Source organism: unidentified bacterial endosymbiont (assembly GCF_918320885.1).
In the GTDB taxonomy this organism is placed as follows: domain Bacteria; phylum Pseudomonadota; class Gammaproteobacteria; order Enterobacterales.
The window spans coordinates 1-115,343 of record NZ_OU907312.1 but is presented as its reverse complement, the minus strand read 5'-3'; the positions used below and the strand labels follow the sequence as shown (position 1 = coordinate 115,343).

Here is a 115,343-nt window from a genome sequence, read left to right as displayed (position 1 = left end):
TGCGTCAGCAGGCTAACTTACAAAAACAGGTGATGCTGGTGGGTCAACTGAATAAATTTGAGATCTGGGATCAACCAACCTGGATGCAGCAAATTAAAGCGGATCTTGCGGCAGAGCAGTACGATTCAACCCCCTTATCACAACGATTACAGGATTTCTCACTCTAGCCATGCAACGACCCATGCAACACACGCCGGTGCTCCTCGAGGAGGCGGTCCAGGCACTCAAGGTACGTCCAGAGGGCATTTACCTGGATGCTACCTATGGTCGAGGCGGGCACACTCGGCAGATTTTATCCCGATTAGGGGAGGGGGGGTGTTTATTCGTGCTGGATCGCGATCCCCAAGCGATTCAAGTGGCCAGAGAACTCCAGGATGAGCGGATGATGGTGATCCAGGAGAACTTTGCTCATTTGGCCCCCGTGCTGCAAGCACAAGGGCTCATCGGTCGGGTTGATGGCATTCTGTTCGATCTAGGGGTCTCTTCTCCACAGCTGTTCGATGCCCAACGAGGTTTCAGTTTTTTACACGACGGGCCCCTCGATATGCGGATGGATCCTACCCAAGGGCATTCTGCCGCTGAGTGGCTCAATCAAGCGCCCGAGCAAGCGATTGCCGACGTACTCTGGCGTTTTGGAGAAGAGCGTTTCGCTAGGCGAATTGCTAAGGCGATTGTTAGCTACCGTGCTACTCAGCCCTTGACCAGAACACATCAACTGGCAGCGCTCATCAGTGCGGCGGTGCCGCGCCATGAGAAGCATAAACATGCAGCCACGCGCAGCTTTCAAGCTGTCCGCATTTATATCAATGATGAACTGGCGGCGATCCAACAGGCGTTGGAGGCGGCGCTCAAGGCATTAGCGCCGGCTGGGCGCCTGGTGGTGATAAGCTTTCATTCGCTAGAAGATCGCTTGGTCAAGCAGTTTATGCGCCAGCAGAGCGTCAGAGCGGGGTTGCCGCCGGGCTTACCGCTGACCGAAGCTGAATGTCAGCAGCGGCAAGCCGCCCCTTTATTACGGCTTTTTGGCAAACAACGACCCTCAAAGCAGGAGATAGCCAGTAATCCACAGGCCCGTAGTGCCCTACTCCGTATCGCTGAACGGTGCGTTGCACCATGAGCCTTGAGCGATACGGTTTACTCAAGGCCATCGGCGATGATCTGCGGCGGCAGTACACGGCGTTATCACTGTTAGTGTGGTTCCTGCTCTCGGCCGTTGGATTAGTCTTCGTCACGCACCACACCCGCTTGCTCACGATGCAGCAGGCTGCTTTAGTGAATGAGCAATATCGCTTGGATAGTGAGTGGCGTAACCTGATTTTGGAAGAGAAAAGTCTGAGTGATCCCGATCGGATTGAAGCGCTGGCTAAAGAAAAATTAATGATGCAACCCCTGGAACTTCAACAGGAAAAGGTCGTAAAACGCTCCTTATGAAAAATGTTAGGCTAAAACAGCCCAAAAACCGGCAGCGTTTACAAAAAGGGGTGATCTTTATTCCTTGGCGTTTTTACGCCATCTGCGGGATGCTGCTGCTGGCCATGACCGGGCTATTATGGCGTACCACTGGGCTACAAATTCTGCATCCTGATCAGTTGTCGAATGAAAGTGATCGGCGGTCATTGCGTTGGCAACCCGTTGATAATCCACGGGGAATTATCCATGATCGGGCGGGCAAACCCTTAGCCGTCAGCGTTCCAGTTCAGGCTATTTGGGCCGATCCACCAGTGATTCAGCAGTCAGAAAACTGGCAAAATCAGCAGCATTGGCGTGCGTTGGCTGACGCTCTCCAGCTGCCGCTGGCACAGCTAACAGCACGGGTTCAAGCGAATAGCGGGGGGCGCTTTGTCTATTTATCGCGTCAGGTGAGCCCTATTGTAGCACAGTATGTGCAGGCCCTGGCAATTCCAGGGATCCACCTGAACACCGAGGCCAGACGCTTTTATCCTGCTGGGGAAATAGCCGCTCATCTGGTGGGCTTGACCAATATTGATGGCCTCGGGATTGAGGGGGTAGAGAAGGGTTGTCATCACGCACTCAGTGGCCAACCGGGTCAACGCTTAGTCCGGCAAGATAGATTTGGCCGGATCATTGAAGGGGTGCAGGCGACCGATAGCAGCCGGGCACAAAATATCACGCTCAGTATTGATGAGCGTTTACAACGCTTGGCTTATCGTGCCCTCAAAGAGGGGGTCATTCGCAATAAAGCGCAAGCGGGCTCGGTGATCTTAGTGGATGTGCAGACGGGTGAAATTTTAGCCTTGGCCAATAGCCCCTCTTACAATCCCAATACGCGGACTCAAGTGCCACAGGCTCATCGGCGTAATCGGGCCATTACCGATACCTTTGAACCTGGATCAACCGTCAAGCCGCTGGTGCTGCTAAAAGCCTTAGAGAATCAGATGGTGACGCAGAATACCGTGATTGATACGACGCCAGGGATCCTGAGATTAAAGGGCCACGTGGTGAGGGATTATCGCAACTATGGGCTGTTAACCCTTGAGGGGGTGTTGAAAAAATCAAGTAATGTAGCCGTGAGTAAATTGGCGTTGGCCATGCCTATTCAGGGATTGATTGAGCGTTATCAACAGTTTGGTTTGGGGGTTTCTACCGACATTGGGCTGATTGGTGAGCATCCCGGGATGATCCTCAGTAAACGGCAGTGGTCTGATGTCGAGCGCGCCTGTTTCTCCTTTGGCTATGGATTGGCCGTGACACCGCTGCAATTAGCCCGTGCCTACGCGACCTTGGGCAGCTTTGGCGTGGCACGGCCATTGACCTTTATCAAAGCAGAAGCGCCGGTGCAGGGAGAGCGGGTCGCGCCTAAGGCACTCGTTCGCCAGGTGGTGCAGATGATGGAGCAGGTGACGCAGCACGGGGGTATTGGGACGCGGGCCGCCGTACCGGGCTACCGGGTGGCTGTCAAAACGGGTACCTCACGGATAGCTGAAAAAGGGGGCTATAGTCGTCGTTACGTCAGTTATACCGCCGGAGTAGCCCCGGTCACGCGACCGCAATTAGCTTTAGTGGTCGTGATTCATGATCCACTCAATGGTCAATACTATGGCGGAGCCATCGCCGCGCCGCTATTTTCTACGATTATGCGTCAAGCTTTACGCATCCTAAATCTTGAACCCGATGCGACAGAGGTGATTAAGCTGCCACCCTCCTCCCTGGACCGCCATGACCATCACTATGCCAAATCGTGAGCTGCAATCCCTGTTAACCCCTTGGATCAGCGGGGTGCCCCACTGTCCACTGCGTGAACTGGTATTGGATAGCCGTAAGGCTGCGGCAGGTGATCTATTTATCGCCTTGGTGGGACATGAGCAGGATGGTAGAGACTATATTCGTCAAGCGATCGCGCAAGGCGCGGTCGCTGTATTGGCCGAGGCCCAAGGGCTAGCAGCGGCGGGGACCCTCCAGCGACGTTATGGGGTGCCGGTCGTTTATCTGCAGGATCTCAATCAGCGCTTATCCGCACTGGCAGGGCGCTTTTATGCCGATGAACAGCATTCAGTACAATTGGTGGGGGTCACCGGCACGAATGGGAAGAGTAGCACCACCCATCTGCTGGCCGAATGGTGTGGCCACTTGGGCTATCAGAGCACCGTCATGGGTACCCTGGGAAATGGGCCGGTTGGCCAAACCCAGATTACGGAGAATACGACCGGCTCGGCCATCGAAATTCAGCAGATTTTGGCACGCTGGGCACAGGAGGGGGTGCGTTTCACGGCGATGGAGGTCTCTTCGCATGGACTGCATCAAGCACGGGTGGCGGCACTCCCCTTTGCGGCTGCCGTGTTAACCAACGTCACGCGGGATCATCTCGATTACCATGGCACGCTAGAGCAGTATATCGCTACCAAATGGCGTTTATTTTCCGAACATCAGGTGGGGCAACTGATTATCAACGCCGATGACGCTATTGGTCGCCAATGGCTATCGCGACTGCCCAATGCGGTTGCCGTTACTAGGCAGCCAGAGCGCCTAGCCGCCTGGCCCGGCCGCTGGGTAGCGGCACAGCAGATAGACTACCATGCACGGGGTGTGACCGTGGAGATCGATAGCCATTGGGGCTCTGGCCTATTAGAGAGTCGGTTGTTGGGGCACTTTAATGTCACTAATCTGCTTCTAGCCGTGGCCACCCTGTTGGCCCTGGATTACGCTTTGCCGTCGCTGTTGGCTACGGCCGAACAGCTCTCACCGATCTGTGGTCGACTGGAGCCGTTTAGCGTGCCGGATAAACCAATGGTGGTGGTTGATTATGCCCACACGCCGGATGCTCTAGAGCAAGTTTTAGCGGCTCTCAGGCTACACTACTTGGGGGAGATCTGGTGTGTTTTTGGCTGTGGTGGCGACCGGGATAGTGGCAAACGCCCCTTAATGGGTGCCGTGGCAGAGCAGGGGGCTGATAGGGTCATTTTAACCACTGATAATCCCCGCAATGAAGATCCAGAGGCCATTATTCAGCAGATCCTCAGCGGTACGCTCGATCCGAGTCGGATCGAGGTGATCTCCGATCGCAGCAGCGCTGTGATCACTGCCGTGATGCAGGCCCCCCAATCAGCAGTCGTGCTGATTGCCGGTAAGGGACATGAAGATTACCAAGTGGTTGGGTCACGACGCTTAGCCTACTCCGATCGTCACTTAGTGGCCCAACTATTGGGGATATTAGCATGATCCCCCTGTACTGCAGTACGTTAGCCAGGCTACTGCAGGGTGAACTAGTGGGCCCTGATCAACGTATCCAGGCGATCACTACCGACAGCCGAGGTGAGCTATCAGCACCGGGGACACTGTTCATCGCGCTGCAAGGCAGCCGATTTGACGGGCACCAGTTTGCTGCAGAGGTCGTTACTCAGGGCGTACAGGCGCTGTTAGTACAGCAGCGGTTGCCGTTAGCGACCTCGCAGGTGGTGGTCGCCTCTACCAGCCAAGCGCTGCGACAGTTGGCTGCTTGGGTACGCCAACAAGCCAGCGCTCGCCGAGTGGCAGTGACCGGATCCAATGGTAAAAGCAGTGTCAAAGAGATGGTCTTTGCTATTTTACAGCAGCGTGGTGAGACGCTAGCCACCTTTAAAAACCATAACAATCAAGTTGGGGTGCCATTGACCTTACTGCGGTTGACGGCCCAACACCGCTTTGCTGTGCTGGAATTAGCTGCGGGTGCGCCTGGTGAAATTAGTCAGAGCAGTGCCTTGGTACAGCCAGAAGCCGCGTTAATTAATAATCTCTCTGAGGCGCACCTAGTCGGTTTTGGTTCGCTAGCGGGTGTCGCCCAGGCTAAAGGTGAAATTTTTACCCAGTTAACCGCGGATGGCACCGCCATTGTGAATCTAGAGAGCCATGATCTGCCCCGCTGGCAGTCGCAGCTCACCGCGCAACAGACGCTCTGGCGCTGTGCCCTACAGGCAACTCCAGGCGCTGATTTTTATGCGTCAGCGATCCAGCAGCACCCGGCGGGAGGGTGTGAATTTCTGCTACACTCCCCGCAGGGCACTGTACCTGTTGTGTTGTCGTTGCTAGGGAGACACAACGTGGCTAATGCCGTGGCTGCAGCAGCGTTAGCCATGGCAGTGGGCGCTGAGTTATCTGAGATCCAGCAGGGATTAGCCGCCTGCCAACCCATCGCCGGCCGTCTCTGCCCCCAGTGGTTGGCACCGGAACAGCTGCTCATTGATGATAGTTACAATGCCAACGTAGCGTCGATGCTGGCTGCTATCCAGGTCTTGCAGCAACAACCTGGCTATCGCTGCTTGGTGCTTGGCGATATGGCTGAGCTGGGCGAGCGCTCGGCCGCTTGCCACCAGCAGGTGGCTCTGGCCCTCGCGGCGACCCCCATCGATCACGTGTTCAGCATTGGATCCTGCAGTGCGCTGATCAGCCGTGCAGTTGGCGGTACGCATTGTCGTGATCAGGCCAGCCTGATAGCGGCCCTGAAAACTCAGCTACAGCAGCGGTGGCCACTGACCATTTTAGTCAAAGGATCACGCAGTGCGGGCATGGAACAGGTGGTCGCCGCCCTCCAGGAGGCGGCGGCATGCTAGTCTGGTTAGCTCAAAAAGGGGTTCACTACTACACCGGTTTTAATGTGTTCTCCTATTTGACCGTTCGCGCCATCACCAGTTTGTTAACCGCTTTGTTGATCTCTCTGTGGATAGGTCCGGCAATGATTGCCCGCTTACAGCGGCTGCAGATTGGCCAGGTGATCCGGGAGGATGGACCGGCGTCGCATGCCATCAAGGGCGGCACGCCGACCATGGGTGGGGTGTTGATCTTGCTGGCCACCGTGATCACTATTCTGCTCTGGAGTGATCTGAGTAATCCCTATATTGGGTGTCTACTAGGGGTGCTGATAGGTTATGGCCTCATTGGCTTGACAGATGATTACCTCAAAGTGACCCGGCGTCATAGCCGAGGGTTAGCTGCTCGTTGGAAGTATGGTTGGCAGTCGCTGCTGGCGCTCCTAGTAGCGACACTACTCTACACCTTGAGTAGTGAGCCTAGCGCCACCCAATTAGTGGTTCCCTTTTTTAAAAATATCATGCCACCCTTGGGACTGTTTTACCTGGTACTGAGCTATTTCGTGATTGTCGGCACCAGCAACGCGGTCAATCTCACGGATGGTCTGGATGGCTTAGCGATCGTGCCGATTGTTTTGGTCTCCGGAGGCTTAGGGGTCGTTGCTTGGGCCACCGGTAATATCCATTTTGCAGCGTATTTGCAGATCCCGTACGTGCGCCACGCGGGCGAAGTGATGATTGTCTGTAGCGCCATAGTGGGTGCAGGATTAGGGTTTTTATGGTTTAACACCTACCCGGCACAGATTTTTATGGGCGATGTGGGCTCGCTATCGCTGGGCGCGGCGCTGGGAACTATCGCGGTGTTGATCCGTCAAGAGCTGTTGCTGCTGCTGATGGGCGGGATATTTGTCTTAGAGACCCTCTCGGTGATTCTCCAAGTGGGCTCTTTTAAGCTGCGAGGCCAACGGCTATTCCGTATGGCCCCGCTGCACCATCACTATGAGTTGCAGGGTTGCCCAGAGCCGCGGATTATCGTGCGCTTTTGGATCCTCTCTTTGGTGTTGGTTCTCCTGGGTTTAGTGACCTTGAAGGTGCGTTAATGGTGGCGACTCACTATCCTCAGCAGGTGGTCATTGTTGGATTTGGCCTCACCGGACGTGCTTGCTTAGATTTTTTTATGCAGCGGGGAGTCACTCCCCGGATTCTGGATACTCGTCCCCAGTGGCAGCTGCTGGAGCCATTGCCACCACAGGTAGCGTATCATAGCGGAGGCCTGCGCCTTGATTGGCTATTGCTGGCGGAGTTAGTGGTGATTAGCCCTGGTGTGGCGCTCACCCTCCCGGAACTACAACAAGCGATGGCGGCGGGGGTCCCCATCGTCAGTGAGATCGAGCTGTTTTGCCGTGAAGTGACACAGCCCATCGTCGCCATCACGGGTTCTAACGGCAAAAGTACGGTGACCGCTTGGGTCGGCGAAATGGCCCGTCAGGCAGGTCTGAAGGTCGGTGTAGGGGGGAACCTAGGCCCGGCTGCTGTCACGCTGTTAAATCAGGCCTGTGATCTGTATGTGATTGAGCTCTCTAGCTTTCAGTTAGAGTGCACCACGTCGCTGCAGGCTGCTGCCGCCACTATTTTAAATGTGACCCCTGATCATCAAGATCGCTACCCGCAAGGGATCACCGCTTACCACCAGGCTAAGCAGCGTATCTACCAGCAGGCAATGACCTGTGTGACCAACAGTGATGATCCATTAACCCAGCCGCTGTCGCTAGCAGCCGGTGCCCGCTGTAGCACCTTTGGGTCCACCGGGGACTACCATCTCTGCTGCCACCGGGGGAAGCGCTGGCTGGCACTCGCGGATAAACCTCTGCTCCCCGTGCATCGACTCAAGCTACAGGGACAACACAACCACTACAACGCGCTGGCAGCACTGGCATTAGCAGAAGCAGTCAATATTCCCCGATCGGCAGCACTGCAAGCGCTGCAAACCTTTACTGGGTTGCCTCATCGTTACCAAACGGTGTGGCAACAGCATGGCGTCACCTGGATTAACGACTCCAAGGCCACCACAGTGGAGAGTACGCTGGCAGCGCTGCAGGGGTTGCCGACGCACCGCACCCTGCATTGGTTATTAGGGGGCCGGAGTAAAGGAGCTGATTTTGGGGCACTGGCTCCTTATTGTCAGCGGGAGTCAGTCCAACGCTACTGCTTTGGTGAAGCAGCAGCACAGCTGGCAGCATTGCGACCGATCGGTGCTGAGCAGACAGCGACTTTGGAACAGGCGATGTGGATCATCGCCCAACGGGTGGCCCCAGGGGATATTGTTCTGTTATCGCCAGCCTGTGCTAGCTTTGATCAATTTAGTAACTTTGAGCAGCGGGGCCAGCAGTTCACCCAGCTGGCCCGGAGACTTGGTTAATGGCCAGTCGACGCCGAGATTGCCCTGAAGGGTCGTCACCTCCCGTATCTCATAGCCTACCATTGCCAGCCCCACGCTATGATCAACTGTTATTCTGGCTGATGATCGGGTTATTGCTATTGGGTTGGATCATGATCACTTCAGCGTCAATGCCGCTCAGTCAACGCTGGCAGCACGATCCCTTTTTCTTTACCAAACGGACCCTGCTCTACAGTGGGCTGGCTCTACTGCTCTCTCTGTTCACGCTGCAGATCCCGATGCGGATCTGGCAGCAGTTGGGGGTGCCACTGCTACTGCTCTCTTTACTACTACTGCTGGCGGTCCTGGTGATCAGCCCACCGATTAATGGTGCTGCCCGTTGGATTGCCATCGGCCCACTGCGGCTGCAACCGGCTGAGCTGACCAAGTTGTCACTGCCCTGCTACCTGGCGGGCTATCTGGTGCGTAAAGCTGAAGCGGTGCGGCAACATTTTTGGGATTTTTTTAAACCGTTAACCGTCATGTTGCTCTTAGCACTACTGCTATTGGCTCAACCCGATTTAGGGACCGTGATCGTTCTTTTTGTCACCTCACTGTTCCTGCTGTTTTTAGCGGGGGCTCAGGTTTGGCAGTTGCTGGCCATGGTGGCTTCCGGGGGGTTAGCAGCAGGATTATTAATCCTAGCTGCCCCCTATCGACTGCGCCGCATCACCGCCTTTCTCGATCCGTGGCAAGATCCTTACGGCAGTGGTTATCAGCTCACGCACTCTTTGATGGCCTTTGGGCGTGGCAAGTATTGGGGTCAAGGGCTAGGGAACGCGCTGCATAAACTGGAGTATCTCCCCGCCGCGCATACGGACTTTATCTTTGCTGTATTGGCAGAGGAGTTAGGGTATGTGGGGGTGGCGGTTGTCCTGCTACTGTTGAGTTTACTGGTGGGACGGGCTTTGAGAATCGGTCAATCTGCTTTAAAGCTTGGACAGCCTTTTGGTGGATTTTTAGCTTGCGCCTTTGCGCTATGGTGGAGTCTACAGGTAATCATCAACGTGGGAGCTACTGTGGGGCTGCTGCCAACTAAAGGGTTGACCCTGCCGTTGATCAGTTATGGGGGCTCTAATTTGCTGATGATGGTGACTTCGGTGGTTATCCTGCTGCGGATCGATTTTGAAAATCGTACTGTTCAGGCCTAAGGGCTCCCGGGGGGGTGGCTATGCGTGCTAAGCGCCTATTGGTGATGGCGGGGGGCACCGGCGGCCACATTATTCCGGGGCTCACCATAGCCCGCTATTTACTGGCGCGGGGCTGGGAGATCCGTTGGCTAGGAACCGACGATCGCCTAGAGGCTGATTGGGTGCCCAGAGAGGGCATTGAGATTGATTTTATTACTATTTCTGGCCTACGGGGTCGCGGAATCAGGGGCTGGCTGGCAGCGCCGTGGCGGATTGTTCGAGCGGTGCGTCAAGCAACCGTCATTATCAAACGCTTTCAACCGGATGTGGCCTTAGGGTTAGGCGGCTATGTTTCAGGACCAGGCGGAATAGCCATTCGCCTGGCAGGGATCCCTTTGGTGGTGCATGAGCAGAATGCGGTACTTGGCTTGACCAATGGGGTACTGGCTCGTTTGGCCACGCGAGTGTTGACCGCTTTCCCAGGAACCTGCCGAGGTGCGGGCATCGTGGGCAACCCGCTGCGCGAGCGCTTACTACAGCTGCCGACACCTAGGGAGCGTTTTGCCGATCGCCAAGGACCGCTGCGGCTCTTAATCCTCGGCGGCAGCCAAGGGGCTCGTGTTTTGAATCAAACCCTACCCGCCGCTGCCGCACTGTTGGGCTCTGAAGTGATGATTTGGCATCAAGTGGGCCCCGGTGCGCAACCTGGGGTGATTCAAGCCTACCAAGCCTTGGGGGTGCAGCCCTACCGACTGAGCGAATTGATTGAGGAGATGGAGGTTGCCTATGCGTGGGCCGATTTGGTGATTGGGCGGGCTGGAGCATTGACCATCAGCGAGCTAGCAGCAGTGGGTGTCGCTGCCATCTTAGTCCCTTTCCAGCATGCGGATCGACAGCAACTGTTGAATGCGCAGGTGTTGCAACGGGCCGGCGCCGCTGAGATCCTCGAAGAGCCCCAACTCACAGCCTCTCAGTTAGTGGGTCTTATCAAACGTTACGATCGGCCCGCCCTGTTACAGCGAGCGATTCGGGCGCACACTATTGCGTGCCGTGATGCCACGCAACACATCGCCAGGGTGCTACAAGCGGTCGTTGGGCAGCCGGTAGAGGGGAACGATCCATGAAACCATTAACCCCCCTCTGCACAATCGTCCCGGAAATGTGCCGGGTTCGTCAGCTCCATTTTGTTGGGATCGGCGGGGCTGGCATGGGGGGAATTGCTGAGGTTTTGGCGAATCAGGGTTACCAGATCAGTGGTTCAGATCTCACGGATAATGCGGTGATCCAGCGGTTGCGCCAGCTGGGCGTCACTATTTATCAAGGGCACCGGGCCGAGCAGATCGCCACCGCTGACGTGGTGGTGATTTCTAGCGCCATTCCTGCCAATAATCCGGAGGTGCTGGCAGCACAGCAGGCACGGATCCCGGTGATCCAGCGTGCTGAGATGTTGGCCGAATTGATGCGCTTCCGTCATGGGATTGCGGTGGCCGGAACCCATGGTAAAACGACGACCACCGCCTTGATAGCGACGATTTATGCCGCGGCTGGTTTAGATCCCACCTTTATTAATGGTGGCGTGGTCAAAGCCACTGGTACCCATGCCCGCTTGGGCAGAAGTCGCTACCTGATTGTCGAAGCTGATGAAAGCGATGCCTCTTTTTTACATTTGCAACCCCTGGTGGTGGTGGTTACCAATATCGATGCTGATCACTTAGAGAGTTATCATGGCAGCTTCAACCAGTTGAAAGAGACGTTTGTTCGTTTTGTGCACAATCTACCGTTCTACGGGCAAGCGGTGCTCTGTATTGATGATGCTGAGGTGCGATCGCTACTGCCACAGATCCACCGTCGGGTGATCACCTATGGCTTTAGCAGCGATGCCGATGTTCGTATTGAACAGTATCAGCAGCAGCGGCTACAGAGCACCTTCACGGTGCGTCGATGGCAGGAGGCGGATCAATCACGATCTGAGCTAGCGATTCCCTTAAACCTTCCAGGTCGCCACAACGCCTTAAATGCCGCCGCCGCGGTGGCCGTGGCGACCGCGGCGGGCATTCGTGATGAGACCATTGTGCAGGCGCTGACGACCTTTCAAGGGACTGGCCGCCGTTTTGAGCTGTTAGCGGAGTGGCTTACCAGCGAGGGTCCAACGGTGATGCTGGTGGATGATTATGGACATCATCCACGGGAGATTGAAGTCACCATCCAAGCGGTTCGAGCGGGCTGGCCTGATCGACGCTTAGTGATGCTATTTCAACCGCACCGTTATAGCCGGACCCGGGATCTCTATGACTATTTTGCTGCCGTGTTGTCTCAAGTTGATCGCCTACTACTCTTAGAGGTGTATGCAGCGGGTGAAACGCCGATTGCGGGATCGGCTAGTGGGGCGCTCTGTCGTACCATCCGTAGTCGGGGCAGCGTTGATCCGGTGTTGATTCCCGATCTGGCCGATCTCCCTCGGGTATTGTCCCAAATAGTGCAAGCAGGCGATCTGCTGCTCACACAAGGGGCCGGAAATATTGGACAGATTGCCCGTCAATTGGCCGCTCATGGTTGGCCGCTTGTCGGGAATACAGGCGCTGCTAGCGACTGGCTAGGCGCGATCAGGATAACCGATGGGCCTTCAGTGACCGTTGACGGCTCGACCCACACTGCTCCGATCAGTGATCCTCCTAGAGGCCAGCATGGCTAGCCAAGCGATTAGGCGCTTGGATCAGCCGAAAGCGCTGATCCGTCGACTCGGCTGGCTGTTCGGAGTGCTCCTGGTCGGGGGGGGCGGCTTGTTGGGGATCCGCACCATGAGGGATTGGTTGTGTGATGCCCAGCGCTGGCCGCTATCGGACTGGCAACTATCGGGTGTGCTACAGCAGACCAGCGAACAGGAGATCTGGCAAGCACTACAGCCGCTGCTGCCCTTGCAAAGTTTTATGGCCCAGGATCTTCGGCTGATCCAGCGGCAACTAGAGCAGTTGCCGTGGATTGCACAAGCCCAAGTACGTAAGCAGTGGCCCAATCGGTTACTGCTGCACTGCAGTGAGCATCAAGCCGTGGCTCGTTGGGCTCATCAACAGCTGCTGAATCAGCAGGGTCAACGATTTACCGCCCCGTTAGCCCCCTCAACAGCAGAGCAGTTACCGCAGTTATCGGGGCCTGAAGGTAGTGAACAACGCGTCTTAGAGACCTGGCATAGGCTAACTTCCCAGTTTGCCTTGCAGGGATTCACCGTCACTGCAATGAGATTAAATCGGCGCCAGGCCTGGCAGCTGACGTTGAATGGGTCGATTCACTGCCAGTTAGGACGGCAAGATCCAGTGATTGGCGTGCAGCGCTTTCTGCTGCTCCACCCGCTGTTTATTCAGCGACCCGCCCGAACCAGTCAGTCAGCGGCCGCGGCGTTACAACGGATCGTCGATCTCCGTTACGAACAAGGAGTAGCCGTGCGCTGGGCAGCGCCTCCGGCACCCACTTTACGTGTTAATCAGGATCAGTCATGAGCAAAGAGAACGGGCGACGCTTAATCGTAGGCCTAGAGATTGGGACCTCCAAAGTGGTTGCGCTCGTAGGAGAGCTGCTAGCGGGTGGCGTCATCAATTTGATTGGGGTGGGTCACTGTGTGTCGCGGGGTATGGATAAGGGGGGCGTTAATGACTTGGAATCAGTGGTACAATCGGTGCGCGGCGCCCTGGAGCAGGCAGAGCTGATGGCTGATTGCCATATCACCTCGGTCTACTTAGCGCTTTCGGGCAAACATATTCGCTGCCAAAATGAGTTAGGGATGGTCGCGATTGCCGAAGAAGAGGTGACGCAGGAGGATGTGGAGAGCGTCATTCATACCGCCAAGTCGGTGCGCATTCGTGAAGCGCACCGAATTTTGCATGTCGTGCCGCAATCTTTTACGATTGATTACCAAGAGGGCATTAAGAGCCCTGTCGGTCTGTCTGGCGTTAGGATGCAGGCCAACGTTCACCTGATTACTTGTCATCATGATACGGCAAAAAACAGTATCAAAGCGGTCGAACGCTGTGGTCTAATCGTCGATCGGCTGATTTTTTCTGGACTAGCCTCCGGGGATGCGGTACTGACGGAGGATGAGCGGGAGCTGGGAGTGGCCGTGGTCGATATCGGCGGTGGGACGATGGATATTGCGATTTACATGGGGGGCTCCCTCTGTCATAGCCAAGTGATCCCCTATGCGGGCAATGTCGTGACCCGAGATATCGCTTATGCTTTTGGAACACCGCTGGCCGAAGCGGAGTTGATTAAAGTGCGTTACGGCTGTGCCCTAGGCGCCCTGGTGCGGCGTGAGGAGAACATAGAGGTCCCGAGCGTGGGTGGCCGGCCGCCCCGTAGCTTGCAGCGTCAAACCTTAGCTGAAGTGATTGAGCCCCGTTATCAGGAGTTATTGCAATTAGTTGATCAGGCCCTGCAGCAACTGCAGATCCAGCTGCGGCAACAGGGCATGAAGCACCAGCTAGCAGCCGGCATCGTGTTAACCGGCGGGGCCGCACAAATAGAGGGGTTATTAGCGTGTGCACAGCAACGCTTTAATACGCAAGTACGACTTGGCCAGCCACTCAATATGACGGGGTTAACGGATTATGTACAGACGCCTGATTACTCAACAGCGGTTGGATTACTGCATTATGGCAGAGCCGCTTTATTAAAGGGTGAAACGGAACGCCAGCAGCAGCGTTCAGTCACTCAGTGGTTAAAACGCTTAGGTGGATGGCTGAAAAGGGAATTTTAGACAGCGCAGCGATTGAATAGGGCAGTCCAGATGATCCTGGACAGTGCTGTTGAGTCCCTGCATTCAATGACCAGGTACAAAATGGAGAGAAGCGATGTTTGAACCCATTGAAGAGACCAACGATGCGGTGATTAAAGTCATCGGTGTTGGCGGCGGTGGCAGCAATGCTGTGGAACACATGGTAAAAGGGGCGATCCAAGGGGTAGAGTTCTTTGTGGTCAATACTGATGCCCAAGTATTACGGAATAGCACCGTGGGGCAGACACTACAAATTGGTGGCAATATTACCAAAGGGCTTGGGGCTGGTGCTAATCCCGAGGTAGGCCGCCATGCTGCGGAAGAGGATCGAGAGTCACTGACTGCCCTATTAGCGGGGGCTGATATGGTGTTTATTGCTGCCGGCATGGGCGGCGGTACGGGGACTGGCGCAGCACCGGTGGTCGCGGAGATCGCTAAAGAGTTAGATATTTTAACGGTAGCGGTGGTCACTAAACCCTTTAGTTTTGAAGGGAAAAAGCGGATGGCCTTTGCTGAACGGGGGATTGCCGAGCTCTCGAAACAGGTAGATTCCTTGATCACAATTCCTAATGATAAACTATTAAAGGTGTTAGGCCGTGGCATCTCCCTATTAGATGCTTTTAGCGCTGCTAACGATGTTCTCAAAGGTGCTGTTCAAGGGATTGCCGAATTGATCACCCGTCCAGGGCTGATGAATGTCGATTTTGCGGATGTGCGTACGGTGATGTCCGAGATGGGGTATGCCATGATGGGATCAGGGGTAGCGCGTGGAGAAGATCGCGCGGAAGTGGCCGCCGAGATGGCGATCTCCAGTCCACTGCTGGAAGACATTGATCTCTCTGGTGCCCGTGGGGTATTAGTGAATATTACAGCCGGGTTTAATTTGCGACTCGATGAATTTGAGACGGTCGGTAACACCGTGCGGGCTTTTGCTTCAGATAATGCTACCGTGGTGATTGGTACAGCCTTAGATCCACAGATGGAAGAGGAATTGAGGGTGACGGTGGTGGCTACTGGTATCGGCATGGATAAAAAACCTGAAATCACCTTGCTGTCAACGAAGGTGCCCCATGCTGGATCGAGAGCCGCCTATCCACCTTACCCACAGGCCACAGTAGCACCGACCTTAGCGAACGACAGCCCGGATCGGCCGGTGACTCCTGATCAGGAGCCGGATTATTTAGATATCCCCGCTTTTTTACGTCAGCGGGCCGATTAATGGTTTTGGCAAGCTCGCTCTCCGAGGATAATGGCAGCGGTTAAGAGGCTAACAGCAGTGATTTATCAGAGAACGATTAAACGTCGCGTACAGATTGACGGTATTGGCTTGCATAGCGGTTGTCGGGTCACGCTCATGCTGGCTCCCGCTGAGGCTAGCACGGGGATCCGTTATCGACGGGTTGACTGTCAACCCCCTGTGGAGCTGATAGGCGATCCCGACTTAGTTCACGTTACGCCGCTCTGTACCTGTTTAGGGAATGCCCAAGGGGTTAAGATTTCAACAGTAGAACATTTGAACGCCGCGTTATCAGGATTGGGGATTGATAATATCCTGATTGAGGTGGATGCAGCAGAGTTGCCTATTCTAGATGGCAGTGCTTTTCCCTTTATTAAATTACTGTTACAAGCAGGGATTGAGGTGCTCAATACGCCTAAGCAGTTTCTCTGGGTTACCGAACCTGTCAGCATCACCGAGGATGATAAGTGGGCTGAACTACGACCTCATCAGGGTTTTTGTGTGGATTTTACCATTGATTTTAACCATCCTGCAGTCCTGCACGACGTGCAGGAGTACCGCTTTAACTTTTCTGCTGACCGTTTTATTCAACAGATCAGCCGGGCGCGCACGTTTGGTTTCAGGCAAGAGGTGGCACAGTTACAAGCACGAGGACTCTGTTTAGGGGGTAGTTTAGACTGCGCTGTGGTATTAGACGAGCAGCGGGTATTGAATCCAGAAGGGCTGCGTTTTCCTGATGAACTGGTGCGCCACAAAATATTGGATGTGATTGGGGATCTGTTTATTGGCGGTTACCACCTCTTAGGGGCTTTTAAAGCCTTTAAGTCAGGACATGCACTCAATAATCGCCTACTACGCACTTTGCTGGCTCGGCCACAGGCTTGGAAGTTGGCGCCGTTTGCCGATGATACCCTGTTCTCAATGAGCGACCTCTCCCTCAATCTTAGCGGGTGAGGGCGCCGCTGTCAGCAGCATCGTGTGGTGGTGTGCTCTGGGCTAGCGCCACTAATTTTAGGAGAACGGCCCGCAGGTTGGGAGAAGCCCGCTGAGCTAACAGATAGAGCTGTTGTGCACTCTGGGCGCTGATAGGCTTGCAGGCCATGGGTGGCTCGAGGTTCCGACGAGGGGCTGGGTTGGCAGAGGTTGCAAAGTTGGGATTGATCCTAAACTCGATGGTCGCTAGGGCGGGCAATGCGTGTTGTCGCAAGGCACTCAGCAGACGCATTTGTTCATAACGCAAACGTAACAGCCAGCTGGCATTGGCGGTTTCAATGACTAAAATGCCTTGCCGGTAGTTGGCGACACGACACCAGCGAGGGAGCGGTGGCGGCAATAGGGGCTGTAATGCCTGATTGAGCTGGCGCAATTGACTGATTTTTTGCTGCAGGGTGGCCAGCAGCGGTGTGCTGCCAAGACAATGGTTTAATGGCTGTGGGCTGCAGTGAGGCATCATCAAGTCTCCCGATCTAGGCCCGCTGTATCAATAAAAAAGCAGCCAATGAGTGAATGATAGTTTAAGCGGATAAAGCGAGTGATAGGAACCGATGATTATTAAATTATTAACGAAATTATTTGGCAGTCGCAATGATCGTACTTTAAAACAGCTGTATAAAACGGTGAGTACTATCAATGCATTGGAAGCCTCACTCGCGCTATTGACCGATCAACAGCTGCACGAACGCAGCCAGGCGTTGCGTGCCCGTGTCCGGCAGGGAGAGACGTTGGAGCAGCTATTGCCGGAAGCGTTTGCATTGGTTCGTGAGGCCAGTCAACGGGTATTTGCGATGCGCCATTTTGATGTGCAGCTGATTGGTGGCATGGTGCTGCATGAGCGTAGTATTGCTGAAATGCGCACGGGAGAGGGGAAAACCTTAACGGCTACTCTGCCAGCCTATCTGAATGCGCTATTAGGGCGTGGGGTCCATATCGTCACCGTGAATGACTATCTGGCCCGTCGGGATGCTGATAATAATCGGCCACTGTTTGAGTTTTTAGGGCTATCCGTCGGGGTTAATCTGGCGGGAATGACGCTGGAGGCTAAGCGAGCAGCCTATGCAGCCGATATCACCTATGGAACCAATAATGAGTTTGGGTTCGATTATCTACGCGATAACATGGTTTTTAGTGCCGACCAGCGGGTGCAACGGCCCCTGTATTACGCCATTATTGACGAGGTGGACTCTATCTTAATTGATGAAGCTCGCACGCCGTTGATCATTTCAGGGCCTTCAGAGGATAGCTCTGAGCTCTACAGAGCCGTTGATCCGTTAATTCCCCAGCTGCAGCGGCAAGATCGTGAAGATAGCGATGATTATCAGGGAGAAGGGCACTTTTATCTGGATGAAAAATCGCGTCAAGCACACCTCACCGAACGGGGGCAGCTACTGATTGAAGAGTTATTAACCCGTCAAGGGCTGATTCAATCGGGAGAGTCACTGTATGCTTCAGCTAACATTGCGTTGTTGCATCATGTGAATGTCGCCTTGCGGGCGCAGACGCTGTTTACCCGTAACGTGGACTATATTGTCAAAGAGGATGAAGTGATCATTGTTGATGAGCATACTGGCCGCACCATGCCAGGACGGCGGTGGTCTGAAGGGTTACATCAGGCGATTGAAGCCAAAGAACAGGTCAGCATCCAAAATGAGAATCAAACGCTAGCCTCAATCACGTTACAGAACTACTTCCGCCTGTATGAGAAGCTAGCCGGCATGACGGGAACCGCGGATACTGAAGCGTTTGAGTTTCGGCAAATTTATCAGTTAGAGACCGTAGTGATTCCGACCAACTGTCCGATGATCCGCGATGATCGACCTGATGTGGTTTATTTAACAGAGCAGGAGAAATTTTCGGCGATTATTGAAGATATCAAAGCCTGTGTTGCCGCCTCTCGGCCCACCTTGGTGGGCACCATCTCGATTGAAAAGTCGGAACAGCTCTCCCAAGCCTTACGCCTGGCAGGCATTGCCCACCAGGTATTAAACGCCAAATTTCACGCCCGTGAAGCCGAGATTATTGCGCAGGCTGGGCAACCGGCGGCGGTCACCATTGCCACCAATATGGCCGGCCGTGGGACTGATATTGTACTCGGGGGCAATTGGCAAGTAGAGATCTCTGCTCTTCAAGATCCTACCCCGGAAGCGATAGCTGCCATTAAAGCCGCCTGGCAAGGGCGTCATGAACAGGTGGTGGCGGCTGGTGGACTGCATATCATTGGTACGGAGCGTCATGAGTCTCGACGGATTGATAATCAGCTGCGCGGACGAGCAGGACGTCAAGGGGATCCAGGTTCATCCCGTTTTTACCTGTCGATGGAAGATGGTTTAATGCGGATTTTTGCGTCAGAGCGGGTGACGAAAATGATGCAGCGTTTGGGGATGCAGCCCGATGAGGCGATTGAGCACCCTTGGGTCACGCGGGCCATTGCCAACGCTCAGCGCAAAGTTGAGGGGCATCACTTTGATATTCGCAAACAGCTGTTGGAATTTGATGATGTCGCCAATGCCCAACGGAAGGCCCTCTATGCACAACGCAATGAGCTATTAGATAGTGCCGCGATCAGCACCGTATTGAGCTCCTTTCAGCACACGGTATTGGAAGCGGTGGTGCATCAGTATGCCCCACCACAGATCTTAGCTGAGCAGTGGGATCTACCGGCGTTAACCACCTGTTTGCAGGATGATTTTGATCTGCACTTACCGATCGCGGAGTGGTTAGCAGAGCAGACACCGTTAGCGGAAACCGCCTTAGTGGATTGGGTGGTAGCCCAAGCAGCCGCCCACTATCAACAACAGGCAGAGGCGATGGGTGCCGAGGCCCTGCAGCAGTTTGCCAAAGGCATTCTGTTACAAACCCTCGACGGCTTATGGAAGGAGCATTTGGCAGCCATGGACCATCTACGTCAGGGGATCTACTTACGGGGTTATGCCCAGAAAGATCCCAAACAGGAGTATAAACGCGAATCTTTTGAGCTATTTTCCCAACTGCTTGAACAATTTAAATATGAGGCGGTGAGTACCGTCAGCAAGGTACGGATACCACAAGCATTGGCGCTATTAGAGCAGCAACAGCGTGCGGCGGCCGAGCTAGCGTGGCAACAGTCGTTGCAGTATAGCTATCCAGAGATGAATCAACCCCTAGAAGAGAGGGCGCGTGATATCCCACGACCGCTAGGACAGGGGGGTACTAAAGTGGGGCGTAATAGCCCCTGCCCTTGTGGCTCTGGTAAAAAGTATAAACAGTGTCATGGAGAGCTGCCGGGGTTGACCGTGACAGGAGAGCGCCGTTATTAGTCTCCGAGAGCCTCAAACAACCGCTACCAAGGTGCTATCACCCCGAGTGCAAGTTGCAGTAGGGGTGATTCGTGATCCACAACAGCGGATCTTCATCACCCAGCGTCGCCATCATACCGAATTGGCAGGCTATTGGGAGTTTCCCGGGGGCAAGCTAGAGGAGAGAGAGACGCCACTGGAGGCATTGATTCGGGAACTCCATGAAGAGGTGGGTATTCGGGTTGAGCAAGCGAGATTGCTACAGACAGTCGCGGGTACGCAGACCCAACAACATTTGCAGCTACACTATTTTTTAGTCGATCAGTGGCAGGGTGAGCCTTATGGTAGAGAGGGTCAACCCCATCGCTGGATTGCGCAGCAGGATCTACGGGCAGTAGCGTTTCCGCCGACGAATGCCTCGGTAGTGGCTTGGCTATTAGGGGGTAGTGTCTGATCGCCCCGTTGAGGTTTTGTACAGCACCAGCGAGGAGGTAGCGTGAAGGCTAATGATAATCTCATCTGGATCGATCTTGAGATGAGCGGTTTAGATCCGCAGCAACATCGTATTTTGGAGATAGCGGTGGTGATTACGGATGCCCAGCTGACGGTGTTAGCTGAAACGGCCTCTTTAGCCATTTTTCAACCCGTTCACGTGTTAAACGCCATGGATGAGTGGTGTACGCGGACGCACACCGATAGTGGCCTGGTCGCCCGAGTACAGCAGAGCACCTTGGGTGAATCGACGATAGAGCAGCAGCTATTAGCCTGGTTAGATCTTTGGGTGCCGGCAGGGGTATCGCCGCTGTGTGGCAATAGCATTGGTCAGGATCGCCGGTTTCTCCGGCGCTATATGCCGCAACTAGAAGCCTACTGTCACTATCGCTGCATTGATGTCAGCACCCTAAAAGAGCTCGCCCGGCGTTGGCAGCCGACATTACTGGAGGGCTTCCACAAGCAAACAGCACACCAAGCCCTAGCCGATATCCATGAATCGATCGCTGAGTTAGCCTACTATCGCCAGCACTGGCTGCGGTGACCATTGCACTGAAACCAGTCACCAGCTAGTCGGTGGTGGGTCCAACTGACTGATGGGGAAAAATACAGGGTTCATGTAGACTTCCGAAACCAAGCATAAATATTAGATAAAATTGATGAGGATTGAGTTGATAATTTATGTCATCAGTCAGTTAGGGCCATCTCAGCCTCTACTTCACTTCAACCGATGGGTGATTCTCAAGTTCTTCAACAAAGTACTGCCGTTTAGCAACGTTAAGGTGCTGAAGTCGATTTTTTGAGCCAAGCCAGGTTGCAGGTAGGTACTCAGTAGTTCGATTGCGAGCTTTTTTTCCTGCATGGATAGACGGAACAGCCTATCGAAGGGATCTTTGATTTCCCTTGCTTGGTTTGATGAGGCTACTGATATAGTTTTTTTGGCCATCTCAGTCTCTATTTATTTAATAAACACACCCAAAGTCAAAGCCATAATGTACTTCATGGTATTCAAATCCCCTCTGGTGGTAGCGAGCACAAAGTGTTTCATTGCACTTGCCTTGTTTTTGGCTACGCCAAGCTCCTCTAGGTACATCATGCCTGCCAACGTGTACCTTCCGGCAGGATTAGACCTAAATTTTCCTAATTATCCTCTAAAATAGAGCAGGGATTGTATGAATCACAGTTAACCACTAACTCCTCGCTAATATTATGCAGGATAATGTGAGAGCCTATGTGGTCACCATAAAATAATCCGTCTGGCTCACAATACTCCATAAAATCTCCCTGTTTAGCCCCGCAGTATTCACAGTGGTTCATCCAATAAGATCTCTTAGCGGTGCTGCTATGGTCAATTTTGTAGAAGCTAGACAGTGATTGCATATGGCAACACACATCCTCAGATATTTCTCGAACGTAGTAAAGCAGTGCATAAAAATCATGTTCAATCCACACCGAGGAGATCTCGGATGGGTGGTTTTCATCCTCTTCTAAAACTTCAGTTAAAAACCCAGGATATAACCCAAGGCTAATAAAACGGGTGTTTTTCGAGCATTTCCAGCAGCGCCCTGAGGTTTCAGCTATAAAAAAATAATCTGCTCTAAAGTTAATTCCAGGGTTATGTATTGTTACTATCCATCTTTTAAAATCTTCTAAATTGACCCCACTTGGGACATACCATACTTTCTTTTCAGGATCCCATTTAGCTCCCATTTTTTTCACTATATCTTTTTCTTTAAAGGGAACGTTCAATTCAGTACGCATCGTTGAACCATTAGCCTTTTTATTTTTGAAAATGTCAAAAATATTAAAAACCATACCAAACCGGTGGTGGCCTCTATTGACTGATATGTTATGATTGCCATCAAAACAAGGAATTGTTCGGATGGCGGTTATGGAGGTAAAATGTCGTTACTGTGGGCAAGAGACGGTGGTCAAAAATGGAAAAGCACCAAACGGATTGCAACGCTTTCACTGTCAGGCTTGTCGGCGGTACTTCCAGGTAGAATACCGCTACAACGGCCACAAGCCAGGAACTGCTCAACGCATTGTAGATATGGCTTTCAATGGTTCTGGTGTCAGAGATACCAGTCGTGTCCTTGGAATCAGTAAAGATACCGTCATACGGCGCTTAAAAAAAAATTAGCCCCCGCCCAGGTGAGCAGTCAACAGCGAGCTATTGCTGATGTGGCACTGATTTGTGAGATGGACGAGCAATGGGGTTGGGTCGGCAATAAACGCCAGCAACACTGGCTTTTCCATGGCGTCGACACCAAACGTAAAAAGGTACTTGCCCATGTTTTTGGGCCAAGAACCACTGCAACCTTACGGCGCTTACTACAACTGCTTAAGAAATTTTCAATTGGAATGTTTACTACCGATGGCTGGCCAAGTTATCAGCAACACCTCCCACAGCCCAAGCATCTTGTAGGCAAGATTTTTACTCAACGTATTGAGCGTCATAATCTAACACTACGAACACCTATCAAGCGCTTGGCTAGACGCACAATTTGCTTTTCCAAATCCATAGAGATCCATGAAAACGTCATTGGTGCTTATATCGACAAATTTCACTATCAGTCGTTATAGACCACTACCCGAAATAGCCGAGTATAATTGTGAAAAAAGTCACAAAAAATAACATTTTCAATAAAATATATATAACAATATAACCTATACTGGGATAATGTCCATCCTAAAAAATTTTACTGAATCAAGTAAGATACCGTCTTACCTGTCACGATGCAAGCGCTATTTTTGCATCAAAGGGCATGCCAGATTTCAGTACGCCATAGGCCAGTTGTAGTAATTTTCTCATAGCTGCACAGATGCCAATCTTGCCACCTTTATGGCGTAATACTAGTCGTCCCCACTGAGCTTTCACTATCGCATTACAGGATATGGCTGCCAGGGCCGGCATATATACTGCCTTCCTGAGGGCTACATGGCCTGTTTTGGATATGCGGCTTCGCCCCTTGAATAACCCAGATTCACATAGCTTTGGATTAAGCCCTGCGTAAGCCACTATCTCCTTGCTATTGCTGAATTTTGACATATCACCGGCATAGGCCAGCAAGCTACAGCTTAATATCTCACCGATACCCGGAATGCTCTCCAGCAACTGCTTGTTTTTCTTTAGGTCAGGGTCGTTAGCAATATGGGCTCTTATCTTTTGTTTAGTTTCTTTAATCTGCTGTTTCAGAGCAGCGATAATCTCTGTCAATGAGGGCTGAACTACCTCATCCGCCACTAGCTGCCGGTTCTCCTGCATCCGTTTCATCTCCTCTAAGTTACCAAGGTGTCGTACCAGGGCAGTGAGCTGACGTTCACTCAGTGGAGCTGGAGCCCATAGCGCCGGCGTGTGCATTGCACAATAAAGCGCTATCATCTTGGCATCCCCCTGATCCGTTTTATTACGGCTCAGCTCACTCTGACCAAAGGCATGAATACGGGCAGGATTTTCCACACTGACCTGAATGCCATTATCAGCCAAGAAAGTAGCCAAGGCTGTACTGTAACTCCCAGTTGCTTCCAGACAGATATGGCAAGCACCATAAGGATTTAGCCATTTCAGAAGTTGCGTAAATCCAGCGGGGGTATTGGGTAATACTTTTGTTTTGAACTTTTTTCTGCCAATCCAAACTGCCACATCGAATTTCAACTTGGCAACATCAATACCCACTGCAGTTTTTGCCATGAGCCACTCTCCCAAAACAGACAACTAGATGTATCGCCTAGACCTTCCTTATGAATACGTGCTCGTGGCACATGATACCGTTCGATCTTGAAGGCGATGATAGATAAGGTCACCGGGGTTTACTCTCACCCACAAGCTTTTAGCCTAAGGATACGTACAAACTCACCAGTGACCACCCAATGATCAGTTGGGGATCATTAACCTCTGAAAGCTAATAATCAAGATATAAGGATGGGGCGAAGCATACCCTTGACTGATCGTAGCGACCCAAGCTATTGCTGAGGGTGGTGATGTCTTTAAATCACCACCCCTGCTCACGGCGAGTGTAGAGAGTGGGGTTTGGTTTGGGTTGAGTAGATACCGTCTTACACATCACGATGCAAGCGCTATTTTTTCATCAAATGGCATCCCAGATTTCAGTACGCCATAGGCCAGTTGTAGTAATTTACGCATAGCAGCACAGATGCCAATCTTGCCACCTTTATGGCGTGATACTAAGCGTTCCCATTGAGCTTTCACTATCGCATTACAGGATATTGCTGCCAGGGCTGGCATATACAACGCTTTCCTGAGGGCACTATGGCCTGTTTTGGATATCCGGCTTCGCCCCTTAAATAAACCTGATTCACATAGTTTCGGGTTAAGCCCTGCATAAGCCACTACTTCCTTGCTACTGCTGAATTTCGACATATCACCGACATAGGCTAACAAGCTGCTGCTCACTATTTCGCCAATACCTGGAATACTTTCTAGTAACTGCTTGTTTTTCTTTAGGTTATGGTCGTTATCAATATGAGTTTTTATCTTTTGTTTGGTTTCTTTGATTTGCTGCTTTAGATAAGCAATAATAGCTGTTAATGAGGACTGGATGACCTCATCAGCGACTAGCTGCCGGTTCTCCTGCATCCGTTTCATCTCCTCTAAAGAACTGAGGTGTCGTACCAGGGCAGTTAACTGACGTTCACTCAGCGGTTCCGGAGACCATAGGGCTGGCGTATGCAGCGCACAATAGCGTGCTATCATCTTGGCATCTCCCTGGTCCGTCTTGTTGCGGCTCAGTTCACTCTGGCCAAAGGCATGAATACGGGAAGGATTTTCCACACTGATAGTAATGCCATTGTCAGCTAGAAAAGTAGCAAGAGTAATACTGTAACTTCCTGTTGCTTCTAAACAGATATGACAGTTACCATAACAACTCAGCCATTTCAGCAATTGGGTGAAACCAGCGGGGGTATTGGGGAATACTTTCGTTTTATACTTTTTTCTTTCAACCCAAACAGCGACATCGAATTTTAACTTAGCAATATCAATACCTACTGCGATGTTTCCCATAAGAACTCTCCCAAAACAGAAAATTGTCGATATTACCCGGACCAGCCTTATCAATACGTGCTCAGAGGCACAAGATACCGTTCGATCTTGAGGGCAATAAATAAAAATAGGTCACCGGGGTTTAATCTACTCAACAAGCTTTAAGCCCAAGACTTACCACAAACTCACCGGTGACCTCCCAATGATCAGTTGGGGATCATTAACCTTTAGAGGATAAGGATCAAGATATAAGACCTACCCGGTTACCCGGGGCGTTTCACCTTGCATTATGGTCCAATCTAGCATTACACACAAATAACTACTTTCATTGCTATGAACATACCACCATAAAAAATTTTATTTAAACAAATTTATCAGCAAAGACAGGCCAGCTGACACTAATACCTTTCAGGCTAATTTGATAATTAGAATAACCTGTACCACCAAATTTTTCTAAATCCCTAGGACTATCGCTGCTATATGGTAACGAGCTCAAACATTGAGGAAGATTAGATAAAAGTCTGGTGGTATGATTTCGACTCTCTGTATCTAATAAATCTATTGCGATAGATTTTTTAAATTTAGGGCCATCTTCTTTACAGGGGATTCCTATTACAATAGGCGCCCCCTCCGATTTTATTTTATGAAATCTCGGTATAGGAATAGGTGTCGTGAAGGGTGATTCTAGCGTAGTAAATCGAACATCAAATAAACATTTTTTGATCAGAAAGTCGGTTATAAGGCTTTGTCGATAGTACTTATGGTTCGTGTTGCTACTACATGCTTCTGAATAGGGTTTATTTGTCCTGGAGAGTTTTTTTATTAATTTAGGCATAATTCTGTTTGAATTCCTTTTCATAGTTTGTGTGTCCGTTGATATAGAGGCTACTATTATTCATATTTTATTGAAAAAATAAACATTATTTGATATTTATTTTTGAGATAAATTTTTTCCTAGAGCTATCCAACATACTCGATCCAGTGTATCGATGAGGGTAGGCCGCTTAACCCCGAAATTACGGCAAGCGGCGGCTTTTGACATACTACTGCTCTAGAGCAGCGATGATCGCCTCCAGCTTCTCTTTGCTGATGGCGGGTGGGGACACCCACCAACGCGGCCTTGCCGCTTGGCGGCAGCGAGTCCTGCAATGACCCGCTCTCGAATTAGGGCTCTGCTCACGGTTGCGGCTTGGCAATGTTGCATAAACTAGCGGGTGGAAATCCCGCCCAGGTAACCACTAGCCACGAACCTGGTATCGAGCCTTGCAGGCACAGCGGTAACGAGGTGCTTGATGCGTAGGCACGAAAGGAAGCGAGGAGCAAAGGTAACAGATCATGCTGACACTGAAGGATAAAGTCCCGAAGACGTGGGTGTTCCCGTTCTCAGGTCAATCTGGGCTGTATTTACCACGATCCACAATATCCAGAACATAATGACGGTTTCGCACTCAGGTGCTTCCACGAGGCGGCTAAACAGGGTTACATCCTTGGTCAATATAACTTGGAGGTGATGTACTTCAATGGCAGAGTAGTAACGAAAGATCATAAGGTTGCGGCAGCGTGGTTTCAGAAGGCAGCAGATCAGGGGTGTGCCGACTCACAACGTGCATTGGCTGCTATGGTTGGGTAACGGTGACATATTACCTTGGACAATTATCTGTTGGGAAAATAATATTTATGTTATAAGTAACTTTTTTACAGAATATAAAGGTATTACTTATGGGGAATGTAGTCAGTGAGATCATCAGTGGGATAGGCGTTGGTGTATCATTTGGTGATCATGGCGTAAACGCTGGGATTACATATAATAGTCATCGCTGTTACACGTTTTATGGTGATGAAAATTCCAGTAGCTGGGATGATGTGTTGCAAAATGAACGTGAGAAATCCCGTAGGGAAAGAGAAGAACTTGAACAACAATGGGAAGAGGAGAAGCGTTTAAGGGAAGAAGAGAAGCAAGAAAAGATACAAAAAATTGAACATCCGATAATTGGATTAGCAGAAGGAATCGTGAGTAAGCGCAGGACAGAAGAGTTAAATTCTTTTACTACCAATACGAGCGATATGAATTTATTAGCAGCACCTGGTTACAGTACCGTTGCTATTTTAGATCGTGAAACAAGGAATTTTTTACAGCCTATTGCAACCCATAAACCACCACCCAATAATCAAGATGATGCAGAAAAAGGTTTGGCAATGGAGTTAGGGAAATTTCGTAGAAATAAGGAGTTAACGGAGTTTTTCAGTCAAAAAAAAACTGACTTCAATAAGCTGATCCCAGCAACCAATTCTGCAGAAAAATTTTACCTAAATGCTCCTGAAGACACTTTAAATCCAAATAATTCTGATTTTTTGCAGGGCGGTTTAAATATTCTTGATCATCTACCTACAAAAGTGAACATTCCTGTTTCAGAGGGTCTTAAGATTCCTATAAATGTAGATAAAATTAAACTTAAAATCAGAGAAGCAAATGAAAACATTAGGGAAATGCACAATACGGAAGTAGATATTTCTAAGAGTCGTCATATGTTATCAAGCAGCTCAAGCTCGTCGTCATCGAATTGTTTAGGAAAAAATGATATATGTCGTCTTGAGAAAGCAGGTAAAATTGCTAATCTTATGGACAAAAGTAACCTTTTTACAGCAGACGATATTTTTTCTGCACCTAAAAAGGTAGCCTCAAGCAGTATTACTTCAACCGATCTTCTCAGGGCAGCTGAGAAGACAGTTTGTACAACTATTGCGACTGCTAAATATGCTGGTAAATCAACTGCTGGAAACTGTACTCTTGTTGCAGTTGATTTACTAGGACCTGATGCTGTGGTTGGTAAATTAATGGAACACATAAATTGTACTATGCCTGAAAGCCAAATTGCTAAGAAAAATATTCTTGATAATGCCAGTTGTATTTCTGGCATTAACTTATCTGTAGATTCTTCAAAAGTGGCATTAGGCGCAGAGAAGTTTTTCGAAGTAAATTTTATTGATAATGAATTGCCTGATAACTCAGATATACTGCGAAAGTGTTTACCAGGCCAGCCGTAAGAAGGGTCTCCTCACGGTTGCGGCTTGGCAATGTTGCATAAACTAGCGGGTGGGAATCCCGTCCAGTTAAAGAAGTTAGCCTACAACTAGGCAAACTGCGCATAAGTGGAGGTCGCGCCATGATGGATTATGCACGGCGGCACATGCAGGGGCATATTGCGTACTTCGGCATCAGCGGCAATAGCCGTAGCTTGAGAACCTATGTCTACCGCATAAGCCGATTGCTGTTCAAATGGCTTAACCGCCGAAGCCAGCGCAAAAGTATTAGCTGGGCACGCTTCGGAGAGGTGCTCAAAGTATGGCTACCGCCAGTACGTATTAGACATAATTTATTTCCCTGCCCATTGGGAATGCCTCAAACTGATCTTGCCACCTTTTTTTAGACACAGAGAAGAGAAACCTTAAGCGACCTGGGATAACCAATTTTTTTCAAAATTTACAGGAGACAGATAGCCTAGCGTTGAGTGCCGTCTCTGTCGGTTATAAAACACTTCTACGTATTCAAAAATGCTCAATTTGGCTTGTTCTCTGCTCTCAAAACGTTCAAAGTGGGTGTGCTCTGTTTTTAAGGTATGGAAAAAACTCTCTGCTACTGCATTGTCATAACAATTGCCCGTACTACTCATGCTAAGCGTTATCTGGTGATGCGCCGATACAGCCTTGAATCCTTTGCTGGTATACTGGCTGCCTCGGTCGGAGTGGTGGATGAGACCTGCAGCAGGCTTCCTCCGTGTTATTGCCTGGCGTAATGCTGCGGCTACTAACTCGGTGGTCATGTGAGCTTGCATATCCATCCCCACGATACTACGAGAGAACAGGTCCAGTACGATAGCAACATACAACCATCCCTCTTGGGTCGGAATATAGGTAATATCTGCTGCCCAGTATTGATCAGGGCGAGTGGCTGTGAACTTCTGCTTGAGTAAATTAGGCGCCACTGCGGCCTTTGGATCGACTATTGTGGTTACCTTAAATCGTTTTTTCATCTTAGCCGCAATATGGGCTGCTTTCATTAGCCGACAAACCCGTTTGCGTGAACAGCGCTCACCTCTAGCTCGTAACTCAGCATGGATACGTGGGCTACCGTAAATTTGGTTGCTTATGGTATAAACCTCTTTAATTTCAGATATTAAACGCTCATCCTCACAATAGCGCTTGGATGGCTCAGCCTTGATAAACTGATAATAGCCACTGCGGGATACACCTAACACGTTGGACATCCTCTCTACGCTGAATTCCCCAGCATGCTTTTGCATAAACTGGTATTTTACTTGCGGGCCACTGAGAAGATGCCCAAGGCTTTTTTTAGGATATCCCTCTCTTCGCGTGCTATCGCCAATTCTTTCCGCAATTGACTGAGCTCAGCATCAGACGCTTTCAGGTATCCTTTGCCCGGGAAAGCCTCTGCACCATCCTTGTTATGCTGATGGACCCACCCTGCCAATGTACTCTTGGGAACTCCCAATTCCTCGCTCAATTGACAGAGCGTTTTACCAGTGCTGTGATACAGCTTTACCGCATTCAGCTTGAATTCCTTATCATAGCTCCTTGATTCCCCTTGATTCATAACTTCACCTCAAAAAGTAACAAAAAATTATACGCTTTGTTCCTCTTCGTTGTGTCCGTTAAAGGGTAGCAAGATCAAACTGGGAGCCGGATGGTGTAACGCTCCAAGTCCGGTTCTGCGAGGGCGGGGTATTGAAAAGTGCTCCGCTACTCTCCAAACGGAAAAAATCGTATGCTAAGCCTTTCTGCTGGCGTAGAGCGGCTGACAATGTCAGCGATCTTCTCTGGTATGCCACACCCTCAGCACGTAAATAGAAGAGTCCTGAATTTCATAACGCATTTCATAGTGCCCGACAAGAAGCCGCCTAACCTCACGCGGCTCATACTCGAAAAGCTGTTCACCGATACGTGCATGGGTTAGAAAAATAGTCGGTGCTTTGGTTAGCCCCTGTACGGCTCGTGCAGCAGCTGGCTGGTTCACCGGAGCTAGGAATTCATAGAGCCGAACCAGATCGGAAAGCGCCTTGCTGGTCCACTTTAACTCCATCAGCAGGGTACCGGCATTATCTTGTCTGTACTCAGACTATCTGCCCACGCTTGTACATCCTGGTGCGCGATGACATGACCGACGTCTACATCAGCCAGGGCTTCTTGAGTCAATCGCTCTCTCTCTTCCTCTTGCTCGAGCCAAGCCGATAGTGCCTGTTTTATAATCCAGGCGCGTGAACGCTCCATTCGTTCTGCTACTTGCTCAACTTTCTCAGCTAATGGAAGTGGTACATGTGTGGTCAGCACTTTGGTTGCTGTCTGAGCCATATTGAATCTCCATTGAAATTTGCCGGAGTTGGTTAGTTACATTATAACTATTCGACAATAAATCATAATTGTACATTTATAATAATACAGATTAAATCTGAATCAATCAAACACTATGTCAATTTGAAGTACACCCTAACCTGATGTCAGGGTGGGTCAGTTATAAACGTCACAATAGAGTGTTATTTTAATTTGTTGACACTTGCTGCGTAACGTCATAGATTTATTCCTGACACTTTCAGGCTTAGGAGCTATCTTGAAGGGGCAGCGCATAGGTTACATCCGTGTCAGCAGCTTTGATCAAAACCCGGAGCGCCAACTTGAACATGTTCAAGTCGATAAAGTATTCACCGACAAGGCTTCAGGCAAGGACACTCAACGACCGCAACTGGATGTTTTGATCTCCTTTGTGCGTGAAGGAGACGTGGTGGTGGTACACAGCATGGACCGGCTGGCACGCAACTTGGACGATCTGCGCCGCTTAGTGCAGCAGCTTACCCGGCGAGGCGTGCGCATCGAGTTCATCAAGGAGTGCTTGACCTTCACTGGCGAAGATTCTCCGATGGCAAATTTGATGCTGTCGGTGATGGGCGCATTTGCCGAGTTTGAGCGCGCCCTGATTCGTGAACGGCAGCGTGAGGGGATTGCGCTCGCCAAGCAGCGTGGAGCCTACCGAGGTCGTAAAAAAGCGCTCTCAACAGAGCGGATAGCTGAACTGCAGATATTGGCAGCAGCCGGAGAACAAAAAGCCAAACTCGCTCGCGAATTTGGCGTCAGTCGCGAGACCGTATACCAATACCTGAGAAAGGGTTGACTGAACAGCAACAAAGACCACTATAGGGCGCCTGATATCCTCGCCCTGAAGGACCAGGCTTCACTATTGCTTGAAAACCTCAAGGATTTGGATTTAGACGATCAAGTTGATGCCTGTGAGGCGCTTCACAGTCAGGCTGATCGTTTGTATCAAAATCTTTCCAAATCCCTACTGGAGTAGCCAGTGTCTAAAACAACTAAAAATAGGTCAACACCAGAAGACCCATCAATGCCTCACGATGGGGTATTCAAAAAATGTATGAGCGACTTAATGGTCGCTGAGGATTTTTTGAGAGCCCACCTGCCAGCAGTGATTCAGCAGCAGCTGGATTTCACGACACTCAGCCTCTCCTCTGGCTCTTTTGTAGATGAGGATATAAAACAGTACTGTTCCGATATTGTGTATTCACTCAAAAGCACTCAGGGTGAAGATTGCTATATCTACTGCCTAGTGGAACACCAAAGCAGTGATGACCCCCTAATGCCCTTTCGGCTATTGCGCTACAGTTTAGCTGTGATGCAGAAGCATCTCGATCAAGCGAAAAAGAGAGGCCAGGAATCTAAGGTGGTTCCACTGGTAGTGCCGCTCTTATTTTATCACGGGCCCAAACAACCCTATCCCCATACCAACAAAATGCGCTTTGTCGACTGCTTTGAGAACGTAGCGCTGGCTGAGCAGCTATACCATGGACCCTTCCCCTTAGTGGACATCACCGTCGTTCCAGACGAAGAGATACTCACTCATCGAAGCATTGCACTACTAGAGGCGGTACTGAAACATATTTGGTCTAGAGACCTACTGGAAAAAGCGATTTTGCTAGCTCAGGCTTGGGCTATTGCCAACCCTACACGTGAATTAGCCAGGACTTTGATGTATTATATGTGGAGAATAGGAGAAGTTTCTGATGAGAATGCGCTTGTAGAGACTATCATCCGAGCAGTTCCTAGTTCGCAGGAGGATGTGATGACCATTGCACAAAGATTTGAACAACGTGGTGAACAACGTGGTGAACAGCGCGGTAGATTAGACGAGCGACTTGCCATCGCCAAAGGTATGTTAGCTGAAGGCGCCGATGAAAAATTTGTTAAAAGAGTCACTAAGCTCTCCGATGAAGATATGTCACAACTGCGCCTGCATTGATAGCTGTTTGTATTGCTTGAAAAGTATACAACACTGTTATCTCAGTAGAATCCAGCGTTAGGACGCTCTTTTCACAGAATTATCCCGTGAAACTGTAGATAACTTTTTTGTTTCCTACAGTTTTCTGGCGATTAACCTGAGCAGAACACAAACCCAACCGGCCATAGCCAAGCGATGGCCAAAAGGCTTTCTAGCCCCACCCTTCGAGTGGCCGAGCAACGCTAGGCTAAAAACCAGGGGAACCATTAGGGGGCCGCTCCAAGCGCCGATGGCTGCTAAAAATGAGGCATCCCCAGAGCCGAACGCTCCTCGTTTAGTCGCCTTTAAGAAGCAATCTAGGACAAAAATAAAACTAAAACCACTGACTGCTCCGAACACACTCTCTTTTAGCGGCAACTCTACAAACCCTAAGGCTGAAAGGATTAACGCTGACCAGAGCAGCAGTGTGGTTAGCTCTTCAGGTAAATAGCGTCTTTCAAAATCAATAATACCGCAAGTTAATAACAAAAAACCTAGAAGCAGATAAAAACCATTAAAGTAAATAGAAGTTGTTGAAATAATAAAAACAGCTAAAATTACAAAAAAATTATTGACAGAAGATTGATATTGATTACTTGACGCTTCTTTAGTAAAACACCCTGTGTTATCTAAAACCTGAGTTTCTAGATGTTTAACAATAATTCTTGACAATAAAATAATTGGTTTATACAGTAAAACGCTAACCAATAGAAAAATTGTTAGCATCAATACATTAAATAACATAAACAATATATCCATCAGGAATATCTGGTGGCAAAGGAATCTCTAGTTTTCCTTCAGTCAAATGAACCATCTTCTGATTATTGACTTTTCCTAAGAGCAGTGAACCATGAAGTGCTTGATGCAAGGATTCAAACAGACCGGGAACTGCTGGTAGGTAAACATAGCCTCTTCCTGAAAAAAGCTGTTTTTTAATTCTGTGGTCTCCGGTAAACCATGCAGGTAGATTGAGTTGATTATCAGCCACTTCCTCTTGATTGACTGGCTTTGTTTTAATAAAAACCTCAAGGGCATCCGCATAGATTTTTATATGATTGATATAGGACTCTGTTTCTGAATGGTGAATACTGTTTTCTATTAAAATTTGGTTTTGATTAAAAAACCATAGTCCCATCACAGAGCTCATAAACATCATGATTGCTATAATATAACCCATAAAATCTCAATGTTATTTATAAAAAAATTAACACAAATAATAGCATAATTTATTATGAATTAATATTGTTTTGCTGGTAATTAATGGTACAATATCAAGGTAGTTTTTTTATTTTAACCAAAACCTTTCGAAAGGAATAAAAAGGAATGATCAAAAAAACAGCAGTAGCCTCAGCAGTGAGCCTATTAATAGCCGGCAATGCGCTGGCTGCCAACACCTATTTTGATGCTCGAAATGATGCTATGGGCGGAGTCGGGGTCGCTTCATCTATGGATAACAGCGCACTACTAGCCAACCCTGCTTTAATCGCCAAAACCAATAAACTTAGCCTGACCATCCCCTCACTCGGCCTACAGCTGTCAGACAAAAACCATTTGATTGATGAGTTCAAAAAAATCAAATCGAAGGTGGATGAGTATGAAAGCAACCGCCACGCCCACCTTATGAATGCCCAACAAGGGGCTGGGGAACTGAAATCTATCCTGGAAGCAGTCAAAGATAAAAATGTTAACTTCAATATTGGCCTGTCAGCAAGCGTCATCATTCCTTCAGAAACTAATAAAATAGGTTTGTTCGCTAAAACACACGCAGATGCCACCGTACATACGATGGTTGACGAAGCAGACTTAAGACTGCTTAATTTGATCCAGAATGGACAAGTCCCAGCTGTAGACTTTGAGCACAACACAGACTCTGAACTGCGTGGCCTAGCGTCTTGGGTCACTGACTATGGTGTTTCAGTCGCTCGTAGCTTCGAAGTGGCCGGTAAACCCCTGCACATCGGACTTTCTCCAAAAATGCAGGAGATTAAAATCTATAACTACGCAGTGGGGGTTAATAAATTCGACCGCAAGGATATGAAAGCCAGTCAGTACCAATCACAACACAAGAAATTCAATGTTGATCTTGGTGTGGCTGCCGAGCTTTCAGAGCAACTGACGGTCGGTTTGGTAGGTAAAAATCTGCTCCGCAATAAACTGGAAACTAAAGCCATTAACGACAAAAGCTTTACTTACGAGACATCACCGTTAGTCACGGCCGGAGCCTCCTATCGCTGGGAGCGTTTCACCGCTGCTGCTGATGTTGATTTGACCCCCATCAAGGCGTTTTCCAATCAAAAAGGCAACCAATATGCTGCTGTCGGTGCTGAATGGGAAGCATTGAGCTGGGCAAAACTCCGCGCCGGTTATCGGATTGACATGAAAAATAGCAAACCGAACATGGCCACTGTTGGTTTTGGTTTTCACCCGGGTGAAAAGGTTAAATTTGATGTGACTGGAATGGTTGGCTCTAAAAGAAATTTAGGTGCCGCGCTGCAACTGAGTATCGCCATTTAACTGAACCGTTAAAACGCTTGGAGTCCCCAGGCGTTTTACTCAGGAGGACACCATGGATCACTTTCCCAGCTGGATGACCTTTTTGCTCTGGATGATACTGTCGGTTTGGGGACTGTTTGGGAACCATGCTCAAGCAATAGTCGTTATCGACAAACTCAACTTAAGCAACAACATTAAGCAGCAAATCCAAACCATGGCGCAATGGAAACAGCAGTATGAACAGATGACCAGCCAAATCAAGCAACTAGAAAGCCAGCATGCAGCGCTCACTGGATCACGCAACTTAGGGAAAATCTTTGATAACCCAGCCCTAAAAAATTATCTTCCACAGGATTGGCAGAGTGTTTATGACCGAGTACGGATGGGTGGTTACGCCGGATTAAGCGGTAGTGGCAAAGAGATCTATGACCAAAACCATATTTTTGATAGCTGCTCACATATAGGCAACAAGGAACAGCGACTAGCCTGCGAAGCCCGAGCGGTAAAACCGGCACAAGACAAAGGGTTCGCTTTAGATGCCTATCAATCAGCCCAAAGTCGCATTCAACAGATAGACCAGCTAATGTCCGCCATCAATACTGATCTTGCCACCTTTTTTTAGACACAGAGAAGAGAAACCTTAAGCGACCTGGGATAACCAATTTTTTTCAAAATTTACAGGAGACAGATAGCCTAGCGTTGAGTGCCGTCTCTGTCGGTTATAAAACACTTCTACGTATTCAAAAATGCTCAATTTGGCTTGTTCTCTGCTCTCAAAACGTTCAAAGTGGGTGTGCTCTGTTTTTAAGGTATGGAAAAAACTCTCTGCTACTGCATTGTCATAACAATTGCCCGTACTACTCATGCTAAGCGTTATCTGGTGATGCGCCGATACAGCCTTGAATCCTTTGCTGGTATACTGGCTGCCTCGGTCGGAGTGGTGGATGAGACCTGCAGCAGGCTTCCTCCGTGTTATTGCCTGGCGTAATGCTGCGGCTACTAACTCGGTGGTCATGTGAGCTTGCATATCCATCCCCACGATACTACGAGAGAACAGGTCCAGTACGATAGCAACATACAACCATCCCTCTTGGGTCGGAATATAGGTAATATCTGCTGCCCAGTATTGATCAGGGCGAGTGGCTGTGAACTTCTGCTTGAGTAAATTAGGCGCCACTGCGGCCTTTGGATCGACTATTGTGGTTACCTTAAATCGTTTTTTCATCTTAGCCGCAATATGGGCTGCTTTCATTAGCCGACAAACCCGTTTGCGTGAACAGCGCTCACCTCTAGCTCGTAACTCAGCATGGATACGTGGGCTACCGTAAATTTGGTTGCTTATGGTATAAACCTCTTTAATTTCAGATATTAAACGCTCATCCTCACAATAGCGCTTGGATGGCTCAGCCTTGATAAACTGATAATAGCCACTGCGGGATACACCTAACACGTTGGACATCCTCTCTACGCTGAATTCCCCAGCATGCTTTTGCATAAACTGGTATTTTACTTGCGGGCCACTGAGAAGATGCCCAAGGCTTTTTTTAGGATATCCCTCTCTTCGCGTGCTATCGCCAATTCTTTCCGCAATTGACTGAGCTCAGCATCAGACGCTTTCAGGTATCCTTTGCCCGGGAAAGCCTCTGCACCATCCTTGTTATGCTGATGGACCCACCCTGCCAATGTACTCTTGGGAACTCCCAATTCCTCGCTCAATTGACAGAGCGTTTTACCAGTGCTGTGATACAGCTTTACCGCATTCAGCTTGAATTCCTTATCATAGCTCCTTGATTCCCCTTGATTCATAACTTCACCTCAAAAAGTAACAAAAAATTATACGCTTTGTTCCTCTTCGTTGTGTCCGTTAAAGGGTAGCAAGATCATACCACGCAAGATCCCAAAGCGATGGCGGAGCTGCAGGGACGGATTGCTGCTGAACAAGCCAACATCCAGAATGAACAAACTAAACTGCAGATGTACACTATGGTGGCAGCGGCTGAAGACCGTCTACAGGAGCAACGAGAGCGTGAAATGGCTATGCAGGATGCCGCTAAACGAGGGGGTTTAAACATTAAGTCAATGAAATTTCCCAGAAGGCGTTAGAGGAAAAATCCATGAAAAAATTAATGATGACTGTCACCCTGCTAGGAACGACTTTGCTCAGTGGCTGTTTTGAAGACAAACCTAAAAAATCTGTCACACCACAAAAAGTAGTAGTGGAAATCACGCAACCCAAAAAAGAAGAGATTCACACTGTGACCTGGTTCAAAGAACACCAGGAAGAGCGGCAAGCGATGCTGGCTAGCTGTAGAGATAATCCGGGAGAACTTGAGAACTCTCCCAATTGTGTTAACGCCATGCAGGCAGAGAATGAGCTCGATGCTGAAAAACGTGGTGGCCTTGGGGTTAAACGCATAGAAAATATTTATGAGATATATCAAAAGGCACTTAAAAATAACAGTTCAAAAAATAAAAAATGATCACTTCAATAACAACCAACGTATTTCAAGAGATTGGTGGAACTTTTGATAATTTTTTACAGTTTTTTTTAATTAATACTTCATCAAGTTTAATCAAGGAAATAACTCCCTGGGCTATTAGTTTTACCACTGTTTATATTATTCTTTATGGTTATATGATTTTACTGGGGAAAATACAGGAACCTTTCAGTGATTTTATAACTAAGTCTGCAAAAATTATATTGATTGGTGGTCTAGCTTTAAAAACAGATCTTTATCTGGAGTGGGTGGTTGGCTTTTTTCAAGGGATAGAGGAAAGTTTAACACAAGCTTTTAGTCAAAGTGATACAGGGAGTTCAATCTACGCCTCTTTGGATAATAGCCTAAGCAAAGGGCTTGAGATTGTTCTCCAGTGTCGCCAAAAGGCTACATCAGCTGGGTGGGGTAGTTTTTCGTTAGCTTTCTCTTGGTGGCTTATTGCTGCTCTGATTATGACAGGTTTTGGTTTGGTGGTCTGTGTGGGTGGCATCGCTGTCATGATGTCGACCGTCATGTTAAAGCTAGCTTTTGCTATAGGGCCTTTATTTGTTTTATGCGCCATGTGGCCTGTCACTGCTAAGTTTTTTGACTCCTGGGTCAGCTTTCTTCTGAATCACATATTGATTGCTGCGCTGACTACTGTGGTTATGGTGTTGGCGATTGAAGTCTACGGTGTAGAACTTCAAAAGATAAATTTTGATTCTGATCAAAACATGCTCTTGGTGTCTTTAGAGCTATTGATCGTCGCTGGAATTTTATATGCAGTGGTGAAGAGTGTTTTACCCATGGCGGCAGCGCTGGCGGGTGGATTCACAATGGCTGTCGTGGGAATAAGCCATTTAGCGCGGTACGGCTCGCTTGGTGCAAAGGCGGCTAAAAGTGTAGGGAAAGCTGGTTTGACTGCAGGAAAGGGTTTATATAAAGCTGGCAGGTGGGCTGCTGGTCGTATGGGTGGCAGAAATTCTGTTTCCAACACAAAATAACATTGATCAAGACCGCTCAGCTGAAGTCGTGAAATTATAGATTCGTTCCCACTAGGTCTGTCTGAAGAACTTTTTAGAGAGGAGAGCTGTCAAGGGATCACCGGAAGCCGCAGCGGAGCGGAGTGAGCAAAGCGAATGAGCACCGAACGGGTGAGGATACGTCGTGCCCCATTCATTTTTCGATACTGAACCAGTCCAAGTGGATAGTGGAAAAAACTGCAATTTGAGAGCGGGGGATTAGGGGTAGTGGTTCTTACTAATTGGTGGGCTAAAAATTCAGGTAAGTGCTCTATAAAAATGAAATGCAATGAGTTATGCTAAAGATATGAATTTTCACTCTGCATGCTGTTGCCCAATGAAATTGTCCATAAAATTGACAGAAACTGAGCGCTTTACATTACAACAACTATCTTTAAACCATCATTATAGAGAGACCAGGATGCGAGGAGCTGGACTGTTACTACTAGCCAAGGGACTCAAACCGGTTGAAGTTTCCAAGGAGCTTTTGGTTAGTTTTCGAGCGGTGTATAACTGGATCCATAGGTGGCGCCGAGCAGGTATTTGTGGCCTGCTTTGTCAATATAACGGCGGCCGACCACGAGCGCTGTCGCCAGAAATGGTTGCCAGTGCTGTCGACGCTGCATGCTCGGAATCATTGAGTTTAGCAGGCATAGCCAAACGAGTGGAAGCTGAACATGGTGCCTTACCTTGCACGCTAGAAACACTCGCTTCGGCGCTTAAAGAGCAAGGGCTCTCCTATAAAAGATCACGTTATTCACTTAAAAAAAACGTGATGAAGCCTGTTACATTGCAAAATCAGCTGTACTCTCAAGGCTCAAATTGCTCTCCCGTGAAGACAACAAATATCGTTTGATCTATTTTGATGAAAGTGGTTTTTCCTCTACCCCTCCTGTTCAGAATGGTTGGGGACCTAGAGGGCAGCCGCATCGGGTAGAACCAAAACCACACTGCAGACGTTCGGTACTGGGGGCTTTAGATTTTTCAGCTAACACCTTGTCCCATAAGATTATTGAGCAAAATGTGACAAGAAAAGAGGTCGTTGACTTTTTAGAGGATATTGCCCAGAAGGGTGAGCAACGCTATACCTTTGTGGTATTAGATAATGCCAGTATTCATCATGGCATTGAGCAAGAGACATTGAAACGGTGGTTCGTGGAGAACAATATGGTACTTCTTTATCTTCCCGCTTATAGTCCAGAGCTTAATTTGATTGAGATAGTTTGGAAACAAGCTAAGTATCATTGGCGCCGCTTGGTAACCTGGAGTAAACAAACTATCAATACAGAAATTAACCGCTTGTTGAGCTCTTATGGCAATATTTTTGCAGTTAATTTTTCGCGATAACTTATCATATAGATCTTGTGAACCTCGGCATAAAGCTTAAATAAAACGAGGAAGTTTCTCTTTGATCATTTTCGTTACCAATTATTATATGCTACACTCCGTACTTCCTATTTTTATTTATTTTATTAATCAAATGGTAGCTTATGTCTAGTACGACAGAGTTAAATTTTTTATCAAAAATAGATGATTTATTAGCAGAAGGAAGAAGTTTAAATGAACAAGATGATAACGGATATACTATACTTCATCGAGCTATCGAGGCTAATCAGTTAAATATTGTAAAGCGTCTATTAAAAGAAGAAGTAGATATAAACATAAAGAATGGTTATGGACATACTCCACTTCATTTAATTGTTCACTTGTGCGCTGAAATTAGTATCGATCTAGGGGGATTCTACAACCGTCAGCTAGATATTTTAGACCATTTGTTAGAAAAAGTAAAAGATGTAGATGTAAAGGATAACCTTGAACGTACTGCAATACACCTAGCTGTTTTAAGAAATAATCCGGATACTTTAAAACGTTTGTTAGAAAAAGGCGCTAATATAAATATAAAAGATAAAGATGGATATACTCCACTTCACCTGGCTGTTAGAGACAGTCGTTTAAGTATGGTAGAATTTTTATTGGAAAATGACGCAGATTTAAACGTAAAAAATAAAGAAGGGTTTACCGCCGTTCACTTATCTAGTGATGAAGCTTATAGATTTGTTGAACGATATGCTGAAAATTTAGATACTATAGGGTCGTCCAGTATACATGTTTTAAATATATTACATTCATTTCTCTTAAAAGACAGTGCTAAATTATATGTAACAAATAATGCAGGACAGACACCAATATCTCTTATTTTAAAAATAGCTAATTTATTATACGATTCGGAATTAGACAAAATTCTTATAGAAAATTTAGGTAATAAAATAACAATTCGTCAGTTCATTACAGCAGGAAATACGACAAAATTCACCAAATTATTTTTTAATAAAAATACTGTATCATCATTAAAATTAAAAATTGACAAACCTTCAGAGGTTACAAGAAAATTGGATCTCAATATTTTAATTAAAAAACAAATTGAAAAAGAAGAGAAAAAATTAGATTTATTCAATGAATGTCTCCCAATAAATATTGGGAGACTTCCACGTGAGTTGAAAGAAAACATATTTTTTCGTTTAACCGAAGATGATTTAAAAAATTTACGACTTGCGCTTTTGGAAGAACAACCGGATAGTTCGATTAAAGGATCCGTCACTGATAGTGACGCTAACCTCCCTAACCTAAAGCAGGATATGCTCGTGATCAGCGACCCTCAGACAGGGAATGAAGAGGATATGAAACCTTCCTCAATCCCTGAGAACTCATCGGCTATTGTTCACACACTGTAAGCAATCCTCCCGGGTTCAGGGTTCCCGGGGGTCATTTTTTTGGTTAAGGCCCTTGTGCTTCCTGGCAATTTTCGTATAATGCGCAGGCAGCGTTATTTTGAATCCACCACAAAGTGCTGTCATCGGTAGTCAACTGCGGGAATAGCTCAGTGGTAGAGCACGACCTTGCCAAGGTCGGGGTCGCGAGTTCGAGCCTCGTTTCCCGCTCCAAAGGTCTCGTTTCATCATCAGCCACAACTGGCCGAGCCAGTTCGTCAGTTCCCGGAAACATCAGCTTCCACCGGCCACTACCATTAGCTAAGCAAACCGCTTAAGGATCTAGGATCTTAGAGGGGTGCGGCCGATGCAAACCGCGATCGGTCAGCAGGGCTATTGATCTTTCAGCCACCTCTTATAGAATAGAGCGGATGATAAACGACAGCGTGACGGGGCTTGAAGCACCCGCAAGGGTTAAGCAGCCCTCACAGGCTCATGGCTGGACAGGGAGTACGGAAATGGGTTACCAACTCCTAGCGCTGCCGAATGAGTCGGCAACCGAGGCGTTAGGGGCCACCGTTGCACGCGCCTGTATTCAAGCGATGACGCTCTATTTACAGGGTGAATTAGGGGCAGGTAAGACCACCTTTTGTCGAGGTTTCCTGACCGCCTTAGGGCATCAAGGTAGCGTTAAAAGCCCCACCTACACGTTGGTAGAGTCCTATTCCCTTCCCCCTTGGCAGATCTACCATTTCGATCTCTACCGTATTGTCGAACCGGCAGAGTTAGAGCTGATTGGTATTCGGGATTATCAGCAAGATAACGCGATACTACTCATTGAGTGGCCACAACAGGGCGGGGAGTTAATTCCCGAAGCGGATATTACCCTACAATTTCGCACGCACTCGACGGGGCGACAGGTGAGGCTGCAGGCGCACTCTCCCCAGGGGAAACAGCAGCTGCAACGGTTAACGGATGAGTAGCCGGTTGGGTTGGAGCCACTGGGGGTGGCTGCTGCTGCTCAGTTATTCTCTCGTCGTTAGCACCACTGGATCAGCCTCGCCGCAACGTCGTGTCAAGCGCCTGCAGCCGCCGGTGGTTCGCTCGCGACCGCGGCGATCCGCACCGAGCCTACCTCCTAAACCGCAGCTTCCAGCTAAGGTAGCTCCTGTTATAGTGGCGATTGATGCTGGACATGGGGGAAAAGATCCCGGTGCTGTAGGTCCGAGTGGGTCACAGGAGAAGCAGATCACCTTGGCGATAGCTCATCGCTTGGCCGCCCTGTTGAAGAAGGACCCCCACTTTACACCCGTACTGATCCGCAGCAGTGACCAGTTTATCCCAGTGGGAGAGCGCTCGGCCCTAGCACGCGAACAGCGGGCACAGCTGTTGATCTCGATTCATGCCGATGGCGCGGCCAACCCTCAGGCTCGTGGTGCCTCGATTTGGGTACTATCAAACCAGCGGGCCTACCGAGAGGTCGGCCGCTGGCTTACACAACCGAAGCCACAGCTGCTAGGGGGCGCTGCCCCACTATTAGCACAACCGCGCGATAGTCATCTCCATCACACTCTATTAGATCTGCAATTTGGGCATTCCCAGCAGGTGGGCCAGCAGGTGGCGATTGCGGTGCTTCAGGAGTTAGCCAAAGTGGTTCCACTGCATAAGCAGGAGCCGGAATATGCCAGCTTAGGGGTATTACAATCACCCGATATTCCCTCGCTGCTGGTTGAGAGCGGTTTTATCACGCATCGGGAGGAGGAGCGCCTGCTGAAGCGTCCACAACATCAACAGCAGATAGCCAACGCAGTCTATCGTGGCATCAAGCGCTATTTCCAAGCGGCTCAGCGAGTACAGCCCGCAGCACCCCAGCAAAGCACTACGCTGGCCCAGGCGCCAGCGGCTCGCAAGCCGCCAGCAGCGGCCTCTCAAACCCAGACGGTTTTCCAACCACGCCTGCATATCGTGCAGCGAGGGGAGTCACTGTTTTCCATTGCAACCCGTTATGGGCTCACTTGGCGCACGCTCCAGCACCACAATCGGCTGAGCAGTAGCCAGCTCAGGATTGGGCAAAAAATAGAGCTTCCCCTGCCGACTAAGCTGGTCAAACAGTTGCATTAGGTCATGAATTCGTTCATGATTCAACCAGTGGTAATACGGTCACTCTGGTAAAAACGGACAATGATAGCGGTTCGTGGCTGCTCTCAAAGAGAAGGAAACAGGCCCTAGAGATCACAGCGGGTCATAGTTTACTGACGCAGATCACTTATCCCTTGGCTGAGGCCGGTTATTATGTCTTTCCAGTGTCGGTGGTTGAGGAGACCTTTCGGCAAAATGGTTTGACGACACCCCACGATATTCGTGCGGCCAGTGCGACAAAGATGCAGGAGATTTTCGGAGCCGATGCGCTGCTCTACTTAGAGATCAAAGAGTACGGCCCCCGGTATCAGATCATTAGCAGTGAGACCCGGGTGACGGCAGAGGCTAAATTGGTCGATCTCAAGAGCGGTAAAACGCTATGGTCTGGCAGTGCCACGGCTTCAAGTAGTGAGCAGGATTCTGGTTCTGTTGGCACTCCTTTGGGGATGCTGGTCAGCGTAGTAATCAAGCAAATTGCTCATACCCTCATGGACAAAGGACATGAAATAGCGGGCATCACCGCCAACCGTTTGCTCTCTGCGCAGCGTTCAAATGGGATCCTCTACGGTCCACGATCACCGCACTATGGCCAGGATAAACGCTAAGACCACTCTTAAAATAGGTTGGGTAGGAGCGCTATTGAGATTTCACTATCGTTGAGGCAACTATGAGGGCCAACGCTTCATAGTTCAGTGGTCATACCAACCAATCAAACGAGTCTACCCTGCTCCGCTTATTCACAGGGGGCAGGGTCACCGCGTGGATAATATTTTTCAGTAGGCAATGCTTTGAAATCAAAATTTAGTCATTTAGCGCTCTGTAGACTGATTCGCCAAGGTTATCGCAGAGCCCATTATAAAATTTTTCCAGGGTAGTTGTCAGAGAAGGATAGAGACAATAACAGCGTTCTAACGTGATTATCTGCTGTTTAAGTTGTTCGAATTGACACCGTAGCGGATCGCTTTCCGTTATCTCACTGAGATATTGGTTAATGATTGCTTTGTCAGTATTAAAGTTCGGTTGGGTATCTATCTGTTCTAGGTAAGCATCGTACGCATCATGACACTCTTTTTTTGATAACCTCTCGACTATTTTGTGAAAAAAATCGGGGTTATCGACGAGGTATGTTTTAGTCAGAAAATGATCTTTCCAGGTTTTAAATTTATTTTTTAATAATTCAAGGGATACTGCATAAGCATTTTGCAAGTATTGTCGGTCGCCAGGCCTCGCCATCTCTAGTGCTCTCCTCTAACGGATAGTGAGTTAAATAGGGTAGGAGACTTGTAAAATCATTCATAATCAGGTTAAAATCTTTAACTAAACAGCAAAAATATAAATCATTAAAAATAAACTGTCAAATATTAATTTTATTTTTAATACTTTTTTGTTATGTTTTTTAGAGTACACTCGCCTATTTTTAGTCGTTTATTGTTGGTGGCGCTTTCAGCCAAGGGTAGTGTTGACCCCTGTTTCACTGCTAGAATGGTGCTACCAGGCGAGCCGGTTGTCACCAGCTGTCAGGATCGTGTGTTTGTCTTGTGAGTGCCTCAGTTAACTGGAAAATCATGCCTATCCGTGTGTTGTCACCGCAACTGGCCAATCAAATTTCTGCTGGAGAAGTGGTTGAGCGCCCAGCGGCTGTCGTCAAGGAGCTATTAGAAAATAGTATCGATGCGGGTGCGACACAGATCACCTTGGATATTGAAGCGGGTGGTGTTGGGCTGATCCGTGTCCGCGATAATGGTTCTGGGATTGCTCAGGCAGAGCTCCCATTGGCTTTAGCACGGCATGCGACCAGTAAAATTAGCTCGTTTGAGGAGTTACAGGCAGTGACTAGCCTAGGGTTTCGCGGTGAAGCGCTGGCTAGTATCAGTGCCGTCTCCCGGGTGATGCTGGTGAGCCGCACTGCCGAGCAAGCCCAAGCGTGGCAGCTCTACTGTGAGGGCGGGGAAGCCAGCAACCTCCTGAAGCCAGCCTCCCATGCCGTGGGGACCACCTTCGAGGTGTCCGATCTCTTTTATAATACCCCGGCGCGGCGTAAATTTTTACGGAGTGCTAAGAGTGAATTCTGTCATATCGATGATGTGGTGCGGCGAGTGGCGTTGAGCCAGTGGCCGTTAGAGCTGATTTTGACCCACAATGGCAAGCGGATCCGCCATTATCGGCCAGCACTCGATCCCCTTCAGCCGCAGCCGCGATTGGCGGCAGCCTGTGGCACGGCTTTTGCTGAGCACGCAGTGATCTGTCAACAACAGGAGGCACTACTGACGATTCACGGCTGGGTGGCCCCACCCAGTGCGGCACGTTTACAAAATGATCTCCAATACTGTGCCATTAATGGACGCGTGGTACGCGATAGAGTGGTCTCTCATGCAGTGCGCCAAGCCTATCATGATCGGTTGACTGCACAGCAGCATCCGGCGTTTGTGCTATTTTTAACCCTGGATCCTCAGCAGGTCGATGTCAACGTCCATCCTACGAAGCAAGAGGTTCGCTTCCAACAAGCGCGTAGCGTGCATGGTTCGATTTATCAGGCGGTGGTGGCGGCCTTGCAGGGCGTCACCGGCGAGAGCGGGCCCAGAGAACAGCGAGGACGAGCGCCTAGTGAGCACTCCCTGAGCGCTCAGGCTGCGACCATACGGCCGCCGGCACAGGAGCAGGCTATTCACCCCACCCCGCCGCCGGCGCGGCGAAGCCCTTTAAGCGCCTCGGTGGCTATGACACCCGGTGGATGGCAGGCTGCCAAGTTGGCCCCTTATCAAGCCCTCTTACAATCAGCGCCCTCACCGCCTGATCAGCTAGCCGCACCGCCACGCCCAGTTGAACCACCGCTGGCTGTAGAGCTGCCACCGCTAGCAGCCTGCAGTTTTGGACGCTTCTTGACGGTCTGGCAGCAGCGCTATGCTGTGCTAGAACAGGCGCAGGGCTTGAGCTTGCTGTCACTCCCGCTGTTGCAACGCACCTGGCAGCGGCAGCAGCTGCTGCCTACCGTACCGACGGTGATTCGCCAACAGCGGTTGCTGGTGCCGCTACGGGTTGAGATCTCTGCGGAGCAGGCGGCGGCGGCTCAGCGCTATCAGGATCTATTAGCGCAGTTGGCCCTAGTGCTGGAATTGGCGGAGCCAGTCGTCACGCTACTAGCCGTGCCAGCACTGCTCTATTCACAGGATCTGCCGCCGCTCTGTTTACAGCTATTCGATTATCTCGCACGATTGCCAGACGCTGAGATCACGGGGGTGGTAGCGTGGCTAGTTCAGCAATTAACCCCCCTGGAGATCAGTTGGCAGCCATCACAGGCTATCCAGCTATTGGCGGAGGTGGAACGGGATGCGCCCCGATCGCTCGTGGCGGATACTTTGGCTTGGCAACAGCCGATTGATCTGGCCGTCGTCGCTGCCCGCTTTGTGGTAGAGTAGCATAATGTCACCAGGCCAACCTCTGGTGCTGTGCGTGATGGGCCCCACCGCCTCCAATAAGAGCGATTTTGCCCTGCGTTTGCACCAGCGGCTACCGGTTGATATTATTAGTGTAGACTCTGCGTTAGTCTATCGGGGAATGGATGTCGGTACTGCGAAGCCAACCTGGCAGCAGCGTCAGCGTGTACCCCACCGTCTCATCGATATTCGCGATCCGACGCTGGCTTATTCAGCCGCGGAGTTTCGTCGCGATGCGCTACAGGCGATCGCCGAGAGCGTGCAAAGGGGGCGGATCCCGCTGCTGGTGGGGGGCACGATGCTCTACTTTAAAGTGCTGTTGCAGGGTCTAGCCTGCCTACCAGCGGCTGATCCTAGGGTACGTCAGCAGTTAGCAGCGCAAGCAGCGTCAGTGGGCTGGCCGGCCTTGCACCAGCAGCTGGCGCAGATTGACCCGATCGCGGCTGAGCGCATCCATCCCCATGATACGCAACGGCTGAGTCGAGCTCTAGAAGTGTTTTTACTGACGGGGCGCCCATTAACCGAATTGATCCAGCCTATGGAGAGACCGCTTCCCTATCAGATCAAGCAAGTGGCCTTGGTGCCCACCGATCGCAGCCAACACCATCGGCAGATTGAGCAGCGGTTCCAGCAGATTTTGGCAGCGGGTTTTGAACAGGAGGTCCACACCTTATGGCACCGGGGTGATTTGCACCGGGATCTTCCCGCACTGCGTGCCGTGGGTTATCGGCAAATGTGGGGTTATTTGGCGGGAGAAATTAGCCAGCAGCAGATGGTCTACCAAGCGATCTGTGCGACTCGGCAGTTGGCTAAACGTCAAATGACTTGGCTGAAACACTGGCCTGATCGACAATGGCTCGATAGCAGCCAATTGGCGACAGCGCTACAATCGGTCGTGCGACTGGTGAAGGGTTGAATTTTTTATCTGTTTTTATTTTTTGATCCATTGACGTTGATTTTTAGGGCTACACACGATAACAAGGGAAAATAAGATGGCTAAAGGGCAGACTTTACAAGATCCTTTTTTGAACGTACTGCGGCGCGAACATGTGCCGGTGGCTATTTATCTGGTTAATGGGATCAAGCTACAGGGGTATATTGAATCATTTGATCAATTTGTTATTTTGTTAAAAAATAGTGTTAGCCAGATGGTCTATAAACATGCCATCTCCACGGTGGTTCCCAGCCGCGCTGTCCCCTACTACAATAGCGATCCAAACACCTCACCGAGGGCGCACCCAACCAACACCCCTGCTATCGAAACGCACTAAATCGTTCCAGTCAACCGGGGCTCAATCTCTTTTATTCCGACCGAGGGCACCTTGAGGTGATCGAAACGCATCCCGTTGGCTCAGTTCAGGATCGTGCTGTTTTAGTACAGATTGAAACGCTAGAGACCGATACATCCGAGGCTCTGCAAGAGTTTCAATCCCTGGCAGCCGCTGCAGGGGTGTTGATCCTGCAGGTTGTGGTGGGTCGTCGTGCCAGGATACAGCCCAAATATTGGGTGGGGCTTGGCAAGGCACAAGAGATTGCTGAGGCAGTCAAAGCGAGTCAGGCGACGGTGGTGCTGTTTAATGCGCCGCTGTCGCCGGCGCAGGGGCGTAATCTCGAACAGCTCTGTCACTGTCGTGTTTTAGATCGGACCGCTTTAATTTTAGATATTTTTGCCCAACGGGCGCAGAGTTATGAGGGCAAGTTGCAAGTTGAGTTAGCACAATTAAGGCATCTCTCAACCCGATTAGTGCGCGGTTGGACTCACTTAGAGCGTCAGAAAGGGGGCATCGGCCTACGGGGTCCGGGTGAAACCCAGTTAGAGAGTGATCGCCGCTTAATTAAGGGAAGGATCAGCCAATTATTGCAGCGGTTGCGTCGATTTCAGGCCCAGCGGCAACAAGGGCGGCGGACACGCACCCGTGCCGAGCTCTCCACGGTGGCTTTAGTGGGCTACACCAATGCGGGTAAAACCACGCTATTTAATCGTCTAACAGCAGCCGATCGTTATACTGCGGATCAGCTGTTTTCGACACTGGATCCCACCTTAAGGCGTCTTCCAGCGCCCGGTCTGGAGAACACCGTACTGGCAGATACTGTTGGGTTTATTCGTGACTTGCCGCATACCTTGGTGGCGGCTTTTAAAACGACCCTGCAGGAGACGCGTGAAGCTGCCTTACTACTACAGGTAGTTGATGCGACTGATCCGCAGCTGCAAGAGAAAATGGAGGCGGTCAACCAGGTGTTGGCCGACATTGGCGCCGATCAGGTGCCGATGTTGTTGGTCTTGAATAAAATTGATCAGCTCCCCCATCGACCACCGGGGGTAGAGCGTGATGCTCAGGGTGTTCCGGTCCGTGTTTGGATCTCGGCACAGGATAACAGAGGGTTAGCACTGCTGTTGCAGGCGTTACGTGAGCGCCTGGCAGTCACCACGGTAGAGTACTCCCTGCGATTGCCAGCAACGGCCTATGCTCTGCGTCAACCCTTGTCTCAATTGGGGGCCATTGTGCATGAGCAGCTCGCCGAGGAGGGGAGTCTTACGTTACTGATCAGGCTATCCCCGATAGCCTGGCAACGCTGTATCAAACACTCTCCGGAACTGGCAGGGTATGTTGTTTAGACCACCTAGCAGCCGGTATCACACCGGTGAGGGTTGAAGACCCTTTTGAGGGTTGAAGCCGCTGATTATTTATTAAAGAGGAAGTTATCAATGGTAGCGAAGCAACCGGAGGGGAGTGGGCCAGACCGTGATCCCTGGGGGAGGCGTGCTCAGGGCCATCAGGCAGCTGAACAGGGGCCCCCCGATCTCAGCACACTCTGGTCACAACTCACTAAAAAAATAGGTAGCCGTCAGGCCGCTTCAGGGAACGCTCCGGTCGACCGGCAGCAGGTGATGAAGGGAGTTGGACTCCTCATGGCGCTGCTAGGCCTGCTGTGGGGGGTGTGCGGTTTTTATACTATTCATGAGATTGAGCGAGGGGTAGTGACACGTTTTGGTCGTTTCATACAAGTGGTGCCGCCTGGATTAAATTGGAAAGCGATTTTTGTAGACGAAGTCCAGCGCGTCGATATTGGGACCGTACGGGGGCTTTCAGCCACCGGCTCTATGCTAACCCAAGATGAAAATATGGTGCAAGTTGAGATGAATGTGCAGTACAAAGTGGTCGATCCGGTGAAATATCTATTTAGCGTCACCAACGCTGATAATAGCTTACGGCAGGCGACCGATAGCGCACTGCGCTACGTTGTGGGGCATACCACCATGGATAATGTGCTCACCCGGGGGCGGATTAAAGTGCGCTCAGATACTAAGCAAGAGCTGAATAAGATCATCGCTGCTTATGATATGGGGTTAGAGGTGACGGATGTTAACTTTCAACAGGCCCGTCCTCCGCAGCAGGTTAAAGAGGCCTTTGACGATGCGATTGCAGCACAAGAGGACCAGCAGCGCTTTATTCGTGAAGCGGAAGCCTACGCCAGATCTCGTGAACCGCAAGCCCGTGGTGAGGCTAAACGTCTAGAGGAAGAGGCGCAGGGCTACAAAGAGGCGGTGATTTTACGGGCGAAGGGTGAGGTCGATCGGTTTACCCAATTATTGCCACACTACCTTAAAGCGCCACAAATAACGCGGGAACGGCTCTATATTGAGTCTATCGAGCGGGTGTTCAGTAAGACGCGCAAAGTGCTACTGGGAAATGCTACAAGCAATCAACTGATGGTACTGCCCTTAGAGCAGTTGATGAAAGCCCCAAGACCCGATCCATTGCCGGAGGCTGCCCAGCAAGCGCATACGGTCTCTACGGAGCCACTCTCCTCGACGACCCCACTGCCGGCCTCAGCGCCTATCAGCCACCAGGGATCTAACCGGGTGATCAGGGGAGATCATCACCATGAATAAACGCTGGCTAAGTACCCTATTACTCGGGAGTCTGCTGATCAGCTCCTCGCTGGTGATTGTGCGAGAGGGGCAGCGGGGAATCGTGTTTCGTTTTGAGGAAGCGAAGCGCGATGGACAACAGCAAATACGCGTTCTGCAACCTGGATTACAGTTTAAGTTACCGGTTATTGAAAGGATCAAAATATTGGACGCGCGGATCCAAATGATGGAGAGTCACGAGGATCGTTTTATTACTGCTGAGAAAAAAGATCTGATGGTAGATTCCTATGTCAAGTGGCGTATTAATGACTTTGGCAAATATTTCGCAGCCACGAAGAATGGCGATCTACGAAAAGCGCAGCGGCTGATTAAAAATAAGGTGAGCGATCGTCTGCGCTCAGAGATGGGTAATCGCACCATTAAAGATATTGTCTCTGGTTCGCGTGGCGAGTTGATGGAAGAGGTGCGCAACTCTCTGAATAGCGGGAAAAATAGCACGATGGAGGCGGGGATTGAGGTGGTTGATGTGCGGATCAAGCAGATTAATTTACCGGTTGAAGTCTCGAATTCTATCTATCAGCGGATGCGGGCTGAACGCAAAGCGGTGGCCAGCGAGCATCGCTCTCAGGGCAAGGAGCAGTCTGCTATGATTCTGGCTGAAGTGAATCGACGGATGACCGTAATGTTAGCTGAAGCGGAGCGCAGAGCGCAGACTTTGCGGGGGGAAGGGGATGCTACGGTGGCTCAACTGTTTACGGAGGCCTTTGGCCAACAGCTGGAGTTCTATCGACTAGTGCGGCGTTTAAAGGGGTATGAGGAGAGCTTTAGTTCGCAGGATCTCTGGGTATTACGCCCCGGCGATATCGATTATTTGCGCTATCTAGCAGCCCCTACAGAGGCGCGCTTAAAGCAGTAAAATCATCGTCCAGATAAGCTTCTCGCCGGAGAGTACTCGGCCTCTCTAAGCGGGTAGGGTCATTGTCAGCCTGTGGGTGCTGTATAACGGATCACCGGCTTATCCAGCCGAGCAGATCAGCCAGTGGCAAGGGGTATTGCATCAACACCCACCAGCCGGCCAGCGCTAAGTAGGGGCCAAACGGTAAGCGCAGCCGCCCGATCGGTCGCTGGGTGTGGCGGTGGGTGAGTCGATGCCAACCCAGATAGCCTGTAAAAGCCAACAACGCCAGCAGTGAGGCTAACCAGAGTACCGTGAATAGCGCCTGCACCCCCACCCAAGCGCCCAGGGCGGCCGTTAATTTAAAGTCGCCGTAGCCCATGCCGCGTCGGCCGGTGAGCTTATGGTGTATTTGAAAGAGCGACCACAACAGCGTATAGCCCACCATCGCTCCCAGCACCGCTTGCTCGAGCGGGATCTGCTGGGTGATCACCTGGAACAGCAACCCGAGCCACAACAGCCCTAAGGTCAAGCGGTCTGGCAGCAGTCCACTACGCCAATCGATCACCGCCAAAGCGATCGCTGTCCAACTGAACAGCAGGTACCCTAAGCGCTCTGCCAGTGGCAGTGGCGCCTGCTGGTAGAGCAGCAGCAGCGTGATCCCCAGGGTTATCACTTCAGTCAGCCAATAACAGCAGCCGATGGCCACTTGACAGTGCGCGCAGCGGCCGCGCAACCACAGATAGCTAAACAAAGGGATATTGTCGTGCCAGCGCAGGGGGTATTGACAGTGTGGGCAGTGGGAGCGCGGGTAAAACAGCGTCAGCTCCTTAGCGGCCTTGCCGCGTGCTAGTAGCATGCGTGGATAACGGTAGGCAAGCATTGTGATAAAGCTACCGAGACAGTAGCCTAAAAACAGTAATGAACTGGTTAACATGGTGGTTTCCTCAGTCAAACAGTAGATGGGGATACCATAGCATGATTTTGTCCCGATTTTTCACCTCATTGCCAGCTAGGGAGACAGTATCCAGGTGAAGGTACAGTGCTGGTAAGCTGCCAGAACAACCTTCAGCAGTCCAGCCCTATCACGTTGTAATCCACTACCTATTCCCTTCAGGTTGGCTAAGCTGGTAGCCTTTATTGGCCTAGTCGGCACATAGCTGCGTTATTCGGCGGAGTGATGATTTGATAAAGAGTCATCCTCGCTGCGGCAGTCATCATCAATGCTTTGGTAGTCATCATAATCATCAATGATTTTTGAGTCATCATCAACACTGTTGGAGTGGTCATCTACTGGAGGTTCATCAATACTGAGTTGCTCACCACTGGGTGAAGGCGTACCCTCGCTTAGTGGGTTATCACTTGCTGAAGATTCATCAACGCTTTTGGAGTGGTCATCTACTGGAGGTTCATCAATACTGAGTTGCTCACCACTGGGTGAAGGCGTACCCTCGCTTAGTGGGTTATCACTTGCTGAAGATTCATCAACGTTTTTGGAGTAGTCATCTACTGGAGGTTCATCAATACTGAGTTGCTCACCACTGGGTGAAGGCGTACCCTCGCTTAGTGGGTTATCACTTGCTGAAGATTCATCAATGCTGTTGGAGTAGTCATCTACTGGAGGTTCATCAATACTGAGTTGCTCACCACTGGGTGAAGAACTATCAGTGCCGAGGCGGGTATCACTTGCTGAAGATTCATCAACGCTTTTGGAGTAGTCATCTACTGGAGGTTCATCAATACTGAGTTGTTCACCACTGGGTGAAGAACTATCAGTGCCGAGGCGGGTATCACTTGCTGAAGATTCATCAACGCTGTTGGAGTAGTCATCTACTGGAGGTTCATCACCCAGGAATTTTAATTGGATTGGACTTGGTGTAGCTTCCTTCAAAACTAAATCTATCAGTTCCCATTTTATTGAATTTGCAGTTTTTTTATCTTTAATATTTTTTTTATAATTCTGTTCAAATTCTTCAAAGGAGCTTAAGCTGGTAACGAATGTATATAGTTTATTATCTTTTAGAACACTCTCTTTAAATTTTTCTAACTCTATTTTTCCTATATAGTTATCGTTTATTTGATTAGACAGATCGTTAAAAGGTGAGTCTTTTAACTCTGGGATTGAATGAATATTCTTTGTGCCTTCTTTTAAAAAAGATAAAATTTTTCCATATTCTTCGTCGGTGGTGATTTTTTCTTGTAAATTAATCCCTATTGGATACTTGATAATACTAGGGAATGTTTTAAGATCTTTCTCTTTTTCGAAACAATTTAAAATTAACTTATTGATATGTTTATTTTCTTCGGGATGGGTACTTTGAGTTTTTGTTCTATTAAATGTTTTAAGTTGTGTAAGAAATTCGTTAAATAAAGTTTTTCTAGTAGTATTGTATTTTGTTGTAAAATTTTTATATTTTTCATTTTCTTTATAGGTATTAATTTCTTCGTAAATATGTTTTAAAGTAGCATAATGTGCTGAAGGATATTTTTTATTGTTTTTAGTGCATTGGATAAAATATTCATTTTTTTTTAAATAATTATGAGAGAATAAACTATTTAATCTTTTTAATATACTATCAATAGTTTCGTCAGAAACTTTATAATTTAACCTTTTATTTACCGGGTTAAAGAGTGTTTCAAATGATTTTTTAATTTCCTTGTCAGATTGATCCCCTAGGCTATCATATCTATTATAGGCATCTATCGCATAGAAAAAATATAATTTTCTTTCGATTGTATCTTTTGTAAATTGATAGACTGTTTCAACATTTTTATCTGGAAGTTTCTCTGAAAGTTTCTCTGGAAGTTCAATAAGGAACTCAGGGCGATCAAAGAGTAATGGTATTGGCGGACCATAATGAAATGTTTCGAAAGCATAAGCTTTTAGGCTGTTTGGTGAACCTTTCTTTTCTTTTCCACAGATAAACAATAAATTATTACTATCTTGGGTAGGCACGGCTATAAACAGTCGGCCTAAAGCTGAAAATGCTTCGGAATTATCCTGGCATAACTTATCAGCAAAAGATTGTGGCTTTTTCGAGTATTTTTCTATCAGGGGGTGACAAGGTAGCTGATTCCAAAAGCAGTGCAGTTGTGAGCTTTTTTTTAGGGTTGTCGGTGTCGATATACTTTGTTGTGTGTTACCTCGTCTGAAGTTTGCGACCCATTTTTGTTCTTCTTTTTGGTAGATAAAATGTTTATCAGCTACCTTACGGATATCACAGCCGAATGGCAAACTGTAAAGGGTGCTGATGGCCGTAGAGTTTAAAATAACTTGATTATCCTCTAGATCAATTAGATTAAACCTGGGTAAAGATTTTGAATTACGCAGTGTCGCTCGCAGTGAGTTTTGATCTTTTTTTAACAGCCACTGCTGAGGGCCAACCGAGCTGCCCTGGTTAAAAATAATTTGATTACCCTGTAGATCTAATGACGTCTGCATTTGATTTAGCTGAGGCGTGCCCTTGATGGCTTTACGGTACAGTAGGCAGTCAGCTGAGGTGAGCGCTAGTTGATTGAGATCGTGCCTGGTGACTAGATGCCCTTCGCCGGGGGACTTTAGTCCAGTCGGCCAGCGCAGTGACCAGAGATTCTGCTGCCCACGAATGATCGGGCCTTTTATCCTATCACTCATAGTGTAACCAGAGAGAATGCCCAGTGGGGTGCTGATTCGTAACCAGGCACGTTTTGGAATGGGGCGTCCGTCCTGGGTATGCACCCAAAGTTGCCAGCGACCTGCTGCTGCAGAGTGCAGCAGGATGCGATAGCCTTGTTGATAGGGATTATCGTTCTGGTCAATCGCATCCAGTAGCTCCGTTGGGAGCTCGTGGAAACAGGGGTCGTTAGGGGGAGGCGTGTTTTTATACTGATTTTCTAGATGCTGCAGGATCAGGGGCCACCGTTCGCTCACCAGTTGTTGTGCTTGTTGGCTGACGGCCTGCAGTTGCTGCGCGGCAGCTGTCGCGGAGCGCTCATCGACGTTCTGTTCTACATACCGTGCTATTAGCAGCAAGCCGCTGATGTATACGATTAACAGCATGAGCGTCTCTAACAGCGTGAAGCCCTGCTGCGGCCCGCTCGATTTTTCGGTGGCTGTAGCGGTTAATCGGATTATCCTAGTAGTGACCATGGGAGTTTACTCTGATGGGTCCATGCTTTTTAGTAAGTGGGCCCGCAGCTCCCCCTGTGGATGAGTAGTGCAGAGATAAAGGAAAGTGGTTTGCTGATGCTGGGTTCCTAGCATAAACAGCCGTCCAAGCGTTTCCGATCCCCTGCCAGGCATTGTGGCTTCTTGACAGACTTGATTGGCAAAAGACTGCGTTGCTTTCTCCCCTTCATCATTCTCGTCAGTGAGTTCATAGTAAGCCACTTTGTTCCAGTAGCGGTGCAATTCAGATGGTGAATAATCCTTGACAGTATCATTATCCCTCCATTTCATGGGCAGTTGATGGCCAGAAAACGCTACTTTTTGAGCGGTAATGTCCAGCGTTCCAGAACCATCTGTTACGGTAATCGTTGGGTTGGAGGCGTCACAAGCCAGTTTCACCTGATTTGGGCTCTCCGGAACGGTGAGCTCCATCATTGAGGCACTAAGCGTTCCTGAAGTTTTATCGCCTTTAAACCTAATTTGGTGCCCTTGCAGGTTTAAGTTGGTCTCCATCTGGTTGAATTTTTCTTGCGGATGAGGCATGGTCGTACGATGCAGTAGGGCGGAATGTCGTAGCCGATCACTTTCATAAAGCAGACTCAGGCGATGGCTTAGTGAACTTTTTTTCAGTTTTTTGGCGGGAGGTTTGATAGAGGGTTTTGGGCGGCAGCGTAAGGTACCATCCCTGTTGACTGCCGGTGATTTTTTTAGACTTTTTTCCAAAGAGATAGCCCCCTTGGCGCCCCAGGTACCGGGCACTTTGGCGCAGGAACCTCTCTTGGATGGCCCGGCCTTCGGTGGTCATGACCAACAGCTGTTGATGCGGTTGTGGAGCTGTTTTAGCCTCTACATAAAGGGCATAATACTGACCATAGAGATTCGTTGGATGGAAGCCGTCAGGGAGATACTTGTTCTTGATTAATTGTTGGTAACGCCACTCCTCTAGGGATTGGGGTACGTATGGGGGTGCATTTTTGGGTGGTTTAGGGTTATTAAGTTCGCTTTTTTGCTCGTTTTCCCACCGCTGCCGCTCTTCTTGCAGATTGAATGGGACATCCCTGTCCAGCAGATAGCGCTCTGCGGCGTTCGCCACCATGCGCAGATGCGCGGCGACGTTTCGATGCAGCTGCTCTTCCAGACGCTGCTGCAGGTGCTGGCCGCCCAAAGCGATCAGCAGCATCAAGATGATTAATCCGGCAAGCCCCTCCAGCAGGGTGAAACCCCGCTGGTGATCGCTGATGATCTTCAATGGTTCTCTACCGGCTAATCAGTTGTCTCATGACTAATCACTTAACACCAGACCAATTGGTGGTGCAACATTGCAGGCATTCACTATAGCAGCCAGAGTGGCATTTCTAGGAACCGCTGTGATGACATTGGTACTATCAGCTATTGATACTACAGAAAAATTATTAAGCAAATCTTTGACTAGTGTATTACAGGCTGATTTGGGTATACCCGGATAGGTTATAACAAATTTTTGTACATCGTTAGGATGAACGTTGACTGAAACCGGTTGATTCCATTGATTCATAAGAGCAGTAGCTCCTCCAACAGCCTGCTGTCTTAACGATTTCGGTACCACATCAGCATTGATGAGGTCGGCGACAAGAGGATCACCCGTTGCACCATAACCTTGAGGGTTCGCTAACGATTTGATGGCTGTGGAAAGGTTAACAATGCTATCCAGCGCTCGGGTTGCCTTAGATGAGTCCATCATGTCGGCCATTTTAGCGGCTGAAAGCCCAATAATGGAGAAACCAATAATCAAGACAATAATTAATTCTAAGGCGGTAAAACCGCGTTGGGAGGGCGGGGTGTTTTGACAATTCATAAGGGTTGCTCCTGCTTGGTTTAAGATCCTTGACGACTGAGCATTCCAGCGTTGGCTGGCGGTGCTGCACTAAGGCGTTGTTCAACTTATTTTCTATTGACGTTATGGCCTACCAACGGTAGGGGCACTCCACTGAAATACGGCGAGCGCGGTCGATGGTTAATGCGTTATTGCATACACAACTCCTTGTCTAATGACCAGGGCGCCACTACTCAACTCATCAGCCCGCTAGCGTGAAAGGGAGCTCCATCACTGAGGGCATCATGGTCGAGCATACAGACATCTTGCTCACCATCCCGCGGATCGATGAGGCCGTGATTAATTAAGGTGATTAAATTACGATTTTTAGTGCAGCCCTGGCGCTGCCCGATCCAGTAACGGCGGGCCTCCTGTTTACCCTGGCGCAGGAACAGCTCCAGCAGGTTACCATCAGGCTCAATGACCTCCGCCACCACGGTGCGGCCGGCAATGCCGCTCTGGTTGCAGTGACCACAGCCGCTGCCACGTACAAAGAGTTGATCGACCTCGCAGTAGGCCTCGATACGTTGCTGTAGGGCAGTGGGCCAGCTCGCCGCTTGCGTTCGATAAGGCTGCTTACAGTGACTACACAATTTTTTCACCAGCACCTGGTTGATCAGGCCGGTGATCAGTGAGGCATCCTCTAACAGTGAGGTCGACACCCCAATGTCACGGAGACGGGTTAAAATCGCTAAGGCGTCATTGGCATGGAGGGTGGTCCAGACGCTATGCCCCGTCATCGCCGCTCGAAAGGTGGCGGTTGCTGAGTAGCTATCACGCACCTCACCACACATTAAAATATCGGGATCTAAACGCATGGCGTTAGCAATGGCGCGGCCCCACTCCCGGTTGATGGCGTCATCATCATCTTTATCACAGATAATCGGCGTCTGCACCGCCCCTTTGATCTGATACTCCGGCGGATCCTCCATGGTTAACACATGCGCTTTCTGCTCCCGAGTGGTGATCACCTTTTTTAACAAGCACTCCAGCGTAGTGGATTTGCCAGAGCCAGTGGGACCGGAGAGGATATTGATACCAAAGCGGCGATTGCCCATATGGCTAATCGCTGCAATCTGTTCCGGCAGATACCCGAGATCCTCCAACTGTAGCTGGCTGCTGCCGCGATCATAGAGTAGTCGGATCACCATTAATAGCCCACTATCGGTGGGACGGGTGGCGACCCGGCCACCATACAGCGCCCGGGTCTTCAGCAGCGACGGCATTAACCGGCCATCTTGACTACGATGGGGGTTAAACACCGGCTCAGCGACATCACACATGGTCTGGTAGATGGTGGCACAGAGCATCTGTCCCTCCTCAGACGATAACTCAGCGTGCAGTCGCAGTTCGCCATTGATCCGAAATTTAATCTGTGTCACCAGGTGACGGACCACAAAATGATCTTGCTACCCTTTAACGGACACAACGAAGAGGAACAAAGCGTATAATTTTTTGTTACTTTTTGAGGTGAAGTTATGAATCAAGGGGAATCAAGGAGCTATGATAAGGAATTCAAGCTGAATGCGGTAAAGCTGTATCACAGCACTGGTAAAACGCTCTGTCAATTGAGCGAGGAATTGGGAGTTCCCAAGAGTACATTGGCAGGGTGGGTCCATCAGCATAACAAGGATGGTGCAGAGGCTTTCCCGGGCAAAGGATACCTGAAAGCGTCTGATGCTGAGCTCAGTCAATTGCGGAAAGAATTGGCGATAGCACGCGAAGAGAGGGATATCCTAAAAAAAGCCTTGGGCATCTTCTCAGTGGCCCGCAAGTAAAATACCAGTTTATGCAAAAGCATGCTGGGGAATTCAGCGTAGAGAGGATGTCCAACGTGTTAGGTGTATCCCGCAGTGGCTATTATCAGTTTATCAAGGCTGAGCCATCCAAGCGCTATTGTGAGGATGAGCGTTTAATATCTGAAATTAAAGAGGTTTATACCATAAGCAACCAAATTTACGGTAGCCCACGTATCCATGCTGAGTTACGAGCTAGAGGTGAGCGCTGTTCACGCAAACGGGTTTGTCGGCTAATGAAAGCAGCCCATATTGCGGCTAAGATGAAAAAACGATTTAAGGTAACCACAATAGTCGATCCAAAGGCCGCAGTGGCGCCTAATTTACTCAAGCAGAAGTTCACAGCCACTCGCCCTGATCAATACTGGGCAGCAGATATTACCTATATTCCGACCCAAGAGGGATGGTTGTATGTTGCTATCGTACTGGACCTGTTCTCTCGTAGTATCGTGGGGATGGATATGCAAGCTCACATGACCACCGAGTTAGTAGCCGCAGCATTACGCCAGGCAATAACACGGAGGAAGCCTGCTGCAGGTCTCATCCACCACTCCGACCGAGGCAGCCAGTATACCAGCAAAGGATTCAAGGCTGTATCGGCGCATCACCAGATAACGCTTAGCATGAGTAGTACGGGCAATTGTTATGACAATGCAGTAGCAGAGAGTTTTTTCCATACCTTAAAAACAGAGCACACCCACTTTGAACGTTTTGAGAGCAGAGAACAAGCCAAATTGAGCATTTTTGAATACGTAGAAGTGTTTTATAACCGACAGAGACGGCACTCAACGCTAGGCTATCTGTCTCCTGTAAATTTTGAAAAAAATTGGTTATCCCAGGTCGCTTAAGGTTTCTCTTCTCTGTGTCTAAAAAAAGGTGGCAAGATCAAAATGCACATCGCTGGCATTCGTTTGCACCGCCGCTTGAATCAGGTTGGCCACGTGGTTTTGGCAGGTGGAAACATCGTACAGCTGAGTTTTTGGTGCTGCTTGAGCATAGCAGTCAGCGATAAACTCAATGTCGACCAACTGCACAGTAAAGGGCTGCTGATCTCGGCAGAGTTGATCGATAAAAGCGAGCACTAGCGGGTTATTTTTATGCGAGGAGGAGAGGTAAAGCGTGCCCTCGGTGGTAAGACAGAGTAATGCCTGTAGCTCATTGGAGAGAGGATAGTGCCCCTGTTCATCGGTGAGCAGCTCCAGTGGTTGAGCGCTATCAGGGTGCATGAGCACTGTCCAGGTGAGTCTGCGGCAGGGAGGGCATGAGTCGGGCCGCCATTTGACCCGTTATCTGATAGCGCTTTCCTTGTTTCTCAAGCTCCACGCCATCGAGGGTGATTTTGAGTACTCGCTCCCCACACAGCAGCCGCTCGCCGCGGCGGGCGGTGAATGGGGTCTGATGATAAGTAAAGGTGGCCACGTAGTGCTGGTTCACAGCGTAGATACTATTCAGGGTAAGCGCGCCGAGTCCTTCACCAGAGGGGCAGATCTTTTGCGCTCCCCCGTGAGTGGGGCGTAGTCCTTCTAATTCACGCTGTAGTTTAAGATGCTCTAAGGTCACTTTAAGCCAGCGAATATCCTGCTGCAGTGCACTCAGATCACCCAGCGTCTCCTCATCCCCATAAGTCATAGCCAGCGGGCTCAGCAGCAATACAGGGAGTAGGATCCAACCCCGGAGATAAACGGTTCTATTCGCCATAGAGTGTTCCTTGAAGGCTCCAAGTGACTAGGCCATTTTGGCTGATAGTATTGTTTAAGTGATGAATCACCACCCCGCTGAGCTCGGCTTTTTGCAATAACTGTCGCGGCGAATCGGGGCAATTCCATCTAAAGTTAGCGCTCTTCTTAGTCGCAGTGACGCTCTCCTCAACGCTGCCAGTCGCGGCACCACGATCTATTGGATCCCTGAATACCTGGGACAGCGTAGGCAGTGGCTGCAGCTGCTCGGAGAGACGTGCTTCCAGCCGCAGCGGCCGCTGGACTCGCCCCCGTTCAGCACTCTGCAATCGGTAGTCGGGGTATCGTTTGGCAGCAGCCTGTAAAAAGAGTTGGTCATCACTGGGCGCACGGCGCTGGTAGGTAGCACTGCTGCCTTGAGCACTGCACTGGCTCTCTATCAGCTGCCAACCACCTAATAGCAGTGGGTAGTGGGATAGGTGCTGGGTACACTGCTGGAGCACCACCCGAGCGGCCGGCTGCTGCTGCCAGACAGCTTCTGCTATCACCATTTTTTTTTGCTGCTGCTGCGCTCGCAGCTGTGATAGCTGCTGCAGGGTTAACCGAGATAGTGCCGCTTGCTGCTGTTGAAAATAGTGCTGGCCGGTATAAGCCAGAATCAGCAGTAGGAGAACGACACCACTGCCTCGCAGCCATCGTTGTCTATTTTTGGGGGTGTTATAAACGACTTTTAATGGATAGGCCAGCGGGGTGCTGCTATGGAGTAGCGTGCTAATCTCTAAAGGCTCGCCACCGAGATTCAGCTGTTCTGGTGCATAGCGGGTGGACCAATCACAGAGCGCTTGAAAGCGCTCGAACTGTGCGGTCACGGCGGCCGCCGACTCAAATAGACCATCACAACCGGGAACAACCTGACCGCCAGCGACGCCACATAACAGGTACTGCCCGTTTTCCCACTCAAAGATGCCGATCCAATCATCACCCAGCTGCGCCATCAGCAGCAAGGCGGCACTATAGTACCGCTGCCCGCTGGGTAGCGGTGGGGCGATGCCGCACTGGACTTGGTTATCGTGATAGTGCAGCACCAGGCGTTCACCAGCTGTGCTGTCTAACAGCTGCCGCGCCGCGCTTTTGGCATTTTGCGCTGGCAAAGGCCGCCACAGCAGGCCGATGACCGCCACGGCTTTTGCTCGGAGCGGCAGCAGCGCTAAGGGGGGAGTAGCGGAGGAGGGCATGGGTTTAAGACAGCACCGTTGGGGTGATGATGAGAACAATCAGCGAGCGTTTCTGGTTGGCGAGAACGCGCCCCCCTAGCAGCCAGTTGTTCGGCGAACCAGTTCCTTTACGTTCTGCTTGATTAGTAATCTGTTCAAATCCAGAGAGCACTGATCTTGCTACCCTTTAACGGACACAACGAAGAGGAACAAAGCGTATAATTTTTTGTTACTTTTTGAGGTGAAGTTATGAATCAAGGGGAATCAAGGAGCTATGATAAGGAATTCAAGCTGAATGCGGTAAAGCTGTATCACAGCACTGGTAAAACGCTCTGTCAATTGAGCGAGGAATTGGGAGTTCCCAAGAGTACATTGGCAGGGTGGGTCCATCAGCATAACAAGGATGGTGCAGAGGCTTTCCCGGGCAAAGGATACCTGAAAGCGTCTGATGCTGAGCTCAGTCAATTGCGGAAAGAATTGGCGATAGCACGCGAAGAGAGGGATATCCTAAAAAAAGCCTTGGGCATCTTCTCAGTGGCCCGCAAGTAAAATACCAGTTTATGCAAAAGCATGCTGGGGAATTCAGCGTAGAGAGGATGTCCAACGTGTTAGGTGTATCCCGCAGTGGCTATTATCAGTTTATCAAGGCTGAGCCATCCAAGCGCTATTGTGAGGATGAGCGTTTAATATCTGAAATTAAAGAGGTTTATACCATAAGCAACCAAATTTACGGTAGCCCACGTATCCATGCTGAGTTACGAGCTAGAGGTGAGCGCTGTTCACGCAAACGGGTTTGTCGGCTAATGAAAGCAGCCCATATTGCGGCTAAGATGAAAAAACGATTTAAGGTAACCACAATAGTCGATCCAAAGGCCGCAGTGGCGCCTAATTTACTCAAGCAGAAGTTCACAGCCACTCGCCCTGATCAATACTGGGCAGCAGATATTACCTATATTCCGACCCAAGAGGGATGGTTGTATGTTGCTATCGTACTGGACCTGTTCTCTCGTAGTATCGTGGGGATGGATATGCAAGCTCACATGACCACCGAGTTAGTAGCCGCAGCATTACGCCAGGCAATAACACGGAGGAAGCCTGCTGCAGGTCTCATCCACCACTCCGACCGAGGCAGCCAGTATACCAGCAAAGGATTCAAGGCTGTATCGGCGCATCACCAGATAACGCTTAGCATGAGTAGTACGGGCAATTGTTATGACAATGCAGTAGCAGAGAGTTTTTTCCATACCTTAAAAACAGAGCACACCCACTTTGAACGTTTTGAGAGCAGAGAACAAGCCAAATTGAGCATTTTTGAATACGTAGAAGTGTTTTATAACCGACAGAGACGGCACTCAACGCTAGGCTATCTGTCTCCTGTAAATTTTGAAAAAAATTGGTTATCCCAGGTCGCTTAAGGTTTCTCTTCTCTGTGTCTAAAAAAAGGTGGCAAGATCACACCAAGGTATCCCCAGAGCGTAATTTTACTTTTTGTGAAAACAGCCGAGTGTTAATTTCTGGCAGCTGAATTTCAGCTTTGTCTTTGACCCCAAAGGTCTTGGTGTCAACAAGCTCACTCAGGTTAATGGTATACTGCAACAGCAGCTGGTTGTCTGCCATGACCAAGGGCAATAGATGCATGTTAAAGCCATGAGTGAGCATGCCGGGAGTTAGCGTAATCGTCTCCTCCCCTTTGGATTTTGTGGTCGTTTCTGTGCGCGCCAAATAACTTTTTTGGGTGGCCACTTGCACCGGGACTGGTTGCAAATTTAGCGTCGTCACTGATGGCGAAGTGATTGTCGACACTTTTCCCTGTTTGGCAAGTGCCTTGAGCAACCACTCGGAGCCCCCTAATTGGCCACCACCCTGCACCTTAAAAATGGATGCATTGCCAATGCTCGATTGATCACCGGGGGTGAGTCCGAGTCCTGCTAATAGGGAACGGCCACTGTTCGCAGGATCATAGAGTAGACTCCAATTGATACCCAATTGATGCTCATCATGTAATTCAATCGCTAATACTTTGATATTGAGGAGTACCTGCTTGGTGATGGTACGGTTTTCATGGCCGATATAGTGTGCAATGCGATTGAGCACGCTGGGGGTATCTGTGACGGTGACACTGCCAGTGGAGGGTGATCGGGAGAGCTGGCCAACCCCTTTAGTTAACATGGATTGAATGTTCCGGTGGATATCTTCCAGCATATCGCTTTTGAGCGATACGCTAGTCTTTTGTGCACTTTGACCACTGCCTCGACTCCCACTATCGTTACCTCCTAGTCCGACATCGATACCAGAACTGATCGTAGAGCTCATTTTGGTCTCGGAGGGGATAGCGTAAATTTGAAAGGTGCGTGAATCGAGATAGTAGAGGGTGATCGCCGCCTCTTGGTACCGCCAGGAGAGCCCTAGCGTCGAGGAGACTTCATCTAATAGTCCCGCTAACTCCCCCTGCCAGCGGATACCAGCAATCGTAGGTTCATCATAGGGGGTGGGTTGTTTTTTTTTGCCCTGTTGTAACTTCGCTTCGGCATCGGGTGTTAAGCGTAGGCGCAGGCCACTGAGCTGATAGATGATTTTGCTCAGTTCGCTCAACGGCACTGGCGCCGCGGTGGCAAAAGTAATTTTTCGGTTAGCCGAGGCAGGTAGACGCGTCGGTGGTAATCTCAACGCCTTCGGAGAGACCCAGGGTGTGTGATGCACAGTAATCCGTTGCCGGGGGGGGCTGGCTAGCCCTCGCAGTAGGGCCTCTCCCTCCTGCTGATCAGCGGTGATTTGTTGGGACAACTGATGACTCTGCTGCAGTGCGCCGCAAGCTGTGAGGAGCGCGCTACACAGTAGCCAGCGTACAGGGGCGGGCACCCGGAGGCGAGTGGTGAGTTTAAGAGTTTTCATGGTTTTGATCACCAATAATCACTAACCGCTGCTGCGGGTAGAGATCAAGATAAAAAGGGTGCTCAGCCTGGCTGTAGGCTTGGGTAACCGCTTGTATCGCTTGTGAAAAACCGCCTTTGAAACAGGTGGTCACTAGAATGGGGTAGTCATAGGGGAACGGCCACTGGAGTGTCCAGCCCGCGCTCTGCGCCCAGCGGTGTACCGAGTGCTTGAGAGTTCTGCCTTTATAGAGGCAGTAGATTGAGGAGCGTGCCGGCACGTAAGCGCGAGGGCCCTGGCGCAGGCCCACAGACGGGCCACCCGCCGGGTTGACGCTGCTGCTGACAGTGCACGGGAGAGCGTACAGCAGTAGTAGGGTTACCAGCCTGCGCACCGTTGACCTCCTTGTGAACACATTGTATCAATCCCTTTGTCCTTCTTACCCTAAATGTAGCCTATTTATTTTTATTTTCAATTGACAAGTTAAAAATTATTTATTAGGTAAAAAAACCATTCCGGGAATGGCTAGGGTGGATAGGAGGTTGCTGGCTGCTAGCCGTCACCCATCGGTAACGGCTAGCGATCAGCGGGAAGGTACGTCGCGGTGCTAGGAAGTTATTCGCTGACCGCTTGAATCGAGTCTTGTAATCCACCAGCCCCTGCAATCACGATCAACATCGTGCCGCCGACTGCGAGGATCCCAGTGACCAGAATCAACTTAGCGATCTGCTGGATCCCCTTGACGGTTTCCACCAACCAACCGCGGCCAAATTTGGCCAGAGCGACATCTAAGCCACTATATTCGGCAATCACTGAGAGAAAGCGATTGGCCTTTTGATCAGGGAAGTGGTAGCCAGTCGCGCATAAGGCCTCACCAAAATTTTTACCGGCGGCCAACTCTTTGAGGGTGCTGTTAATGCGTAGCTTGAGCCAGGGATTGGCTGGGGCTGCCAGTTTGGTTAAGGCAACATTGAGCAGCATGCCTGAGGTGATCATGGCGGAGACATTCAGCAGAAAGGTCGATCCTTGTACCATGCGGTAGATCGACCAGGGGGGGACTCTATCGAGCCAGATCCGCAGCGGGCCATTCAATCGTGGGAGACTCATGGTGATTAAAAAGCCCAGGGTGATCAGTCCGCCGACGGTCAATAGCCCATAGTGGGTGGTGAAATTGGCCATGATGTTGAGTATCGCGGCGCTGCCGGTCCAGGTGCTGGGATCGACCACCTGGGCGAGCTGTGGGACTAACTCAGTGGCGATCATATTCAGCAGAAAACCGGTCATGGCGATCAGGACAATCGGGTAGGTGATGGCGCCGGCTACTGCACTGACGATCTGCTTTTTCGCCTCCATAATCTTTTCGGCTTCGTTAAAGGCGGCCGCCAACTGGCCCGAGGCCTCACCCGATTGCAGTAACATCCCCTCCTCGGGGGGGATCCACTCGGACAACCGCTCGGTAAAGGAGATCCCATTATTCATGCCGGCTAAACAGGAATCAATCACGATCGCTACGGGCGCGCTGCGCTTTTTGCCCTCCTGGCTGTAAATTCGATAAAGCTCCTTGAGTGCTTGATTCAGGCGGACTTGGTTATCTAACAGCAGTAGCAGCGCTCGATAAAAATCTAAGCGCGCACCGCTGCCAAAAGCGCTTTTGGCTAAGGTGTTGTTAATGCTCTGCAGCAGGCGGGTGATAGCGGAGGCTTCAACGAAGCGTGGTGATTTTTGAGGCGTCTCGAAAGCAAACATGATGGGGCACTCCCTGTTTCTTGGATGGACAGTAGTGATAAATGGTAGTTGAAATTCTGTTACCGCTCATAGGGTATTAAGATAGCTCAAGTGGCTGGGTTCTGGTAGCAGAGTGTGCGTGCTATCGAGAAAAACCGCCGATGCATTCAAGAGGCGGGTTGCAGTCGGGCTAGTGATATCAGGGGGAGCATTAATTTAAGGGGAGATCAGTCAAGTTGAGCTCGCAGAGAGGATGTTGTGCAAGGTGTTGATCAGTAGATAATATATAAACAGTCTGCATCCAACGATTGTGTGGTATTTGTTCAAACTCTTTACATTGTAATAGGAATGTTTTTACGTTATCGGTACCAAAAACCCTCTTCACTTTTTCTTCATCTAAGTTGCTTCTGTGAAATTCGTTAGACGATGTCTTAGTATTTTTTTCTGGTTTTTTTTCGCATTGTTTTAACTGGGTTAATATGCTTTCTAAAAAAACTTTATCGCATTCACGATTATCTTTATTGGGACATCGATCTAGACAATAGTTGAAAAATAACTCAGGAATATGCTTGCTAGTGTTATGAAGATAAAATTCTGTAGGTAGATTTTTAAAATCTTTAATCCGTTTTTCTAACTGCTGGCTATTTTTAATTTTTTTTAATAGTTCACTGTTTTCTTTACTCTTTTTTATTTTTTCTATAAAATTTACCGCTTTCTGGTAATCTACTTTTCTTCCTTTGTTAGTGTTCAAAATAGTTTCTTCTAAATGGATAAAAAAGAGTATTTTTTCTATTGAATCGTACAAAAATAAATACTTCTGTAAATTTGTCTGGGGATCCGATTTATCAAAGTCACGAAGTTTTAATCCGGTAACCTGTTTTTTTTCAACGCGTTCAATAGGCGGGAATGGATCAGCGATTTTTTTTTGTAGTAGTGGCGGTGCGGAGTAAATGGAATAGGGCCGAACTTGTTGTCCAAACTGTGGTTTTCCACAAATAAAAAGAGTACTTTGCTGGTGATGGCTATTGCCTACTATAAACAGTCGTCCTAAGTGAGGGTATAGATTGCTCTGTTTAGACGCTATTTTTAACTGATTCTGCTGACTGTGCTGTTCTAAAAGACAAATCCGTTGAGCAGTTTTGTAGAGTTTTTTCTGACGGTTTTCTTCTGTCTCAATCTCATAATAAGGCAAGTGATGATAGGGGATCTGATTCCATTCCCGATGCAACTGTGATCCATAATGGGGAGGTAAAGCGCCATGAGAGGTGATTAAGGTCACTTTTTTTCCCGTGGGATCATAATCAAAGTGGTTTTTTTGTCTTCGGCTCATCAGGGAGGGTGCGGTGATCTGCACTGCAGAGGGGGAAATCCGTAACTGATGCTGTTTGGGGTTGTTTAGCCTGATCTGTGAGGCAGTTCCAGTGCTCCCTGAGCTCAAATCTATCAAGGCATGGTGTACTCCTGCGGTGGTGGTGTGCTCAAATTGTGCTCCTTGAGCGCTGACTGTTCCGTGTCGTTGCGGCGCTTCAAATACAATGGCCTGTTGTGGCAAATCAAGATCAGTAGTCATCTGCTGGCGTTGTGGATGGGTAGGGCTTTTTTTACGGTAGAGGAGAGTATCATTTGAGTAGAGATCGGGTGCTTGTACCGAATGATAAAGCACTAAATGTCCGGGTTTCACGATATTACGCGCACTGTCATCCCATGATGCTTGCCAACTGAGCATTTTACCTCCTCGTTCATTAGCGTAGGCGCCCGTATCTCCTAGTAAGGGGCCCATACTTTTCCAGTCGCGAAGCGGGATTGCTCGGCCTTGTTCTGTGGTCACCCAAACCTGCCACTGAGCAAGGGTGTTATGGCGGCAAACCCGTATCTTATACGCTTGCTGGTAGGCGTTCTTTTGTTGGAAATGGCGTGGAAGATAGCCTGCATCTATGAGCTGTCTAAAGGGCAGATCGCGGGTATTGTCCCCCGCACGCGGCCGGCGGCGGCTGTTATGCGGTGTGGTGAATTCAGCTGCGTGATCCGCTACATAAGTGCGTGCGGCATGAGCGACCGCTTTGAGCTGTCGCACCGTCGCCAAGGCGACGGCGCGTTCACGATGCTGTTGCAGCACTGTGCTGCACAGCGTCATCAAGCTGATCACTGCCAGCAACCCCAGCAGACTCTCTAACTGGCTCATGCCCCGCTGTGTCGATCTTAGGGTCATCGCCACTTTTGTTTTACAGGTGATACAGATAATGGCCGTGACGGGACCTGAAGTGAGGAATCTGCTCTTATTCTTGGGCGTTTTGACGCTTGCACGGCATCTGATGGAAACTGAGAGATTAAATGCGCTGCTGTGGCGTTTTTGGGGGTAGCATGGCTGCATAGATAGAGGAAAGTAGTTTCACTGCGCTGATGGCCTAGCAGGAATAGGCGCCCCAGTGCTGTTTCGTCCGGTGTAGTGGGCATTGAGCACCGCTGGTTGGCGAACTGCTGCCCTCCCTCCTTAGCCTGCTTTTTATCGTTGATAGCTGCTAACTCATAGTAGGGTACCTTATTCCAATAGGCCTGCAGTTCAGGTGCCGAGTAACCTATGACAGTGGTTCCATTCACGATCGACTTCCCGCTGGCGGTCACGCGGCTGGCCTCCATCACGACCTTGCTTTGAGTATCTTGAAGGGTAATCTGGGCTTTTTCATTTTGCACACCAAACGTAATCTTGTGCTCCCCGTGTTTAAAGTCTATTCCCTGGACGCTTAAACGGCTGTTCTCCTCTGGCGTTTTCCCGGTAAAGATAATGTGATGCTGCTGCATCGCTAAATCGGTCTCCATCCGATTCAGCTCTGGCTTACCACGGTGTTGCTGGCGATGGAGTAGATTATCGGTACAGACGATATCATCAGGGTCGATGTAGCGCAGCGTGGCCACATGTCCAGGTGTTTCATAGATCTGTTCCAAATCAGCTGGTTGGGGCTTGCTTACTGGTTGGTAAAGGGTCTCTGAGGGCAGGGGAAGCTGCCATCCCTGCTGGCTGCCGGTGATCATTCGAGGGGGGCGTTTGGAGAGATAGCCCCCTTGGCTGCCCAGTTGGCGGGCAATAGATCGTAATGCGCTCTCGTGCAGTGTTCGCCCGCCAGTCGTCAGGACCAACAGCTGTCTCTGCAGTTTTTCAGCACTCCCTGCCGGTTTATCCTCGAGGTAGAGGGCATAGCCCTGCCCATAAACATTCCGTTGATCCAGCACGGGCAGATAGCCTTGTTTAATAAGTTGCTGATAGCGCCACACTTCAAGAGAAACCTGATCTTCCTCTGAAAGCTTTTGCTGTGAGGACTGCCACGCCGCTCGTTCTGCCGGCGACCCTAGGTAGTCATAGCGATCCTGCACATAGCGAACGGCCGCAGCCGTGACGACTCGGAGATGCGCTGCCGCCTGCTGCTGTAGCGACGCCTCCAGCCGCTGGCGTGTGTAGTGGTTTCCCAACACCAGCAGGCCCATGAGTACACTGAGGGCGATGATTCCCTCAAGTAGGGTGAAGCCTTGTCTCGGAGCGACAGGGGTAACGGTCAAAGCACTCATGCAAATAGATTAACTTGCTACTGGCCAGGTAGCACTCTTTTAGGGTGCTGCTGGTGGTTGTCCATCAACCTCTAACGAAAAGGTAACGGTTGTGCCCGCGGCAGCAGGAATACAGCTCGTCAGTACGTTTTGTGGGGTACTTGTAGTCGTTAAGATTGGTGGAGTTCCTGTATTTAATGAGGTGAAAATCCCAGAGCTGAGCAGGCCGGTTGCCAGCTTAGAACAAGCACTTTTGGGAATAGAGGGATACACTATTGAAAAACCTTGACCCCCATTAATAACGTCAACGGTTACCGCTCCGTTCCACTCATTTTCTATAGCACCGTTTTTTATTTTTAGCGTTTTTGGTACCAGATCATTATTGATTAAATTTGCGGTGAGGGATCCTACAGCACCATAACCATCTTGCCCCTGTATAGAGCGGACGGAGGTGGCTAATTCCATAATGCTACTCGTGGCACGGGTTATTTTGGAGGCATTGAAGAGCTCTCCCATTTTGCTCGCTGACAGAGCAATAATGGAAAAACCGATCACTAAGACGATAATGAGCTCTAAGGCGGTAAAGCCGCGGGCGCGATAAGAGAGAGGAACAGCAGTTTTCATACGGGTAGATCTCCTGGGTGATTAAGAAAGGGTTGATAGTGTTAGAACATTGGTAGCGGGCGACGCAGGATCGGCTAGATCACCCGCTGTGTAGTCAGGTTTGCCGGCCTGTAACGCATCATGATCGAGCATGCAGACATCCTGTTCGCCATCCACTGGATCGATGAGCCCCTGATTGATCAAGGTGATTAAATTGTGATTTTTACTGAGGCCTTTGAGTTGGTTAAGCCAGTACTGGCGTGCCGCATTTTTCCCCTGGCTCAAAAACAGTTCCAATAGGGTGTTGTCCGGTTCAATCACTTCGGCGACCACCATACGACCGGCAATGCCGCGCTGCTGGCAGTGGTGACAACCGGGCCCCCGCAGGAACAGCTGATCGACCTGGCAGTAGCGTTCAATCCGCTGCTGAACATCTGGCGGCAGGGTGGTGTGCTGTGGGTGATAGGGCTGTTTACAGTGCCTGCAGAGCTTTTTAACCAGGACCTGATTAATTAACCCGGTGATCAACGAGGCATCGCTAAGCAGCGAATTAGAGACGCCAATGTCTTGTAAGCGCGTTAAAATAGCCAACGCATCATTAGCATGCAGGGTCGTCCAGACCCCATGGCCGGTCATCGCCGCCCGGAAGGTGGTAATGGCTGAACAGCTGTCACGGATCTCACCACACATTAAAATGTCGGGATCTAAGCGCATGGCATTGGAGATGGCCCGCGCCCACTCCCGGTTCACCGCCTCATCATCCTCTTTATCGCAGACAATCGGCGTTTGCACGGCACCGCTGATGCGGTATTCCGGGGGATCTTCTAGCGTGAGTACATGGATTTTTTGGTGGTGTCTGGCAATAATCCGTTTTAATAGACACTCGAGCGTGGTCGATTTCCCCGAGCCGGTCGGCCCTGAGAGGATATTGATGCCAAAGCGCCTGGAGGCCATATGGTTCACCCGCTCCACCTGTTCCGGCAGATAACCGAGATCATCGAGTTGTAGCGTGCTGCTGCCTCGGTCATACAGTAATCGAATGACCATCAGCAGCCCACTGTCTGTAGGGCGGGTAGCGACCCGCCCGCCGTAGAGCTCAGAGATTTTTAACAGCGAGGTCATTAAGCGGGCATCTTGACTGCGATGCGGATTAAAGACCGGTTCGGCCACATCACACAGCGTTTGATAGATGGTGGCACAGAGGGTATGCCCCTCCTCTCGGGAACATTCGGCCGTGAGGAGTAGTTCGCCATGCACCCGAAATTTAATTAAGGTGGCGCGTTCACGCACTACAATATGGAGATCGCTCGCTTTGGCCATCACCGCCTGCTGGATAATCTCCGCCACTTGGTTTTGGCAATAGGAGATGATGGCTTGGCTATTGGTTGGACCCCAACGGGTATAGAGATCGGCAATCCGCTCTAGGTTGACCAGCTGGAGGGTAAACCTGATCTGATCACGTCGTAACTGCTCGAGAAACAGCAGTACTGGTGCCGCGCATTTATGCGATTCAGAGAGGTAGAGCTGACCGTCGGCGGTTAGGCAGATCCATTGTCGTGCTTCGGCCGAGAGCGGGTAGGGACCCTGCTCAGCAGTGAGCAGTTTGATCGCGAAGTGATGCGGTAGATCGTGACTGGCCATGCGCTTTACTTCATCGGGTCGCGTGGGCGGGTGGCAAGCGGCGGGTGGCTCGGGGCACTGGTAGGGCAGCGCCTGTTAGCTGGTAGCGTCGACCGGCTTTCTCAATCTCGACGCTATTTTGCGTGATAGTCACTACGGATTCACCACACAGTAACTGCTCACCACGGCTGGCCTCTATTGAGACATGAGGGTTATAGGCCAAGGAGGCGAAGCGCTGACCGGCTACGCTGTAGAGTGCTGTCAGGGTGAGGCTGCCTATACTCGCAGGGCTGCTCTGACAAAAGTCCTGGCTCGCTTCCGCTAGGGGGGTTAACTGTTGTAGCTCCTGCTGTAATTTGAGCCGTTCTATAGAGACTTTTAAGTGCAGGATCTGCTGCTGTAGCGCACTTAAATCGGCCACCGTAGCGCTCTCAATAGGCGGTTCGCTCCAGCTTAACTGCGGGAGCAATGTGCCTATGCAGCACAGCAGGAGTCTCCATTTACTGGCCATAGAGGGTTCCTGAACATTTCCAGCGTAGGGAGCCATCTGGATTAATCGTCGTTTGCAGGGTGTGGATCACCACCCCGGCTAAGGAGAGCTTTTGGAGTAACACTAGGGGGGTCTGAACGCTCTCAAGCTCAAAGTAGGCGCTCTGTTTCTTGGTAGAGAACACATCATCGATCCGCCCGGTCGCTATCCCTTGTTCTAACTGCTGTAGGAGATCGCTTGCTAGATCGATCATCGGTGGTAAGGGCTCTTGGGGACGATTTTTAGGCAGGTTCAGGGCTTGCTGAAGGTGTACTACCTTGGCACCGCTGCTAAATTCATAAGCGCTGTTATCGCATTGTAGTCCTGCTAAAAGCCCTTTCACGGTGTGAGGGGATTGCCAGCGATAGCTAGCCTTGGCGCTGTGCCTATCGCATTGAGCCGTTTCTAAACGCCAGCCTCTCAGAAACAGGGGATAGCGGGTGATCGCCTGCATACAGTGTGTCAACAGTAGTTGAGCAGGGGGGTGTTGGCACCAGACCGGTAGGACTGGAGCTGCTTGTTTCTGACGTTGTGCTTGCAGTCGTCGCTGTTGGGCTAATCGAAGGGCTGCGTGGTGCTGGGTATACAGCCAAAACCCTGCCGTGCTGAGCAACAGGACGAGCCCGCCGACTACCCCATAACGGATCCACTGAACCCTAGTCTGTTTCTCTACTGCCTCATACTGCAGTTGGTAAGCCGCTTTGGGAGCACACGCCGCCAGCAGGGACTCGATCGCTAAGGGTTCACCACCGAGATTGAGGGGGGAGGGGGCATAAACCGTTGGCCACTGGAATAGCGCTTGATAGAGGGTGAATTGCTCCAGGGCTTCGGCAGCAGTAGCCAGTACCAGTTCACAGCCAGGCACCACCTGCCCTTTAGAGACGCCAATGAACCCGTAGGTGTGGTTGGGTAACTGAACAATCGCCACCCAATCGCTTCCTAATTGATCAATCAAATGCAAAGTAGCACTGTAGAGGGGTTCGGTTTCCACGGGGATCGCTGCTAGCCCATAGTGATAGCCATCGCCCACCTGATGCAGGAGCCAGTGGTTGCAGTCGCTCTGTTGCAGCAGCAGTTGGTGGGCCTTTGGGTGAGGTTTCGGTGGCCGCTGGGGGTACCACCGCAGCCCCAACACGGCACTTGCGGCTGCCCCCAGCGGCAGCCGCACCAGTGATGTCGGGGTGGTTGTGTTGGTTAGTGAGGGCATGTCGATTCCAGGATGACTGGAGTAATCATCAACACGATGATATTGCGTTTCTGTTCGGCGTTGATGCCACCACCGAATAGCCAGTTATTGGCATGACCAACGCCTCGGCGTCCGGTTTCATTGCGGATCTGCTCGAAACCGGAGAGCACTAAGGTTTCATTGGATCGCAGTTTCACTTTTTGTGAAAACAAACGGGTGTTAATTCTAGGCAGTTGAATATGCCCCCCGTGGATATTCTCAAATTTTTGTAGTTCGATCAGTTCACTGAGGTTGATGGTGTACTGCAGGAGCAGTTGGTTATCAGCCATCACAAAGGGCAGTAGACTCATATTAAAGCCATGGGTGATCATGCCGGGTTTCATGGAGACCGAATGCTCTCCTTTATTTTTGGTCACCTCTACTTGGGCTAAGTAGCCCTCTTGCGTGGCCACTTGTACCGGCACCGGCTGTAAATTCAGCGTGGTGACCGAAGGTGAGGTCACAATAGAGACTTTACCTTGCTCAGCTAAGGCCTTCAGCAGCAGCTCAGAATTATCAAGCCGGCCACCGCCCAGGATAGTCACCATGGCGCTATTATCGGTTGCGGCCAGGATAGTCGGTGAGCTGCCTTTGATGGACTTAAGCAGGGAGTTCCCACCGTCATAAAGCAGCTGCTTCCAATTGATCCCGATTTGATCGGCCTGATTGAGCTGTACCGACAGTAGTTTAATGTTGAGCAGCACCTGCTTCGTGATGGTTTGGTTTTCATGGCGAAGATACCGAGCAACCCGATCGAGCGTGTCTGGGGTGTCAGTCACGGTTAGGGTGCCGGTAGAGGTAGCGACCGACATCTGGCCCACTTGGGGGGTTAACATCGATTGAATATTGCGATGGATATCCTGGACCATGCTACTTTTGAGCGACACCGAGGTGGTTTGAGCACTTTGTCCCTGCTCTTTGCTACTGCCCTGTTCACTACTCCGCCCTAGATCGATGCCCGATTGGACTGTGGAGCGCATCTTAGTCTCCGAGGGGATGGCATAGATTTGAAACGTTTGAGACTCCAGATAATAGAGCGTGATCATCCCAGCGCTATACTTCCAGGAGAGCCCCAGCCCAGCGGCTACAGTATCTAGTAACCCCTCAAGGGGGCCTTGCCAACGGATCCCCTCAATCAGCAGTGGGCCGTGATTTGCGCTGGTACCCCTTTGCTCTCCTTGCAACTTGAGTAGGGCGTCCGGCGTGACCCGGATGGGTAGACCACACAGTTTATGAAGCAGTTTACTGAAGGTATTCACCGGCATTGGCAGGGTACTGGCCAAGCCAATCTCCCGGTTGAAGTGTGCGGGTACCCGGGGGAGCTTTCGCGCTATGGCTTGCTTGGAAAACCACAGGTCACGATGCAGTGTGAAGTGTGGGCGTTGTCGCTGCTGCAACTGGCTAAGTTGTTGCTCGCCCTGTTGCTGGACTGTTGTGATCTGTTGGGCCGTTTGTTGATGCCGCTTTGCAGTTGAGCAGCTTGCCAGCAGTAAAAAAGCGCTATAAAAGAGTCGGTGCATGAATCAAGGGCCCTGTTGGCATCATTGGGTTACTGAGTAATCACCAGCAAGCGTTGTGGTGGATAGAGATCAAAATAGAGCGGTTGTTCAGCCTGCTGGTAAGCCTGACTGATCGTTTTTAAGACAGTGACAAAACGACCCCTCAAGCAGGCAGGAGCGGCTATGGGGTAGTCATAGGTGCTTTGCCACTGGATGACCCAACCCGCCTGTTGGGACCAACGTTCCAAGGCACTTTTCAGTGTCTCCCCTGAACGTGTGCACCAGTGGTGCGGTGGCGCATAGGGCGGGTGGTGTGGTTTGTACTGGGCTTCTGCCGGGCAGCCAGACCACAGTAGAACGAGCGTGAGTGTTAAAAACTTTTTTAACATAGGATTCATAATGATCCTCCCGAAGAGGGGTAATTCTATTACAAAAAAGAGACAAATGTTAATAATAAATTATTTTTTTGCTTTTTTATAGTTAGAACAAGGGATGCTCGACGCCGTTTGTGGAGCAGTGGTAAAATCGCTCTTTAACAGCAGAATCTTTGAGAAAACATGGGTAAAAATGTCGTCGTATTAGGGGCCCAATGGGGCGATGAAGGGAAAGGTAAGATCGTCGATCTGTTGACGGAGCAAGCGGACCTGGTGGTTCGTTATCAAGGCGGCCACAACGCGGGCCATACCCTGGTGATTGGTGAGAAAATCACCGTACTGCACCTGATTCCTTCTGGTATTTTGCATCCACAGGTTCAGTGTCTTATCGGTAATGGTGTCGTCGTCTCACCACCAGCACTGCTACAGGAGATAGCCCTGTTGGAAGCGGAGGGCATTGCTGTACGGGAACGGCTGTTGCTTTCTGAGGCTTGCCCGTTGTTATTACCTTATCATGTGGTTTTAGATCAGGCGGGTGAACAGGCACGGGGCGAGCAGGCTCTGGGCACGACTGGACGTGGGATTGGTCCAGCTTATGAGGATAAGGTCGCACGTCGTGGCTTGCGCCTAGGAGATCTTCGTGATCCAGAAGGTTTTGCCGACCGATTACAACAGGTCCTGGAGTATCACAATTTCTGCTTGGTCCATTACTATCAGGTGGCTGCTGTGGACTATCAGCAGACGTTAGAGGAGACATTGGCCTTTGCAGAGCAGTTACTACCGATGGTCGTTGATGTTGCAGCGATCCTCGATCAGGCACAGCGGCGAGGGGCGGCCATCTTATTCGAAGGTGCCCAGGGCACGCTGCTCGATCTCGACCACGGCACCTACCCCTATGTCACTGCCTCGACGACGACGGCGGGGGGGGTGGCTACCGGTAGTGGTATTGGTCCACGGTCTATTGATGGTGTATTAGGGATTGCTAAAGCCTATACGACCCGGGTTGGCGCCGGCCCGTTTCCGACCGAACTGTTGGATGAGATCGGCGATTATTTATGTCAAAAAGGGGTGGAATATGGGGCTACCACCGGTCGCCGTCGCCGTACCGGGTGGTTTGATGCGGTGGCACTGCGGAAAGCGGTACAGGTTAATTCACTCTCGGGGCTTTGCTTAACCAAATTGGATGTATTAGATGGTTTAGAAACCATTAAAATTTGTGTGGCCTACCGGTTACCTGGGGGAGGTCAAATCAGCACGCTGCCAACCCATATCACCGATTGGCATACCCTAGAACCGATTTATGAGACCTTCCCCGGATGGCAGCAGAGTACCTTTGGAATACAGAATCGAGCACAGTTACCGCTAATGGCGCGGCGTTATATTGGTTCTATTGAGTCTTTAACCGGTGTTCCAATCGATATTATCTCTACCGGTCCTGAGCGTAATCAAACGATTGTATTACGGCATCCATTGGGTTGAAACCCAATGGATAGAGGATAGGAGAGTCTGTGTAACCTATACAGGCGCTAAGCCTTAAAAGGATAAATCTTTGGGAGGGCTAGGAATAAGCCCTATCCTGCCGCGGTAAATAATGATATAAATGTAGCTGAATTGATCAGTAACACTCTGTTATGCGCGCCGTGTTTTTCAAAGCATTGTCGTTGTATTATTTCAATTGAGTCGGTAGGTAGCACGTGAAACAAACCTTAAAATGGACCGATACCCTGGGATTGGGTCTAATGGTTTTCTCATTTTTTTTTGGAGCAGGAAATCTTATTTTTCCGCCATTGGCAGGCCAATTAGCAGGCTTGCAGGTAGGATGGACACTGGCTGGTTTTGTACTCTCTAGTGTGCTATTACCTTTAGGCAGTATCATCGCCATAGCCCGCGGGGGCAGCTTTCCAGCGCTGCTGCGTGATCTACCCAAAGGGATTGCCATCACCGCAGTGCTGGTGAGCTTTTCATTAATGGGCCCGCTGTTTGTCACCCCAAGGACTGGGTTGGTCGTCTACGAGATGGTATTCAAGCCCTGGTTGCCAGCCGCCTGGCCCGCTATGCAATACTGGGTGACTGCCGTCTTTTTTTCCTTAACTTTACTATTTTGTTGGAGCCCAGGTCGCTTAATTGATTACATTGGTAAGCTGGTGACTCCGATCATGCTGCTGCTGTTAATTGGCTTAACAGTCGGCGTTGTGTTAATGCCTCAAGGGGTGGTGCAATCCCCACAAGCGGCCTATCAATCCCACCCACTGGCAGCAGGGTTCATCGACGGCTATCAAACGATGGATAACTTTGGTGCTTTGATGTTTGGTGCTTTGATTATCGAGGTGTTACGCAACAAAGGGATTACCGATCCCAAGCGTAGTTGCCACTATTTAGTGGTTTCCGGATTGATAGCCACGGTAGGGTTAGCGTTGGTCTATCTCTCACTCTTTTGGTTAGGCGCTACTTCAGCCACGGTGGCTCCGCAACCGGAGACTGGCGTCCAAGTGTTAACAGCCACTGTACAGGCTCTATTTGGCCATTGGGGACAAGGATTGTTAGGTGGGGTGGTCATTTTGGCCTGTTTAACCACTGCAGTAGGGTTGTTAAGCAGTTGGGCCGATTATTTGACCAGCTTAACTGCGTGCTCTTATCGCTTTTGGATTGTACTAGGCTCGGTCATCTCCGCGCTAATAGCCAATATCGACTTAACAACGCTGATCACACTATCGCAACCGGTGTTGGTGGCGCTCTATCCGCCAGCCATTGTCCTTGTACTGCTCACTTTTATCAGAGAAAAGCTGCCTAACCCGCTACTCAGTTACCATCTAGTCTTGAGTGTCGCCTTTATCGGTGGACTACTGGATGCTGTTCGCAGGATAGGGGTAGATTTGAATGCCCTGCAGTGTATTCCTGGATTTAACCAGGGATTAGGATGGCTCATCCCTTCACTGCTGAGCTTAGCCATAGCCTGCTTAATTCCAGCGCCCCTCAGCAACGCCTCAACCATCTGATAACGAAAATTGACGTGATGACCAGTGGATCACTGAGTGAGGATGCTGTGCAGCAAAGATTAACATGGAGTGACACCACCGGTTTGGGTTTCATGATTTTTTCATTCTTTTTGGGTGCGGGGAATCTGATTTTTCCACCGTTAGCCGGTCAATTGGCGGGTTGGCAGGTAGGATGGACACTGAGTGGCTTTGTGCTCTCTGGGGTACTGTTACCGTTAGCCGCCATCGTAGCTATTGCTTATCGGGGCAGTTTTTCAGCCCTGCTGTGTGATCTGCCCCAAGGGGTCCAAGTGGTGGTGACACTCACCATCTTTTCATTGATTGGTCCCCTCTTAATAACCCCACGGACTGGGTTAGTCGTTTATGATCTGGTGTTTAAACCCCTGCTCGCGGACGCTTGGAACGGCGCACAATATGGGATCACTGGGGCCTTTTTTGCACTGACTTTACTCCTCTGTTGGAGCCGCGGCAGCTTAATCAATCGTATTGGTAAAGTGGTGACACCGGTATTATTTTTGTTATTGGTGGTTTTAACTGCGGGAGTCGTTTTAATGCCTCAAGGGGGGGTGCAATCCCCGCAAGCTGGTTATCAGGCGCACCCCTTGATAGCGGGATTAATCGATGGCTATCAAACGATGGATATCTTTGGTGCCTTGATGTTTGGATCCTTAATTATCGAGGGGATCCGCAGTAAAGGGATCACGGATGACCGCTCCCGCTGCCACTACTTAGTACTCTCTGGCGGGATGGCTGCCCTGGGTTTAGCCCTAGTCTATGTATCGCTTTTTTGGTTAGGGGCCACCTCAGCCACGGTAGCACCCCAACCAGCCACGGGATCGCAAATATTAACCGCTTACGTGCAGGCGTTATTGGGTCTTTGGGGGCAAGGGCTGTTGGGTATCGCGGTTATTTTAGCCTGTTTAACAACGGCTGTCGGGTTGTTAAGTGGCTTTGCAGATTATTTGGCCAGCATCACCTCTTGCTCCTACCGCTTTTGGATTGTGCTGAGTTCGATGGTCTCAGCACTGATAGCCAACCTTGAGTTGACCACGCTGATCACCCTGTCACAGCCGGTGTTATTTGCCTTCTATCCAGGGGTGATTGCTTTGGTGATCGTCACTTTTGTACGGCCAAGGCTAGCACACCCGGTGTTGAGCAGCCGCTTAGTGTTGAGCGTCGCCCTGTTGAGTGGGGTACTGGATGCGTTACGCGTGATGGGTATTGAGTGGCCGCTACTGCGCTGTATTCCTGGATTTGAACAGGGCGTGGGCTGGGTCATTCCGCTATTATCACTACTGCTGATCCTCTGTTGTGTGCCAGCAGCGTGCAGCGAACCCTCAACGGCAGGTTAACCAGTGTGGCAGCCAGCCCCATGAGTGATGAACTGCTGATCGGGCAATTTTTGGATGCGATGTGGCTAGAGCAAGGGATGGCAGACAACAGTTTGGCCGCCTATCGCTATGATCTGCAGGGTTTTATCGCCTGGTTGCCGATCCGAAATAGCCGCTTATTAACGGTCAATCCCGCCGATCTACAAGCTTTTTTGGCCACTCGCCTAGCACAGGGTTATCAGTCCTCTAGCGCTGCCCGGCTGTTGAGCGCGCTGAGGCGCCTATTTGGTTATCTACAGCGACAACAGTTGATTGTGGAGGATCCCACGGCCTGCTTAGCCTCTCCTAAATTGGCGCGCCACTTGCCTAAAAATTTGAGTGAAGCGCAGGTGGATCGACTATTACAAGCACCCAATCTCAGCACTCCCTTGGGATTGCGCGACAAAGCGATGTTAGAGCTCCTCTATGCCACGGGTCTGCGGGTCTCTGAGTTGATCAGCTTGACGATGAGCATGATTAGCCTACAGCAGGGGGTCGTGCGGGTGGTCGGAAAGGGCGAGCGAGAGCGGTTAGTGCCCCTGGGCGAGGAGGCCTTACATTGGCTGCAACACTATCTACACCAAGGCCGATCCCACTGGTTACCGCCCACGACGTCGACTGAACAGCTGTTTCTCAGCCGGCGGGGGCGTCAGATGACCCGGCAAACGTTTTGGTATCGTATCAAATATTATGCAGCGCTGGCAGGGATTGCGCCTGAAGCCTTGTCACCCCATGTCTTGCGTCATGCCTTTGCTACGCATCTGCTCAACCATGGGGCGGATCTGCGGGTGATACAGCTGTTATTAGGCCATGCTGATCTCTCGACCACTCAGATTTATACCCATGTGGCGACGGAACGTTTAAAGCAGCTGCATCGTCAACACCATCCCCGCGCTTAACAAGCCCGATCGGCATCTGCCTGCTCTCGAGGGGCTGGATCGGGGTTGCTCTGCCAGCATTTTTGCTGGACTATAGCCTTTTATTGGATAAAACAGGGCTGAATGCCAAATGAATCATCAAGCACTGCGCCGTCGCCCCGTGGCTGAGCAGGGAGCATTCTTGTTTGATCTGCCGCCACTCCTACAGCAGCTCTATGCGGTTCGCGGCATACGGTGTGCGACGCAACTGGATCGGCGGCTCCAGTGTTTAGCCGATTATCGAGCCCTTCAGGGCATTGCTAATGCCGTGGTGCTACTGCAACAGGCCTTACTGCAGCGCTGGTGTATCCTGGTGGTGGGTGATTTTGATGCGGATGGCGCCACCAGTACCGCCCTCACGGTTTTGGCCTTGCGTCGTCTGGGGGCTGGCCACGTAGAGTACCTGGTTCCCAGCCGTTTTGCTGAAGGTTATGGTCTAACGCCAGCGGTGGTGCAGCAAGCCGCTCAGCGAGGGGCCGAGCTGATTATCACCGTGGATAATGGCATCAGTTCACAGGCTGGGGTGGCACTGGCACGCGCTCAGGGATTGCGGGTATTGATCACCGATCACCACCTGCCTACAGGCGTTCTGCCGGATGCGCAGGCTATCGTGAATCCTAATCTGCCAGACTGTCGCTTTCCTTCCAAGGCGTTAGCTGGGGTGGGGGTCGCTTTTTATGTCATGCTGGCCTTGCGTGCCCAGCTGCGTGAGGCGGGTTGGTTTGCCCAGCAGCAGCTGGTTGAGCCCAATCTGGCGGAGCTGCTTGACTTAGTGGCTTTAGGGACGGTCGCTGATGTGGTGCCATTAGATGCTAACAATCGCATTTTGGTCTATCAGGGGTTGCAGCGTATTCGTGCTGGGCGTTGTCGTCCGGGGATCCAGGCCTTATTGACAGTCTCCCAGCGGGAGAGGCAGCATCTGGTGGCGGCTGATTTAGGTTTCGCCCTCGGGCCACGATTAAACGCAGCGGGTCGTCTAGAGGACATGTCCTTGGGGATTGAGTTGCTACTGTGTGAGGAGGCCGTCGCGGCACTCTCCTTAGCGCAACAACTGGAATCCTTAAATCAGACCCGGCGTCAGCTAGAGCAGACCATGCAGCAACAGGCCTTGGAGGGTTGTCAACAGGTGCTCGAGAGACAGCAGGCCTTGCCGCTGGGGTTAGCACTCTATCAGCCGAGTTGGCATCAGGGGGTGGTCGGCATTGTGGCCGCCCGTTTAAAGAGTCGTTTTAACCGGCCGGTGATTGCTTTTGCGCCAGCGGGGGAGGGGCATCTTAAAGGATCAGGCCGCTCGATCTCTGGGATACACCTGCGTGATCTATTAGTCGAGTTACAGGGTGCGCATCCTGACTTAATGGAGAGCTTTGGCGGCCATGCCATGGCGGTAGGCTTGACGCTGGCCACGCAGCAGTTTGAACGTTTCCAGGCGCTGTTTGCCGATTATGTTAGCCAACAGATCACGGAAGAGATGCTACAAGCGGTGGTGTGGAGTGATGGAGAGCTGGCAGCAGACGCCTTGACTCTGGAAACCGCTCAGCTGCTGCGAGAAGGGGGGCCTTGGGGGCAAGCTTTCCCCGAGCCGCTGTTTGATGGCATTTTCCGACTCCAGCAGCAGCGATTATTAGGTGGCAAACATTTAAAAATGGTGGTCACCCCTCCTGAGGGTGGCCCCAGTGTCGAGGCCATTGCGTTTAATATCGACCCCGACCACTGGCCCAAGGCCAACTTACAGTCGGTGCAGCTGGCCTATCGTTTAGCGATCAACCGGTTTCGCGGTCAGCAGACGTTGCAACTGCTGGTTGAGCAGTTGTGGCCTGTCTGAGTCCTGCCCCCATGGCGTGACTGTGCTCACCCTGCAGATCTCTCCTGATGTTCATTCTCGATACCAAGGTTGTGTCCGAATTGCGTAAAATCCGTACAGTATCCAGGTCTAGGCAGACCCATGATAACACGTTAGTTGAGTGCAAAAATGGCGCCATGGTGCGTCAGGTTCTAGGCTACCCCCCTATCCCCACACAGTTGGCGTCTGCACTCAACCGTTTCCATTCTGGTTATCTTCACTACCATCGATCTTGCTTCTTCCCGGTGACTATGGTGGATATCCAGGGTCAAGAGCGGAAAAAATACCCTTACTCTGTTAATCCAGCACTAGATAAAGTCAACTGGTTATCAAGAACACGGTTACTTTGAAGCAGATCTAGCGAGCAGTGTATTTCTGAGTTGACTAAGGTGGCCGCTACCGATTGTGCCAAGAACACGGCTGTATCAGCAACAGGTAACTGTAAGGCTTCCGGTGAGTCTGCACTTAATTCAGTCAAACCATTATGTGAAAATTGATAGGTTACACTCATCAATCTTTCTTTTGCAAGGATCAAGTTACCTTGCATGAGATTGTTCACGCTATATCGTGGTGGTGATCCATCATTAGGGTCCTTTGAAATGGCCTCTTTATGATGAACAAATAGCCGCTCTCCCCCTTGAGAACTTAAAGGAAAAGTGACTGTTTGCTTCTCTACTACTTGGTCTCCAATAAAATTATAGCGGTATTTTTCTACACCCATATGATCGATATACCAAACAAAAGCATAGCTAATTTCTTTAAAATATGAATGCGGATTTCCTTTATCAGGAATTGTAAAAGTAATGGTATTTTGACCTCTATCTATTAGGGTCGTAAAAAATTTCCAGTCACCTAACCCTAAAAAATAAATACCAAACTTATCTCCAACATAAGGACCGACTTGATTCACCTTAGGAATTTCTGATTGATACTGCTCTAAAAGCGCAGTCTGGTCAGTATCATTAAAATTTTTAATTGCTAAATAAATATTATCCTTCAAATAATTGCAGTTGTTTTTTATCCATTGAGGATATCTTTTAAGTTCTTTCGCAGCCACTTCTATGCGTTTTTTAAGATCACTATCAGGGTTATTTTTTGTGGTTTGGTACTGTAGTCCTGAAGGAGTTATCGTATACAGGTGATCTTGTTGTTTGACCACTAAATTATCAGAATTAGTGATTAATCTCTGAAATTCTGCATGAAATATTTCAATTTGATAACCAATCTCAAATTTTATTTCATACTGATCAATAGCAACTCCACTGCCCTGCATCTCCTTGGAAAATAGCTGATTTCCCTTAGCATCTTTAATAATAACTTCCGCATATTTTCTACCGTTAAATTTTGGAGAATGTGGATCTCCCTTAAGGGTATTAAAAATAATTTTTTGTCTAGGGAAGTCAAGCAATAGCGTAGCAAACAGATTATCACTAAGCCCTAAAAAATTAAACATTTGATTTAGTATTGGCGAGGATTTCTTCTCATAATAATTAACATTAAGGCTATTGACACCTTCTTTGACAATTGCATATTGAGTATCAATCTTATATTTTTTGCTTTTTCCGGTAGGTAAAAATAAAGTATAGCACCCAATGGGTATATTAGATAAATGGATTTTTGGTTGAGTAATATTAGCTTTTACAGCATAATTTTCTCCTTCCATTAATAATAAACATTCCTCATAAATCTCTTTAAAAGAGTCAATAGTTATATGGATAGCTAACTCTCCGACTAATCCGGTTTCTTTTAATTGCAAGGGATCTACCAACTCAAAGGGAGTTTTAATATTTAATTGACTTTGCCAAGAAGGAAAATGATCCGAATTAACTAATTCGCAGAAAGGATAAACTGCCTTTCCATGATTTAACATATTCATCAACCGTTGTTTTTCAGATAGCATACCACCCACCCGATAAACAAAGGGGGTCACATCTATTTTACCGACTTTAGAATAGCTATCAGATAGCCTATCTAGTAAAGATAATTGTTCTGTAAAAATTTTTTCCTGATTGCAGGATTTACGAAATTCCTGGTTAAAATGACTGAAAGCTGTAGCGCCCGCCTTATCTTTCATGAGCATCATAAAATATAACTTACTCTCCACACCCCAATCATTGACTGGTATATTATCTTTAAAATAATTTTCAATACGTTTATAAAGATTTATACTATCTCCATATAACCATCCGGATTTAAAAACCTCTTTTCCCAAGTAAATGTCTTGATAAGAAGCAGTGTAAATATTATTCCATACTTCCCAAACATCGAAGGATCCGTTCATAAATTTCCCTTGGTAGCCATGGGCAATTTCGTGCAAATGCCCCCATTTTTTCTCAAGGTCGTCTATCCAGAAATCAGCAATAGAATTGCTGCTCACAGCTGTATGGTCACCTCCGTAGTAGGCACCATCGGTGCTGCTTTGATCAGCTTTTATAAAATAACGATTTGGAATATTTTTATTATGTATTTTATCAGTATAAAATGATAGACCCGCTAACTCATTATAAAATAATATCAATTTCTCATAGTTAGTAATCAATTCATCAATTTTTTTTTCAAGTTTAATCTCTAAAAGATTATTTTTATTACATTGCGGGACTAAGATTAAAAAATAATCAGAATCAATCAACGCGAATTCAGAATTTTGAGTATCCCATAAATTAAAAAAATAATTTTCATTATCTAATTTTCGGTAGACAGGTAGTAATTTGGTACCGTCTGGGTAACGGTACTCTACTGTGGGTGCTGACTGTTTTTTTTGATAAGGGGTATCGATGAAAGGAACCGATGTGACGGTATTATTTATAGTTATCCACTCCTGCCCTACAGAAATTATTTTTTCAGTGTTACTATTATCATTCAGTAAACGTAACTTTAACGAGTAGGTCACTGCTTCATTCGACTGTCTAATTTCTAAATCTGTATTTTCATGTAGAATAATACCCAGATGCTGCCTATCATGACGAATTCCTTTAGACATACCAGATTTATCTAACCAGACTGGCTTTTCTAAAGAATAAATGCTCTTTCTGGAAATAATTTTACCCATAGGACCCCCGTCGAGGAAAGCTATTAAACCAACCTTCATAGTATGGTATGGTGTGGTGTGGTGAAAGAACATTAAAAATAATATTTATCTCTAAATGTTTCTGTCAAAATATAGACAATACGGTCATGGGTTATCATGACTGATGGTGAAATTTATCGATATCGGTAACAATCATTTTTTCATGGATTGTTTTGGCAGGTGGATAGCGCCTGTCGCCATAAAAACGCCCACCCACACTCTGGGTATAGTGGGTTTTTTTTCGGTTGCTATCAGCAGGCTTTAATCTTACTTGGCGTGCCGGCGTGGTTTGTTTTACCCGGAGAGGCTGACGATTCATTCGCCTCAGCCAGTGTGCCAGTTTCCAGAAAATAATAGGGTTTATGGTCCGGGACCCTCTGGCGGTTCGGTCAGTAGGACAGTAGAATTGTCGCCAGCCTATTGGGGGCTGGTTCGGTTTTTTCGTCGTGGGATCGCTGAATCTCACGCAGTGGTCTCTTTTTACACCGCGCTGAGGGGGGCTAGAGTAGTCGATGGGCGTTCGTGCACAATTTAAATCTCGAGGCGGTTTTGTGCTGGCGGCCGCCGGATCGGCAGTTGGTTTGGGGAATATTTGGGCGTTTCCTACGCAAGTCGCGCAAAATGGTGGTGGCGCTTTTCTACTGGCCTATCTGCTGTTGGTGTTTATCCTGGGCTATCCGGTATTAGTCGCAGAGCTGCTGATTGGACGCCATGGGCAGGCTAATCCACTCACTGCCTTACGCCGGGTTGCTGCCACAGCAGGCGGCAGCGGTTATCGCACCAGTGCTGGCTTGATCGGCGTGATAGGGATCCTCGGTGTCTCCTTGATTTTAAGCTTTTATGCCATTGTCTCTGGTTGGCTGCTGGGTTATCTACTCTCCTCGATCGCTAGGCTACTGGGCTGCTCACAGGCTGCCGGTTGGCTGATTCACCCCTCACCGCTGCGCGATGGGGTGTTGATGGCGCTCTTTATGCTATTGACCGCCGGCGTGATCAGGCAAGGGGTTACCCAAGGGATTGAACAGTGCTCAGCACGCCTGATGCCGCTACTGTTTCTGTTCTTGGTGGTGATGAGTGGCTATATTGTACTGCAACCGGGTGCTCTGGCGGGATTGAAGATCTACTTAGTGCCAGATTGTGCTCGTCTACTCAATGCGCCGCTGCTGATCAGCGCTTTAGGCCAAGCTTTTTTTTCACTCTCGATTGGGGTCTGTGCCATGATGACTTATGGCTCCTACTTACCCCGTAGTGAGAATGTCCCACTGGTAGCCGCCCAGGTGGTGTTTTTTGACACCCTGGTGGCTTTTCTGGCTGGACTATTGGTTATCCCAGCGCTGTTTGTCGCCCAGCGGCAAGGGATCACGATTTATGATCAGCAGCAGCAATTGCTCTCCGAAACCTCCCTGGTCTTTGAAGTGCTCCCAGCGCTGTTTGAGCGCTTGGGGGTGCTGGGTTCTGGATTATCCCTCCTGTTTTTCGGGTTGATGATCATGGCAGCATTAACTTCTGCCATCGCGATGTTAGAGGTCCCGGTGCTCTGTTTAACTGAAACCTGCGGTTACAGCCGTCGTTCAGCCACCGGCTGGGTCGCGTTAGGGATCAGCCTGATCAGTGTGGCGATCATTAGCCATTTTAATCCGCTATTTAACGGCATTGTGGCCTTGACCACCTACTATATCCAACCAATTGTCGGATTAGCGGGTGCCCTATTGGTCGGTTGGTTGTGGCAACGCGTCTCTCTGCTGCAAGAGATCCGTTCGGGCTATCCCAACGTGGAAAACAGTCTATTTTGGAGAATTTGGCCTGGGTACTTACGTTTTGTCTGCCCTCTGTTAATCCTCTTGGTGTTTTTGGCACAGTGGTGGTGAGGGCTATCACTCAGAGCCCGGGAGGCCTGGGCTATATTCCCGCTATAAAATTCGCTACCATAGCCTCCTGATCGATCAGGACTACGAGAATTTTGACCAGCCATGACGCCTTTTGAAATTAATCCTATCAAACAGCGATTACAGGAGAGCAGCGTACGCCTCTCCACGCTTCGGGGGTATCTTTGACGTTGCCGATAAGCAGGATCGCCTAGAAGAGGTGCTCGCAGAGCTACAGCAGCCTGAGATCTGGCAGCAGCCGGAGCGCGCCACCCAGTTGGGACAAGAACGGGTTGCCTTAGAGCAGGTGCTGCATCCGATGAGTCACCTGTCACAAGCTCTGAGTGATCTAGAGAGCCTGTTGCTGTTAGCGATAGAGTCCTCTGATCACTCCCTATTGGACGAGCTGCAGCAGGAGCTGGCGACCAGCGAAGCACAATTAGCACAATTAGAGTTTCATCGTATGTTTTCTAAGCCGGAAGATAGCGCAGACTGCTACCTCGATCTACAAGCAGGCTCAGGGGGAACAGAAGCACAAGATTGGACCGAGATGCTACTGCGGATGTATCTGCGTTGGATCGATGCTAAGGGTTTTAAGAGTGAAGTGATCGATAGTAGCCCCGGTGAAGTGGCGGGTCTTAAATCGGTCACGGTCAAAATCATGGGCCCTTACGCTTATGGCTGGTTGCGTACCGAGACGGGGGTGCATCGCCTAGTCCGTAAAAGCCCCTTTGATGCCGGCGGGCGTCGCCATACCTCGTTTGGTGCGGCCTTTGTCTATCCCGAGGTCGCCGATGATGTGGCGATTACCATCAACCCCGCCGAGCTGCGGATCGATGTTTTTCGGGCTTCAGGTGCTGGTGGGCAGCATGTCAACCGCACCGAATCAGCGGTACGGATCACCCACCTTCCCACCAACACCGTCGTGCAGTGCCAAAATGATCGCTCACAACATAAAAACCGCGATCAATGTATGCGGCAGCTGAAAGCCAAGCTCTATGAGTTGGCGTTGCAGAAAAAAAATGCGGAGAAGCAAGTAGTCGAGGCGGGTAAAGCAGAGATTGGCTGGGGCAGTCAGATCCGCTCTTACATTTTAGATGATGCGCGCATTAAAGATTTACGAACCGGGATTGAAACCCGTAATACCCAAGCGGTGCTGGATGGCGATCTCGACCGCTTTATTGAAGCGAGCTTAAAAGCAGGACTATAGGCTATGACTAAAGTACACCCCACCGCCGCTTCAGCAGAGCCCCCTCGGCCGAGCGAGCGGGAGATCCGTCAAGCAAAGCTGGCAAGGCTGCGCCAGCAAGGGATCCCCTTTCCTAACAGCTTTCGCAAGGACGCCTATGCAGCCGATCTGCAGTGCCAGTACGGAGCACAAGAGGAGGCAGCCTTAAAAGCACTCAACCGCTCGGTTAAAGTGGCTGGACGACTGATGACTCGACGGCTGATGGGCAAAGCGGCCTTTGTCACCCTGCAAGATGTGAGTGGCGTACTACAGCTCTATGTGACGCGGGATCAGCTACCAGCCTCGTTTTTCGAGGAGCAGTTTAAACAGTGGGATCTGGGCGATATTATCGGCGCCTGTGGGACGCTCTTTAAAACCAAAACGGGTGAGTTGACGGTCACTTGTCACGAACTCGTGTTATTAACCAAAGCTTTGCGGCCGCTGCCCGATAAGTATCATGGATTAAGTGATCAGGAGCGCTGTTATCGGCAACGCTACTTAGATCTCATTACCAACCCCACTTCACGACAGGTTTTTCGGTTGCGTTCGCAAGTCATCGCTGCCATCCGTCAATTTTTAACCCAGCAGCAATTTATGGAAGTGGAGACACCGATGATGCAGCCGCTGCCAGGCGGTGCGGCCGCTCGACCCTTTATCACTCACCATAATGCACTTGATCTTGATCTCTACTTACGAGTGGCGCCAGAGCTTTATCTGAAACGGCTGGTGGTCGGTGGTTTTGAGCGGGTCTTTGAACTGAATCGCAACTTCCGCAATGAGGGGTTATCCACCCGTCACAACCCAGAATTCACGATGTTAGAATTCTATATGGCCTATGCTGATTATCGGGATTTGATGCAGCTGACGGAACAGCTTTTTCGTTTTGTCACCGAACAGATCTTAGGTACCACCCAGGTGCAGTATGGTGAAGCGTGCTTGGATTTTAGTGAGCCCTTTGCCTGTATGAGTTTACAGCATGCCATTGCTCATTATCATCCAGCCATCACTCGTACTGAACTCCAGGATCCATCGCGCTGTCGCCAGATGGCTCAAGCATTGGGCATTGTCGTCCAGGAGCAGTGGGGGATCGGACGATTACAGTGTGAGATTTTTGAAGCCACTGTGGAATCCCAATTGATACAACCGACCTTTATCACCGACTATCCTGCAGAGGTTTCGCCATTGGCACGACGGCGTGATGATAATCCGCTGGTGACTGATCGTTTCGAGCTTTTTATTGCAGGGCGAGAGGTGGCCAATGGCTTTTCTGAACTGAATGATCCGGAAGATCAAGCTGCCCGCTTTCAAGCGCAAGTGGCTCAGCGGGCCGGCGGTGATATCGAGGCCATGTGCTATGATGCTGACTATATTACTGCCTTGGAGCATGGGTTACCGCCGACGGCAGGAGAAGGCATTGGCATCGATCGTTTAGTGATGTTACTGACGAATTGTCATACCATTCGGGATGTTATCCTATTCCCTATTCTACGGCCATTGTGAGGGCTCCTCATGCTGCAACCACCCCTTCAGGTATTGATCAGTGCTGCAACGATTCAACAACGGGTAGCTCAATTGGGTGCTACCTTGACGGCACATTATCAAGCCAGTGAAGCTTTACTGCTCGTCGGGTTATTGCGGGGCTCTTTTATGTTTATGGCCGATCTCTGCCGTCACATTGCCCTCCCGCATGAGATAGATTTTATCATGGCGACTAGTTACGGTCAGCAGACTCAAAGCAGCGGTCAGGTGCGGTTATTAAAAGATCTAGAGAGCGAAGTAGCTAATAAGGATCTGTTGATCGTTGAGGATATTGTGGATAGCGGTCGCACATTGAGTCAAATTCAAGCGCTGTTACAGCAGCGATCCCCCAAATCACTGGCGATCTGTGCACTGCTCGATAAACCGTCACGGCGATTGGTGGAAGTTGACGTTCAGTGGTGCGGATTTACTATTCCCGATCACTTTGTGGCAGGTTATGGCCTGGATTATGCCCAACAGTATCGTCATTTAGACTTTATTGGAGTGCTGCCACCAGACATCAGCTCTCAAGAGAGCGGGATTGGTGGGTAACCAGTCAGCAGCTGCCGGTTTCTGGCCAGAAGGAGTGACCCTATAGTGACGGCTTTGCGATTACAACAGCTGAGTAAGGTCTATGCCAATGGTGTTATCGCGCTACAGGCGGTTGATCTTCAGGTAGCACCGGGTGATTTCTTCGCGCTATTAGGGCCTAATGGCGCCGGAAAATCTACGATCATTGGTATCATCAGCTCATTGGTCAATAAAACGAGCGGATCGGTCTCAGTATTCGGTCATGATTTAGACCGCGATCGCATGGGCGTAAAACGGCAATTAGGCTTAGTCCCTCAGGAGTTTAATTTTAACACTTTTGAAACGGTCAGCCAGATTGTCAATACTCAGGCGGGCTATTATGGGGTCCCCTATGTTCAGGCATGCCGGCGATCGGAGCCGATTCTGCAGCGCTTGCAGCTGTGGGATAAACGACATCAGCAGGCTCGAGCGCTCTCCGGCGGGATGAAGCGCCGTTTGATGATCGCTCGTGCGCTGATTCATCAGCCTCAACTGTTGATCCTGGATGAACCCAGCGCGGGGGTTGATGTTGAGCAGCGTCATCTGATGTGGGATTTTCTGAAAACTCTTAATGCTCAAGGGGTCACCATTATTTTAACGACCCACTATCTGGAAGAGGCTGAACAGCTCTGTCGTCACCTGGCCATCATGCAGCAGGGGCAGATCATCGCCCACAGTACGATGCAGCAGTTGCTGACCCAGCTGGACAGTGAAACGTTCATTTTAAATCTCAAACCCTCCGCTCAACCACGGTCGATCGAGGGTTACCGCCACTGCTGGCATGATTCTGTAACCTTGGAGGTGACGGTAGCCCGTGAACAGGGGTTGAATCCTTTGTTTCAGCAACTGACCCAGCAGCAGATCACCGTATTGAGTTTGCGCAATCAGCGTAACCGTTTAGAACAGCTATTACTAGCACGCCTCGATAATGGTCAACCACAGGAGGGAGCATGTACGGAGTAGCCTTACAGAGCATTCTACGCAAAGAGATCATCCGTTTCACCCGCATCTGGATGCAGACCCTGGTGCCACCAATCATCAGTATGAGCCTCTATTTTCTTATTTTTGGTCGCTTTATAGGTCAACAGTTAGGTTTGATCCAGGGTGTTAGCTATCTACAGTTTATTGTTCCCGGATTGATCATGATGTCGGTGATTACCAATGCTTATGGCAATGTAGTCTCGTCGTTTTTTGGTGCAAAATTTAATCACTCCATTGAAGAGCTATTGATCGCCCCAGTACCGAATGCTGTGATCATTGTGGGCTATGTGAGTGGCGGCCTCGTACGAGGGTTGGTGGTCGGTTTATTGGTCGCTTTGATAGCACAGCCTTGGATCCCTTGGCAGCTGCATGCTGGTTGGGTTGTCGGCACCACGCTGCTGTTGACGGCGATAATCTGCTCGCTGGGTGGGTTGATCAATGCCCTCTATGCTAACAATTTTGATGATATTAATATTGTTCCCACACTTATTTTAACGCCGCTGACCTATTTGAGTGGGATTTTCTATTCGCTTTTACGACTCCCTTCCCACTGGCAAACCCTCTCGAAATTCAACCCGATTGTCTATATGGTCAATGCCATCCGTTATGGCTTTTTAGGCATTCTTGACGTGCCGCTAAGCCACTGTTTTGCTGTGCAGGGGGGGCTTGTGATCTTACTGTATGGCTGGGCTTGGGGTCTGCTAGAGCGTGGCCAGGGGTTGCGTAGTTGAGTCCAGACAGCTTGATAGCTTGAGTCGCCCTTTTTAATACAGGGTTAAGCTATCATCGCTAATCTGCTGTAGTAACTGAGTTAAGGGTGTCCCATCTGGCAAGATCAGGGCTGGTGCGATTTCTGCTAAGGGATAGAGAACGAAAGGGCGTTCCCTAAGGCCTGGGTGCGGCAGGTGTAGCTGAGGGTTTTGTTGTTGCTGATTCCCATAGAGTAACAGATCCAGATCAAGTGTTCGGGCTCCCCAACGTTGCGCTGTGCGTTGCCGCCCTTGCTGCTGTTCAATAGTCTGTAGCGCCTCGAGCAACATCAACGGTAGCAGGCTGGTTTCCAGCGCGACTACCGCATTGAGATAGTCCGCTTGGTCATAGGGCGGGCCAAAGGGGGGGGAGCGGTAGAAGCGAGAGCAGGCCAGTAACTGGCATTGCGGCAGTTGGGCTAATGCCGTCAGTGCTTGTTGCGCTTGCTGAACAGGATTAGCTAAATTGCTACCGATGGCGATGTAACTGCGGATCATCGGTGTGTGGGGTGTGGCGCCGCCGGCGCGTCCGTGGACGTTTGGCTGAAGGGTCGTTATCCCGTGCCCGTGGCTGCTGGGTGTGAGTTTGAGGATGCTGTTGTTGGAACTCCTGCCACCACGCGACGAGCGGGATCAGCGGGCCTCCTTCAATAGCCGCCCGGAAAGCTAATAGATCAAAGGCCGCCCGAAACTTTGGATGAAGCTGCAGCTTCTGGGCTCGGGCAGTTTGACAGCGCGGCAATCGCTGCTGCAACTGCCAGATTTCACGCATAGCGATAGTAAAACGGCGTGGGATAGCCAAGCTGCGACATTGAGTCGCTAAGATTTTCGAGGCTTCCTGCATAAACAGAGTGTAGCGGTTCACCCCATCACTCACCGGTTGCTGTTCCACCTGAGTTAATAGTGGATACCAGAGCAGGGCGGCAAATAGAAAAGCGGGATTCACAGTTTTACCCGTTGCTAGACGTTGATCACAGCTTTGTAGCGCCTGTTGTAACATCTGCTTGAGCTGATGAGCATACGGACCATTCAGCGTAGGGGCCATGGAGGGGAATAGTGGTGTGAACAGGTGATAGTGCTCGAGCAGCCGGTAAGTAGCGTACCCACAGCCACTCTGTAGTAACTTTAAACTCTCTTCGAACAGTCGTGCGGCTGGGATTTCTAACAGTAAGGGGGCTAAGTTCTGGATCGGCTTGGCCGTGCACTCGCTGATTGGCATCTGCAGTTTAGCAGCAAAACGCACTGCTCTTAGCATTCTCACGGGATCTTCACGGTAGCGGCTTTCGGCATCGCCGATCAAGCGGATCACCCCCTGCCGTAAATCTTTCAAACCGCCGGTATAATCATGTACGGTGAAATCAGCAATATTATAGTAGAGGCTATTGATGGTAAAATCGCGTCGCTGAGCATCTTCCTCAATGGTGCCGTAGACATTGTCGCGCAATAACCGTCCCTGCTCATTCTGCTGGGCATTGTGCTCATTCGCTGTGGTATGGTGGGCTCGAAAAGTGGCCACTTCTACCCTATCGCGTCCAAACAGTACATGGGCTAAACGAAAGCGACGACCAACCAGCCGGCAGTTATTAAACAGTTGCCGCACCTGGTCTGGGGTAGCATCAGTCGTGATATCAAAATCTTTAGGTTGCTGTCCTAGCAACAGATCCCTAACGCCACCGCCGACCAAATAGGCCTGATAGCCAGACTGATGCAGCCGATAGAGCACTTTAAGCGCATTGGGTTGGATCTGTTGTCGAGAGATCGAATGTTGCGCGCGCGGGGTAATGACTTCTAGGGCCCTGGCTGCTGGAAGAGCCTTATCCATGACCGCTCCTGGCCAGAATTGGCTAAAAAAACGGGTTAAGCAAGTAAAAATGCGTGATCTCACTATTCTCAACTATCAAGAGAGGATTATTCAGGCTAAGCATCATAGCGCAGTGTTCTCTTTTTGAGAACTGCCTGAGCCCTACTTTCTGCAGTGGTTATCTCTATTGATCGACTGTAGCCCTGCAGCCTAGAACCGCTATCACTCACGAGAGCAGGTGATTTTAACCGGTCAGCTGTTTTTCTCGGATCTCTGCCAAGGTTTTACAATCGATACAGAGATCAGCGGTGGGTCTAGCCTCTAGACGGCGGATGCCAATTTCTATACCGCAGGCAGTACAGTAGCCAAAATCTTGGCTTTCAATGGTTAATAACGTCCGTTCAATTTTTTTAATCAATTTGCGTTCGCGATCACGGTTGCGTAGTTCTAGGCTAAATTCCTCTTCCTGAGTGGCTCGATCGGTGGGATCTGGAAAGTTAGCCGCCTCATCTTGCATATAAATGACCGTGCGATCCACTTCGGCACGGAGTTGTTGATGCCACGCTTCCAGGATCTTTTTAAAGTGGAGCAACTGAGCCTCATTCATATAACTTTCTCCCGGGCTCGCTTGATAGGCTTGTAAACTAGCCTGAGCGAGCAAGCCCAAGGCGGGTTTGCTCGTGGGGTTGTCTGTCATAGGGGCCTCCCGATAGGATTACTCATCGAATAAAATTCGGCCGTTATAAATAGCAGATGGCCTTATAAATAGCAATTTTTAATATAAAGCGACGTGGTGCTCTATAGGACTGATTTCCTGGTTGCAGCTTAGCAGATCATCGCCGTATTGAAAGGATTAAAAACCACGCCGGTGTGCTAGGAGAGGCGTGTCATTGCCAGCAGAATTCAATATTCGCGTGCAAGCTGCCGCTCAGCCCCTTGAGAAACGGGATGCAACGGCCTCTGCTAAAGCAGCCAGGAGTCGCTCACTATCTCGCCAGCCTAGACAGGGATCGGTAATCGATTGACCATAGGTTGACGGGCCCAGCGTTCTGGCGGGTTGCTTTCCTGCGACTAAAAAGCTCTCAACCATGATCCCGGCGATAGCCCTTGAGCCCGCACGGATCTGTTGACAGAGATCGTCAACTACCATCAATTGGCGTCGATAATCTTTTTGACAGTTACCATGACTGCAGTCGATCAGGAGTCGTTCAGGGAGCTGGAAAGCGTGTAGCTGCTCGCACGCCAGGGCTACAGCAGTAGCTTGGTAGTTAGGCTGCCGACCGCCACGCAGTATCAAATGGCTGCAGGGGTTTCCCGGGGTACGATAGAGCGCTATAGCACCCTGTTTATCTTGAGTTAACAGGGTTTGTGGTTCCCGCGCCACACGAATGGCATCGATGGCCACCTGAAGATTGCCTGCTGTGTTATTTTTGAAACCGATGGGACAGGGCATGGCGGAAGCCATTTCACGATGCTGTTGACTCTCGCTAGTGCGGGCGCCGATCGCTCCCCAGGCTATTAAATCGTAGAGATACTGACTAATCAAACAATCTAGAAATTCCGTTGCAGTTGGGAGACCGAGTTGGTTGATGTGGAGCAGTAGCTGACGCGTCAGCTGCAACCCTTGATTAATCTGTGTGCTACCATCAAACTGTGGATCATTGATCAAGCCTTTCCAGCCGGCGAGGGTGCGAGGTTTCTCAAAATAGGTCCGCATCACGATCAACAGGGATTCCTGGTAGCGTAACCGTAAGCGGTTTAACTGTTCAGCATAGGCGAGTGCTGCCGTGACATCATGGATCGAGCAGGGGCCAATGACCACGACTAGGCGTCGATCCTGTCCGGCGAGAATCGCCTGTATTTGGGTGCGGAACTGCTGGATGGTTGTCCGTACCGTAGCGTCCAGCGGATACTGCTGTGCTAAAGCCTGTGGCGTGATTAAGTGGGCAATCAGTGTAATACTCAGGGCACCTTTTTAAGAGTCAGGGGTTCGTTAGTCCCAGTGGATGTAGACCAGCGTTGGCTGCATAATGAAAATTATACGGTTCATCATTGGATTGACAAGCTGATTGGGTTTATTTATTAAGTTTTGTTTGAGTAGCGCGGTTATTCGACTGTTCACTCACGTTGCTCATGAGAGTGATGTTTCTCATACCGGAGGCGAGATCGATGATGAGGGGTAGTGCGCAAGGGGGTGGCTGGCAACTTAGGATGAGGGGACTTATGCGAGCGATTTCTAACTTTTGAGGATTGGTGATAGACTCCATCGCAAAATATGGTATGCTGAGCTAGTATTGAATTCAATACTTTTGCTTTATTTGATGGGTGTTTTGTAGGCCCTACCGTACAAACCTAGCTGTTTCACTAATAATAGTATTTAATAGCCATTATGCATGCTCAGGATTACTTATTAAAATTTCGCCAATGCCACCTATTAGATTCGGTTGAACGTCTGTGTGATAAGTTCGACCAAGAGTTAACCGGATTGTCGCAGATTGAGATGCACCGTGCTGCTGATCATCGACGTGCTGAATTGGCTGCTCAGAAGAACTTCAATATTGGTAGTATCCCTAAATCAGTGTGGACTTATGTAAAATAATAGTTTGGATGATGAGATAATCATGTGCTACTCATAAAATATATAAATTATGGATAAATTATTTCCTGATATGAAAGATTGATATAAAATGTTTCGTGAATTTTTGAAATAAGTGATCCTGTATAAGATAAATTTTAATAGTAACATTCATTGGTTAATTTTATAAAATTAACTGGATTATTTTTTTAAGCTATCAAGGTTTTTAAAATGCAGCAATCTTTATTCTACTTGTTTCTCTGTTCTTTACTTGTTTCTGGTTGTGCTGGTAAAGTTCCCCAACCTGTTTCGCAGTACCCTGCAACTGATGCGAGTCTAAGGCCCCATCAAATCTGGCCAGCGTTCCCTGAGGATGAAAAAGACATCGAAAAGAGGATTTCTAAACGAAATAAAAAAATCAAAAATATGGTATTAGGAGAGAATGTAGTGCCATTCCGTTGGAAATGAAGTTCCAAGAACAGTAATGTATTCGGAGAGCGGTCATAGGGAGTACTATGCTATATCGCTACCTTTATAAGAACCGGCTCTTGGTAGAGCATGCTTTGCTGGATTAAAGCATTTTAGAGCTATTGCCACCAGCATGATAAAAGCAGGGTAGCCATGGCCTGTAGTGACCTATCACTACAGCCTCTAGTGATCCATTGTGCCAGTAAACCCTTTTAACAGGTTTCATTATCGCTATTCGGCGAGAAATCCATCGCTTGGTAACTCACCCAACGGGTTTTATGACAATAGCGATAGCCAAACCACAGGGATAAAAATAGTGGTATTCCAAGGTAGCTAGTCAGCAGCCGACGCCAATCCAATTGATGCTCCATAAAGGCACGATACTCTTGACCCAACATAATCAATAGACAGAGCGTAAAGGCTAACAGCGGGCCAAAAGGAAACCATTTAGCCCGGTAGGGTAGGGCTAGCAGATCATGATTTTGGTGTTGATAACCTTGGCGGAAACGGTAGTGGGATAAGGCAATGCCTACCCAGGCAATAAAGCCGCTCATCGCTGAAGCATTGACGAGCCAGAGATAAATGGTCTGCTCGCCAAAAAGGGCGCTCAGGAAACAGAGGGCAGCGACGGCAGTGGTCGCATAGAGCGCTGCGCGTGGGATACCCTGTGGTGAGAGCTTGGCAAAACAGACGGGGGCCATTCCACGCAAAGCCAGGGTATATAACATTCTAGTCGAGGCATAAAGACCGGCGTTCCCGGCCGAAAGGATAGCTGAGAGGATAACGGCATTCATGACACTGGCGGCGAAAGCTAATCCAGCCCGTTGAAATAGCAGCGTAAAAGGACTAATACTAATCTGCTGGATATCGTTATTTAACAAGTGTTGATCAGTATAGGGGATCAGACAGCTGATGATGACAATGGCTAATCCATAAAACAGTAGAATACGCCAAAAAATCTGTTTAACCGCCGCCGGGATAGTCTGTTGTGGATTGGCTGATTCTCCAGCAGCCACCCCAATCAACTCTGTGCCTTGAAAAGAGAAGCCGGCAATCAGGGCCACACTAATGATAGCGGGGATTCCGCCAACGAAAGGCGCCTCCCCCAGGGTGAACAGCGCCCAAGGGGTAGCTGTCGTCGCATCAGCACACCATAGAATATCGATGATTAGGATAACCCCGGTCACGACAAATAGGAGTACCGTAGCGACTTTGATCAGCGAACACCAATACTCCGCTTCGGCAAAACCTTTAACAGAAAAGACATTGAGTAGCAGAATCAGCAATAGAAACAGGGCACTCCAGAGTATTCCGGGAATACTGGGGAACCAATAGTGCATGACTAAGGCAGCGGCTACCAGTTCAACCGCTATGGTAATAGCCCAGTTATACCAATAGTTCCAGCCCAAAGCAAAACCGAAAGCGGGATCGACAAAGCGAGCCCCGTAGATTAAAAACGAGCCTGAAACTGGCATAAAGGCGGCTAATTCGCCTAAACTAGTCATCAAGCAGTAGACCATCAGGCCGATCAAACCATAAGCCACTAAGGCCCCGCCAGGTCCCGCCTGTGCAATAGAGGCCCCCGAAGCGATAAACAGTCCGGTGCCGATAGAGCCCCCGAGGGCAATCATCGTTAAATGACGTGCTTGTAACTGGCGCTGTAACTGGTGTGGTGCGGCAGCGGCGGTGGGTTGATTAGGCATGTTGTAGTGGGCGTAGTGGTGGTGGGGAAAGCTGGCGATTGTAGCAGAAGCCGGTGTGGGTGCCTACGTACAGTGCCACTTAAATCTGGTATCCTGCTGGCACCGAATGAAAGCCAGCGGTATGAGCCTGCTGAGCAGGCAGCACTAGGTCAATGATTAGACAGTTATCAAGGAGCATAGAGTGATGGGTTTTTTAACTGGAAAACGCTTTTTGGTTACGGGGATTGCGAGTAATCGTTCCATCGCGACGGGGATCGCACAAGCGATGTTTCGCCAGGGTGCTGAGTTAGCCTTTACTTATCAAAATGAGAAACTGCAATCACGGGTGGCGGCCGTGGCGGCTGAATGTAACAGTCAGTTACTCTTCCCCTGTGAGGTTGCTGATGATGCCAGTATCACCAGGCTATTTGACACATTAGAGCACGCCTGGTCCACTTTTGATGGTTTTATCCATGCCATTGCTTATGCCCCGAGCGAGCAATTAGAGGGTAATTATCTAGAAGCGGTGAATCGGGAGGGTTTCCGCATCGCTCATGATATCAGCGCTTATAGCTTTGCTGCGTTAGCCAAAGGCTGTCATCAGTTGTTAACACCACAGGCTGCGTTATTGACGCTCTCCTACTTAGGCGCGGAACGGGCAATCCCCCACTATAACGTGATGGGCTTAGCCAAAGCCTCTTTAGAGGCCAATGTGCGCTATCTCGCCAGCGCACTGGGGTCCCGAGGGGTCCGGGTGAATGGTATTTCAGCCGGACCAGTGCGTACTCTGGCGGCTTCTGGCATTAAAGATTTCAAAAAAATGTTGGCTTACTTTGAAGCCGTGGCACCGATTGGTCGTACCGTAACCTTGGAGGATATCGGCAATACAGCGGCTTTCCTCTGCTCTGATCTTGCAGCCGGGATCACCGGTGAAATTGTACATGTCGATGGTGGATTTAGTACTACTGCAATGAATCGACACGATTTAGAGTGATCACCACAGCTCAGGATCAACAACATGTTTCAGGATAATCCCCTGCTGGCTCAGCTTAAACAGCAGATGCAACAAGAGATACCCCGGATACAAGGCATTGTTAAAAGTCATGGCAAGGGGTTTGGTTTTATTGAGGTAGAGGGTGATAAAAGCTACTTCGTCCCGCCCCCTGCCATGAAGCGGGTGCTGCATGGTGATCACGTCACCGCCCGCTTGCGGACTGAAAAGGGACAAACGACTGCCGAGCCGGAGCAGCTTATCGAGACTGCTTTGACCCGTTTTGTTGGCCGTGTTAGTCAACCAATGGCCCAGTGGTCGGTGATACCAGACCACCCGCTATTGAATCGAGCTATAGCGTGTCATGTCAGCAGTCATTTGACGCTACCCGTGGAACCGGGTGATTGGGTCAGTGCGACGTTGCAGCAACATCCTTTAAAAGGAGACAAGGGGTTTCACGCGGAAATTAACGAATGGATTGCTCACAGCGACGATAATTTTGCGCCTTGGTGGGTTTCACTGGCGCGTTATCAACTGCCTCGAGAGGCACCCAGCGGGGTAGAACACTACTGTCTTGATGAGACAGCGCCACGTGATGATTTGACCGATCTCCCTTTTATCACGATCGATAACGAGCAGACGCAAGATATGGATGATGCGCTGGCGGTACGGGTGGGTGCTGCGGGGCAGTGGACACTGTGTATCGCTATTGCTGATCCTTCAGCCTATATAGCGCCGGAGAGTGCACTGGATCGCACGGCGTATCAACGAGGGTTTACGCACTATTTGCCTGGATTGGATATCCCGATGCTACCCCGTGAGTTGGCAGAGGATCGCTGTGCCTTGCGCGCTGGAGAGCGTCGTCCAGCTTTGGTTTGTCAAGTGGTGATTGAGCCAGATGGGTCGTTGGGGGCTGGTGCCGCTTTTTCGATGGCTTGGATCTGTTCGCAGGCTAAATTAAGCTATGAACAGGTCTCTGATTGGTTAGAAAACCAGGGCTCCTGGCAGCCACCAAACCCGACGATTGCTGAGCAGATCCGTCTACTACAGCAAGTGGCTGAAGCGCGCAGCGCCTGGCGTCAACAGCATGCGACGATTTTCAAAGATCGTCCTGAGCATCGCTTTGTGCTGGATGAGCAGGGCAGCGTATTAGACATTGTTCTAGAGCGCCGTCGTACGGCACATCGCTTGGTTGAGGAGGCGATGATTGCTGCCAATCTGTGTGCTGCCGCCCTGCTGCGCGATCAGCTGGGTTATGGGATCTTTAATGTCCATGCCGGATTAGAGCGATCACAGATTGAGCAGGTGGTGGCACTCCTAAAAGCCAATGAGGCCCCCTTTAGTGCTGAGCAGCTATTAACGCTGGCGGGCTTTTGTGAGCTCCGCCGCCATCTTGATGCACAACCGACCCCCTATCTAGCGGGCTGCTTGCGTCGTTACCAAGCACTGAGCCAGTTTAGTTGCCAACCGGCGGCCCATTTTGGAATGGGGTGCGAGATCTATGCCACCTGGACCTCGCCAATCCGTAAATATGGTGATCTAGTCAATCATCGTTTGTTAAAAGCGGTGATCACCCAGCAACCTCCCGCCATACGGCCCGATGCAGCACTGGCCTTACATCTCAATGAGCGTCGTCGACAGCAGCGTTTAGCCGAGCGGCAGATCAGTGATTGGCTCTATGCCCGTTTTTTACAACAGACGATGGAACAGGGCGCTCATCAGGAAGCGGAGATTATTGATGTCACCCGCGGCGGTTTGCGAGTCCGCTTGCTGGAGAGTGGTGCTGTGATCTTTCTTCCAAGCGCCTCGCTGCATCCTGTTCGGGCAGAGCTACAGTGCTGCCGTGAGAAGGCCAGTGTGACGATTAAAGGGGAGATGGCCTACCGTTTAGGGGATAAAATGACCATCCTGTTGCGTGAGGTGTTGCTAGAAACGCGGCAGGTTGTGGCCAGTCCAGCGGCCTAGCCACGCCAGGAGCGTAGTCTGCTGTTAAAATTGATGCTTCAGTAAGCGGGGATAGAACACACCTATGAAACAACCTGTTACAGCGCCGAACTCTAGCCATACGCCTCACGATCAGAGCGTTCCGGTGGTCTCCATACTCGAAGGCCAGCACGCGATCGGTGCTGGCGTGACGGTTCGTGGTTGGCTGCGGACCCGACGTGATTCCAAGGCTGGTTTCTCCTTTTTAGCCCTCTATGATGGCTCCTGTTTTCAATCCTTACAGATCTTAGTGGATCAAACACTGCCTAACTATCAAGCGGAACTGTTGCGTTTAACCACCGGTTGTTCCCTATCGATTAGCGGTGTTGTGACCGCTTCGCCAGGTCAGGGGCAGTCGGTAGAGTTGCGGGCTGCTGTGGTGACGGTGACTGGCTGGGTGGAAGCGCCAGAGCACTATCCGCTCGCTGCCAAACGCCATTCGATGGAGCATTTGCGCGAAATTGCTCATTTGCGGCCACGCACCAATGTCATCGGGGCCGTCGCCCGGGTACGGCACACCTTAGCTCAGGCGATCCACCGTTTTTTCGATCACCACGGGTTTTTTTGGGTCTCTACCCCCATCATTACAACGGCGGACTGTGAAGGGGGTGGGGAGCTATTTCGGGTCTCTACCCTGGATCTACAACAGTTACCGCGCACGGCAGACCATCGGGTTGATTTCAGTCAGGACTTTTTTGGTCAAGAGGCGTTTTTAACGGTGTCTGGCCAGCTCAATGCGGAGAGTTATGCCTGCGCGCTCTCTAAAGTCTATACCTTTGGACCGACGTTTCGTGCTGAGAACTCTAATACCAGCCGCCATTTAGCGGAATTTTGGATGGTAGAGCCGGAGGTCGCTTTTGCTGATTTAACCACCATCGCCGATCTAGCGGAGGCGTTGCTGAAGTTTGTCGTGACTGAAGTATTGAAGCAGCGGGAGGCCGAGATTGACTTTTTTACCCAATGGCTGGATGCAACGGTGCGGTCACGCCTGGAACAGCTGATCGACGCCTCCTTTATACAGTTGGACTATCGGGAAGCCATCGCCATTTTGCAGCAGTGTGGTCAACCTTTCGAGCATCCGGTCGCTTGGGGGAGTGATTTGGCGGCAGAGCATGAGCGTTATCTGGCGGAGCAACACTGCAAGGCACCGGTGATTGTTAAAAACTATCCCAAGGCTATTAAAGCCTTTTATATGCGGCTTAATAGCGATGGCGAGACGGTGGCGGCGATGGATGTGCTGGCCCCCGGAATCGGGGAAATTATTGGGGGCTCACAACGTGAAGAGCGTTTAGGAGCGCTTGATCAGCGCCTAGCGGCACTAGCGCTCGATCCAAGTGATTATGGTTGGTACCGTGATTTACGCCGTTATGGAACGGTGCCCCATGCCGGGTTTGGGTTAGGATTTGAACGGTTGTTACTGTACGTCACCGGTCTCCAAAATGTGCGAGATGTCATCCCCTTCCCGCGAACGCCACGTCATGCAAAATTTTAAGGGATCATAGCTGCTGGCTGAGTGGCTAGCTATTGATTGAATTCTTTAGAAAAAGTTCCCTTCAATGGCTTGATTGAAACATTAAGTTACAATTTAATAGGGCTTGGACGGGGAACACAACCTTAAAAAAGTAGAACAGGCTGGCAAAAAGTGAAATACTCGCTGGCAAGCAAGCAGTCTGTATCATTGCTGATAATGCCGGTTATGACCCAGGCATACACTTAACAGTCGCCAAAACAGTGAGGAATTCATGATAAAACGCACTATGCCAGTCGCACTCTCAGCACTGCTGGTCACGATGACGAGCGTTCATGCACACACGTTGTATGAGGAAGGGAATAAAAAATTAGAGCTCACCGGTAAGGTGTTGTTAGAGCGCCATTTTTCCAAAGATAAAGCAGCAGATGGCGACCAAAGTGCTCTGCGGCTTGGCCTGAAGGGCGAAGCACCGCTTGACGAGAAAGACCCGGCTATCAAACTATTTGCTCAGCTAGAGTTGGGTAAAGGGCTGACCGCCGATCCCATCGCTGTTCGTACGGCAGTGGTTGGCGTCAAGGGTGATGAGATAGGAACGCTCTCTTATGGTCGCACTTTGGGTGTCATGAATGACGTCACAGCATTCACTAGTGAGCTACCGGTTGCTTGCTCAGAGGCCTTGGGTAACGACGCCGATCGCTTCGGAACGGGTCGTGCGACTGGTTTATTGCAATATCGTACCCCGAAGGTTCAGGGGGTGCAGTTGGCTTTACAGTACCTGGCTAAAAACGGTTCCGAAGATAGCAAAGAGCCACTCAAGCATAAAGATAAAAAATTACAGAAAAGCAACGGTGATGGCTATGGCCTGGCGTTGACTCACGAGATTGGCCATGGGGTCACCTGGGGGATGGCTTTTAATAACGAAGCCAAAAGCCGCCAGCAGAAAGATCAGTTCTTCAATGATAAAAGGGCCACTATGCTTGCCCTAGGTGCTAAATATGACAGCGAACGCTTCTATGTAGGGGGCACCTATGCCGAGACACGCAACCAACTGTTCTTTACCGACAAAGATCTAGATCGCAAATTCGGGGTAGATCAACAGCCTGAAAAAGGGATCTATGCGAATAAAACGCAGGGATTTGAAATCGTTGCCCAATATAAGCTACCTAATGGTTTGAAGCCCACGGTTGGTTATTTACAGAGCACTGCGACTCTGAAAGACGACCGGTATGAAACCAAAGAAAAGAATGTGCAATTTATTGATGTTGGCGCTGTCTATGAGTTGAGTAAACAGTTCTCTGTTTCAGCGGATTATAAAATTAACCTGCTGAAACAAAAGAAAGCTGAAAAACTCGGGGCCAGTGCGGAGAACATTCTGGGTGTTGGGTTAACTTACACCTTCTGATAGCGCCCAGTTGGTGTCCCATCAGCCGATAGGTTGTTTGGGCGATTTAAGCTAGTCAGTACAGACGGCAAAGCCCTGCTTTGCCGTTTTTTATTGGTGTCTGATCTTGCCATGAATAGCCTAACCGTTTTAGAGGGCCATAACGCCGTATTCATCATACGGCTGTCCTGATAGCCTACCGCTCTTTTCTGAGCAGCCAATCCGCCCCCCTACTAACCGTAGGAAGCACTGCTTCAGCAGAAGATCTGTCGCAATCACAATTTTAGTGGAGCAGCTCCGTTCAGGATCGTGAACAGATAATCCTGAACTGGGTTGACTAGGAAGCAACGTGATCCAGCAGAACCAGGGTTGTCTGGCGAGCAATTAATGAAAGCAGCGTTTATTCTAAACAATCAACACCGTGTCATTCAAGCGTCTGGCCAATGGCGCGAGATCTCGAGCATTCCCGTGGAAACAGCGGCTCTCTCGTTTTTTAACCAGAGTCTTAGCAACCCGGTCCCTCAGGTTGGGGTCAATTTCTGGCAGTGTTGAATCAATAGCAGCACTCAGCCACCCTGTGCCTTAAAAGGCTTGGTAGTGATGGAAGTCTGTCACCGCCCCATCAATCCGGGCGGTAACAGACCTTGAAAGCCGCGCATCATCTTACCGATGCCGCCACTGCGCATCTTTTTCATCATCTGCTGCATCTCTTCAAACTGCTTCAACAGTTGATTGACCGCTTGCACCTGGACACCGGCACCCTGCGCCACGCGCCGTTTGCGGGAACCCTTCATCACAACTTGGAGTTGGCGCTCTTGACGGGTCATCGAGTTGATAATCGCTTCCATTCTGGTGAACAGTTTATCATCCAGTTGAGACTTCAGGTGATCGGGGAGTTGATGGGCACCCGGGAGTTTATTCAGCACGCCCATCATCCCCCCCATCTTCTTCATCTGCTGTAGCTGATCCCGAAAATCTTCAAAATCAAAGCGCGTGCCCTGTTTAAACTTATTGACCAACTGCTCTTTTTTCTTAGCATCGGTTTTCTCTTCCAGCTCCTCAATCAGCGACAGCACATCCCCCATCCCCAGAATGCGGCTAGCCAGTCGCTCTGGATGAAAGGGCTCTAAGGCATCACTTTTTTCACCCACGCCTAAAAATTTAAGAGGTTTACCGGTCACTTGACGAACTGACAGCGCTGCCCCACCGCGGGTGTCACCATCGGCTTTAGTTAAGATAATACCGGTCAGGGGCAGCTGGCTATCAAAGGCTTTGGCCATCGTGACCGCATCTTGGCCCACTGTGGCATCGACCACAAAGAGTGTTTCTATGGGATTGAGTACTTGGTGGATCTGTTGCATTTCCCGCATCATCTTGTCGTCAATATGCAGCCGGCCAGCCGTGTCAACGATCAGGATCTCATAGAATTTCACGCGGGCTTGCTGGTGGGCGGCACGAGCAATGTCAACCGGATCAGCTAAGTCACTGGAAAAAAAATCAACGCCGATGGCTTGGGCAAGCAGCTGTAGTTGTTGTTTTGCAGCCGGACGATAGACATCAGTTGACGCCACTAAGATCTTACGTTTTTTTGATTTCTGTAGGAATTGACCCAATTTTGCCACAGTTGTCGTTTTACCAGCACCCTGCAATCCCACCATCAGCAGCACGGCTGGGGGTTCGGTTTGCAGCTGCAGCGGCTGATGGTGACTACCCATGAGTGTGGTTAATTCTCGCTGCACAATTTTGATGAAGGCTTGACCCGGGGTTAGGCTTTGATGAATCGCTTCACCCAGTGCAGATTGTTGCACCTGATGGATAAAAGCGTTCACGACCGGGAGTGCCACATCCGCCTCTAGTAATGCCCGGCGTACTTCCCGCAAACTCTCTTGAATATTATCTTCGGTCAGGCGTCCACGGCCACTCAGAGTCCGGAGGGCACTGGAGAGACGTTCGGTTAGGTTATCAAACATGCGTTTTCGATCCACACTCAGTGTTAAGGGGGATAAGTGTATGGGCCCCAGGGTGGCCCGATAGAGGGCTCATTATAACGGGATTGCGATCGAATAGGCAGGAGAGAGTTGGCGCTACCGGCATCACGGGTTATGATGCAGGAGCAGCTAGGCCGATGCCTGCTTTTGCTGCCTATTTAAGGGTGTTAGCGAATCAATTTTTATTGGAGTTCTGGGTTTTTGACCCTATCTAAAGGGGTAACACACTGCATTCATTTAACAGGAATACGTGACTTGCAAGCTATTTCAACGACTATGCTCATCGTCATCTTGATCATCATGCTGGTGCTGTCTGCCTACTTCTCCGCTTCAGAGACCAGCATCATGACCCTCAATCGTTACCGATTACGTCATCTGGCCAAGCAGGGCCACCGCGCCGCCCGTCGCGCTGAGCAGTTGCTACAGTACCCCGATCAATTTATCAGTTTGGTACTGATTGGTAATAATTTAGTGAATATTGGCGCCTCCGCGTTGGCAACCATGCTCGGCCTACGGTTATATGGCAACACCGGGGCGCTGATGGCGACGATTTTTTTAACCTTGTTTATCCTCATTTTTGCAGAAATAGCACCTAAAACTGTGGCGGCACTGCATCCAGAACGGATTGCTTTCCCCAGCACCTGGTTACTGCGCCCCTTACTAAAAATCATGCTGCCGTTAGTCAATTTATTAAATATGCTCACCAGAGCGCTCATCGCTTTATTGGGACTCCGTTCTGATCAACCACCACCCAGTGCGCTCAGTCAAGAGGAGTTACGAACACTCTTCAATGAAGCCAATCCATTGATTCCTCGCCGCTACCAGCAGATGCTACTCTCGATCCTAGATCTAGAGACCATGAGTGTAGAAGATGTGATGATTCCTCGTAGTGAAATCGTGGGTATCGATATTAATGATGATTGGAAATCTATCCTACGCCAAGTGCTCCATTGCCCCTACAGCCGCCTGCTACTGTATCGGGGAAATCTAGACAACGTCGTCGGCCTGCTGCGGGTGCGTGAAGCCTACCGGTTAATGCTAGAAAAAAATGAAATTAATAAAGAGAGGCTATTGCGAGCGGCCGATGAGATCTATTTTATTCCTGAAGGAACGTCGTTGAATGTTCAATTAATGAAATTTCAGCGCAATAAAGAACATACCGGGGTAGTGGTGGATGAGTATGGGGATATCAAAGGATTGCTGACCGTACAAGCTATCTTAGAGGAGATCGTGGGGGATTTTACCACCTCTATTGCCCCCTCCTTAGAGGAAGAGATGGTGCCGCAAGCAGATGGTTCGGTGCTGGTGGCGGGTGCTACGAATATTCGTGATCTCAATAAGGTGTTAGCGCAGTCATTGCCGTTAACCGGCCCTAGGACCCTGAATGGCTTATTATTGGAGTACTTGGAAACCATTCCGCCCGTGGGAACCCGTTTTATTGCTTTGGGTTATGAGTTTGAGATTGTAGCGGTTAAAGATAATCGGATTAACCAGGTGAAACTGTGGCTGATGCAGGCGCCAGCTCAGCGCGGATAAGGTCGAGGGGCTTTAGAGTGCGAGCTGTTGTGCGAGGTACTGCTCAAAGTTCAGCGATTCGCACTGCTCTAAGGCCCTCAGCTCGGCGAAAGATCGTTGCTGTTCTTCGACTAATTCCTGCTCGGTCAAGCACTGCAGTGGTTGACTCATCAGGGTGTCACGATAGCCTTGCGCTAAGGTTAAACCGAGCGCCCGTAGGTCCCCGTTGCCCTGTTTGATCAGGGCGAGCAGTTGAGCAGAGAGGGTCAGGGAGGGATCACGCATGGCAGGGGCCAGCTGTTGACAGACCCTCTGGTAGGGCTTATCTGGGTCTGCTTGATCAAACAGCGGTGCTATCGCTTGTAGCTCAGCCAACAGTGCCTGACCCACTTCAGCCAGCGGTCGCTGTTGGCCACTATTCACGGTAATGAATTGGCCAGGTTGCCGGCCAGCGATACAGATGCGCTGCCAATTATTCTGACACTGGGTGAACTCCTGAGGCGTCATGAGTTTTGGATCAGCCAGGGCGCACCACACTAGGAATAGATCAAGAAAGCGGAGTTGAGTAGCGTCAACACCTATCGGTGAAAAGGGATTTAAATCAAGAGCGCGTACTTCCAGGTAATCGACGCCGCGCCGCCGCAGCGCTTTTAACGGTCGCTCTCCAGGTCGTTGTATTGCTTTGGGTCGAATCGGGCAATAAAACTCATTTTCAAGTTGTAGCACACGACTGTTCAGCTGTTGATAAGTACCCGATCGCTTCACCCCAAGTTGGGCAAACTCAGGGGAGGGTGTCTGCAAGAGCTGCTGTACCCCTTGAAGGTAATCTTCTAGCTGGTTGAGTGAGGGTTGAAAGGGGAGCAGGCGGTTGTTATAGCCAATATCACTGAGTCGCAATGAGGTGGCATAGGGCAATCCCCAAATCTCCGAGGATAGCGCTTCAAAGGGTAAAGTGGTTTGACAGCTGCGTAGAAAACTAACCGTGATCACAGGAGAAGCCCCAAACAAATAGGGGATGATCCAGCCAAAACGATAGTAGTTGCGAATCAGGCGGAAATAACCTGTTGAAGGGCAGGATTGGCTGTAGGGGCTTGATGCTGCTGTCTGATGGGCCAGCCAAAAGGCTGGCGGGAACGAGACATTGTAGTGGATCCCGGCGATACACTGCATGATAGCGCCATAGCGCTGTTGTAGCCCTTGACGGTATAGGGTTTTAAAGCGCCCGAGCTGTGAGCTGCCGTAATGGGCTAGGGCAATGTGCGGCGCTTGCTCTGGCAGATCAGGCATGCTGAGTGGCCAGAGGGACTCACCTTTGAGGTGTCGCAAGGCATGGCCATGTAGATCCTGGAGGAATTGTAACAGGGTTGTGAGGTCGGTTTTAACTGGGGTGGTCAATTCTAACATCGCTTCAGCAAAATCAGTGGTCATCCAGCGATGGGTTAAAGCAGCCCCTAAGGTATTAGGATGTGGTGTTGGTGCTAAACAGCCTTGCTGGTTAATACGCAGGGCTTCGCGTTCAAGGCCACGCTGCAGGTTTTGTAGGAGATCTGAATGAGCTGCTAGCCAAGCGATATCAATGGCTCTAGGTGTGATCAACCGGGTAACGCCATTGCTATAAATAGATAAGCCGCGGCAGCACGGCCACGACGCCTTAACCATCGTTACCTAGCAATCCGTGCCTATAACAGAGTTGATGTGAATATGGTGCATCCGAGAGGATTCGAACCTCTGACCGCCCGGTTCGTAGCCGGGTACTCTATCCAGCTGAGCTACGGATGCAAAACCATCGGATCAATGGTCTCAAGGACTACTTTGGCGATGAGGGAGGGATTCGAACCCTCGATAGAGGTTTTGACTCTATACTCCCTTAGCAGGGGAGCGCCTTCAGCCACTCGGCCACCTCACCCAATCACCGTGGCGGCCATATTACTTGGTTGCCAGGATAAGTCAAACGCTTTTTGAGTTTCAGGCAATGTCACAGATTTAGTCATGACACGATAGATAAAGTCCCACCAGTAAAAACAGGTGATAAGCTGCGAAAGCGCTCACAAATGGACTATTGCAATGCTGATCAACGCTACCAATTTGCAGGGCAGCGTATTGTCAAGCGGCCTAACAGCGATCACCTGCTGGTGTTCATCACAGCGTGCGGCGCTTCCAGTGAAGCCAAATCAATCAGCGCATCTAACCAGTTATAACTCATAAGCCTCATTGAACAGTTCAGGGGTTGATTGTAATTTTTCCGCCTGAATACGTTGGTAAATCTCTTCACGATGCACTGAAACCTCTTTGGGGGCATTTACACCAATACGTACTTGGTTTCCTTTCACGCCGAGGACAGTCACAGTGACTTGGTCGCCAATCATTAAGGTTTCACCAACTCGACGAGTTAGGATCAACATTTTTTGCTCCTTGAAAATAAACTAAACATTCAGTTTAAAAACTTGTGGTTATCCTATTATCTCTGCTCTGAGGACATCACAAAGCAGAGCGCGCATTATCGTTTTAAAAAACTGCTATTCTATACATTGCTCGTAAGAATTCTTCAACTTCAAAATTGGGCGGCGTGACCGAGGCTATTCACCAGCAGAGTCAGTGTTGAGTGGCTACAGTTGAGTCGTCACCCAAGCGGTAGCTGCAGCGAGCGCTGTAGCTACCGCGCTAACGTCGCTTCCGGCACCTTGTGCCAACTCGGGACGCCCGCCCCCTTTACCGCTGACTCGCAGAACTACTTCATCCATGAGCTCAGTTGCCGTGATCCGAGGTGTCAAGTTAGGAGTAACACCAGCGATGAAATGGACCCTCCCTTTCACTACGGTTGCTAACAGAATGATCGCGGTACCCAGCCGTTGTTTCAACTCATCAACGATAACTTTTAAGGTTTTAACTTCACTGTTTTTTATCAAACTAACTATGATATTAACATCTTTTATGATATTAGCACTGTTTATGAGCTGATTAATCGATTGTAATGCTAAATTTTCTTGTAATTGCTCTACTCGCTTGCTCAGCTGCTGCTGATTGTGCAGCAGTGCCTGCACTTTATTGACCAACTGCTGCCCACTACGCGCTTTCACCAAGGCAGAGAGCTGCAGCAGATGCTGCTGTTGCTGTTGCCATTGTTGCAGCGCTGTGGCACCAGTGAGTGCCTCAATGCGTCGCACACCGGCGGCCACGCCCGATTCAGAGAGAAGATGGAATAACCCAATATCTCCAGTTCGCCTAGCATGAGTACCTCCACAGAGCTCTTTGGAAAAATTTCCCATGGTTAAAAGACGTACCTGATCACCATATTTTTCCTCAAAAAAAGCTAAAGCCCCCTGCGCTTTTGCCTCTGCTAACGACATCGTCTCCGTTTGAATCAGGTGGTTTTGGCGAATCTGGTCATTCACCAACTGTTCTACTTGCACCCGTTGCTCTAGGCATAAGGGTTCGCTCCCTGAAAAGTCAAGACGTAAGTACTCGGCAGTCACTAAGGAGCCCTTTTGCATGACCTGATCACCCAGCAGTTGGCGTAAAGCCGCATGCAGCAAATGGGTGGCTGAGTGATTGAGAGCAGTGGCCTGACGTTTGACACTATCGACCTGAGCATCGATTATATCACCAATCGATAACTGGCCACTCAGTAAACAGCCGCTATGTCCTATAGCCACGCCGTAACGCTGGGTATCACGCACCTCAAACCGCTTATCAGGCGCTGTCAACTGCCCGTGATCACCAATTTGCCCTCCTGCAGTAGCATAGAACGGGGTCTGTTTTAAAAAGACAATCGCTGTTTCTCCGGCATGAATCCGTTCGACTCGCTCTCCTTGACACCATAACCCCACCACTTCAGATCTGATCTCTAAGGCTTCATAACCGCAAAACAGAGAGGGGGGCTCCACCTGGATGATCGGTTGATGATCAACCGTAAACTGGCTTGAGCCCTTCGCCCGTTGTCGTTGAGCCGCCATCGCCTGATCAAAACCAACCTGATCAACCACCACATTGTGTTCTCGACAGATCTCAATGGTCAAGTCTAATGGTAAACCATAGGTGTCATAGAGCTCAAAAGCCGCCTCCCCACTGAAGGTATTCCCAGTCAGCAGGGCTAGTTGCTCAGCGAGCAGTGCGGAAGCGTGCTGTAAAGTTTGTGTGAATTGCTGCTCTTCTGATTTTAAACGTTGAGCTATCACCGTTCGCTGTTGGGCGACCTCCACGGCTACATCACCCATGATGGTTATTAAAGGATCAAGCAGTTGATAAAAGAAGGGGGCTGGTGCTCCCAATTTTTGGCCGTAACGGATCGCTCGGCGAATAATCCGTCGTAAAACGTAACCACGGCCTTCATTGCTAGGTGTCACACCATCAGCCATTAAAAAAGCTGAGGCTCGGAGGTGGTCGGCAATAATACGCACTGCCGGCTGTTGTTGATCCTGAATCTGGATCACGGCGGCGATTTCACGCTGCAGTGCCTGAAAAATATCGGTATCATAATTAGAACAAACCCCTTGCAGGACCGCTGCCAGACGTTCCAGTCCCAGTCCTGTATCAACACAGGGCGTGGGCAAGGGTTGTAAAGTCCCCGCTTGTTGACGGTTAAACTGCATGAAAACCAAGTTCCAGATTTCAACAAAACGATCACCGTCAGCGGTTAAACTGCCCGGAGGGCCACCCGCAATGTCGGCACCATGATCATAAAATATTTCAGTACAGGGCCCGCAGGGACCGGTCTCACCCATCTGCCAGAAATTGTCGGAAGCATAGGGAGCTCCTTGATTATCACCGATACGGATGATACGTGCCGTAGGCACGCCGATGTCATCAGCCCAAATAGCGTAGGACTCCTCATCACTGTCATACACGGTAATCCACAACTGCTCTTTAGGCAGTCCAAACCAGCGGTCACTCGTCAACAACTCCCAAGCAAAGCTGATAGCCTCTCGTTTAAAGTAATCACCAAAGCTAAAGTTGCCTAACATTTCGAAAAAAGTATGATGACGCGCTGTATGTCCCACCTGTTCTAGATCATTATGTTTGCCGCCGGCACGTAGACAGCGTTGTACCGTGACCGCACAACCGTAGGGGCTCTTAGCTAAACCAAGAAAAAATTCTTTAAACTGATTCATGCCAGCATTGGTAAATAGCAGGCTGGGATCATGGGGGGGCACAAGCGTGCTGCTGGCAACCAGGGTGTGTCGTTTTTGCTGGAAAAAATCCAGAAAAGTTTGGCGAATGTCAGCGGTACTTCTTTTTTTCATAGCAAAACAATCTCGAATAACAGAGATCACAGCTTACTGTGATCTCCACGCGTTACACAATTGAAAGCTTATCGCTTCAACCACTTACAGGCTATCGACCAACGGCTCTATCCTAGCCATTGCTGGGATAGAGTCTGGTTCACGCTGATAGTCATTGAGTAATAGGTCGCGTAACTGACGCTCTAAGGTGTTGGCAACTTCCACTTGCTCCATTAAGAATTTCATGGAATTAGCTTTACCTTGTCCAATTTTATTGTGGTTATAGCTGTACCAAGCGCCGCTCTTCTCAACTAATTTGTATTTGACCCCTAGATCGATGAGTTCACCCTCTTTGGAGATCCCGCCGCCGTAGAGAATTTGAAACTCCGCTTGACGGAAAGGGGGCGCTACCTTGTTTTTAACCACTTTGACGCGGGTTTCGTTACCAGTAACCTCTTCACCCTCTTTAACCGCTCCAATACGGCGGATATCTAAACGGACCGAAGCATAGAATTTCAGGGCGTTTCCACCAGTAGTGGTTTCTGGACTGCCAAACATCACACCAATTTTCATGCGGATTTGGTTGATAAAAATCACCAGGCAGTTCGCATTTTTGATATTAGCGGTTAACTTACGCAAGGCTTGCGACATTAAACGGGCTTGTAAACCAACGTGGGAATCTCCCATTTCGCCTTCAATTTCTGCTTTTGGGGTTAATGCGGCTACCGAGTCAATAATGATGACATCCACCGCATTGGA

106 protein-coding genes, 3 tRNA genes and 6 pseudogenes (1 of these 115 running past the window's edge) are annotated in these 115,343 nt (G+C 49.8%); 66 read left to right on the top strand and 49 right to left on the bottom strand.

The annotated features are described in order from the left end of the window. The 15 genes from mraZ to lpxC all read left to right on the top strand — a co-directional run. Positions 1-167, top strand: partial view of a division/cell wall cluster transcriptional repressor MraZ gene (gene mraZ / locus NL324_RS00575; protein WP_253307084.1) — the 3' portion only. It extends 292 nt beyond the left edge of the window; the window shows 167 of its 459 coding nt (coding positions 293-459); its start codon lies off the left edge, out of view; the stop codon is at positions 165-167. Between the two features lie 2 nt (positions 168-169). Then, the gene (rsmH, locus tag NL324_RS00570) at positions 170-1,117 is read left to right on the top strand and encodes a 16S rRNA (cytosine(1402)-N(4))-methyltransferase RsmH (protein WP_253305900.1); all 948 of its coding nucleotides are present in this window, start codon (positions 170-172) and stop codon (positions 1,115-1,117) included. Then, positions 1,114-1,431: a cell division protein FtsL gene (gene ftsL / locus NL324_RS00565; protein ID WP_253305899.1), complete on the top strand. Its 318-nt coding sequence runs from the start codon at positions 1,114-1,116 to the stop codon at positions 1,429-1,431. The genes rsmH and ftsL overlap by 4 nt, the downstream gene beginning before the upstream one ends. Next, positions 1,428-3,203 carry a peptidoglycan glycosyltransferase FtsI gene (gene ftsI / locus NL324_RS00560; RefSeq protein WP_253305898.1) on the top strand — a complete coding sequence of 592 codons (1,776 nt, stop codon included), beginning with the start codon at positions 1,428-1,430 and terminating at the stop codon, positions 3,201-3,203. Before ftsL ends, ftsI begins: the two co-directional genes overlap by 4 nt. After that, positions 3,190-4,677: a UDP-N-acetylmuramoyl-L-alanyl-D-glutamate--2,6-diaminopimelate ligase gene (murE, locus tag NL324_RS00555; protein WP_253305897.1), complete on the top strand. Its 1,488-nt coding sequence runs from the start codon at positions 3,190-3,192 to the stop codon at positions 4,675-4,677. The genes ftsI and murE overlap by 14 nt, the downstream gene beginning before the upstream one ends. After that, positions 4,674-6,044, top strand: a complete 1,371-nt coding sequence (murF, locus tag NL324_RS00550; protein ID WP_253305896.1) for a UDP-N-acetylmuramoyl-tripeptide--D-alanyl-D-alanine ligase — start codon at positions 4,674-4,676, stop codon at positions 6,042-6,044. The genes murE and murF overlap by 4 nt, the downstream gene beginning before the upstream one ends. Further along, positions 6,038-7,120 (top strand): phospho-N-acetylmuramoyl-pentapeptide-transferase, encoded by a 1,083-nt coding sequence (gene mraY / locus NL324_RS00545; protein WP_253305895.1) that lies wholly within the window; start codon positions 6,038-6,040, stop codon positions 7,118-7,120. The genes murF and mraY overlap by 7 nt, the downstream gene beginning before the upstream one ends. 2 nt (positions 7,121-7,122) lie before the next feature. After that, the gene (gene murD, locus NL324_RS00540; RefSeq protein WP_436298251.1) at positions 7,123-8,439 is read left to right on the top strand and encodes a UDP-N-acetylmuramoyl-L-alanine--D-glutamate ligase; all 1,317 of its coding nucleotides are present in this window, start codon (positions 7,123-7,125) and stop codon (positions 8,437-8,439) included. Continuing rightward, the gene (gene ftsW, locus NL324_RS00535; protein ID WP_436298149.1) at positions 8,439-9,608 is read left to right on the top strand and encodes a cell division protein FtsW; all 1,170 of its coding nucleotides are present in this window, start codon (positions 8,439-8,441) and stop codon (positions 9,606-9,608) included. The genes murD and ftsW overlap by 1 nt, the downstream gene beginning before the upstream one ends. A gap of 20 nt (positions 9,609-9,628) precedes the next feature. Beyond that, positions 9,629-10,711, top strand: coding sequence for an undecaprenyldiphospho-muramoylpentapeptide beta-N-acetylglucosaminyltransferase (gene murG, locus NL324_RS00530; protein ID WP_436298147.1), 1,083 nt, complete (start codon positions 9,629-9,631; stop codon positions 10,709-10,711). Then, complete coding sequence (gene murC, locus NL324_RS00525) at positions 10,708-12,279, top strand: UDP-N-acetylmuramate--L-alanine ligase (RefSeq protein WP_253305892.1); 1,572 nt, start codon at positions 10,708-10,710, stop codon at positions 12,277-12,279. The genes murG and murC overlap by 4 nt, the downstream gene beginning before the upstream one ends. Beyond that, a complete protein-coding gene (locus NL324_RS00520) occupies positions 12,272-13,081 on the top strand; it encodes a cell division protein FtsQ/DivIB (protein WP_253305891.1) in 810 nt (269 codons plus the stop codon). Before murC ends, NL324_RS00520 begins: the two co-directional genes overlap by 8 nt. Further along, positions 13,078-14,334, top strand: a complete 1,257-nt coding sequence (gene ftsA / locus NL324_RS00515) for a cell division protein FtsA (RefSeq protein WP_253305890.1) — start codon at positions 13,078-13,080, stop codon at positions 14,332-14,334. The genes NL324_RS00520 and ftsA overlap by 4 nt, the downstream gene beginning before the upstream one ends. 94 nt (positions 14,335-14,428) lie before the next feature. Then, a complete protein-coding gene (gene ftsZ, locus NL324_RS00510; protein ID WP_253305889.1) occupies positions 14,429-15,571 on the top strand; it encodes a cell division protein FtsZ in 1,143 nt (380 codons plus the stop codon). A gap of 57 nt (positions 15,572-15,628) precedes the next feature. Further along, positions 15,629-16,543, top strand: a complete 915-nt coding sequence (gene lpxC, locus NL324_RS00505) for a UDP-3-O-acyl-N-acetylglucosamine deacetylase (RefSeq protein WP_253307083.1) — start codon at positions 15,629-15,631, stop codon at positions 16,541-16,543. Here the strand turns inward: lpxC and NL324_RS00500 are convergent. Then, positions 16,533-17,042, bottom strand: coding sequence for a DUF721 domain-containing protein (locus tag NL324_RS00500; RefSeq protein WP_253305888.1), 510 nt, complete (start codon positions 17,040-17,042; stop codon positions 16,533-16,535). The genes lpxC and NL324_RS00500 overlap by 11 nt on opposite strands. A gap of 91 nt (positions 17,043-17,133) precedes the next feature. Here NL324_RS00500 and secA point away from each other — a divergent pair, with 91 nt between their 5' ends. Genes secA through orn form a run of 3 tightly spaced genes read left to right on the top strand, consistent with a single transcriptional unit; the run spans position 17,134 to position 20,896 of the window. Further along, positions 17,134-19,881 carry a preprotein translocase subunit SecA gene (gene secA, locus NL324_RS00495; RefSeq protein WP_253305887.1) on the top strand — a complete coding sequence of 916 codons (2,748 nt, stop codon included), beginning with the start codon at positions 17,134-17,136 and terminating at the stop codon, positions 19,879-19,881. A gap of 46 nt (positions 19,882-19,927) precedes the next feature. Beyond that, the gene (gene mutT / locus NL324_RS00490; RefSeq protein ID WP_301282743.1) at positions 19,928-20,314 is read left to right on the top strand and encodes an 8-oxo-dGTP diphosphatase MutT; all 387 of its coding nucleotides are present in this window, start codon (positions 19,928-19,930) and stop codon (positions 20,312-20,314) included. 42 nt (positions 20,315-20,356) lie between these two features. Further along, complete coding sequence (orn, locus tag NL324_RS00485) at positions 20,357-20,896, top strand: oligoribonuclease (RefSeq protein WP_301282742.1); 540 nt, start codon at positions 20,357-20,359, stop codon at positions 20,894-20,896. A 174-nt stretch (positions 20,897-21,070) separates the two neighbouring features. Here the strand turns inward: orn and NL324_RS00480 are convergent, their stop codons facing one another. Both NL324_RS00480 and NL324_RS00475 read right to left on the bottom strand, forming a co-directional pair. Beyond that, on the bottom strand, positions 21,071-21,298 hold the full coding sequence (locus NL324_RS00480) for an Rpn family recombination-promoting nuclease/putative transposase (RefSeq protein ID WP_253305886.1): 228 nt from the start codon (positions 21,296-21,298) through the stop codon (positions 21,071-21,073). A 194-nt stretch (positions 21,299-21,492) separates the two neighbouring features. Continuing rightward, positions 21,493-22,113: a DUF5710 domain-containing protein gene (locus NL324_RS00475; RefSeq protein WP_253305885.1), complete on the bottom strand. Its 621-nt coding sequence runs from the start codon at positions 22,111-22,113 to the stop codon at positions 21,493-21,495. A gap of 121 nt (positions 22,114-22,234) precedes the next feature. Between NL324_RS00475 and NL324_RS00470 the strand changes: the two genes are divergently transcribed. Beyond that, a protein-coding gene (locus NL324_RS00470) for an IS1 family transposase (protein ID WP_436298142.1) occupies positions 22,235-22,938 on the top strand; the annotation gives its coding sequence in 2 pieces (ribosomal slippage) (positions 22,235-22,492 and positions 22,495-22,938; 702 coding nt in all). A 148-nt stretch (positions 22,939-23,086) separates the two neighbouring features. On the opposite strand, the gene NL324_RS00465 is transcribed toward NL324_RS00470, so the two are convergent. The 4 genes and pseudogenes from NL324_RS00465 to NL324_RS00450 all read right to left on the bottom strand — a co-directional run. Next, complete coding sequence (locus NL324_RS00465) at positions 23,087-24,046, bottom strand: IS110 family RNA-guided transposase (RefSeq protein WP_253305883.1); 960 nt, start codon at positions 24,044-24,046, stop codon at positions 23,087-23,089. 372 nt (positions 24,047-24,418) lie between these two features. Beyond that, positions 24,419-25,378: an IS110 family RNA-guided transposase gene (locus tag NL324_RS00460; protein WP_253305882.1), complete on the bottom strand. Its 960-nt coding sequence runs from the start codon at positions 25,376-25,378 to the stop codon at positions 24,419-24,421. 340 nt (positions 25,379-25,718) lie between these two features. Continuing rightward, entirely contained in the window at positions 25,719-26,192 is a 474-nt protein-coding gene (locus tag NL324_RS00455; protein WP_253305881.1) for a hypothetical protein, read from the bottom strand. Between the two features lie 96 nt (positions 26,193-26,288). After that, positions 26,289-26,543, bottom strand: a pseudogene (locus NL324_RS00450) (recombinase family protein); the annotation flags it as partial. A gap of 165 nt (positions 26,544-26,708) precedes the next feature. Between NL324_RS00450 and NL324_RS08290 the strand changes: the two are divergent. From NL324_RS08290 to NL324_RS00440, 3 genes are all read left to right on the top strand, one after another. Then, entirely contained in the window at positions 26,709-26,987 is a 279-nt protein-coding gene (locus tag NL324_RS08290; protein WP_366516353.1) for a tetratricopeptide repeat protein, read from the top strand. 89 nt (positions 26,988-27,076) lie between these two features. Further along, a complete protein-coding gene (locus NL324_RS00445) occupies positions 27,077-28,402 on the top strand; it encodes a hypothetical protein (RefSeq protein ID WP_253305880.1) in 1,326 nt (441 codons plus the stop codon). 119 nt (positions 28,403-28,521) lie between these two features. Continuing rightward, positions 28,522-28,785, top strand: a complete 264-nt coding sequence (locus tag NL324_RS00440; protein WP_253305879.1) for a hypothetical protein — start codon at positions 28,522-28,524, stop codon at positions 28,783-28,785. A gap of 18 nt (positions 28,786-28,803) precedes the next feature. Here NL324_RS00440 and NL324_RS00435 read toward each other — a convergent pair. The 3 genes and pseudogenes from NL324_RS00435 to NL324_RS00420 all read right to left on the bottom strand — a co-directional run bounded on the left by NL324_RS00435 (position 28,804) and on the right by NL324_RS00420 (position 30,724). After that, positions 28,804-29,969: pseudogene (locus NL324_RS00435) on the bottom strand (IS3 family transposase). A gap of 210 nt (positions 29,970-30,179) precedes the next feature. Beyond that, complete coding sequence (locus tag NL324_RS00425; protein ID WP_253305878.1) at positions 30,180-30,455, bottom strand: type II toxin-antitoxin system RelE/ParE family toxin; 276 nt, start codon at positions 30,453-30,455, stop codon at positions 30,180-30,182. Next, positions 30,455-30,724, bottom strand: coding sequence for a CopG family ribbon-helix-helix protein (locus tag NL324_RS00420; protein WP_253305877.1), 270 nt, complete (start codon positions 30,722-30,724; stop codon positions 30,455-30,457). Before NL324_RS00420 ends, NL324_RS00425 begins: the two co-directional genes overlap by 1 nt. Before the next feature lie 256 nt (positions 30,725-30,980). Here NL324_RS00420 and NL324_RS00415 point away from each other — a divergent pair, with 256 nt between their 5' ends. From NL324_RS00415 to NL324_RS00405, 3 genes are read left to right on the top strand one after another with little or no spacing between them, the layout of a single operon-like run. After that, entirely contained in the window at positions 30,981-31,538 is a 558-nt protein-coding gene (locus tag NL324_RS00415; protein ID WP_253305876.1) for a recombinase family protein, read from the top strand. Then, positions 31,539-31,718, top strand: a complete 180-nt coding sequence (locus NL324_RS00410; protein WP_366516352.1) for a Rop family plasmid primer RNA-binding protein — start codon at positions 31,539-31,541, stop codon at positions 31,716-31,718. It begins immediately after the preceding gene. Positions 31,719-31,766: 48 nt separating this feature from the next. Next, positions 31,767-32,678 carry an Rpn family recombination-promoting nuclease/putative transposase gene (locus NL324_RS00405; RefSeq protein WP_301282741.1) on the top strand — a complete coding sequence of 304 codons (912 nt, stop codon included), beginning with the start codon at positions 31,767-31,769 and terminating at the stop codon, positions 32,676-32,678. Positions 32,679-32,792: 114 nt separating this feature from the next. Here the strand turns inward: NL324_RS00405 and NL324_RS00400 are convergent, their stop codons facing one another. Both NL324_RS00400 and pilM read right to left on the bottom strand, forming a co-directional pair. Beyond that, on the bottom strand, positions 32,793-33,440 hold the full coding sequence (locus NL324_RS00400; RefSeq protein ID WP_253305874.1) for a prepilin peptidase: 648 nt from the start codon (positions 33,438-33,440) through the stop codon (positions 32,793-32,795). Further along, a complete protein-coding gene (gene pilM / locus NL324_RS00395; protein WP_253305873.1) occupies positions 33,430-33,873 on the bottom strand; it encodes a type IV pilus biogenesis protein PilM in 444 nt (147 codons plus the stop codon). Before pilM ends, NL324_RS00400 begins: the two co-directional genes overlap by 11 nt. Before the next feature lie 146 nt (positions 33,874-34,019). Between pilM and NL324_RS00390 the strand changes: the two genes are divergently transcribed. Both NL324_RS00390 and virB5 read left to right on the top strand, forming a co-directional pair. Further along, on the top strand, positions 34,020-35,210 hold the full coding sequence (locus NL324_RS00390; RefSeq protein ID WP_253305872.1) for a conjugal transfer protein TraF: 1,191 nt from the start codon (positions 34,020-34,022) through the stop codon (positions 35,208-35,210). A gap of 52 nt (positions 35,211-35,262) precedes the next feature. Further along, entirely contained in the window at positions 35,263-35,811 is a 549-nt protein-coding gene (gene virB5, locus NL324_RS00385; protein ID WP_253305871.1) for a P-type DNA transfer protein VirB5, read from the top strand. Between the two features lie 18 nt (positions 35,812-35,829). On the opposite strand, the gene NL324_RS00380 is transcribed toward virB5, so the two are convergent. After that, entirely contained in the window at positions 35,830-36,768 is a 939-nt protein-coding gene (locus tag NL324_RS00380; RefSeq protein ID WP_253307079.1) for an IS3 family transposase, read from the bottom strand. After that, positions 36,696-36,995, bottom strand: coding sequence for a transposase (locus tag NL324_RS00375; RefSeq protein WP_253305847.1), 300 nt, complete (start codon positions 36,993-36,995; stop codon positions 36,696-36,698). The genes NL324_RS00380 and NL324_RS00375 overlap by 73 nt, the downstream gene beginning before the upstream one ends. An 81-nt stretch (positions 36,996-37,076) precedes the next feature. On the opposite strand from NL324_RS00375, the pseudogene NL324_RS00370 reads away from it, so the two are divergent. The 10 genes and pseudogenes from NL324_RS00370 to NL324_RS00325 all read left to right on the top strand — a co-directional run. Further along, a pseudogene (locus tag NL324_RS00370) lies at positions 37,077-37,292 on the top strand (type IV secretion system protein); the annotation flags it as partial. Between the two features lie 11 nt (positions 37,293-37,303). Continuing rightward, positions 37,304-37,669: an EexN family lipoprotein gene (locus NL324_RS00365; RefSeq protein WP_253305870.1), complete on the top strand. Its 366-nt coding sequence runs from the start codon at positions 37,304-37,306 to the stop codon at positions 37,667-37,669. Beyond that, a complete protein-coding gene (locus NL324_RS00360; protein WP_253305869.1) occupies positions 37,666-38,670 on the top strand; it encodes a TrbL/VirB6 family protein in 1,005 nt (334 codons plus the stop codon). Before NL324_RS00365 ends, NL324_RS00360 begins: the two co-directional genes overlap by 4 nt. Before the next feature lie 355 nt (positions 38,671-39,025). Beyond that, entirely contained in the window at positions 39,026-39,544 is a 519-nt protein-coding gene (locus tag NL324_RS00355; RefSeq protein WP_253305868.1) for a helix-turn-helix domain-containing protein, read from the top strand. Beyond that, positions 39,511-40,035, top strand: a complete 525-nt coding sequence (locus tag NL324_RS00350; RefSeq protein ID WP_301282740.1) for an IS630 family transposase — start codon at positions 39,511-39,513, stop codon at positions 40,033-40,035. Before NL324_RS00355 ends, NL324_RS00350 begins: the two co-directional genes overlap by 34 nt. Positions 40,036-40,178: 143 nt before the next feature. Further along, positions 40,179-41,420 (top strand): ankyrin repeat domain-containing protein, encoded by a 1,242-nt coding sequence (locus NL324_RS00345; protein ID WP_253305866.1) that lies wholly within the window; start codon positions 40,179-40,181, stop codon positions 41,418-41,420. 135 nt (positions 41,421-41,555) lie between these two features. After that, a tRNA-Gly gene (locus tag NL324_RS00340) sits at positions 41,556-41,630 on the top strand. Between the two features lie 284 nt (positions 41,631-41,914). Further along, positions 41,915-42,379, top strand: coding sequence for a tRNA (adenosine(37)-N6)-threonylcarbamoyltransferase complex ATPase subunit type 1 TsaE (gene tsaE, locus NL324_RS00335; RefSeq protein ID WP_253305865.1), 465 nt, complete (start codon positions 41,915-41,917; stop codon positions 42,377-42,379). After that, positions 42,372-43,517 (top strand): N-acetylmuramoyl-L-alanine amidase, encoded by a 1,146-nt coding sequence (locus NL324_RS00330; protein ID WP_253305864.1) that lies wholly within the window; start codon positions 42,372-42,374, stop codon positions 43,515-43,517. Before tsaE ends, NL324_RS00330 begins: the two co-directional genes overlap by 8 nt. Positions 43,518-43,609: 92 nt before the next feature. Further along, a pseudogene (locus tag NL324_RS00325) lies at positions 43,610-44,140 on the top strand (DUF799 domain-containing protein); the annotation flags it as partial. 196 nt (positions 44,141-44,336) lie between these two features. Here NL324_RS00325 and NL324_RS00320 read toward each other — a convergent pair. Continuing rightward, positions 44,337-44,768 (bottom strand): hypothetical protein, encoded by a 432-nt coding sequence (locus tag NL324_RS00320; RefSeq protein ID WP_253305863.1) that lies wholly within the window; start codon positions 44,766-44,768, stop codon positions 44,337-44,339. A 332-nt stretch (positions 44,769-45,100) separates the two neighbouring features. On the opposite strand from NL324_RS00320, the gene mutL reads away from it, so the two are divergent. The 6 genes from mutL (at position 45,101) to hflC (ending at position 51,759) form a co-directional block, all read left to right on the top strand. Continuing rightward, positions 45,101-46,951, top strand: a complete 1,851-nt coding sequence (gene mutL / locus NL324_RS00315; RefSeq protein WP_253305862.1) for a DNA mismatch repair endonuclease MutL — start codon at positions 45,101-45,103, stop codon at positions 46,949-46,951. A 4-nt stretch (positions 46,952-46,955) separates the two neighbouring features. After that, positions 46,956-47,885: a tRNA (adenosine(37)-N6)-dimethylallyltransferase MiaA gene (gene miaA, locus NL324_RS00310; protein WP_253305861.1), complete on the top strand. Its 930-nt coding sequence runs from the start codon at positions 46,956-46,958 to the stop codon at positions 47,883-47,885. 76 nt (positions 47,886-47,961) lie between these two features. Beyond that, positions 47,962-48,240 (top strand): RNA chaperone Hfq, encoded by a 279-nt coding sequence (gene hfq, locus NL324_RS00305; RefSeq protein WP_253305860.1) that lies wholly within the window; start codon positions 47,962-47,964, stop codon positions 48,238-48,240. Positions 48,241-48,296: 56 nt separating this feature from the next. Further along, positions 48,297-49,586, top strand: a complete 1,290-nt coding sequence (gene hflX / locus NL324_RS00300) for a ribosome rescue GTPase HflX (protein ID WP_253305859.1) — start codon at positions 48,297-48,299, stop codon at positions 49,584-49,586. A 90-nt stretch (positions 49,587-49,676) separates the two neighbouring features. Then, the gene (gene hflK / locus NL324_RS00295) at positions 49,677-50,864 is read left to right on the top strand and encodes an FtsH protease activity modulator HflK (protein WP_253305858.1); all 1,188 of its coding nucleotides are present in this window, start codon (positions 49,677-49,679) and stop codon (positions 50,862-50,864) included. Next, on the top strand, positions 50,857-51,759 hold the full coding sequence (gene hflC / locus NL324_RS00290; RefSeq protein ID WP_253305857.1) for a protease modulator HflC: 903 nt from the start codon (positions 50,857-50,859) through the stop codon (positions 51,757-51,759). The genes hflK and hflC overlap by 8 nt, the downstream gene beginning before the upstream one ends. Before the next feature lie 91 nt (positions 51,760-51,850). Here the strand turns inward: hflC and NL324_RS00285 are convergent, their stop codons facing one another. The 6 genes from NL324_RS00285 to NL324_RS00260 form a co-directional block, all read right to left on the bottom strand. After that, on the bottom strand, positions 51,851-52,675 hold the full coding sequence (locus NL324_RS00285) for a prepilin peptidase (protein WP_253305856.1): 825 nt from the start codon (positions 52,673-52,675) through the stop codon (positions 51,851-51,853). Positions 52,676-52,903: 228 nt separating this feature from the next. Further along, positions 52,904-55,777: a hypothetical protein gene (locus NL324_RS00280; protein WP_253305855.1), complete on the bottom strand. Its 2,874-nt coding sequence runs from the start codon at positions 55,775-55,777 to the stop codon at positions 52,904-52,906. Between the two features lie 96 nt (positions 55,778-55,873). Next, positions 55,874-56,428 (bottom strand): hypothetical protein, encoded by a 555-nt coding sequence (locus tag NL324_RS00275; protein WP_253305854.1) that lies wholly within the window; start codon positions 56,426-56,428, stop codon positions 55,874-55,876. Between the two features lie 43 nt (positions 56,429-56,471). Then, the gene (locus NL324_RS00270) at positions 56,472-57,134 is read right to left on the bottom strand and encodes a prepilin-type N-terminal cleavage/methylation domain-containing protein (RefSeq protein WP_253305853.1); all 663 of its coding nucleotides are present in this window, start codon (positions 57,132-57,134) and stop codon (positions 56,472-56,474) included. A gap of 33 nt (positions 57,135-57,167) precedes the next feature. Next, positions 57,168-57,719: a type 4 pilus major pilin gene (locus tag NL324_RS00265; RefSeq protein WP_253305852.1), complete on the bottom strand. Its 552-nt coding sequence runs from the start codon at positions 57,717-57,719 to the stop codon at positions 57,168-57,170. 212 nt (positions 57,720-57,931) lie between these two features. Further along, positions 57,932-59,134 carry a GspE/PulE family protein gene (locus NL324_RS00260; RefSeq protein ID WP_253305851.1) on the bottom strand — a complete coding sequence of 401 codons (1,203 nt, stop codon included), beginning with the start codon at positions 59,132-59,134 and terminating at the stop codon, positions 57,932-57,934. Between the two features lie 81 nt (positions 59,135-59,215). Here NL324_RS00260 and NL324_RS00250 point away from each other — a divergent pair. Then, positions 59,216-60,381 (top strand): annotated as a pseudogene (locus NL324_RS00250) (IS3 family transposase). Between the two features lie 18 nt (positions 60,382-60,399). Here the strand turns inward: NL324_RS00250 and NL324_RS00245 are convergent. From NL324_RS00245 to pilO2 (NL324_RS00235), 3 genes are read right to left on the bottom strand one after another with little or no spacing between them, the layout of a single operon-like run. Next, a complete protein-coding gene (locus NL324_RS00245) occupies positions 60,400-60,759 on the bottom strand; it encodes a hypothetical protein (RefSeq protein WP_253305850.1) in 360 nt (119 codons plus the stop codon). Next, a complete protein-coding gene (locus NL324_RS00240) occupies positions 60,749-61,231 on the bottom strand; it encodes a hypothetical protein (RefSeq protein WP_253305849.1) in 483 nt (160 codons plus the stop codon). The genes NL324_RS00245 and NL324_RS00240 overlap by 11 nt, the downstream gene beginning before the upstream one ends. After that, entirely contained in the window at positions 61,221-62,444 is a 1,224-nt protein-coding gene (pilO2, locus tag NL324_RS00235) for a type 4b pilus protein PilO2 (RefSeq protein WP_253305848.1), read from the bottom strand. Before pilO2 (NL324_RS00235) ends, NL324_RS00240 begins: the two co-directional genes overlap by 11 nt. A 228-nt stretch (positions 62,445-62,672) precedes the next feature. Between pilO2 (NL324_RS00235) and NL324_RS00230 the strand changes: the two genes are divergently transcribed. Further along, the gene (locus NL324_RS00230; RefSeq protein ID WP_253305847.1) at positions 62,673-62,972 is read left to right on the top strand and encodes a transposase; all 300 of its coding nucleotides are present in this window, start codon (positions 62,673-62,675) and stop codon (positions 62,970-62,972) included. Beyond that, on the top strand, positions 62,888-63,838 hold the full coding sequence (locus NL324_RS00225; protein WP_366516351.1) for an IS3 family transposase: 951 nt from the start codon (positions 62,888-62,890) through the stop codon (positions 63,836-63,838). Before NL324_RS00230 ends, NL324_RS00225 begins: the two co-directional genes overlap by 85 nt. 37 nt (positions 63,839-63,875) lie before the next feature. Here the strand turns inward: NL324_RS00225 and pilN (NL324_RS00220) are convergent, their stop codons facing one another. The 11 genes from pilN (NL324_RS00220) to NL324_RS00170 form a co-directional block, all read right to left on the bottom strand. Continuing rightward, a complete protein-coding gene (gene pilN, locus NL324_RS00220) occupies positions 63,876-65,315 on the bottom strand; it encodes a PilN family type IVB pilus formation outer membrane protein (RefSeq protein ID WP_253305846.1) in 1,440 nt (479 codons plus the stop codon). Next, complete coding sequence (locus NL324_RS00215; RefSeq protein ID WP_253305845.1) at positions 65,302-65,688, bottom strand: TcpQ domain-containing protein; 387 nt, start codon at positions 65,686-65,688, stop codon at positions 65,302-65,304. Before NL324_RS00215 ends, pilN (NL324_RS00220) begins: the two co-directional genes overlap by 14 nt. A 221-nt stretch (positions 65,689-65,909) precedes the next feature. Continuing rightward, positions 65,910-67,040 (bottom strand): type II secretion system F family protein, encoded by a 1,131-nt coding sequence (locus NL324_RS00210; RefSeq protein WP_253305844.1) that lies wholly within the window; start codon positions 67,038-67,040, stop codon positions 65,910-65,912. 190 nt (positions 67,041-67,230) lie between these two features. Next, entirely contained in the window at positions 67,231-69,228 is a 1,998-nt protein-coding gene (locus NL324_RS00205) for a shufflon system plasmid conjugative transfer pilus tip adhesin PilV (RefSeq protein ID WP_253305843.1), read from the bottom strand. After that, positions 69,225-70,499 (bottom strand): shufflon system plasmid conjugative transfer pilus tip adhesin PilV, encoded by a 1,275-nt coding sequence (gene pilV, locus NL324_RS00200; protein WP_253305842.1) that lies wholly within the window; start codon positions 70,497-70,499, stop codon positions 69,225-69,227. Before pilV ends, NL324_RS00205 begins: the two co-directional genes overlap by 4 nt. 120 nt (positions 70,500-70,619) lie before the next feature. After that, entirely contained in the window at positions 70,620-71,183 is a 564-nt protein-coding gene (locus NL324_RS00195; RefSeq protein ID WP_253305841.1) for a type 4 pilus major pilin, read from the bottom strand. 21 nt (positions 71,184-71,204) lie between these two features. After that, complete coding sequence (locus NL324_RS00190) at positions 71,205-72,803, bottom strand: GspE/PulE family protein (protein ID WP_253305840.1); 1,599 nt, start codon at positions 72,801-72,803, stop codon at positions 71,205-71,207. Between the two features lie 10 nt (positions 72,804-72,813). After that, positions 72,814-73,293 (bottom strand): hypothetical protein, encoded by a 480-nt coding sequence (locus NL324_RS00185; protein WP_253305839.1) that lies wholly within the window; start codon positions 73,291-73,293, stop codon positions 72,814-72,816. Continuing rightward, positions 73,283-74,518 (bottom strand): type 4b pilus protein PilO2, encoded by a 1,236-nt coding sequence (gene pilO2, locus NL324_RS00180; RefSeq protein WP_253305838.1) that lies wholly within the window; start codon positions 74,516-74,518, stop codon positions 73,283-73,285. The genes NL324_RS00185 and pilO2 (NL324_RS00180) overlap by 11 nt, the downstream gene beginning before the upstream one ends. Next, positions 74,506-76,056: a PilN family type IVB pilus formation outer membrane protein gene (pilN, locus tag NL324_RS00175; protein WP_253305837.1), complete on the bottom strand. Its 1,551-nt coding sequence runs from the start codon at positions 76,054-76,056 to the stop codon at positions 74,506-74,508. Before pilN (NL324_RS00175) ends, pilO2 (NL324_RS00180) begins: the two co-directional genes overlap by 13 nt. A gap of 29 nt (positions 76,057-76,085) precedes the next feature. Next, on the bottom strand, positions 76,086-76,433 hold the full coding sequence (locus NL324_RS00170; RefSeq protein WP_253305836.1) for a toxin co-regulated pilus biosynthesis Q family protein: 348 nt from the start codon (positions 76,431-76,433) through the stop codon (positions 76,086-76,088). A 159-nt stretch (positions 76,434-76,592) separates the two neighbouring features. Here NL324_RS00170 and NL324_RS00165 point away from each other — a divergent pair, with 159 nt between their 5' ends. The 5 genes from NL324_RS00165 (at position 76,593) to recJ (ending at position 83,514) form a co-directional block, all read left to right on the top strand. Further along, the gene (locus tag NL324_RS00165) at positions 76,593-77,888 is read left to right on the top strand and encodes an adenylosuccinate synthase (protein WP_253305835.1); all 1,296 of its coding nucleotides are present in this window, start codon (positions 76,593-76,595) and stop codon (positions 77,886-77,888) included. 260 nt (positions 77,889-78,148) lie between these two features. Beyond that, positions 78,149-79,405 carry a branched-chain amino acid transport system II carrier protein gene (gene brnQ / locus NL324_RS00160; protein ID WP_366516325.1) on the top strand — a complete coding sequence of 419 codons (1,257 nt, stop codon included), beginning with the start codon at positions 78,149-78,151 and terminating at the stop codon, positions 79,403-79,405. Beyond that, positions 79,327-80,757 carry a branched-chain amino acid transport system II carrier protein gene (brnQ, locus tag NL324_RS00155; protein ID WP_253305833.1) on the top strand — a complete coding sequence of 477 codons (1,431 nt, stop codon included), beginning with the start codon at positions 79,327-79,329 and terminating at the stop codon, positions 80,755-80,757. The genes brnQ (NL324_RS00160) and brnQ (NL324_RS00155) overlap by 79 nt, the downstream gene beginning before the upstream one ends. Before the next feature lie 20 nt (positions 80,758-80,777). Then, complete coding sequence (xerD, locus tag NL324_RS00150; RefSeq protein WP_253305832.1) at positions 80,778-81,674, top strand: site-specific tyrosine recombinase XerD; 897 nt, start codon at positions 80,778-80,780, stop codon at positions 81,672-81,674. 109 nt (positions 81,675-81,783) lie between these two features. After that, the gene (recJ, locus tag NL324_RS00145) at positions 81,784-83,514 is read left to right on the top strand and encodes a single-stranded-DNA-specific exonuclease RecJ (RefSeq protein WP_253305831.1); all 1,731 of its coding nucleotides are present in this window, start codon (positions 81,784-81,786) and stop codon (positions 83,512-83,514) included. Positions 83,515-83,821: 307 nt separating this feature from the next. On the opposite strand, the gene NL324_RS00140 is transcribed toward recJ, so the two are convergent. Both NL324_RS00140 and NL324_RS00135 read right to left on the bottom strand, forming a co-directional pair. Next, positions 83,822-86,581 (bottom strand): putative mucin/carbohydrate-binding domain-containing protein, encoded by a 2,760-nt coding sequence (locus NL324_RS00140; RefSeq protein ID WP_253305830.1) that lies wholly within the window; start codon positions 86,579-86,581, stop codon positions 83,822-83,824. Between the two features lie 133 nt (positions 86,582-86,714). Further along, positions 86,715-86,918: a hypothetical protein gene (locus tag NL324_RS00135; RefSeq protein WP_253305829.1), complete on the bottom strand. Its 204-nt coding sequence runs from the start codon at positions 86,916-86,918 to the stop codon at positions 86,715-86,717. A gap of 193 nt (positions 86,919-87,111) precedes the next feature. Here NL324_RS00135 and NL324_RS00130 point away from each other — a divergent pair, with 193 nt between their 5' ends. The 6 genes from NL324_RS00130 (at position 87,112) to NL324_RS00105 (ending at position 93,492) form a co-directional block, all read left to right on the top strand. Beyond that, positions 87,112-88,467, top strand: coding sequence for a sodium-dependent transporter (locus tag NL324_RS00130; RefSeq protein WP_253305828.1), 1,356 nt, complete (start codon positions 87,112-87,114; stop codon positions 88,465-88,467). A gap of 102 nt (positions 88,468-88,569) precedes the next feature. Further along, positions 88,570-89,674 (top strand): peptide chain release factor 2 gene (gene prfB / locus NL324_RS00125; RefSeq protein WP_253305827.1). Its coding sequence is split into 2 segments (ribosomal slippage): positions 88,570-88,650 and positions 88,652-89,674, totalling 1,104 coding nucleotides; the frame shifts between segments, so codons are not numbered across the junction. 3 nt (positions 89,675-89,677) lie between these two features. Then, entirely contained in the window at positions 89,678-91,192 is a 1,515-nt protein-coding gene (lysS, locus tag NL324_RS00120; protein ID WP_253305826.1) for a lysine--tRNA ligase, read from the top strand. A gap of 9 nt (positions 91,193-91,201) precedes the next feature. Further along, positions 91,202-91,762 (top strand): hypoxanthine phosphoribosyltransferase, encoded by a 561-nt coding sequence (hpt, locus tag NL324_RS00115; protein WP_253305825.1) that lies wholly within the window; start codon positions 91,202-91,204, stop codon positions 91,760-91,762. 42 nt (positions 91,763-91,804) lie between these two features. After that, the gene (locus NL324_RS00110) at positions 91,805-92,743 is read left to right on the top strand and encodes an ABC transporter ATP-binding protein (RefSeq protein WP_253307078.1); all 939 of its coding nucleotides are present in this window, start codon (positions 91,805-91,807) and stop codon (positions 92,741-92,743) included. Then, the gene (locus NL324_RS00105; protein WP_253305824.1) at positions 92,731-93,492 is read left to right on the top strand and encodes an ABC transporter permease; all 762 of its coding nucleotides are present in this window, start codon (positions 92,731-92,733) and stop codon (positions 93,490-93,492) included. Before NL324_RS00110 ends, NL324_RS00105 begins: the two co-directional genes overlap by 13 nt. 33 nt (positions 93,493-93,525) lie before the next feature. Here NL324_RS00105 and folK read toward each other — a convergent pair whose 3' ends face one another. After that, the gene (gene folK / locus NL324_RS00100; RefSeq protein ID WP_253305823.1) at positions 93,526-94,008 is read right to left on the bottom strand and encodes a 2-amino-4-hydroxy-6-hydroxymethyldihydropteridine diphosphokinase; all 483 of its coding nucleotides are present in this window, start codon (positions 94,006-94,008) and stop codon (positions 93,526-93,528) included. Further along, positions 93,980-95,332, bottom strand: a complete 1,353-nt coding sequence (gene pcnB / locus NL324_RS00095) for a polynucleotide adenylyltransferase PcnB (protein WP_253305822.1) — start codon at positions 95,330-95,332, stop codon at positions 93,980-93,982. The genes folK and pcnB overlap by 29 nt, the downstream gene beginning before the upstream one ends. On the opposite strand from pcnB, the gene NL324_RS08245 reads away from it, so the two are divergent. After that, the gene (locus NL324_RS08245) at positions 95,331-95,459 is read left to right on the top strand and encodes a hypothetical protein (RefSeq protein WP_301282739.1); all 129 of its coding nucleotides are present in this window, start codon (positions 95,331-95,333) and stop codon (positions 95,457-95,459) included. The genes pcnB and NL324_RS08245 overlap by 2 nt on opposite strands. Before the next feature lie 96 nt (positions 95,460-95,555). Here NL324_RS08245 and dksA read toward each other — a convergent pair whose 3' ends face one another. Continuing rightward, positions 95,556-96,008, bottom strand: coding sequence for an RNA polymerase-binding protein DksA (dksA, locus tag NL324_RS00090; protein ID WP_253305821.1), 453 nt, complete (start codon positions 96,006-96,008; stop codon positions 95,556-95,558). Between the two features lie 231 nt (positions 96,009-96,239). Next, positions 96,240-97,277, bottom strand: coding sequence for a 3-deoxy-7-phosphoheptulonate synthase (locus NL324_RS00085; RefSeq protein ID WP_253307077.1), 1,038 nt, complete (start codon positions 97,275-97,277; stop codon positions 96,240-96,242). Between the two features lie 423 nt (positions 97,278-97,700). On the opposite strand from NL324_RS00085, the gene NL324_RS00080 reads away from it, so the two are divergent. Together NL324_RS00080 and NL324_RS00075 are read left to right on the top strand one after the other, a co-directional pair. Further along, positions 97,701-97,910 (top strand): Hha/YmoA family nucleoid-associated regulatory protein, encoded by a 210-nt coding sequence (locus tag NL324_RS00080; RefSeq protein ID WP_253305820.1) that lies wholly within the window; start codon positions 97,701-97,703, stop codon positions 97,908-97,910. 207 nt (positions 97,911-98,117) lie between these two features. Beyond that, positions 98,118-98,354: a hypothetical protein gene (locus NL324_RS00075; RefSeq protein ID WP_253305819.1), complete on the top strand. Its 237-nt coding sequence runs from the start codon at positions 98,118-98,120 to the stop codon at positions 98,352-98,354. 212 nt (positions 98,355-98,566) lie between these two features. On the opposite strand, the gene NL324_RS00070 is transcribed toward NL324_RS00075, so the two are convergent. Next, a complete protein-coding gene (locus NL324_RS00070) occupies positions 98,567-100,057 on the bottom strand; it encodes an amino acid permease (RefSeq protein ID WP_253305818.1) in 1,491 nt (496 codons plus the stop codon). A gap of 184 nt (positions 100,058-100,241) precedes the next feature. On the opposite strand from NL324_RS00070, the gene NL324_RS00065 reads away from it, so the two are divergent. The 5 genes from NL324_RS00065 to NL324_RS00045 all read left to right on the top strand — a co-directional run bounded on the left by NL324_RS00065 (position 100,242) and on the right by NL324_RS00045 (position 106,414). Next, on the top strand, positions 100,242-101,030 hold the full coding sequence (locus NL324_RS00065; protein ID WP_253305817.1) for an SDR family oxidoreductase: 789 nt from the start codon (positions 100,242-100,244) through the stop codon (positions 101,028-101,030). A 24-nt stretch (positions 101,031-101,054) separates the two neighbouring features. Then, positions 101,055-102,992 carry an exoribonuclease II gene (locus NL324_RS00060; RefSeq protein WP_253305816.1) on the top strand — a complete coding sequence of 646 codons (1,938 nt, stop codon included), beginning with the start codon at positions 101,055-101,057 and terminating at the stop codon, positions 102,990-102,992. Between the two features lie 64 nt (positions 102,993-103,056). Beyond that, positions 103,057-104,502, top strand: a complete 1,446-nt coding sequence (gene asnS / locus NL324_RS00055) for an asparagine--tRNA ligase (protein ID WP_253305815.1) — start codon at positions 103,057-103,059, stop codon at positions 104,500-104,502. Between the two features lie 250 nt (positions 104,503-104,752). Next, on the top strand, positions 104,753-105,883 hold the full coding sequence (locus NL324_RS00050) for a porin (RefSeq protein WP_253305814.1): 1,131 nt from the start codon (positions 104,753-104,755) through the stop codon (positions 105,881-105,883). Between the two features lie 312 nt (positions 105,884-106,195). Continuing rightward, complete coding sequence (locus tag NL324_RS00045; RefSeq protein WP_253305813.1) at positions 106,196-106,414, top strand: hypothetical protein; 219 nt, start codon at positions 106,196-106,198, stop codon at positions 106,412-106,414. A gap of 59 nt (positions 106,415-106,473) precedes the next feature. On the opposite strand, the gene ffh is transcribed toward NL324_RS00045, so the two are convergent. Further along, a complete protein-coding gene (gene ffh / locus NL324_RS00040; protein ID WP_253305812.1) occupies positions 106,474-107,832 on the bottom strand; it encodes a signal recognition particle protein in 1,359 nt (452 codons plus the stop codon). Positions 107,833-108,105: 273 nt separating this feature from the next. Between ffh and NL324_RS00035 the strand changes: the two genes are divergently transcribed. Beyond that, complete coding sequence (locus NL324_RS00035; protein WP_253307076.1) at positions 108,106-109,386, top strand: HlyC/CorC family transporter; 1,281 nt, start codon at positions 108,106-108,108, stop codon at positions 109,384-109,386. A 12-nt stretch (positions 109,387-109,398) separates the two neighbouring features. On the opposite strand, the gene gshA is transcribed toward NL324_RS00035, so the two are convergent. The 6 genes and pseudogenes from gshA to NL324_RS00005 all read right to left on the bottom strand — a co-directional run. Next, positions 109,399-111,024, bottom strand: coding sequence for a glutamate--cysteine ligase (gene gshA, locus NL324_RS00030; protein WP_253305811.1), 1,626 nt, complete (start codon positions 111,022-111,024; stop codon positions 109,399-109,401). A 43-nt stretch (positions 111,025-111,067) separates the two neighbouring features. Next, a tRNA-Arg gene (locus tag NL324_RS00025) sits at positions 111,068-111,144 on the bottom strand. Between the two features lie 34 nt (positions 111,145-111,178). Continuing rightward, a tRNA-Ser gene (locus NL324_RS00020) sits at positions 111,179-111,271 on the bottom strand. A 286-nt stretch (positions 111,272-111,557) separates the two neighbouring features. Beyond that, on the bottom strand, positions 111,558-111,767 hold the full coding sequence (csrA, locus tag NL324_RS00015) for a carbon storage regulator CsrA (RefSeq protein WP_253305810.1): 210 nt from the start codon (positions 111,765-111,767) through the stop codon (positions 111,558-111,560). Between the two features lie 204 nt (positions 111,768-111,971). After that, a complete protein-coding gene (gene alaS, locus NL324_RS00010) occupies positions 111,972-114,605 on the bottom strand; it encodes an alanine--tRNA ligase (RefSeq protein WP_253305809.1) in 2,634 nt (877 codons plus the stop codon). A 153-nt stretch (positions 114,606-114,758) separates the two neighbouring features. Continuing rightward, positions 114,759-115,343: pseudogene (locus NL324_RS00005) on the bottom strand (recombinase RecA family protein); the annotation flags it as partial.

Excerpts from the sequence above, each read along its gene's own strand:
- rsmH (WP_253305900.1), top strand. The coding sequence starts at position 170 with ATGCAACGACCCATGCAACACACGCCGGTGCTCCTCGAGGAGGCGGTC.
- ftsL (WP_253305899.1), top strand. The coding sequence starts at position 1,114 with ATGAGCCTTGAGCGATACGGTTTACTCAAGGCCATCGGCGATGATCTG.
- ftsI (WP_253305898.1), top strand. The coding sequence starts at position 1,428 with ATGAAAAATGTTAGGCTAAAACAGCCCAAAAACCGGCAGCGTTTACAA.
- murE (WP_253305897.1), top strand. The coding sequence starts at position 3,190 with ATGCCAAATCGTGAGCTGCAATCCCTGTTAACCCCTTGGATCAGCGGG.
- murF (WP_253305896.1), top strand. The coding sequence starts at position 4,674 with ATGATCCCCCTGTACTGCAGTACGTTAGCCAGGCTACTGCAGGGTGAA.
- mraY (WP_253305895.1), top strand. The coding sequence starts at position 6,038 with ATGCTAGTCTGGTTAGCTCAAAAAGGGGTTCACTACTACACCGGTTTT.
- ftsW (WP_436298149.1), top strand. The coding sequence starts at position 8,439 with ATGGCCAGTCGACGCCGAGATTGCCCTGAAGGGTCGTCACCTCCCGTA.
- murG (WP_436298147.1), top strand. The coding sequence starts at position 9,629 with ATGCGTGCTAAGCGCCTATTGGTGATGGCGGGGGGCACCGGCGGCCAC.
- murC (WP_253305892.1), top strand. The coding sequence starts at position 10,708 with ATGAAACCATTAACCCCCCTCTGCACAATCGTCCCGGAAATGTGCCGG.
- NL324_RS00520 (WP_253305891.1), top strand. The coding sequence starts at position 12,272 with ATGGCTAGCCAAGCGATTAGGCGCTTGGATCAGCCGAAAGCGCTGATC.
- ftsA (WP_253305890.1), top strand. The coding sequence starts at position 13,078 with ATGAGCAAAGAGAACGGGCGACGCTTAATCGTAGGCCTAGAGATTGGG.
- ftsZ (WP_253305889.1), top strand. The coding sequence starts at position 14,429 with ATGTTTGAACCCATTGAAGAGACCAACGATGCGGTGATTAAAGTCATC.
- NL324_RS00500 (WP_253305888.1), bottom strand. The coding sequence starts at position 17,042 with ATGATGCCTCACTGCAGCCCACAGCCATTAAACCATTGTCTTGGCAGC.
- secA (WP_253305887.1), top strand. The coding sequence starts at position 17,134 with ATGATTATTAAATTATTAACGAAATTATTTGGCAGTCGCAATGATCGT.
- NL324_RS00480 (WP_253305886.1), bottom strand. The coding sequence starts at position 21,298 with ATGGCCAAAAAAACTATATCAGTAGCCTCATCAAACCAAGCAAGGGAA.
- NL324_RS00475 (WP_253305885.1), bottom strand. The coding sequence starts at position 22,113 with ATGCGTACTGAATTGAACGTTCCCTTTAAAGAAAAAGATATAGTGAAA.
- NL324_RS00465 (WP_253305883.1), bottom strand. The coding sequence starts at position 24,046 with ATGGCAAAAACTGCAGTGGGTATTGATGTTGCCAAGTTGAAATTCGAT.
- NL324_RS00460 (WP_253305882.1), bottom strand. The coding sequence starts at position 25,378 with ATGGGAAACATCGCAGTAGGTATTGATATTGCTAAGTTAAAATTCGAT.
- NL324_RS00455 (WP_253305881.1), bottom strand. The coding sequence starts at position 26,192 with ATGCCTAAATTAATAAAAAAACTCTCCAGGACAAATAAACCCTATTCA.
- NL324_RS00445 (WP_253305880.1), top strand. The coding sequence starts at position 27,077 with ATGGGGAATGTAGTCAGTGAGATCATCAGTGGGATAGGCGTTGGTGTA.
- NL324_RS00440 (WP_253305879.1), top strand. The coding sequence starts at position 28,522 with ATGATGGATTATGCACGGCGGCACATGCAGGGGCATATTGCGTACTTC.
- NL324_RS00425 (WP_253305878.1), bottom strand. The coding sequence starts at position 30,455 with ATGGAGTTAAAGTGGACCAGCAAGGCGCTTTCCGATCTGGTTCGGCTC.
- NL324_RS00420 (WP_253305877.1), bottom strand. The coding sequence starts at position 30,724 with ATGGCTCAGACAGCAACCAAAGTGCTGACCACACATGTACCACTTCCA.
- NL324_RS00405 (WP_301282741.1), top strand. The coding sequence starts at position 31,767 with ATGCCTCACGATGGGGTATTCAAAAAATGTATGAGCGACTTAATGGTC.
- NL324_RS00400 (WP_253305874.1), bottom strand. The coding sequence starts at position 33,440 with ATGTTATTTAATGTATTGATGCTAACAATTTTTCTATTGGTTAGCGTT.
- pilM (WP_253305873.1), bottom strand. The coding sequence starts at position 33,873 with ATGGGTTATATTATAGCAATCATGATGTTTATGAGCTCTGTGATGGGA.
- NL324_RS00390 (WP_253305872.1), top strand. The coding sequence starts at position 34,020 with ATGATCAAAAAAACAGCAGTAGCCTCAGCAGTGAGCCTATTAATAGCC.
- virB5 (WP_253305871.1), top strand. The coding sequence starts at position 35,263 with ATGGATCACTTTCCCAGCTGGATGACCTTTTTGCTCTGGATGATACTG.
- NL324_RS00375 (WP_253305847.1), bottom strand. The coding sequence starts at position 36,995 with ATGAATCAAGGGGAATCAAGGAGCTATGATAAGGAATTCAAGCTGAAT.
- NL324_RS00365 (WP_253305870.1), top strand. The coding sequence starts at position 37,304 with ATGAAAAAATTAATGATGACTGTCACCCTGCTAGGAACGACTTTGCTC.
- NL324_RS00360 (WP_253305869.1), top strand. The coding sequence starts at position 37,666 with ATGATCACTTCAATAACAACCAACGTATTTCAAGAGATTGGTGGAACT.
- NL324_RS00355 (WP_253305868.1), top strand. The coding sequence starts at position 39,026 with ATGAAATTGTCCATAAAATTGACAGAAACTGAGCGCTTTACATTACAA.
- NL324_RS00345 (WP_253305866.1), top strand. The coding sequence starts at position 40,179 with ATGTCTAGTACGACAGAGTTAAATTTTTTATCAAAAATAGATGATTTA.
- tsaE (WP_253305865.1), top strand. The coding sequence starts at position 41,915 with ATGGGTTACCAACTCCTAGCGCTGCCGAATGAGTCGGCAACCGAGGCG.
- NL324_RS00330 (WP_253305864.1), top strand. The coding sequence starts at position 42,372 with ATGAGTAGCCGGTTGGGTTGGAGCCACTGGGGGTGGCTGCTGCTGCTC.
- NL324_RS00320 (WP_253305863.1), bottom strand. The coding sequence starts at position 44,768 with ATGGCGAGGCCTGGCGACCGACAATACTTGCAAAATGCTTATGCAGTA.
- mutL (WP_253305862.1), top strand. The coding sequence starts at position 45,101 with ATGCCTATCCGTGTGTTGTCACCGCAACTGGCCAATCAAATTTCTGCT.
- miaA (WP_253305861.1), top strand. The coding sequence starts at position 46,956 with ATGTCACCAGGCCAACCTCTGGTGCTGTGCGTGATGGGCCCCACCGCC.
- hfq (WP_253305860.1), top strand. The coding sequence starts at position 47,962 with ATGGCTAAAGGGCAGACTTTACAAGATCCTTTTTTGAACGTACTGCGG.
- hflK (WP_253305858.1), top strand. The coding sequence starts at position 49,677 with ATGGTAGCGAAGCAACCGGAGGGGAGTGGGCCAGACCGTGATCCCTGG.
- hflC (WP_253305857.1), top strand. The coding sequence starts at position 50,857 with ATGAATAAACGCTGGCTAAGTACCCTATTACTCGGGAGTCTGCTGATC.
- NL324_RS00285 (WP_253305856.1), bottom strand. The coding sequence starts at position 52,675 with ATGTTAACCAGTTCATTACTGTTTTTAGGCTACTGTCTCGGTAGCTTT.
- NL324_RS00280 (WP_253305855.1), bottom strand. The coding sequence starts at position 55,777 with ATGCTGTTAATCGTATACATCAGCGGCTTGCTGCTAATAGCACGGTAT.
- NL324_RS00275 (WP_253305854.1), bottom strand. The coding sequence starts at position 56,428 with ATGCCTCATCCGCAAGAAAAATTCAACCAGATGGAGACCAACTTAAAC.
- NL324_RS00265 (WP_253305852.1), bottom strand. The coding sequence starts at position 57,719 with ATGAATTGTCAAAACACCCCGCCCTCCCAACGCGGTTTTACCGCCTTA.
- NL324_RS00245 (WP_253305850.1), bottom strand. The coding sequence starts at position 60,759 with ATGCACCCTGATAGCGCTCAACCACTGGAGCTGCTCACCGATGAACAG.
- NL324_RS00240 (WP_253305849.1), bottom strand. The coding sequence starts at position 61,231 with ATGGCGAATAGAACCGTTTATCTCCGGGGTTGGATCCTACTCCCTGTA.
- pilO2 (WP_253305848.1), bottom strand. The coding sequence starts at position 62,444 with ATGCCCTCCTCCGCTACTCCCCCCTTAGCGCTGCTGCCGCTCCGAGCA.
- NL324_RS00230 (WP_253305847.1), top strand. The coding sequence starts at position 62,673 with ATGAATCAAGGGGAATCAAGGAGCTATGATAAGGAATTCAAGCTGAAT.
- pilN (WP_253305846.1), bottom strand. The coding sequence starts at position 65,315 with ATGAAAACTCTTAAACTCACCACTCGCCTCCGGGTGCCCGCCCCTGTA.
- NL324_RS00210 (WP_253305844.1), bottom strand. The coding sequence starts at position 67,040 with ATGTTTGCTTTCGAGACGCCTCAAAAATCACCACGCTTCGTTGAAGCC.
- NL324_RS00205 (WP_253305843.1), bottom strand. The coding sequence starts at position 69,228 with ATGACCCTAAGATCGACACAGCGGGGCATGAGCCAGTTAGAGAGTCTG.
- pilV (WP_253305842.1), bottom strand. The coding sequence starts at position 70,499 with ATGGGCCTGCTGGTGTTGGGAAACCACTACACACGCCAGCGGCTGGAG.
- NL324_RS00195 (WP_253305841.1), bottom strand. The coding sequence starts at position 71,183 with ATGAAAACTGCTGTTCCTCTCTCTTATCGCGCCCGCGGCTTTACCGCC.
- NL324_RS00190 (WP_253305840.1), bottom strand. The coding sequence starts at position 72,803 with ATGGCCAGTCACGATCTACCGCATCACTTCGCGATCAAACTGCTCACT.
- NL324_RS00185 (WP_253305839.1), bottom strand. The coding sequence starts at position 73,293 with ATGGCCAGTAAATGGAGACTCCTGCTGTGCTGCATAGGCACATTGCTC.
- pilO2 (WP_253305838.1), bottom strand. The coding sequence starts at position 74,518 with ATGCCCTCACTAACCAACACAACCACCCCGACATCACTGGTGCGGCTG.
- pilN (WP_253305837.1), bottom strand. The coding sequence starts at position 76,056 with ATGCACCGACTCTTTTATAGCGCTTTTTTACTGCTGGCAAGCTGCTCA.
- NL324_RS00170 (WP_253305836.1), bottom strand. The coding sequence starts at position 76,433 with ATGAATCCTATGTTAAAAAAGTTTTTAACACTCACGCTCGTTCTACTG.
- NL324_RS00165 (WP_253305835.1), top strand. The coding sequence starts at position 76,593 with ATGGGTAAAAATGTCGTCGTATTAGGGGCCCAATGGGGCGATGAAGGG.
- brnQ (WP_366516325.1), top strand. The coding sequence starts at position 78,149 with ATGGTTTTCTCATTTTTTTTTGGAGCAGGAAATCTTATTTTTCCGCCA.
- brnQ (WP_253305833.1), top strand. The coding sequence starts at position 79,327 with ATGGCTCATCCCTTCACTGCTGAGCTTAGCCATAGCCTGCTTAATTCC.
- xerD (WP_253305832.1), top strand. The coding sequence starts at position 80,778 with ATGAGTGATGAACTGCTGATCGGGCAATTTTTGGATGCGATGTGGCTA.
- recJ (WP_253305831.1), top strand. The coding sequence starts at position 81,784 with ATGAATCATCAAGCACTGCGCCGTCGCCCCGTGGCTGAGCAGGGAGCA.
- NL324_RS00140 (WP_253305830.1), bottom strand. The coding sequence starts at position 86,581 with ATGGGTAAAATTATTTCCAGAAAGAGCATTTATTCTTTAGAAAAGCCA.
- NL324_RS00135 (WP_253305829.1), bottom strand. The coding sequence starts at position 86,918 with ATGAATCGTCAGCCTCTCCGGGTAAAACAAACCACGCCGGCACGCCAA.
- NL324_RS00130 (WP_253305828.1), top strand. The coding sequence starts at position 87,112 with ATGGGCGTTCGTGCACAATTTAAATCTCGAGGCGGTTTTGTGCTGGCG.
- lysS (WP_253305826.1), top strand. The coding sequence starts at position 89,678 with ATGACTAAAGTACACCCCACCGCCGCTTCAGCAGAGCCCCCTCGGCCG.
- hpt (WP_253305825.1), top strand. The coding sequence starts at position 91,202 with ATGCTGCAACCACCCCTTCAGGTATTGATCAGTGCTGCAACGATTCAA.
- NL324_RS00105 (WP_253305824.1), top strand. The coding sequence starts at position 92,731 with ATGTACGGAGTAGCCTTACAGAGCATTCTACGCAAAGAGATCATCCGT.
- folK (WP_253305823.1), bottom strand. The coding sequence starts at position 94,008 with ATGATCCGCAGTTACATCGCCATCGGTAGCAATTTAGCTAATCCTGTT.
- NL324_RS08245 (WP_301282739.1), top strand. The coding sequence starts at position 95,331 with ATGACCGCTCCTGGCCAGAATTGGCTAAAAAAACGGGTTAAGCAAGTA.
- pcnB (WP_253305822.1), bottom strand. The coding sequence starts at position 95,332 with ATGGATAAGGCTCTTCCAGCAGCCAGGGCCCTAGAAGTCATTACCCCG.
- dksA (WP_253305821.1), bottom strand. The coding sequence starts at position 96,008 with ATGACAGACAACCCCACGAGCAAACCCGCCTTGGGCTTGCTCGCTCAG.
- NL324_RS00080 (WP_253305820.1), top strand. The coding sequence starts at position 97,701 with ATGCATGCTCAGGATTACTTATTAAAATTTCGCCAATGCCACCTATTA.
- NL324_RS00075 (WP_253305819.1), top strand. The coding sequence starts at position 98,118 with ATGCAGCAATCTTTATTCTACTTGTTTCTCTGTTCTTTACTTGTTTCT.
- NL324_RS00070 (WP_253305818.1), bottom strand. The coding sequence starts at position 100,057 with ATGCCTAATCAACCCACCGCCGCTGCCGCACCACACCAGTTACAGCGC.
- NL324_RS00065 (WP_253305817.1), top strand. The coding sequence starts at position 100,242 with ATGGGTTTTTTAACTGGAAAACGCTTTTTGGTTACGGGGATTGCGAGT.
- NL324_RS00060 (WP_253305816.1), top strand. The coding sequence starts at position 101,055 with ATGTTTCAGGATAATCCCCTGCTGGCTCAGCTTAAACAGCAGATGCAA.
- asnS (WP_253305815.1), top strand. The coding sequence starts at position 103,057 with ATGAAACAACCTGTTACAGCGCCGAACTCTAGCCATACGCCTCACGAT.
- NL324_RS00050 (WP_253305814.1), top strand. The coding sequence starts at position 104,753 with ATGATAAAACGCACTATGCCAGTCGCACTCTCAGCACTGCTGGTCACG.
- ffh (WP_253305812.1), bottom strand. The coding sequence starts at position 107,832 with ATGTTTGATAACCTAACCGAACGTCTCTCCAGTGCCCTCCGGACTCTG.
- gshA (WP_253305811.1), bottom strand. The coding sequence starts at position 111,024 with ATGGTTAAGGCGTCGTGGCCGTGCTGCCGCGGCTTATCTATTTATAGC.
- csrA (WP_253305810.1), bottom strand. The coding sequence starts at position 111,767 with ATGTTGATCCTAACTCGTCGAGTTGGTGAAACCTTAATGATTGGCGAC.
- alaS (WP_253305809.1), bottom strand. The coding sequence starts at position 114,605 with ATGAAAAAAAGAAGTACCGCTGACATTCGCCAAACTTTTCTGGATTTT.